Source organism: Ktedonobacter sp. SOSP1-52 (genome assembly GCF_016587395.1).
In genome coordinates this window covers 330,515-445,857 of the sequence record NZ_BNJH01000006.1, presented here as the reverse complement: position 1 = coordinate 445,857, position 115,343 = coordinate 330,515, and the positions used below count along the sequence as shown (strand labels likewise).

The window sequence follows — 115,343 nt, the reverse complement described above, 5'->3', positions numbered from 1 at the left end:
CAGGTCAGGGAAAGGCAGCAGAGGCGCGGTTGACGTACGAAGATATTGGGGGCCTTGGCAATCAAACGCAGCGCATTCGCGAGATGATAGAGCTCCCGTTACGTTTCCCTGATATTTTTGCGCGCTTAGGCGTTGATCCCCCCAAAGGAGTTCTTTTGCACGGTCCCCCTGGCTGTGGCAAGACATTGATCGCCAAAGTGATCGCCAATGAAACCGATGCCACCTTTTTCCAGCTCTCCGGCCCGGAGATAATCCATAAGTTCTATGGTGAGTCCGAAGCGCACCTGCGAAGTGTCTTTGAGAAGGCCAAACACAGTGCTCCAGCCATCTTATTTTTGGACGAGTTGGATGCGATCGCGCCGAAAAGAGAAGGCTTGGGAGAGGAAAAACAGGTTGAGCGTAGAGTGGTGGCTCAACTATTGGCCTTAATGGACGGTTTGGAGGAACGGGGGCAAATCATCATTATCGGCGCAACTAATTTACCTGATGTTCTTGATCCAGCCCTTCGCCGTCCTGGTCGCTTTGATCGAGAAATTGTTATTTCGATCCCGGATAAAAATGGGCGGCGCGAAATTCTCATGATTCACACCAGAGGCATCCCATTAGCGGATGATGTTGACCTTGAACGGCTGGCGTTTTTAACTCATGGTTTTGTGGGGGCGGACCTTGCAGCTTTAGCGCGTGAAGCAGCAATGCATGCAATTCGTCGATTGATGCCTAATATAGACTTTGAACGGAAAGTAGTGCCAGAAAAGGACATCCTTTCTCTTGAGGTATGCATGGAGGATTTCCTCAATGCGTTACGTGAGATCGAGCCATCCGCCATACGCGAGTTCTTTACGGAGATACCAGAAATAGATTTTTCCGATATAGGCGGGTTGGATGAGGTCAAGCAAATACTGAAAGAGACGGTCAGAGATCCCTTATATCATCCTGAAGTGTATGCCAGGGCAAATACCAGGCCAGCCAAGGGGATTCTCTTAACTGGTGAACCAGGAACGGGAAAGACGCTGATGGCCAAGGCGATTGCCAAAGAAGCGGAAGTCAACTTTATCACGGTCTCCGGTCCAGAATTGCTTTCAAAATTTGTTGGTGAAAGCGAGCGAAGCATTCGTGAAGTATTTAAAAAGGCCAGGCAGGCTTCTCCCTGCATTTTGTTTTTCGACGAAATTGAAACGCTCGTCCCCCGGCGGGGAAAAACGACAGGCGAGCAGGTAACCGAGCGGGTAGTTGCCCAGTTCTTAACCGAAATGGATGGAATTGAAGAGTTGAAGGGTGTGCTGGTGCTGGCAAGTACCAACCGATCGGATTTGATAGATCCGGCCATGTTGAGACCGGGACGGTTTGATTTTGTAATTGAAATGCCGAAACCTGATTTGAAAGCGCGGGAGGAGATCTTTAAGGTTCATACAAGAGGGAAGCCCTTAGGTAAAGGCATCACGCCAAAAAGCCTGGCCATGGAAACTGAGAATATGGTTGGGGCAGAAATTGCTTCCATTTGCCAGAAAGCCAGCCTTCTGGCAATACGGGAGTTTCTAGAAAGCAAAGAAGAAGATTTAGAGAAATTAACTATTGAAAAGAGGCATTTTAGCGAGGCAATGCAAGGCTCAGTAACGCGTCTTTAAGGGGAAAAGTATGCAAAATGGTATATATGTCTACTGCATTATTAAAACGAGCGAGCACCAAGAGTTGGGCGCGATTGGCATTGGCGATGCTGTAGCCTCTAATGTCCAAACCATAGGGTTTAAGGATATAGCCGCTGTTATTTCCCACAGTCCACTGGTGGTCTATGACACCTTGAGTAAAGAAAAAGTCATCAAAGACTTATTCACTCACGAACGAGTCATAGAGAAAATAATGGGCCGTTTTACCACTGTGCCAGTGAAATTTGGGACCATGGTAGAAACCGAAGATCGAGTCATCGAATTTCTGGAAAACGGCTACACTCTGCTGAGAAATGAGTTAGACAAAGTGGAGGGGAAGATAGAACAGGATGTGGTGGCCACGTGGGAACAGCCAGCAGTCCTTGCAATTCTTGCTCGTCAAAACGAGCAGCTTCGCGAAATGCAACAGAAAATTGCGTCGGAAGGAGAGCAGGTGAGTATAGAGGATAAGGTTCTGCTTGGCCAATTAATTGATCAAGCTCTGAAGACAGAAAAGAATAAATACCAACAATTGATATTACAAGATCTTAAACAAGAATCAGTAGATATTTGCCCGCACGATATGATAAGTGATGATATGATCTTCAACGCTGCTTTTTTGCTGGAAAAGAAAAATCAGGAGGCTTTTGATAATGCCATTCATTCTCTGGATCAAAAATTGGAGAATACTGTCTATTTTCGTGAGGTAGGTCCACTTCCTCCCTATAGTTTCTCCACAATTCTTTTTAAAAGGATCGATCCAGAAGAAGTCGAAGAGGCGAAAAACACGCTTGGTTTGACTGGAGAGATAACGGAGGAAGCTCTCCGTGATGCATATTACCGGCTTGCAAAAAAATACCATCCTGATAAAACAAGCGGAGACACTTCTCAGGAGTTTCAAGTAATTCAAAATGCCCACAGAACGCTGAGAAATTTCATTGAGGGCGGACTGATACACACGAAGGTCTATCGATGGAAAGAAGACGTTCAATGGGATAGCTGATCCCAGCAAGATAACGAAAGGTGAAAAAGATGAACAACCAAGAAGGCCGCTATCTCTATGGCATTTTGGCAGATGGGGAAAGGAAAGAGTTAGGGCCAATCGGTATTGGCGACAGAAACGATACTGTCTATACCCTACCCTACCAGGATATAGCAGCAGTTATTTCCTGCTCGCCGGTCGTCAAATATCCAGTGACCAGGGATAATGCACTTGCACACGCGAAAGTGTTAGACAGAGCGGTAGAAGAAGGCACTGTCTTACCCGTAAAATTCTGTACGATTGCAGAAAATGAGAATGCAATCATAGATAAAGTGCTTAAAGACCGTTACCAGGAATTCGTTGACTTATTGAAGGAAATGTCAGATAAAATGGAATTTGGTATAAGAGCACTTTGGAGGGATAAAGATGCGGTTTACGAGGAAATAGTCGAAGAACATAAAGACATTAAAGCATTGAAGCAAAAGTTGCTTAAAGAAAAAGATAAGCAGAAGAGGTACGCAGGAGCTGTAAAAGTTGGAGAGTTGGTAGAAAAAGCACTGGCGGAAAAGAAACAAAGAGAAGGTACAGAGATACTTGAAGCCCTGAAGCCGCTCAGTCTTAAGTGGAAAGAGAATTCGTTGTACGGAGACATGAACATATTGAACACGGCCTTTTTGACCTTCAGGGAAAGGGAAAGTGCTTTTGATGAAAAAGTGCATAGCCTGGGAGAGAAGTACGGAGAGAAAACAAATTTGAAGTACACATCCTCTCTCGTCCCATTCAATTTCGTAGAAATCGTGATTCATTGGTAGGAGGAGCTTTGCCCATGTTAATGCTTACTGGTTTCTTAATCGCCCTCATGCTTCCGGTAAAAGGTTTGATAGGGATCTTCAAGAAAATTGCCGAGATGGCGGAGGCGGAATTAACCGACGAGTCCAAAATCAGGGAGGGGTTGGTGCAACTGGAGGACTTGTACGATAACGGTAAAATCACTGAGGAGGAGTATCATGAGCGAGAGGACCAGCTTATGGAAAGACTCAACATGGCCAGGGAGAATAAAGACGAATAAAGACTAGAGGCTGTGTGAAAGGCTATACGTTGCGAAAATGACCAGATCACAATTGACAGCGATAAGGTCCTGAAAGACACAGAAAGTCTTCCATTACAGTCACTTTGTCCACAAAAGGTCATGCCTTCCTCCAGACCTTGTTTAGTATACAGGTGGCAGTAAAGATAACTTCTTTCGGAGGTATGAGACTCAGTATTATTAGCTGCTTGTATACTTATATCTGATAGCTCTTCTTCTCTGGATAAAGAGGCCAGAAGAAGATACGTCAGATACATAGATGAAGGAGTGAGTTATGTCTAGCTTATTTCCCAAACGTCGGAGCAAAATGACGAATTCAGCTGGTAAAGGGAAGAGAGGTAATAAAAAACCTTTGATTTCCTTTGGCAGACCCAAGGCACCCAAGGCAAAGCAAGCGCAAAAAAAATTCCTGGGCATTTTTGGTAAAGGGAAATAAATGCTTCCCCTGAATCCTCTCCTGGCCTGCCAGAAAGTCAGTTGCGCTTAAAATAGAAGGGGGATGTGCGTGTGTTTCTCGGGTTTCTGCCGAGAAACACACGCACATCCCCCTTCTATAAAGCTAACGACCAGTGAATTTAGGCTTCTGCTTGTCCTTGGCCGCTTCGTAGAAGAGGCGATGGTCCTCGCCCATGAGCATCAAGGCCTGAGCCTGGGCCTCGGCCTCCAGTGCTGAGACGATGTCCATGTGCTGTTCGGCGTTGAGCATGTGTTTAGTCATGGAGAGAGCGAAACCCGGACCCTGGGCCAGCTTGCGCGCCCATTGTAGGGTTGCCTCCTGTAACTCCTCATGCGGAACGACGCGGTTAACAAGCCCATAGCGCTCGGCGGTCGCGGCATCAATGGTGTCGCCAAGCATCAAGAGTTCGGTGGCACGCCCCATGCCGATGACACGTGGCAACATGTGTGCCGCCCCCATGTCAGCGCCTGTTAAGCCCACACGTGAGAAGAGAAAGGCGATGCGTGCCTTCTCCGAGGCAATGCGCAGGTCTGAGGCCAGGGCCAGGACCGCGCCCGCGCCCGCCGTCATGCCATTGAGGGACGCGATAATGGGCTTGTCGAGCAAACGCATATGTTGCACGACCGCGCCTGTCATACGTGTAAACTCCAGATGTCCCTTCATATCGCGCTTAAATAGCTCACCAATAATTCCATGCACATCCCCGCCGGAGCAGAAATGCTCACCCGCGCCTGTTAGCACCACGACACGCACCTCGTCGTTGCCGCGCAGTCCGGCGAAGAGGTCGCGTAACTGGGCGTAGATATCAAAGGTCAAGGCATTCATGACCTCGGGCCGGTTAAGTGTAATGTGAGCGATTCCATCCTCGCCTACCTCATAGAGAAAGTCGTAACTCATAAAGCTGCCTTTGCTTTCTGATACAATAACTTCTCGCCACTACGTGGCTCGCCGGGTAAGGGGTGTGGTGACGAGGCTGGCTTTGCCAGCCTCGTCACCACACCCCTTACCCCTTTGTGATGCACATGCGGTGCTTACGACATAACGCCGCCGCCATCGAGGTTGATGGCCTGGCCTGTGATGCCTTTGGCGATGTCCTGGGCGAGGTAGACCGCCAGGCCCGCTACCTCTTCAGGGGCGATCAGACGACGCTGGGGGCTTGTTTTAGCCAGGAAGTCACGGACCTGCTCCTCGCTTTTGCCAGTCAGGGTCATCATGTTGCGCACATTGCCATCCGTCATGGGCGTATCAACGTAACCAGGACAAATGGCGTTTACTGTCACATTATAAGGAAGCAGCTCGGCGGCCAGGGCGCGCGTCAGGCCGAGCACGCCATGCTTGGAGGCCGTGTAGGCCGCGATATAGCGATCCCCTACACGCGAGGCAATAGAGGCGATATTGATGATACGCCCTCCACGCTGCTCAATAAAGGTCGGTGTCAGAGCCTTGCAGACATAGTAGACGCTGGTCAGGTTAATGGCCAGCATGCGATGCCAGAGTTCATCGGGATGATCCACAAACTTATGACTGCCCGCGTTTCCTGCGTTATTGACCAGGATATCGACACCACCCAGGCCTGCCCGGAGCGTTTGCGCCATGCTGCGCACCTGCTCGGGATCGGTCACATCGCAGCACACAGCCAGGCTCTCACGCCCCTTCGCCTTGATCTCACTTACGAGCTGCTCCAGCTCTTCAGCCGAGCGCGCCGTCACGCCAACGGCAGCTCCGGCATCCGCCAACGCCAGGGCGATACTGCGTCCAATCCCCCGACCCGCGCCCGTGACGATGGCGCGTCTCCCCGCCAACGGCAAATATTGCTCTTGTGTCATAGTTCGTCCTCACGTTTCTATTCATCCACTGTACCAGAGGCAGAGGTCGGCACGACCAGCTGCCAGGACGGTGTTGATTTCGTTGCTGGTGGTCAGGTAGCCACCGACGAGGGTGGGAATGCCCGCCTCGTTGCGCACACGGTCGCTGAGCGCGGAGAGGAAGCCACGACCATAGGTAAGCTCGCTGGCTGGCGTAGTCTGCCCGGCCTCGACGATAAGGAGATCACAGCCCTGCTCACGCAGGAGGCGCGCGACCTGGATGGCCTCGTCTACCTCCATCCCGCCTTTCTGGCAATCGCCCACGCTGAGCGAGACGGCCAGGGGCTTCTCAGCCGGCCAGGCCTGGCGCACGGTCTCAAAGAGCTCCAGGGGGTAGCGCATTCGTCTCTCAAGCGAGCCGCCATATATATCTTCACGTTTATTAGTGAGCGGCGAAAGAAAGCTGGCAAGCAGATAGCCATGGGCATAGTTGAGGGTCAGCAGGTCAAAACCAGCCTCCTGCGCCATGCAGGTCGCAGCGACAAAGGCCTGGCAAACTCGCTGCATGCTCTCCCGCTGCATCTCCTCGGGAACCTGGCTACGCCCCGTATAGGGGATGGGCGAGGCCGAGATAAGTGGCCAGGCACCCTCACTGAGAGGTCTATCCAGGCCCTGCGAGCGAGGGTAGGTCGCGCCACGCCGTCCCGCATGCCCAAGTTGCAGGCCGATCTTCGCGCCGGGGCGCGCATGAACGGTGGAGACGATGGCTCGCCAGGCCTCCAGGTGATCGCGCTGGTATAACCCCAGGCTGCCGGGATGGATGCGCCCGCCAGCCTCCACAGCCACCATCTCGCTGAGCACCAGGCCCATACCGCTAGCAGCGGCCCTCTCCAGGCGCTCAGCATACACGGGAGCGGGACAACCCGCCTCGGCCTCTTCTGGCGCTCCTGGCTGAGCGACAACGCGGTTAGTCAGCGGTAAGTCACGCGCCTTAAAAGGCGTGAAGAGCGGAGGAGGCGCGACCAACGGCACAACCCCCTCAAGAGGGCAAGCGTGATCGCCTTGTGCTGTTACTTGTCGGGCCTGACTGGCCCAGTGACGCGCGATGGCATCGCCGAAATGGGTATCGCGCAGGCGTAGATCATCATAGGTTACACGCCCGCTACGTGTTAGCAGTTGGAAGGCGAAGGTCATAGGATCGAGGTCCAGGTAGCGACTCAAGGTCTCGAAATAGACGCGGCTCTCCTGGGCCGCCCGCTGGAATAGCTCCACGACGGGCTTGCGCTCAAGCTCGTAGGTATTGAGCGCACTCTCCAGATCACTTGAACCCGCCAGGGCCTCGGCGAGCTTGATAGCGTCCTCCATGGCAAGTTTGGTGCCTGAACCAATGGAGAAATGCGCCGTATGCGCGGCGTCCCCAAGCAGCACGATGTTCTTATGGTGCCAGTGCCGCGTCTTGAGCGTGGGAAAATTGATCCAGCGCGACTTGTTGGAGAGCAGGGGCGCGCCCTGTAAGAAGTTGGCAAAGAGCCGCTCACAATAGGCCAGGCTCTCCTCCTCACTCGCCTGGTCCAGGCCCGCGCTCAGCCAGGTTTGCTCGGCGCATTCTACAATAAAAGTGCTTGAGGAGCCGCTGGAGGGATAGGCATGGACCTGGAAGAGGCCATGTTCATTTTCTTGAAAGATAAAGGTGAAGGCGTCAAGCACCTTGTCGACACCGAGCCAGATATAGCGCGCCTTGCCTGACTCTACCTTCGGCTTAAAGTGCTCGGCATATGCCTGGCGCACGACGCTGTTGATCCCATCGGCCGCGATCAGAAGATCATAGGGACCAATCTGCTCCAGATCCTGTACCGGGTAGCCGAAGCACAGGTTCACGCCCAGTTCGGCACAGCGCTGGCGCAGGATGTCGAGCAGGAAGACGCGCGAGACGCTGGCGATGACATGACCACCACAGCGGATGGTCTCTCCACGGTAGTAGACATCGATTGCGTCCCAGATCACAAAGCCACTGGTGAGCTGTTCGTAGGTAGGGTAATCGGCATGCTGGAAAGATGACAACGTCCGATCTGAGAAGACGACACCCCAGCCATAGGTCACATCGGGCTGGTTACGCTCAAGGATAGTGATATCATAATCGGGATGTGCCTTCTTGAGCAGGAGACCACAATAGAGGCCTGCTGGCCCTCCACCCAGGATAACTATCTTCACCAGCCACCCTCCTCACCCTTTCTCGCGACGGTATGCCCGTTGGAATAACCCAGACCTTGTAGCACCTTTGCCAGGCGCTCGACCTGCTCTATACGCGGGACGGTGGGGAAGAGAATGACCTCGTCGCAGCCCGCCTCTGCGTAGCCACGCAGGTATTGCGCAATGGCCTGGGGAGTGGTCAGCAGGCCCTCGGCGATCTTCTGGGCAAAGGGGCCTGTAAAGGCGTAGTAGTCGCGCAGGTAGCTCATACCATGCAGTTTCTCTTCTTCACCAAGGGCGAAATAGGCCTGGGCGCGCAGTTGCGGCCTACCTGGACGCCCCATGTCGCTCCAGGCGGCAAGGGCCTTGGCAGCCGCGCGCGCAAAGGTCTTGGGCGGACCTCCACCATGTACATAGCCCTCCCCATAGCGCGCCATGCGGGAAAACACCTGGTCGCTCTGTCCCCCTATCAGCAGCGGCGGGCCACCCGCGCGCCGCTTCACCGGACCAAAGGCTGGATCGTCCCACAAATCGCGCAGCATCCCCAGCATCTCGGTAAAGCTCCGGCCACGCTCCTGGTACTCAATACCAACGGCGTCGTAATCATCCTGGCGTGCACCAACGGCCACGCCCAGGACGAGGCGACCATCTGAGAGGGCATCAATACTGGTTATTTGCTTGGCGAGGAGCATAGGATTACGCAGGGGAGCGATAATGATCATGCTAACAAGCTGGAGACGCCGTGTCACAGCGGCGGCGGCGGTAAGCGCGGTAAGAGGATCATAGCTATCGTAGACGACGCGATCAATGACACCCAGGCTGGAGAAAGGGCCATATTCTGCCTGGCCCGCCCATTCTACCATGAGGTGTCCATCGGTACCCGGCACACCACCAGGTAAGCCTATTCCGACGCGCATAGAGTAACCCCCTTGTTACTTTTTTTTCGTTTTTTTCTGGCTGGATTACTTAACAGTATGTCACATCGTATCGCTATATCTCAAGCAGTAGCCGCGTACGCAAGTAGCCGTTACTGCTGCACACAACCATCACATCTTTCACCTATGGGCGCCGTAGACGCGAAAAACCCTCACGCGTCAAACGTGTATTATATTGATTACTATCTCTGTATATTGTTGTTTTGTAGAGTCCATGCTGGCATGGACTCTTGAAGAGGAAAACCATGCCTGGAAAACGTATCTCGTTGCTCTCACTCCTCTGTTGCCTGGCTCTTATACTTGCGGCCTGTACGACAAATGGATCACAGTCATCCACTGACAAGACGTCAACCATTCATAATGCACACCCTACGACTCTACCGACTAGTATACCCACTCCTGGCAACAATGCTGATTGGACTATGTACCATCATGATGACGCACGCAGCGGTTACCTACCAAACACGCCTGATCCACACAGCCTCAGCAAGGCCTGGAGCCTCAAGCTGGATGGCGCGGTGTATGCCGAGCCGCTGGTAATTGGCAACCATGTCATAGTGGCAACCGAGAATGATACGCTCTATGCCCTGGATACCAAAACAGGACAAATACAATGGCAACGGCATGTGGGTACGCCTGCCGCACGTAGCAACTTGCCATGTGGCAATATTGACCCTCTTGGAATTACCGGCACGCCGGTCTATGATCCCGCGACCAGGTTGGTCTTTGCGGTCGCGGAGATTAGCCAGGGGGCAGCTCATATCCTGGTAGGCGTCGATGTGCAATCGGGCCAGGTAAAGGTCAGGCGCAACATTGATCCACCCGGCATCGAGGTCGTTTCACACCAGCAGCGGGCGGCGCTCGCCCTTGCCAATAACACGGTCTATGTCGCGCTAGGTGGCCTGGCTGGTGATTGCGGCAACTACCATGGGACCGTGATTGGTTCACGCACCGATGGCCAGGGGAAGCTCCTTGTCTACCAGGTACCGACCAACCGCGAGGGGGGCATCTGGGCGCCTCCGGGTCCAGTTATCGACGCCGATCAGAAACTTTATGTTGCGGTCGGGAATGGTGAATCTACAAGTGGAGATTGGGACCATACCGATTCCGTCTTACGTCTCTCGCCTGAGCTTGAGCTTGAGGAAGGCTTCGCACCCCAGCAGTGGGCACAGGATAACTCTACCGATGCCGACCTGGGCTCAATGAGTCCCGTCCTGCTCTCCAATGGCCTGATCTTTAGCGCGGGCAAGTCCGGTCAGGGTTACGTTGTACGCGCGCATGCACTGGGCGGCGTAGGAGGCCAGCTCAATGAGCAGACTGTCTGTCGCTCCTTCGGCGGCGCCGCCACTGATGGGAGCCAGGTCATCCTCCCCTGTGTCGATGGCGTTCAGCAGATCACCGTCAATACGGATGGCAGCATTACCCCCGGCTGGAAGGCTCCTTCACAAATCAATGGCTCGCCCATCATCGCCGGTCACACAGTCTACACCTTAGCCCCCCAGGGGACGCTCTATGCGCTCAATAGCGCTAATGGCTCCACTCGTGCCTCTCTAGCCATTGATGCGATGACACGCTTCGCCACGCCAACCATCAGCGGCCAGCAGATCTTCATCGGCACCACCACAGGCATCACCTCCATCAACTTAGCCGCTTAATAAACACCCTTCGCACCTGCGACGCTCAGGAGCTAAGGGGTGTGGTGGCTGTTGGCTGGCTCCGCCAGCCAACAGCCACCACACCCCTTACCCCGGCAAGCTTGCGAGCCAGGGCGGATAAACTGAAAATCCTGTGATGCAAATATCTTAATTTGACATCTGATGAATTTTGTATTATTTTCTTAATAGAAGTTTTTCTCACAATTGAATGTCTTCGGGGCAGGGTGAGGAGAGATTGCCATTCTCTATGGAGAAGGCAGCTCTGCAATTCCCGACCGGCGGTTACAGTCCGCGACCCGTGTTCCACGGTGGATCTGGTGAAACTCCAGGGCCGACAGTATAGTCTGGATGGGAGAAGACGAAATAACCACATGAGCGCTATGCGCGTACATGATGGTACCAATGTGTAGCCTGACGCTGCTCAAGCACGCGTCTACATATACTAGGTGCCATCATATGTAGACGCATGTTTGAGCAGCGTCAGGCCATATAGTTCAATGCTGCTGCGCACTGCTTAGAAACCCGTCTACGTATACGTGTCATGGCCGCTCTCAGCGCTACTAAGAACCTGCTACTTGCTACCCTAAAGAGCATCAGGTACAGAGCCACTTATGATGCGCTCGTCTCCCCCATTCATGTCTGTTACTCACACTGCTTTCCCCATGTTCTGCCTCTGAAGATATTCTTGCTGTTTGGAATCGCAAGGAGAAAGCGCTATGCAAACTCTTGGCTTGAATATCCATGCTCAAGAACTAGAGGCGGGATCACAAACACACTATATCAGCGTGCCGGAGGCGATTGAGGCCATGCGCGCGGGTAAGATGGTGCTCATCTGCGACGACGAGGAGCGCGAGAATGAGGCCGATCTCTGCCTGGCCGCGCAATTTGTCACGCCCGAGGCCATTAACTTTATGCTGCGTTCGGCACGCGGGCTGATCTGCACCTCTCTCAGCGCGGAGCGGCTCGCCGCGCTGAAGCTCCCCATGCTCGATCAGTCGGACCAGCCATTACAAGGGACCGCTTTTACGTCCTCCGTTGATGCACGCTCTGGCACTACTACGGGTATCTCCGCACGCGACCGCGCCACAACCATTCGCGCCCTGGTCAATCCCGCTACACAGCCCTCCGACCTGGCACGACCTGGACACGTCTTCCCGCTCATGGCCAGGCCGCAAGGCACGCTTGAGCGGCGTGGACATACCGAGGCCTCGGTTGACCTGGCACGTCTGGCAGGCCTGGAGCCAGCAGCAGTGATCTGTGAAGTGCTCAACGACGAGGGCGAGGCGGCCCGTGGCGAAGAATTGCACACCCTGGCACGCCAGTGGGGGATCGGCATTGTGACTGTGGACGCCATCGCCCACTATCGCTCACAAGAGCAGGTTCGCCTCATCGCCACGACCCGCCTCCCTATCGCGAACAGCAACTTTCTCCTGTGCGACTACCTGGAGATCGCCAGCGATCAGCATTACCTGGCCTTCATCCTCGGCGATCTTGCAACAGACAGGCAAGAACCCCCACTATTACGCCTGCATTCGGCCTGTACCACCGGCGACATCTTTGGCTCACAGCGTTGCGATTGCCAGGCTCAGCTCCACACCTCCCTCCAGCGCATCGCCGAAGAGGGGCGTGGTATCCTCATCTACCTGCCCCAGGAGGGACGCGGCATCGGGCTGAGCGCCAAGATCCAGGCCTACGCCCTACAGGACCAGGGCTACGATACGATCAGCGCCAACGAGCTGCTTGGCTATCCCGTGGATGCGCGCCGCTATGATAGCGCGCTCGCCATCCTGCGCGACCTCTCGCTGACCCATGTGCGCCTGCTGACCAACAATCCGCGCAAGATTCAGGCCCTGAACGAAAGCGGCATCCAGGTTGAGCGTGTCTCCCTGGAGATCAAACCTACACACGAAAACCAGAACTATCTCGTCACCAAGCAGCAACGTCTAGGTCATCTCTTACAGCTCGGCACATCGCATGGTGCCAATCAGGAAGGAACAATCCTATGATGCCAACGCCAAACCTCTCTATTCACCTGCCCGAACCCAACCTGGACGGACGAGATCTACACATCGGTATCGTCGTTGCACGCTACAACTGGGCCATCACGGGCGCCATGCTTGAGCGGGCCACCGCTGAACTGATCCGCCTGGGCGTCGCACCCGAGCATATTCAGGCCCGTAGCGTCCCCGGCGCATTTGAACTGGCGACCCTCGCCCATGGCATGCTCGCCAGTGCGCACTACGATGCCCTGCTCTGCATCGGCTGCGTCATGAAGGGCGCCACGCGCCACGACGTCGTCGTCAGTGATGCCGCGGCACAGGGCATCCAGCGCCTTGCTCTGGAGAGCGGTATCCCCATCATCTTCGGCGTTATCTGCGCCGAGAGCCAGCAACAGGCCGAAGAGCGCATCGAACGCGCCACAGAATGCGCCCGGGCCGCAGTCGAAATGGCCCGCAGCCTGCAACAACTGCATACACATAATTAAAAGAAAGCAAAGAAAGAGAGAAAGTAGTATGTTTTCTGGAATCGTTGAAGAATTAGGAACCCTCAAAGCCTGTGGGGAGCGCGGCCTCACCATCTCCGCCTCTCTCGTCCTGGCGGACCTGGAGATCAAAGACAGCGTAGCCGTCGACGGCACCTGCCTGACTGTAACCGAGATGGGACCCGACTGGTTCTATGTCGACACCATGCCCGAAACCCTGCGCCGCACGCGCCTGGGTTCGCTTAAGCCTGGCGATAAAGTCAACCTGGAGCGCTCACTTCCCAATCAGGGCCGCATCGGTGGACACATGGTCCAGGGTCATATCGAGGCCGCTGCGCCCGTCCTCAACGTCACTCAGGATGGTATGGCCCTCCAGGTCGAGGTAGCCCTCCCCCAGGAGCTACGCTCATACATCATCCCCAAGGGCTTTATCGCCCTGAATGGCGTCAGTCTGACCATCATCGACGTCCTGGCCGACCGCTTTACCTTCGCCCTCATCCCCTATACTCAGGAACACACCAACCTGGGTGAGGTGCGACCCGGCATGCTACTCAACATCGAAAGCGATATCATCGGGCGCTACGTCGTTCAACACCTGCAACACTATGTAGGGCAAGAAACAAGCGTTTAAACATCGAGAGTGCAGGAATGATGCCGGAGAGCACGACGCTGCTAACCCCATTCGGGGGCAAGCGCACGCGTCTACATATGGGGTATGGGAGGCGTGTCGCTCCTTGATATGTACTTTAGCAGCGTTGGTCTTACACACGGGGCCAATATTTTTCCACCATGTATACTGGCATTGAGAACAAGAGTAGGGTGGTGTGGTGAGCCGTGGCAGCCGTAGGCTGCCACGGCTCACCACACCACCTCTCCCCGCGAAGCGCCGCAGGCGCTGAGAAATCCAGAGAAGAAAGGGTACATATCATGACTTCAAGGTCTGACTTTACAGCCGAAGAATGGAAACTTATCTGTCACGCACCCCTGAGCGTTGGTGGGGCGGTCGCAGCCGCATCCCCCAGCGGATTGGTGGGTTCCATCAAAGAGGGCACAACCATCGTCAATAGCATGCGCCAGGCGGCTGATCGCCACCGCGATAGCCAGCTCGTGCAAGATATTATGCCCAAAGGCATTGGCCGTGACCAGATCGAGAGCTGGACTAATACCGCGCGCAGTGCCCTTAGTCAGTCCAATGCCCAGCGCTTGAGAGATCAAAGCATTGAGGAGTGTCGCCAGGTATCTAGTATTCTGCAAACAAAGGGTACACCTCAAGAAGCGCAGTCCTTCAAGCTCTGGCTGCTGGAGGTTGGGCAGGATGTCGCCAATGCCGCAACCGAAAAGGGCAATGTAGCTGGCCAGAACATCAGCCCACAGGAGACTCAGGTCCTCCACGATGTAGCGAATGCTCTTAACATCCCCGAGCGCTAAAACCTGGATACCTTACCAAAGGGGGAGGGTCGTCTCGACGTAGCCACCCCCTTTGGCTTCTACCTTGCTTTCTCCTACATAATGGTCTAAGCTAATTTTAGCTGACTCCGTATGCGAATTATTTGTGGTAGATGGTATGGGGCGCCAGGGCAGCCATAGGCTGCCCTGGCGCCCCATACCATCTACCAGGCGAGCGCCACAGACGCGAGAAATAAGGTAGGAGGCACTACATGCAGTATTTTAATGTAATGGACTACGAAGCCCCGGCCCAGGCGCGCATGAACGCCGCTCACTGGGACTACTACGCAGGCGGTAGCGGCGACGAGATCACGCTACACGCCAATCGCGCCATTTTTGACCATATTCGTTTACGGCCACGTATGCTTGTAGACGTTACCACCTGTGATACCTCGACAAGCGTGCTGGGCTGCCCCGTCTCTATGCCTATCCTGGTCGCCCCCACGGCGCAACACGGCTTTGCTCATCCCGAGGGCGAGTGCGAGACCGCACGCGGCGTGGGCCAGGCAGGCACCTTGCTAACCGCCTCTTCGGTCTCCTCCCGCAGGCTAGAAGATGTGGCCGCAGCCGCCAGTGGACCACTCTGGTTCCAACTGTATGTCTTTGACGACAACACTATCACGGTCGACGTGGTCCAACGAGCCGAGCAAGCGGGGTATAAAGCCATCGTTCTGACCGTCGATGTCCCGCGCTTCGGCAACCGCGAGCGCGACCTGCGCAACGCCTTTCATCTGCCTGCATCAGCCAATTTCGATGTACCAGATGTCACCAAGCTCAAGCCCTCGTTGACCTGGAGAGATCTGGCCTGGCTCAAATCGCTCACCTCGCTTCCCATCCTGGTCAAAGGCGTCCTGACAGCGGAAGACACCATTCTGGCTCTTGAACATGGCGCCGATGGCATTATCGTCTCCAACCATGGAGGGCGACAGCTGGATGGAGCCATTACCAGCCTGGAGGCACTCCCCGAGGTAGTTGAGGCAAGCAGTGGACGCTGCGAGGTCTATTTTGATGGCGGCATTCGCCGGGGTACCGATGTCATCAAGGCCCTGGCGCTGGGCGCGCACGCCGTTCTCGTTGGGCGTCCAGTTCTCTGGGGCCTGGCCGTCAATGGGCAGGAAGGCGTGCGCCACATCCTGGAACTCCTCCGCAATGAGCTGGAGCTGGCAATGGCCCTCTGCGGCGCTCCAACCCTCAAACAGATCACACCCACGCTCATTCGCCGCTAAAAAAAGAATATTCCACGCCTTTTAACGCTTACTTAGCAAAGCCTTAACACAGAAGCGCTACAATCAAGACGCGGAGCATATAACTTTAACTAATTAACCTGGTAATTGTTGGTATGATCATTACCAAAGTAATTAGCTAAAGAGCTTCATATTGGCAATTTTAACTCAATTAACCTCTCTTATGCGGAAACCAACGCCACTACCGTGGCTAGCGCTTCGCGCTCAGGTTTCCGAAAGGCACTTATGGAAAAATCTGGAAAAGGAGTCGACGCTACCTGATATGAAGAAATCGCGTAAATTATTCGCTGTTCTAGGTGTTGTGGCGCTTCTAGGCGTGCTCTTCGCGTCCTTCAACGTCGCACGTTCGGCGCTTGCCGCACCAACCGATAACACCCCAGACTGGCAGTCAGGGCCAAAAACCCAGACACCAATCAAACACGTTGTCGTTATCTTTCAGGAAAATGTCTCTTTTGACCACTATTTTGGCACCTATCCAAACGCCAAAAACAGCGCGGGCGAGCCAACTTTCAAAGCGCTCCCTGGTACCCCCTCGGTCAATGGTCTCACCGATGCTCTGCTGAACAATAATCCAAACGCGGCCAATCCAACTCGCCTGGACCGCTCTCAGGCCGTTACATGCGACCAGGATCATGCCTACACCGACGAGCAGAAGGCCTATGATCATGGCCTGGTCGATAAGTTTGTAGAGTCCGCCAGTGGCGGCAGTTGCCCAGATAAATCTATCGTGATGGACTACTATGATGGCAACACGGTCACGGGCCTCTGGAACTACGCTCAGAACTATGCCATGAACGACAACTCGTTCGGCACCACCTTTGGTCCATCGACCCCTGGCGCGCTGAATCTGATCTCGGGCCAGACCCACGGCACCACCCCTAGCACTCTCGCATCCCCTGGCCATCCCATGATCTCCAATGGCTCTGTACTCAACGACTTCGATCCTGCCTATGACGATTGCTCTAACTCTACCAATGGTGCACTGACTGGCAAAAACGTTGGCGATCTGCTCAACAGCAAGAACGTCACCTGGGGCTGGTTCGAGGGTGGCTTCCGCCCAACGGCTACCACCAATGGTAAAGCCGTCTGCGGCTCGGCCCACACCAATATCGCTGGCTCATCCGTCACCGATTATATCCCTCACCATCAGCCTTTCCAGTACTACCAGTCGACCGCCAACCCCCATCACCTGGCGCCTACCTCGGCGAAGATGATTGGTAAGACTGACCAGGCCAACCACCAGTATGATATGAGCGATTTCTGGAGCTCCATCGACGCTGGCAACATGCCTGCCGTCAGCTTCCTGAAGGCCCCTGCTTACCAGGACGGCCACGCTGGCTACTCCAATCCCCTCGACGAGCAGCACTTCCTGGTTGATACCATCAACCGCTTGCAGCGCAGCCGCGACTGGAACAGCACGGCTGTCGTGATCTCATATGACGACTCCGATGGCTGGTACGACCATGTCATGCCTCCCGTCCTGATGCAGTCGAACGATCCTAACGATGCCCTGACCGGTCCCGGTGCCTGTGGCACACCCAAGACTGGCACCTACTCTGGTCGCTGCGGTTACGGTCCTCGCCTGCCCTTGATGGTCATCTCTCCCTACGCCAAGCAGAACTATGTCGATCATTCTATCACCGATCAGAGCTCTGTCCTGCGCTTCATCGAGGACAACTGGAATATGGGTCGCATTGGCGATCAGTCTTCCGATGCCATCGCTGGCAGCATGCAGAATATGTTCGACTTCTCCCACCGTGGAGACAACAATCACAGCCTGATCCTCGATCCCAACACCGGCGAACCCGTCAGGAAATAAATCGTTAAGCTAAAAAGCGGAGTGGCGCGGGACAATCCCGCGCCACTCCGCTTTTTAGCTTAACAGTAACGGCTTAGGAGGCCAACGGCTCAACCTGGGTAATCAGGCGAACACCGCGCCGGAACGTGATATAGGCCCAGGCCCACTGCATCAGGACCAGGATGCGGTTCTCAAAACCAATCAAGTAGTAGATGTGGATGAGTAGCCACAACACCCAGGCAGGGAAACCCCAGAGCTTGAGACGGCCCATTTGCTTCATTTAGATTTTTTTTCTTCTATCTTTCTGCCTTTATTATTGCACTTATAGCTGTGCTTTACCCTTAAAAGTTTTTCTGGGGCGTCTGCTTTCGCGCCTGTCCCTTGACCAATCCGTTGTTTTGACAGGACCATTGAGTACCTGTAAATTTTGGAATGAAGTGAGAGAAAATTTTAAGGATGCAAGGGATGGCGGCCCTCTTCAGGAGGGCCGCCATCCCTTGCATCCTGTAGGTTCCTGCCTTTTTTGACATTGATACAGAGCACTTCTGCGACTATTGTGACATACCAGAAGTAATCCAGCGTTGGAAGAGATCGAGTTTTTCTTGTGACCAGGCACCATCACACGGCATCGACCCGCTTTGCAGGCGGTGCAGAATGGCAGAGGCGTGATTTTTGACATCCTCGTACGACCACAGATCAAATGCCCATTTCATTGATTGTCGATCCTTTGGGCGAAATAGTGGCTGAATATGCTCTGAGAAATGCACTGGTTCATCGGCTGCGGGAAGGGCGGCACTCTCTTGCTCCACGGGCTGCTCGGCCAAGGCGGAGACTCTAATACCTGGAGGGCCTGCGGTGCCCCAATCCCAGCGGGGTACAGGCATGTGAAGCGGGGGATGTGCGCCTGGGGTCGAGTTTTCTACGGCCAACCGTGATCCCCACTCAATGTAGGAGACAAAGGCTGAGCGGAACTCCGGATCGGTCGGCAAACCGGCCTCATCGGCAGCTTGGCAGATCAAATAGGCCCAGCGAGCTCTCTGAGCCTCAGTGAGTCCCTTCCCTATATGCTGGGAGACCATACGTGAGTAGCCACCATAGTGTTCAGTGTAGGTCTTTGGCCCTCCAAAAACTTCGCCGAGCCAGGTAGCTACACGTTCGGGGTGATCCGGTGCCATATCTGCGAAAAGAGGAGCCAGGAGCGCATCTTGCGGTACATACTTCTCGTAAAAAATGCGCGTCATACGCGTTAAAGCTGCCAACCCACCGGCCCACTCAAACAGGATTGGTTCTTGTTTTTCTGTCAAACTTTTGTATCTTTCTAGTATCAGAATGGGAACGAAACAAGCCTACTTGCTTGTTTCACTTCTTGCATATTATAAGTTGTTTACACCAGCTTGTCGCTGTCTATTTCTCCTGAATAGAGCCTGTCAATTTTGACAGGTGGTTTGGGAACGACAAACCGTATTGTTCTTCACCCCCAGAGGAATAGTAGTACTTCCATAAGGTTGTATATAAACACGTTTCTGGTTCAGAATGTGACAAAACTGTACTTCTCATCTATACTCTTATAGATAGAGCTCCATATTTCTGGTAAAATTACTGTCGAAAGGACACAGCATGCGTCTCGCTATCTTGTCTGACATTCATGGCAATTCCATCGCGTTGGATGCAGTTCTAGAGGATATTCAGAAGCAGGGAGGCGCCGATGGTTACTGGATACTGGGTGACTTCTCGGCACTTGGTCACGATCCAGTGGGTGTGCTCGAACGAGTCACAACCTTGCCCAACGCCAGCTTTACGCGTGGCAATACTGATCGCTACATCATTACTGGCGAGCGACCTGGACCTACCCTGGAAGAGGCGCAGACTCATCCCCACCTGGTTACCAAGTTGGCCGAACTCTCAGCAAACTTTGCCTGGACTCAGGGCTTTATTCAGGCGCGAGGCTGGTGGGATTGGCTGGCCGAACTCCCGCTGGAGATTCGTCTGACCCTGCCGAATGGCACACGTGTGTTGGGCGTACACGCTGCGCCGGGCCTGGATGACGGTCCAGGCATACATCCGGCCTTGAGTGAGGAGGAATTGCGCAAGGCTCTCGCCCCAGCAGAGGCTGACCTGGTAATTGTTGGACATACACATTTCCCCCTGGAGCGTCGCGTGGAAAACGTACATGTGCTAAACCTGGGCAGTGTGAGCAATCCGATCATCCCCTCGCTACAAGCCAGCTATGCGCTGCTCAATACCAATGCAAATAGCTACCAGATCCAGCAACGCTTCGTCGATTACGACCACCAGGCCGTCATCGAGACCATCCAGAAGATCTCACATCCAGCGGAGAAGTTCCTGACACAATTCATGCGCGGCGAAAAAATATCGCCCTGGGCGCAGATGTGAGAAAAGCGAGAAGGCCAGCAACGGAAACGATCACACTTCCGTTGCTGGCCTGTATCCTGCTATTTTTTCACCGCTCACACTAGGGAATCATGCCCGGGAAGACATATGCCTGGAGCAGAACGAGAATGCCTACCAGGGAAACCAGAATCACACTATGCACGAAGACATAGCGCAGGATATCGCCCTCGCCACCCTTCTGGCCCGTAGCGACGCCCGCGACGACAATGCTCTGGGCGTCGAGCATCTTACCCATCACACCTCCACTGGAATTGGAGGCAGCGGCCAGTACAGGTGAGATGCCCAGTTTTTTGGCTGTGATGGTCTGCAAGCTTCCAAAGAGCACGTTGGATGAGGTATCGCTCCCCGTCAAAGCCACGCCAAGCCAGCCCAGAACGGGCGAGAAGAAAGGAAAGAGCAGACCCGTGCTAGCAAAGGCCAGGCCCATGGTCGCATCCAGGCCAGCGTAACGCGTCGTGTAGCCTATCGCAAGCATAGCCGCAATGGTCAGGAGCGAGAAACGCAGGCGCATCAGCGTGCCCCAGAAGGTTTTCAAGAGCTCCAAAGGCTTCAAGCCCAGGACAAAGCCCGAGATGACACCCGTAAGCAGCAGGGCCGTACCCGTGGCGGAGAGCCAGTTGAAATCAAAGAGCGCGGCCTCCTTCGTCGGCGTAGCAACAACTGGTGGAGCGCGCAGAACAAGGTTGTGCAGGAAGGGCACGGGAATCTTGGGATCGGAGAGAGCGTTGAACCAGGCTTTGACGCCCGCCAGGCCCCAGATGAAAAGAATCACGGCGAGAATAATCCAGGGCAGCCAGGCTATAAGGGCGCGCTGAAAAGAAATCTCCCCAGCGTCAGGAGCAAGGCTGACCTCGCCCACGCCAGAAGCACTGGTCGTAGCACGCACCGACTCAACATCGCTCTCATCCAGTGAAACAGCGCTCGCCGAGGCTGGAATAGGTTGCCCTCCAGCTACCACTCCCCCCTCGGTCGCTGAAGTCTCCTCTGGCGTATTCGCAGAGGTCGCAAGCGCCTCGCGCTCCTCAGCAAAACGCCAGGTTGTCTTAGGCTTCCAGATACGCAGAAAAACGACCAGGCAGAGAATCGAGACCAGGGCACCAATAATATCCACCAGTGTATAGGTAAAGTAGTTACTAATCACAAACTGCGTCAACGCGAAGCTCAGACCTGTAACCAGGCAGGCGGGCCAGACCTCAAGCATACTTCTCCAGCCCGACATGGCGAAGATGAGCCAGAAGGGAACGATAAGCGAGAAGAAGGGGAGCTGGCGCCCGATCATCGCACTCAACACATCTACTGGAATCCCTGTGACTGTCGACAAACCGTTGATGGGCGCCCCGAGCGCGCCAAAGGCCACAGGTGCGGTATTCCCAATCAAAGCCAGGCCCGCCGCGGGCAGGGGACGAAAGCCCAAGCCAATCAGCATAGCCGCCGTCACCGCGACTGGCGTACCAAAGCCGGCCGCTCCTTCAACGAAGGCCCCGAAGCTAAAGGCAATCAAAAGCAATTGCAGACGACGGTCATCCGCCAGGTTCGCCACCGTCTGCTTGACAATCTCAAAATTGCCTGTGCGCACGGTAATATCGTAGACAAAGATAGCGCCAATAATAATCCAGCCAATGGGAAAGAGGCCGTAGGCCGCGCCATTCAGCGTAGCGGCAAGAGCTTTTTGTGCGGGCATACCAAAGACGAGGAGCGCGGCAAGCAAGGCTGTAGCCAGGCCCGCCAGGGCGGCCCAATGTGCTCGCACATGAAAGAAACCTAGTAGACCAAGCAGTACGATAACAGGTAGGGCCGCGATAAGCGCGGAGAGGAAGAGATTACCCAGGACAGGCGTGTAGGATTGAGTCCATGTCATACACTGACCTCCTTGCGACATCGTATGACCATAGCGCGCGACATCATTGTGCGCGCTCACCTCCAGGGAAAACAAGGGTATTAAGCGTAGTATAACATGGAATATGCGCTACTTACTAACGCACCTGGGCCTCCCAGCGGTGTGCAAGCCCTCAGCGTAGGCGCGTACTTTGTGCCCTTTAGGGTAGTAAGTAGCGCACCTCACCTACGCTGCGAATATTCCGCGGGTGCGAAGAAGACAAGCACGCTCAGAGCCTCCGTGATCGAATGAAAACGGTGCTCCATGTTGGCGGGAACAAAGACCAACGAGCCTGGCTCGACCGCGATATGCTCCTGCGCCACCTGAAGCTGACCACGCCCCTGAACGATATAATATAGTTCGTCCTCAGTGTGCGGCGGCTGGGGATCGCTCGCGCCCACCTCCAACTGGTAGAGGCCCACGCTCATCGAGGGTACACGCAAAAACTCGTGATAGAGCTTTCCCGTCTGCTCACGCGCGGCAAATATATCTGCTAAGGTAAAAGCCTGCTTCTCTGGCATATTTGCTCCTGCTCTTCATATGATGGTACTCTAAAACCCTGCCCAGTATTATCGCGCGCTATGTGGCTCCAAAGAAAGTGCCACTTTTCTCAAAACAGGGCATACCACTTCCTCAGTCAGGCAATAAGATCTTATTCCGAAACCCAACGTCACTCTCGTGACTAGCGCTTCGCGCTCAGGTTTTCGGAGAAGTAGTAACCAGGCAAATGAAGAAGCTAGAGCACCGTAAAGCCTAGCAACTGCGTGGGCTGTGTTGATGCATGATCACCCCAATAACAACGGCCAGGCAGCAAAGGTTTATGATTAGGGAGAGGCGTTGCTGTCACGGCCATAACAGGAGGGTTAAAACAACTACTATCCTGCCAGAGCGGTTGACCAGTATATCTATCAATTGCTAGAATTGAAGAATAGGAATCAAAAGAGGCCATGACATAGATTGAGCGTTCATCCTGCGCAAAAACAGGCTTTTGAAGGGCTGATGGTTCATACTGAGATGGCGTTGTATATTGCCAGACCTGTGACCCATCACCTGATCGCAAAGCCCTCACATTGATACCAGCTCCGTAGCCAGCATATAGCACCTCGCTTTGATCCCATACCTCCCAGATCCACACAGGAAAAGTCACTTTCCAATACAGGTTGCCGGTATTCGCGTTCAGGGCCAGCACTTGTTCAGTATAGTCGTTCTGTTGTGCCGAGCCAACCGTAAAAAAGATCACACCTTGGGAGACCGTAAATAGAGGCTGCTGCTTGCGTACCTCCAACGGGCCTAAAGGTTGCCTTTTATCCAGCGCACCTGTAAGAGGGTCTAGGGTATAAAGTGCCACATGAGGAACAGTTGCCCAACTATCTTCATACGTCGCGGTCCACACATAGACTTTCCCATCAACGGCGATGCCAACATTCCCCGTTTCGGCCAGGCGTGAACACCAGATTTGTTTGCCATTGTTGGCCTCTAGAGCACAAACGCTACGCCTGGCGCTTTTCGGATCCGACGTTCCGGGATTACTTCGTTCGTTATCGTCACTATATGTCGTTGTATAGATAATACCATCAGCAAGCGCAAAGTTACCTAAAGAGTCCCCACCATACCTATCGATGTCATAATACCATAAAAATTGTCCGTTAGCTGCATTCAAAGCAAATACAGCATCACCTCCCACTACGTCACCAGGCAGGGTCTGACTTACTTTTAAATAAATGATGCCGTTCTGACTTAAAATATGCGAGAAGCTACTACCAACTACCTGTTCCTGACACCACTGCTGCCGTCCATCATGCAAATTAATTGCACATAACGCGCCGTTATTGGCCACCACATACACCTGGTCATCTACTCTGTCTACCACCATAGTAGATGCTATATCATAATGCTTGAGTAAGGCCCCATCCCGTGTGCGCAGGAAACACAAAACTAATCTTGCGTCAGAGCCACTCCCTGAGCGAAAAGCCGCAACCAGGGCCTTCTCTCCCGCAACATATTCGCCCGGCTTCACCTCACCCTGGGTACGACATGCCGTTACTGGAACTTCTGGACCAGTAGCAGTACCTCTGGAGCTCATGCCACAGGCTAACCCGGACACAATCAACAGCCCAAGCGCACCCAGGAGTAAGAAGCGAGAGTGTATTGACCATTTATGCCTGGATACTCCATAACTTAAATACAACTCACCTCTCCTATTCTTCTTTTGCATACAGATACAAGCTTTTTAGCGAAGCCCTCACATTTACCTATAGTAACGTTAAGGTTTCTGCAAAAATTGCTGTGATATCACAAAGCTTTCTACACATAGCGGTCTAGAAAAATCATAATTGGTGAGGTGATCTGGAATTGCGGATTATGTCTAATACAAGTTGGTGGCGCTGACTACGTGCCAGCGCCACCAACTTGTGTTAGACCTTACTACTTCTCTGCCAATTGCTCGAAAAGGTCGATATCCTGGCGGGTAATGTCGAGGCTGGAGCGCCAGAAGGACTCGCTGTGGATGTCGATGCCAAAGCGCTGGGCTAGCTCGGCGGCGCTGGCCATGCCGGTTGAGGAGAGCAGGTCGTCATAGCTCTGCTTAAACTCCTCGGGCTGCTGCTGATAGCGAGCATAGAGGCCCAGGCCGAAGAGCAGACCAAACATGTAGGGGTAGTTGTAGTAGGAGCGCCCCGTGTTGTAGTAATGGCCCTTGACCGCCCACATATAAGGGTGCAGCACGGCTTCATCCAGGCCATCGCCATAGGTCTGGCGCTGCGAATCCAGCATCAGTTCGTTTAGCTCATCGACTGAGAGCTCGCGACGCTGGCGCTTCTCGAAGACATTCTGCTCGAAGAGGAAGCGGCTGGTAATATCTACAACAACCTGGCATGAACCCTGGAGCGAGGCCTCCAGGATAGCGATCTGCTCGGAAGGTTCGACCTGGTGCAGGGCCGCGTGGCGAATGATGGTCTCGCAGAAGATGCTGGCCGTCTCCGCCAGGGTCATGGGATGCCGGCGCTGCAAGGCCGTACGCTTAAGCATATTCAGGTTGTGATAGCCATGTCCTAGCTCATGCGCTAATGTGCTCATGCCAGCAAAGGCCGGTTTGAAGTTGGCCAGGATGCGCGACTCATCAGCGCGTAGGGAGGCACAATAGGCACCATCGCGCTTGCCAGGACGAGGCTCGGCGTCGATCCAGCGCTCGCGGAAGGCACGCGCCGCGTAGTCCGAGAGGCGCTGAGAGTAGGTTCCAAACTGCTCAATAATAAAGTTACTGGCCTCTGAGAACTCCCAGACCTTGCTCTCCCGCGCCACGGGAGCGAAGAGATCGTACCAGGTCAGTTTCTCCAGGCCCAGCAGGCGCGCCTTGGTACGCAAATAGCGTCGCCAATCGGGAAAAGAGGCGCGCGCCGCCGAGAGCATAGCGTCAAGCGTCTCACGATCAATACTGCTATCAAAGAGCGAGGCCTCCAGCGGCGACTCCCACTGGCGACGACGCGAGATCACGTTGACCTCGTTCTTGATGCTATTGAGCGCCGAGGCCAGAGGGACCGCGCTGCTCTTCCAGGCAGCTAGTTCAGCCTCGTAGGCACGCCGGCGCAGGTCGCGTTCCTCGCTAAAGGCCATGTTGCGAATGGCGCTCATGGGATAGCTCTTCGTCTCGCCATCGATCTTCAGCGGCACATTAAGTTGGGAAGAAATATTGCCATGCAATTTGGTCCAGGCTGAGCCGCTACTGACATTGAGTTCAGAGGCCAGCTCCTCCTCAACGGGCGACATCAGGTGGCGTGCCTGCTTATATGCTTTACGCAGCGGGAAGGCGTGATCTCGGGCTACCTGCGAGCGCTCAATTAGCGCCTCAACGTCGAGCGAGCCAATCCAGGCCGTAAAACGGGTAGATTGTTGCGCTAACAACGTCAGGCCGCGCTGCAACTCGCTATACTTCGCCTGGGCCAGGTTGTCTTGCGAGTTGGTATTGACGAAGCTGCTGATATAGACAGAGATGGTACGTACCTCGTCGCTCATGGCATTGTAACGCGCTATGACCTGCTCAAAGTCACGCACAAAGGCTTCATCGAGCACTGGAGTTGCCGGTAAGGCCTGCACCTGCTTCTCAGTAAAGAAGCTCGCTAGCTCATCAATATGTTGTAAGACCTGGCTCAGCCCCTGAGCGAACTCCGGCGAGTCCAACCCAGGATAGATCACTGTCATGTCCCAATGCGGCAATGCTGTTGTTGACACGAAACTCTCTCTCCTTCTAAAAACGGAACAGTGGGGATGAGAGTATTGTAGCACCTGTCCATACCCAGCGCATATCCACCTTCCTCTCCTCCACCTACTGTGCTTCGTATAGAGGAAGGGGTGTGGTGGTGGATTGGCTCCGCCAATCCACCACCACACCCCTTCCTCTATACGAAGCACATAATGGCGAGAAATCATGCCAGGTCAGCCTGAACACTCTCGGTAGCCAACCGCTTATTAAAGCGATAGGGGAGGACCGCCAGGATACCGACCAGCACAGGTAGAGCGAACCCTGCAATACCCAGGAAGAGCTCCTGGTTAAAAAACGGCGAGGAGGCATGGTCCACAGTTATAGTCCAGGCCGCAACATTATTGTAGTAGAAGAACGTCGTTGTCCAGGAGAGGCAGAGGGCGAAAGCGACCAGCCCGCGTGCCAGGCGTTGCCTGCCCAGGGGAAGGCAAAGTCCCACGAAGCTTACTACCCAGGAGGCATACCAGGGATAGTAGTAAGGGCTTGTATAGAAGAAGGCGGCAAAGAAGAGCAGAGAGGCCAGAACCAGGCTGCGTACAGTGAGGTCGCGCCAGATGAGCACAACACCTATAACAAAAGCGCAACCCATAAAGAGTAAACTCATCACCTTCCAGAAAGTAAGCTCAGTTAAGAAGTACAGTGGAGCTGGCAAGCGATGATCATTGCGCAGCAGAAGCATGGTATATGCATTTGAACTATGCATCAGGCTAGTGATGGGGATATTAAACAGAGCATTCACAATGGCGCTCAAGGAATGCCCAACCATGAACGGCGTGTAACTACCAACAAACACAACAGCAACAAGCAAGCTCAGAATTATCCCGTAGAAGAGTGCCTGGCGCCAGTGCAACCTAAGGGCAGAGAAGAAGGGTTGCCTGGAATCCTGGCGCAGGACCTTGCACATTAACAACACTATAAACAGGCCACACACAGGTAATGCACTATACTTAATCAGGCCAGCGGTCGCCAGGAGCAAAACTGGCAATAAAGCAGTACGCAGGCTTACAACTTCAGAGCGGATAGCGTAGATGGCTCGCCAGAGGCCCAGGAGAATAAACATTATCATCATGAAATCGTTATGCGCACCATTGCAGCATTCAAAGACCAGGAAGGGATTTAACCCGTAGAGAAAGGTTCCCAACACTATAGTCTTCTGCTTCTGACCGCTAGCACGCAGAATAGCCATAACGAGCAACGTATTACATAGGTGCAGACCCAGGCTCATAAAGCGAAAGAGCATAATGCTGCGTAACTCATGACCATTTCCCAGGCCCGCCAGGCCCGCCGAAACAAGCGTCCAGATAGGTCCATAGCCCGTTACGACGTTCTTCCAGTACATGTCTGGATAGAGCGGATCTTGGGAAAACTTTATTGGGATATCAAAATATGGATTGGCATGATAAACCGCTAAAATGCGTCCATAAAATATGTAGGGAACAACATCGTCCGAGAGCGAAGCCTGAGTATAAACATACATCAAGCCAACAAAGAATGCGGCCAGAATGGTAACAATAAGTGTGAGACGCTGGCCCGCGCGCTGCTTATAAATACAAAAGGCGCAAAATATATAGCAGAGCAGAGCCAGCAACATGAAGAAGAGCAGTTCAAAAAAGCCCGTATGCTGGTGAGAGATCAAGCCATCCGAAACGATATGCAAATTGTCTGGCACATGGGGGGTAGAATAATGGAGAATCTCCTTCGTTAGCCAGTACTTTGGTTGGGGAAAGAAGCGCAAGTAGCTCACAGGCGCCGTGCTTAACAACACAAAGAAGAGGTAGCCACCGAGTCCGACGAGAAAAAAGAGCAGGGCCTTACTCAGTTGAAATCCAGAAAACTTAACGGCAGGCAAGGCATGCTCCTGATCGAGAAAAGGGACCTGCTGAACAATATCGTTCATTTGTCATTTACCCTTGATGAATTTTAGAAGAGACTTTTTTATATTTCCACATTGTTATATGACGATTTAAAAGCCGTTATTAACATGCTACTTGCTTCTCTATGCCGATTAGTACTATCCTTTCATGCCCGTAGTGTGGGTTGACAGCCTATGGCTGTCAACCCACACTACGCCGCCATACACCTTACTCAGGGCTAAAGGCTGTCGACTAGTTCCTCGAGGCGTTCGATATCCTGGCGTACGATGGCCAGGCTGGAGCACCAGAAGTCTTTGGAGCGGATATTAATGCCAAAGCGAGCCGCCAGTTCGGTTGCGTTCGCCATGCCAGTTGAGGAGAGCAACTCGTCATAGCCCTGCTTGAAGGCTTCGGGATCTTGCTGGTAGCGTGCGTAGAGACCCAGGCCGAAGAGCAGGCCAAACATGTAGGGGTAGTTATAGTAGGGGAAATCGCTGCTATAATAGTGCCCTTTGACCGCCCACATATAGGGATGCAGCTCGGCCTCGTCCAGGCCATCGCCATAGGTCTGGCGCTGGGAATCCAGCATCAAGTTGTTCAGCTCATCCACCGAGAGTTCACGCTGCTTACGCTTCTCAAACACACCCTGCTCAAAGAGGAAGCGGCTGGTGATGTCTACTACCACCATAAACGAGCTTTGGAGCGACGAGGAGAGGATAGCCATCTGCTCCTGCCTATTGGCGTCCTTGAGCGCGGCGTTGCGGATAATAGTCTCACAAAAGATGCTGGCGGTCTCCGCCAGAGTCATGGGCGAGCCGCTCTGTAGAGCCGTGCACTCACGCATATTCAAGTTATGATAGGCATGGCCCAGCTCGTGTGCCAGCGTGCTCATGCTCTCATAGGAGGGCGAGTAGTTCGCCAGGATGCGCGACTCTCCCCGCCGCAGCCCGGCACAGTAAGCGCCATCGACCTTGCCTGGACGCGGTCCAGCATCAATCCAGTTCTCGTTGAACGCGCTCCGCGCCAGGTCCGCCAGGCGCTCGGAGAAACTGCCAAACTGCTCGATAATAAAGCGGCTCGCGGCCTCGTACGACCAGTTCTTCTCGCTCTTACTGATTGGCGCGTTTAGATCGTACCAGCTCAGCTTCTCCAGGCCCAGAGCACGCGCCTTGGCCTTCAGGTAGCGCCGCATATCTGGAAAGGACTCGCGAGCCGCCTCCAGCATGGCGTCCAGCGTCTGCTGATCGATGCTATTCAGGAAGAGCGTCGCCTCCAGAGCGGAGGACCAGCCACGCTTATCCGCCAGCACATTTGTCTCGTTCTTGATGCTATTCAGCGAGGCCGCCAGAGGAACAGACACGCTCTTCCAGGCAGCCAGCTCGGCCTCGTGGGCGCATCTGCGCACCTCGCGATCTGGAGAGTATGACATGTTACGCACGGTACTCATGGGATACTCTTTCGTCTCGCCCTCTAGCTCCAGCGTTACCTTGAGCTGCGAGGTCAGGTTGCCATGCAGGCGGCTCCAGGCCAAGCCACTACTCACATTCAGCTCAGAGGCCAGCATCTCCTCGGCGGGCGACATCAGATGGCGCGCCTGAATCTGGGCGCGGCGCAAGAGATGCGCGTGTTGACGCGCCTGCTCGGATTTAGCGAGTAGCGCCTCCACATCCAGCGAGCCAATCCAGGCCGTGAAGCGCGTCCCCAACTGCGAGAGGCGCACATAGGCGTTCATCAGCTCACTCAGCTTCGCCTGAGCCAGCGTATCCTCCGAATTGGTATCTACAAAACAATTGATGTAGGTAAATAGGGTCTCGCTGCGCTCCAGCACCTCGTTGTAGCGCGCCAGCACGGCCTCAAAGGCCTGCGCCAGGGCATCATCTACCACCAGCGCCGGGCGTTCGGCCACCTGGTACTGATCGAAGAGCGCGGCTAGCTCATCGATCTCGCGTATCCCGGCGGCAAAGCCCTGCTCAAACTCAGGCGCTTGCAGGCCAGGATAGATCACGGTCATATCCCAATTGGGAAGCTTCTGTGTAGTAGTCACGTACGGTCATATCTCCTTTTCCATCCTCAATACTGCTATTGTAGCATGGAGCCTCGCGATCTGCATGGACCCCTACAAGTTCTTTCGCTTCTGTATGTAGTACACAGGCTACTTCGCAATGCAGTGCGGCTTGCACATTGGCGAAATATGTGTTTTCCTGGAAACTGTGAAACTGTGAAACTGTAGAACTGTAGAACTGTAGAATTGTAGAATGGTGAGTCCAAATTTCTAGAAAATGTAGTAAAGAAGGAGAAACAATGATGCAACTCCAGGAAGAACGCTTCTTCTCGCCTGATCCTGCGCAACGCCGGGTTGCTTTGAATTTATATACACAGGTCAAGGATCTGCCACTTGTCTGCGTTCATGGTCATGTCAATCCGGCGATGCTTGCCGCAAGCAGCTATGGCTGGGGGAGTCCTGTCGATCTCCTGATCATCCCCGATCACTATATTTTCCGTATGCTCTACTCCCAGGGTATTTCGCTAGAGGAGCTGGGTATAACTCCCAAGGCGCAGGAGAGCCACTTCACCCCGCCCGATCATCGCCAGATCTGGCAGACCGTCTGCGATCACTGGCATCTCTTCCGTGGCACGCCCTCCAGCCTCTGGCTGCGCGACGAGCTACGCAATATCTTTGGCATTGAGGAGAAAATGAACTCCGCCAATGCGCAAAAAATCTATGATCTCCTTGAAGAGAAGCTGCGTAGTCCAGTCTTTCAGCCGCGCCAGATGTTTGAGCGCTTTCACATTGAAGTGCTCGCGACCACCGACGCCGCTACGGATACCCTGGATCATCACCGAGCCATTCGCCAGTCTGGCTGGAACGGACGCGTCATCCCTACCTTCCGCCCTGATGCGGTGGTCAATATCGATAATCAGCACTTCGCGGCCAATATAGAACGCCTGAGCGAGGTCTCGGCTAGCGAGATTAGCGGCTATCGCTCCTATATCGCCGCGCTTGAGCAGCGGCGGCGCTTCTTTAAGGAGATGGGAGCTACCGCCACAGACCACGGTGCGACCTCTACCTATACCGAGCGCCTGAGTGAGGGCGGGGCCGAACGTATCTTCCAGCGTGCCTTGCGGGGTGAGGCCTCGGCTGATGACGCACGCCGCTTTACGGGCCATATGCTCATTGAAATGGCTCGCATGAGTGTCGAAGATGGTCTCGTTATGCAACTGCACCTCGGCAGCTATCGTAACCATAACGCTCTGCTTCACGAGCGCTTTGGAGCCGATATGGGCGCTGACATTCCGACGGCGAGCGAGTTTACGCATAACTTTAAGCCCCTGCTCGATGCCTTTGGACGCGAGCGCGACCTGACCTTGATTGTCTTCAATCTCGATGAGAGCACGTATAGCCGGGAACTCGCGCCGCTGGCAGGACACTATCCAGCCCTGCGCCTGGGACCGCCCTGGTGGTTTTTTGATAGCCTGAATGGTATCCGTCGCTTCTTCGATAACGTAATAGAGACGGCTGGTATCTACAATACGGTGGGCTTCAATGACGATACCCGTGCCTATCCCTCTATTCCAGCACGCCATGACTTGTGGCGGCGCGCCAGCGCGGATTGGCTGGCTGGTCTGGTTGTACGAGGCATCATTGATGAAGAGGACGCCGCTGAAATGATAGTCGACCTGGCCTATGACTTAGCCAAAAAGGCCTATAAACTGAAGATATAAAGGGGCCTTTGTCTCTCAATCTGAGCATAACTATGCCGCTCCGCTCTTCAAAAGACGATCTCAGCATCTGCGGCGCTTCGCAGGGTTAGAGTGTGTGGGTGGAAATGCCGCGGCATTTCCACCCACACACTCTAACCCTGCGAGCCACGTAGTGGCAAGAAGTCATAGAACTTTTCCCGCTTTCTCTACGTGTCACCTGAAGTGAGGCTCCATGAGAAGAAGGTCTTTATGGAAAGAGCTGGCGTGGAGCACTGGCAGGTAATACTTAGAGAAAGGGGCATTATTGTGGGTAAGTTCATGAATGGCATTCTCGTTGGCGTTGGCGTAGGTCTGCTCGTCGCCCCAAAGAAAGGCGAAGAGATGCGCCGTATGCTAAGCGAGCGCTTCCTGAACCAGCCAAAGAGTCTGGAGAGTGAAAGCCGGGTCTCGCTCTCCCAGGAACCACGTATGGAACGTGGACCAGGGTCAACAGAACAGACTTCGACAATGGGACAGGGTCCATCGCTCATCCCGAAAGAGGAACCCACTCCCCATACTGTCATCACCCCACCTGAACCTGATATTAAGAGACGGCCCGATAAGCGCTTTGAGCGCTAAAAAGTGAAATTCACAAAGTATGTAGGGTCCGTGCATGCACGGACCCTACATACTTTGTGAATTTCACTTTGTGCCTGGTATTACTCCTCGCGCAGGCGGTGGCTGGCATCGGCTCCATAATCCATGCCGTAGACCTCCTTCAAGCGCTGAATCTGCGCCTGGGTTTGTGGGCCAAAGGGTGCCTCACCAGCAAAGGCATGCAGGACAATGCCCTCCATAAGATCACCAAGTGACATATCCAGATACTCCGCAAGCCCTTTAAGAACCTTCACCATACGCTTCTCCATGCGCATACCTGTTTGCACACGCTCTACCACAATATCCTGATTACCATGCCTCTTGCCTGCCTGCTCCATACATTTCTCCTTTTCGCCATCTTTTTACCAATGTACCAAAGTAACAATGTAAGTATAACCTATATTCTGGCCATAAGCAAGATTTACATTCACACTCTCAGGCATACAAAAATTTCTATTAGTACTTTTGTGCTGTTATTTTTTTAGTTCATTGTGTATCAATGCATATCAATGTATCCTGTAGACAAGGCACAGCTATAAGAAACATATGCTCTTGAGCCAGCCCTTCTGGCTGGCCGGTGTGTGTAGAAACGCTGTGTTGCGACCTCTTGAAGTCTGTTTATGGTTAGGAAGCGAGGCACTATGCGGAGGAGGAACACGAAGTCGACTTCATGGAAATGGACTTTCCCAGCTACATTTATGATGCTGCTCCTACTGGTTACCGCCATGATTGCGGCCCAGAGAACAGCGACTCACGCCAAGTTTGCGCCCCGTTATACGATGCGGGGACATATTGCTCCAGTGCTGAAGCAGTATAAGCCAATGCACGCCGCGGATAGTCGTCAAAGCATGCACCTTGCAGTCTCACTACGCCTGCGTAATGAGGCACAGTTAGATGCACTAATAGCCGCACAGAATGATCCCCATTCGTCCTTGTATCACCGTTATATTACGCCAGAATACTTTACGGAACATTTCGCACCTGATGAACAGACTATTGAGCACGTAAGCGATTATTTGCGGGCTAATGGCTTAAGCATAGACAACGTTTCTTCCAATCATCAGCTGATCAGCATGAGCGGAAGCATGGAGAATGCAGAAAAGGCCTTCGCTGTCTCGATCTCGGATTACCAGATTGATGGGCAGGTAGTCTATGCACCTACAGATGAGCCATCAGTGCCTGCTGACCTGGGTGACGTGGTCCTGCATGTCTCGGGCCTGGACTCCATTGCCCACTATCGTCACTTCGCCCAGTTCGCACCTCGTGCCAGCGCCGTCCCTGGCAGCGGTCCCGTTGGTGGCTATACGCCAACCGAGCTGCGTGCGGCATATAATATCAACCCGCTCTTGAACGCGGGTTACAATGGGAAGGGCCAGACAGTGGCGCTCTTCGAGCTGGATGGCTACACTCCCAGCAATGTGAATACATATCTTCAGCATTACAACCTTGGTTCAACCAAATATTCAAATGTACTGATTGATGGCGCCAGAAATACGGCGGGCAGCGGCGCACCCGAGGTTGAGTTGGATATGGAGGTCCTCTCGGCTATCGCGCCCCAGGCGACGCAGAAGGTCTACATTGGTCCCAACAGCGCGAATGGTGCCCTGGACATCTATAACCGCATTGTCAGCGACAATAGCGCTAAGGTGATTAGCATTAGCTGGGGTCAGTGTGAGCGCGATACCGGCACAGCCCTCGTCGACGCCATGGACAACGTCTTCAAACAGGGCGTGGCCCAGGGACAGGCCTTCTTCGCTGCTTCAGGCGACTCCGGGGCCTATGGCTGTGACGATAAACAGCTCAACGTCGATTATCCCGCCGGCGATCCCCATGTCGTGGGTGTAGGTGGTACGAAACTAAGCATCAATAGCGATAACACCTATGCCAGCGAGTCGGCGTGGAGCTCTCCAAGCGGTCAGCGCGTTGGTGGCGGCGGTGGCGGCATCAGCCAGCACTTCAGCCGTCCAGCCTACCAGGATGGCGTACAGTCGAATGCTAAACGTGCTGTGCCCGATATATCGGCAGACGCCGATATTAATAGCGGCTACTCACTCTACATTCAGGGTCACTGGGACATCGTTGGTGGCACCAGTGCTGCGGCCCCTCTCTGGGCCGGTATCGCTACCAACGTCAACCAGTACCTGCAAGCTCAGAACAAGCCAACTCTAGGCAGTGGACACGAGGCGCTGTATAGCCTGTATAAGAACCAGCAGCAGTATGCCCCCTACCACGACGTCACCAGCGGCAATAACCTGTACTACAAGGCCGCGCAGGGCTATGACATGGCCACTGGCATGGGTACCCCCGACGCCTGGAATATCGCTCGCGACCTCGCGGCTAAGAGCGATAGCACAACCAGCGGCGGTAGCACTGGCACGACTACTGGTGGCGACACCAGTGGCAGTGGTAGCACCAATACCGGTGGGAACACTGGCGGAGATACCAATCCTCCTTGCTATCATCGTGGATATCGCCATAACAACTGTAACCCCAATACCAGCGGCTCTACAAATGGTGGGAACACTGGCTATCCGGGCTACCCCAGTGGCGGTTACCCTTATCCTGGTGGGAATAACGGCTACCCCAGTGGCAACTATCCTTACCCCGGTGGCAATAGCGACTACCCCGGCTATGGCCCTAACTGGTAGCACACCCTCTATACTGGCATAAAAAAGCATGAACGTGGTAGTGGGCTGGCATAACCAGCCCACTACCACGTTCTCTACTACTAACTACTAAACCGCTGAGCTAGAGCGCGCAAACTCCATGACATGAGGGTGCACTAGGTTCGCAAAGTCAGCATAGCGCACGCTCATGGTTTCTGTATGCGTCCCAACGGGAAAGGTAATCTCCTCCTGTGTTGTCAGGCTCTTCTCGACATAGACGGGTAAACCGTAGAGATTCCCAAAGGGAGGCATAGCGCCAACTTCACAATCTGGGAAGGCATCGGCCAGTTCCTTCTCCTGTGCCAGAAGCACCTCTTTAGCCCCCAGCGCGGTGCGAATTTTTTCAAGATCCACATAACTTGAGGCAGGAAGCGACAGCTCGATCATCTTGCCATCGGCAAAGGCGATGACCTCCTTGGCAAACTTCTTGCTCGAAATGTGCTCGCACTCCGCAACCTGTTGAGCGCTCAAGGCCCGCTCATGCTGCTGCTCATGAAAAGGCACATGCTGTTCCTGAAGGTAGGTCTCCAGTCGCTCCTTACACTGCATTGAAACACCTCCATTTCTCAGCTACTGAAAAGCACTTGCACATATTTACTGTCTATCTGAGGCGGGCAATATCAGTATAAAATGGAGGCGTAGCTGTACCTTAGTATGGCCTCAAGCATCCTTGCTTTGCACTACAGAGATAGAGAAACCGTCAATACCGTTATTGACATCATCATGGGGGAAGGCCACGCTCACTAGCTGCGGATGTTCAAGAATCATGCGATTGTAGGCCGCGGCACCAGCGGCGCTCTCATCAGGAGGCGATGCCTGAAAAGCCTGCCCATTGCGCACAATATTGTCTGCCACAATCAATGACCCATGGCGGCTCAATTTGAGCGCCCATTCCAGGTACTGGGGATTATTGCGCTTATCTGCGTCGATAAATATCAGGTCGAAGGGCGCCTCGGAGACCAGCACCGGCAAAAGCTCAAGGGCCGACCCTACGCGTACCTCTGCCCGTTCTGCCAGACCCGCTTCTGCCAGGTTGGCACGCGCCAGCTCAGCATGCTTGTCATTGACCTCCAACGAGATCAGCTTTCCTCCCGCGGGAAGCGCACGCGCCAACCAGATCCCTGAATATCCTGCCATCGATCCAATTTCGAGGATGCGACGCGCGCCACAGGTCAGCGCCAGGACCTGTAACAGCTTCCCTTGCAGGGGCGAAATCTGTCCCGCGGGAACCCCTGCGCCCTGCGCACGCAGGAGTGAATTACGCAAAGCATCATCTTCAGGCGCGAAGCGCTGCTGCAATTCGTGATCAACAAAAGCGCGTGTCTCAGCCTCGCGACGAAGCTGCTCGTTATCAGGCAATACAGAAGGCATATAATTCCTTTCTCGCTCCAGTAGGACGATATACGACTCGAAAGAAGCCTACAATCTTTGAACTTCCTCCTACCTAAGGCAAGTATAAAATATATTCGCGAAATCAGGCAAAAAATGGGTCAGGTTCTGGCTTATTTCGACGCCATGAAGAGCAAGGTTTAGTACCAACCTTGCTCTTCATGACTATTACCTATAAACAGGTAAAACTCGCATTGTACAATTGGTAGGCTGGTTCGTTTATACCTAAAGAAACCACATTCATACTATGGAGGGCTAATTCTCTTGAGCGATTATCCACAATACCCACAACCACCCTATCAACCGCCCTATCAGGGCTCACAACCTGATTATCCACCTCAGGCACCTTACGCGCCTTATCCCCCACAGCCTGATCCGCAGGCACCCTATTCATCGTATTCGCCGCAGTCTGGCCAACATGAGCCCTATCCGCCCTATCCTCAGCCAGAGATGCAGGCACCCTATTCGCCCTATGCCCCACAGCCAGGTTATCCACCTTATCCTCAGCAACCACCAAAGAAAAGCGGCCTTGGCAAAGGACTGGTGATTGGAGGCGTTGTCCTACTGCTCGTACTGGTAGCGTGCGGCGTCATCAGCGCATTCGCTTTCCGCGCCTCTAACGCTATCACAAGCGCTACCAGTACTGCCACTACCAGCAGCAACAACGATACGAATACTGGAAGCACGCCCGATACAAATCAGTCATCAGGGGGCAGCAAACATTATACGGTAGGCCAGACCGTCAAAACGGGCGATACATGGGAAGTCACCGTTAATTCTGTGAAGACTTCTAACGGCGAGGACTATCTCAAGCCCGACGATGGCAATATTTTTATTATCATCAATGTCACGACACACAATATTAGCGCTAAAGAGCAGATCATCAGTAGCCTGCTCAACTTTAGACTAAGAGAGGCGGATGGAACCGAGGCCAAGAGCGCCTTCCTGAGCTCTAGCGTTTCCAATCCACCTGATGGCAAGGTTGCCACCGGCGATAAGATCAGAGGTGACCTCGTCTATCAGGTGCCCGCCAACCAGAAACAATTCACCTTCCTGTTTGACAACGATATCATGGAGAGTGGGCAAACCATCTGGGACATCAACATCTAATTTCGTTGTCAAGCATAGACAAACCCATACAAACAAAAGAGCCGGGGTATCCCGGCTCTTTTGTTTGTGCTGGTAGTGCTTCTCTTTAGCCAGTGAGAATCTGGCAGATTCTCACTGAAACTTCTATTTGCCTTAAAGCGTGGAAAGGGAGACATTCTTAAATGCAAGGCCGATGCTTTAAGCAAAATAAAAAGAAAAGCTGCATGATAAAGGAGTGTAATGTCTATGAATTTTACGAATCAGCAACAATATGCGAACGCCTGGCAGCAAGGAAACTATAACCAGATCCCCCACCAGGAAGCCTGGCAGAACTATAATCAGTTTGCCCAGCAGGCCTCGCCACAGGAGCTAGAGCAGGCCCATGAGCAGGTCTATGCGCAGATGCCACCTGAGCAGCGCGGTGGACTCTTGCAGAATTTGCTTGGTGGATTGACACAACGGGGATTCTCCCCTCAGCAGGCGGGAGTACAAAATACAGATCCCTATTCGATGTCGCCTGCTGAGGCCGCGCGCGTGACCAGTTATACTCAGCAGAAAGATCCCGACCTGCTGAAACAGATCTTTGGCCCCGGTGGCGCGCTCAGTAGCCCCCTCGCAAAGATCGCCGTAGCAGGCGTGGCGGCCTATGCGGCCAATCGCTTCCTGGGCGGACAGGGCAATCCGCTGGGTGGCGCATTAGGTGGCAACAACAACAATAACAATCATGGTGGCTTACTCTAAAAGAATGCTGTTTGTGGGCGAGGGAGGTGTTGCATACCTCCCTCGCCCATTTTATTTCTCTCTTGATACCACCTTTCTACCACTCTGCTATAGCACCATCTACAGTATGCTAGACGGGGTTATGCCAGGTATGACCACGCGTCGCAGTCTTCCTGACTGCATCTTTATCGATAGATATGCCCAGGCCAGGACCAGAGGGGACCGCGATATATCCATCCCGAAAAATAGCATCCAATACCCTCTCTTATGCTTATTGACACTCCCCCGGATAAATCCAGGGGGATTCTTCTCTCATCCAGGTTGCTTGCAGCGTCCCATTGCTGAGGCGTTGTAGAGGCCATCCTGTCCAGAAGCGTTTCATGCACTCACAGGTGCATCAGTTCCCGTATGCCCTACGGTACTGAGGGCCTTCTGCAAAATGTTCATTGCCGCATTGTGATCTCTATCTAATACCACGCCGCAGCCAGTACATGTATGAGTGCGCACACTTAGGCTCTTTTTGATGAGTGTGCCACACGCTGAACAGTTCTGACTGGTGTAGTGCGGAGGAACTGCGATGACAGGGATATGGTGCAAAGCAGCGTAGTAGTTCATCCAGGTGAGAAACCGTCCCCATCCGGCATCGCTGATGCTCTTGGCCAGGTGCCTGTTTCTTACCATATTGCGGATCTGCAAGTCTTCAAAGGCAATCAGGTCGTGAGACGAGACGAGCGCGTTTGCCTGTTTCCTGGCAAAATCTTCACGCTGCCTTTGGACTTTCAAATGCGCTTTGGCAACCGCTTTGTGTGCCTTTTTGCGATTCTGTCTCTTTTTCTGTTTCTTCGAGAGGCGACGTTGCAACCGTTTGAGACGTTTTTCAGCTTTGCGATAGTGGCGTGGGTTCTCAACGATTCTGCCTTCAGAATCGGTATAGAATGCCTTCAAGCCAACGTCAATGCCAACCTGTTTCCCAGTGGGAATATGTTCAATCTTTCGCTCAGCCTGCACTGCAAACTGGCAATAGTGGCCATCAGCACGACGTATTAAACGGACTCGCTTGATCTGTTTGAGAGGGAAGGTTTCAATATCACGTGTGCCAACCAAGCGCAGGCGACCGATCCCACAGCTATCGGTGAAGGTGATGTGTTTTCCATCGGGTTCAAGTTTCCATCCTGTCGTCTTATACTCGACGCTTCTGTTATCATGCTGAAAACGAGGGTACCCCTTCTTCCCTGGCTTCTTTTGCTTGCAGTTGTCATAAAAGCGAGCGATGGCAGACCACGCCCGATCCGCACTGGCTTGACGTGCTTGTGAGTTAAGGCAAGAGACAAAGGAGAACGCTTTGGCAAGGACGGCGCAATAGCACTGCAACTCATTCTTGTTGGCGTGTTCGTCCATCCAGAGACGGAGGCATTTGTTGCGAATGAACTGCACAATGCGAATTGCCTCCTCAATGGCGGCATAGTGCGCTTTGCTGCCATCTAACTTGTATTCGTAGATGAGCACATCCTTGCTCCTTCTAGAGATTCTCCTGTCTTCTTCTTTTTCCACTTGAAGGATCTGGAAACGCGAGAGGCAAAAGGAACGGCGATTCATTCCCGTCATGAATGAGCGGAGCTTTCTCGCTCGATCCTCTGTAACTGTCGATTATTGTATATGTAACATATGTGTAGGCGTATTATATGTTACGTTGTACCTAAACATGGTCATAGCGAAACTTTTTGGCCTCCAAGCTTCGTGCTCTAAGCGAGACATAGTTGTGCGCGTGTGTAGTAGAAGGGAGCAAAGTGTGAGAGAACCCACCAGCGATCAACAACGGGATGCGCTCCTGAACACACTGAAAGATGCCATATTTATCGTAGAGGATAATGGGCTGTGTCATATGAACCGGGAGGCTTATCATTTACTCTCGCTGCCAGAAGGCCTTCCCCTTGAACAAGCATGGCTAATGGGCCCGCTCTTTGAAATCTATGATGAGCGAGGGCGTCTCTTACCTGATACGCGTTGGCCGCAAAGCCATGTCTTTCGTGGCGAAGTGCTGATGGGACCCAAATCAATGGATGTGTTTATCCGCACTTTTGATAAAAAAACTCATTTTGTGCATGTACTGGGGACACCCCTCTACCAGGAAGATGGCACGATTCGCTCTGTGCTCTTAATCTGTCGTGAGCTCCCTCTGGGCTAGAAGATCGCTTCTGCCACCTTGTACCTCCTACCTTGAGACACTATATCAAAGCCTCCAAAAACTACCATATGCTTGAGCACAGCCCTGTTTCACGATGCCTCGAACGTGGTCTCTGGCATTCCTTTGAGGCGATCCGCGAGAGCAGTATAGCGCTTACGATCCAAAATACAGTTGACAGCCATACCAATCGCCTTTGTAGGGCCAACGAGAATAGCACGCCTCTGTGCGCGTGTCAGGCCGGTGTAGAGCAGGTTACGACTTAAGAGCATATAGTGTTGCGTAAAGAGGGGCAAAATGACGACAGGATATTCGCTGCCCTGCGATTTATGAATGGTTATGGCCCAGGCCAGGGAAAGCTCGCCCAGATCGGCATAGTCATAATGCACCTCGCGCTCGGCAAATTGCACCACCAGTTCTTGCTCCTCTACATCAATGGCCTTAATCGTGCCCAGGTCGCCATTAAAGACCTCGCGCTGGTAGTCATTGACCTGCTGGATGACGCGATCTCCCACACGCAAATAGCCACTACCGCGTGCAAGCTCAGCAACCCCGTGTCGTCGCGGGTTGAGTAGTTCCTGCAAAAGGGCGTTGAGCTGGCGGGTACCGACATCGCCCCGTGTAGAGGGTGAGAGGATCTGGACCTCGCGTATCGGGTCGATTCCGTGCGCAGGCAGGTACTGCTGCACCAGGTGTGCGATGCCTTCCGCTCCCAACTCAGGCTCCGCCGCCTCCAGCCATAAGCAGTCCGAAGCGCTAAACCTGGTTGTGGGAGTGAGTTGAGGAAACTGTCCGGCGTTGATACGATGCGCGTTCATAATGATGTGGCTCTCCGCCGCCTGGCGGAAGATCGAGGTCAGACGCACCACTGGCACCTGGCGCGAGGCAATCATATCGTAGAGTACCATGCCTGGTCCCACGCTTGGTAACTGGTCACTGTCCCCTACCAGCAAGATCTGGGCATGGGGCGGCAGGGCCTTGAAAAGTGAGTGCGCGAGGAAGAGGTCCAGCATCGAAACCTCGTCCACGACCAGGACATCTACCACCAGGGGATTCTCCTCATTATGGCGAAAGCCCATCGTCTTAGGATCAAACGCGAGCAGGCGATGGACAGTCTTCGCCTCGTGCCCACTGACCTCAGCGAGGCGCTGGGCAGCGCGTCCCGTAGGGGCTGCCAGTAGCAGCGACTTGCCCATGGCCTTCCACAGGGCCACAATAGTACGCGTGGTAAACGTCTTGCCACAGCCAGGCCCGCCAGTCAGGACGAGCAGGCGTGAAGAGGCGGCCAGTTCCACCGCATGACGCTGCTCCTCTGAAAGCTCGATGCTTTTCTTCTGTGTATACCCCTCAATCCAGCGCTGGACACGCGCCTGGTCCACCTCCACTGGATGACGCACAAACGTGGAGAGACGCCGCGCCAATGCCGCCTCCGTATGGTAAAAGGCTGGTGAGTAGTAGATACGCTCTTGCGCCAAGTCCTCATAGCCCGCCTGGGCTATTAGTTCCTGCGCCTCCACCATCTGTCCAAGCAGGGCGAGGATGCGCTCGGCGGCAACGGGAAACTCGGGCAGAGCCAGTTGTTCTACACTGCGCTCGACAAGGACCGTTTCTGGCAGAAAACAATGCCCCTCGTCCGAGGCCTGGCCCAGAATATGCAGGATTCCCGCCTGGTAACGAAAATCCGAGTCAGGCGCGATCCCCAGGTTGCGCGCAATAGTATCGGCGGTAATAAAACCAATACCATAAATATCGGTGGCGAGTTGATAGGGATTCCTGGAAACGATCTCGATGGCCTCATCGCCATACTGCTTATAGATTTTTACGGCATAGGTGGGAGAGACGCCATGCCCCTGGAGGAAGATCATGACCTCTTTAATGGCTTTTTGTGCCGCCCAGGCGCTGGCGATCTTCTGCGCGCGCGAGGCCCCAATCCCGGGTACCTCCACCAGGCGCGCTGGTGTTTGCTCAATAATCTCCAATGTATCAAGCTGAAAGTGGGCCACAATGCGTTTCGCCGTCACGGGTCCAATCCCCTTGATGAGTCCGCTCCCCAGGTATTTTTCAATGCCGGTCAGGGTGGCAGGCTTCGTCTCCTGGGCGGAGAGCGCCTGAAATTGCTCGCCATACTTGGGGTGCTCGCGCCAGAAGCCGGTGAGGCGCAGGCTCTGCCCGGCGGCTATCGCAGGAAAGCGGCCAACGACCGTCACCAGGTCACGCCGTCCGGGAACGTGAAAGCGCGCGACGGTATAGCCTGAGTCTTCCGCGTGGTACGTCACACGCTCAACAGTTCCCTGGATATACTCGCGTTTGGGTTGGGGGGATTGGCTGTTATGCGATTCTAGCTGTTCAAAATTGAAGGATGGCATGCCACTTTTGCTTTCTTTTGCGCCAAAGAGTGATACAAACAGTATAGCACAGCCAGGAGAAAGTTCACGTCAATTTTGTCATCTTTCTCACGTCCTCGGTCGTTGTCAGAATAGGCACCTATGCGGGTGTGGATGAACCAGAAGTAGCATTTACAGCAATGTACAGGGAGGACATATATATGCGACCCATCTCGACTAAGACACATGGTATCCTTGATTACGTTTCTTCAGCCACCCTCTTCGTGCTGCCACGAGCATTACACTGGGACAAATCTCTGACTACGGCGGTCACCGGCGTTGCCCTGAACACACTGAGTGTCAGTGCTATGACGCGCTATGAGGCTGGTTTACTCAAGGTCATTCCGATGAAAACGCACCTAGCGCTCGATTGTGTCACTGGTATATCGCTTGCGACCTTACCATTTCTCTTTTTAGACGCAGACAACCGTAAACCAGGCACAATAGGGACCCTTCTAGGCCTGGGAGCCTTTGAGATCGCGGCTGCCTTCCTCACTCAGACGCGATCCTCAATTGAGCAACCTGAACAGGTAGCAGATAAAAACCTGTTGAAACGTCTTGACAATATGCGCAAACAGGGCCTGAAAGAAGTCTTTGCTCACTAACTTCTGTATACAGATGTGAAGAAGGAGCAAGCTTACTATTTGTAGTAAGCTTGCTCCTTCTTAGATTGCGCGCTCCTGGCTTCGTGTGTTCCTTATGCATATTGGCTACTCTATTTCTCTTTGAAAACTACTCATTTTGCGTAGTCTGTTGCAGCAAATCTCGATGCTGCTCAAGCCACTCCAACATTTGCATGGCTTCTTGAGGAGAAAAATGGATTTCATTGTAGCCAGTACGAATATAAAATGATCCATAACGCAAGTATAGGAAATGCTCGCCGATGTCAGTCGGATCCAGCAAGTACATGCTGGTATTGACTACACCTTTTCCCAGATTCATATCTACCTCTCTATCTCTCAGACATGTGTTTATAGGAGCCTTAACTTCTCTATTTAAAAGGTATAGCTGTTTTATTGTAGGGCTATACTTTCTCTAAATTTCCAATCCTTTATAAGGGGTACACGCTAGGAGATAGTCAAAAGTAGCAGTATTTGATCGCAAGCTTGCCATAAATTATGCATACCTTCCAGTAAAAAGCCTTACTACTCTCTCTATGCACGAAGAAGCAACCACTCTTACGTGTTACTTTTGTTGTCTTGTGGACGTGTTTTAGAGTAGATGCTAAGAATTCCATAGATTTTTTTGAAGGAAGCGGAATGCTAGACCACTCACCATCATCCCAACCACATTATCAATACACACTCCCTGAAGAAGAAGACAAGGTAAAAACTGATGCGATCCTCATGGCTTATCTTACGTTCGCAATTGATTATCCCACTCCTCATCAAAATAAGGGCGTACTTGACGAAGAGGCCTTTTCACTCTGCCAACGCCTGAAGAAATGCAATCCCACACAATTGACAAATGAGTACGCTTCCTTTTGTCAAATTTTTCTTTCCTACTTTACAGCAACCTACGAGATACTTGGCGAATCATGTGCAGAAGATGGCGGCCAGGTTATACGCAAGCTCAAGCAGTTACTCGTGCTTACATCTCCATCCATTTGTGTCAATATTTTGCGTAACTTTATCCACAAGTCGGTCTATCGTCAGTCCTCACAATAGAGTCCTTTTCCAATACAAAACCTGGTAGCGCAACTCTGCGCTAAACGAAATGGATGTCTTTTTCGTGACCTTTACTAGAAGGGAAAAGTTTATCCTCCACCGTATCACACAAGGAGTTTGCTTTATGGATGAAACAAACAAGACTGTGTCTTCATTTGGGGGTGCGAGCAAAAATGAGGAACGCTTCCTTCAGTGGAAACAGTCTTTTGAGGAACACTTGAAAGCATTGGATTCTTTCCAGGCTCAACAGGTCTTGTTTCGTGAGCAACTCGAACAGCTACGACAAAAGCATCGAGAGTTTGCGGACCAGCAGGAAGACTTGAAACGGGCTAAGCAGGAGATGAAACATCTTCAGTGTACGCCCCTTCAAGATACTCCTCTCCTCTGGTAACCTATGCTCGTAATGGTTTTACCTTCACTTGCGACCACACAAGTTATTGTGTGGTCGCAGCCTTATCTATGCCTTTGGTTCAGGCTCTCTCCAAGAGCATACAGACTTACGCCGGTAGTAGCCGTAGTTTTACCGGTCCACACAACCCAGCACAATATCTATGCTACCAATAATAGCAACGGCATCACTCATATTATGACCCCGTATCATCTCGGGTAAGATCTGCAAGTTAACAAATGAAGGGGCGCGCATCTTCGCCCGCCATGGGTACTCACTTCCATCCGAGATCATGTAAAAGCCATATTCGCCCCGGCTATTCTCAATCGCAAAGTAGGTCTCGCCACGCTGGGGACGCACAGCAATAGGAACACGAGCACTGATAGGTCCTGGGGGCATTTTATCTATCGCCACCCGGCAGAGGCGCAAGCTCTCCTGCATCTCCTGCATGCGCACCATGTTGCGCGCAAAACAATCACCCTCCTGGCGCACCTGTATTTGCACGGGCACCTCGCGATACGCCATGTAAGGATTGTGTACACGCAAATCCCAGTTCACGCCGCTTCCACGGGCCATCGGGCCAGTCAGACCATACGCGATGGCTTGGGCCTGGTCAACGTAGCCAACCCCCTGAGTCCGCGCGCGGAAAATCTCGTTGTCGACAATCAGTTTATCGAGATTGTCAAGAGTCTCTTCAAGCTTGTCGAGATAGGCCTCGCATTGCTTGAGCCAGCCCCGTGGAAAATCGTGCAGCACTCCTCCTACGCGATTGTAATTGACGGTAAAACGGCTGCCTGCCAGAGCCTCAAACAGTTCGAGAATGCTTTCGCGGCTGGTAAAGGCCCAGATAATAGGTGTCGAGGCACCAAGATCTAGGAGATAGGTTCCCACCGCGACGAGGTGACTAGCAATGCGTTGTAGCTCACCAACTAACAGGCGTATATATTGCGCGCGGCGTGGGATCTCCAGACCCATTACCTGCTCAACTGCCCCCACATACGCAATCTCACACAATATCATCGAGAGATAATCAGAGTTATCGGTATAGCGTATACCTTGCATATAAGTGCGCTTTTCGAAGATCTTCTCCATACCTCGATGCAGGTAACCAATCACCGGCGTACAATCAACGATTGTCTCTCCTTGTAATGTGAGCACCAAGCGCAGTACCCCGTGCGTACTGGGATGCTGCGGTCCCATGTTCAACAACATCTCCTGGGCTTTGGGTTCGACATCTCCCAGGATCGGTGTGGCTTGCTGGTTCGTTTCCTGCTGGGTGGACATAAGCAGGATGCTCCTTTCTCCAGGCTCCTTTGATAAATCACGCAAAGGAGCTTACAGATCGCCTTCATTTACTCCTTTTACGTGCAAACCCTGCTTTAATATCTTCTCGCGCAACTTGAGTAATCCCTCAATCAATTGCTCGGGACGCGGGGGGCAACCAGGGACATAGACATCCACAGGCACAATGGTATCAACCCCTTGAACGGTATAATAGCTATCATAAAACTCACCTGCTGAGTTCGCGCATTGCCCCATGCTCAGTACCCATTTAGGCTCAGGCATCTGTTCCCATAACAAGCGTAAGCGTGGTCCCATCTTGACCGATACGGTCCCCGCGACAATCATCAAATCCGCCTGGCGTGGGCTGGAACGAAAGACCTCCGAGCCAAAGCGCGAGAGATCATATTGCGCTGCCGAAGCAGCCGCCATCATCTCAATAGCACAGCAGGCCAGGCCATACCCAAGGGGCCAGACAGAGCGAGAGCGTGCCCAGTTCTGGGCCCATTGGAGCATATCTGCAAGGCTCATCAACTGCACCGGGCCATCCTGATCGCCAGGAACATATTGATCGGGCCCTGAAGCCATAGCGAGAGGAATCGGTTTCCTCGCCGACCTCCCATTTGTGGCTCCGGATTCTTCAAATTGTTTCGCACTCATGCCTCTTCCTCTCTCTTTCTCACCTATTTCTCTGCTGAATTCAATGGAGTACCAGGCTTGCTCCCTGGAATATCCAGCTCGCCTCTGGTGGCTGGCTTTCCTCTTGCCGAAACAGACTCGCCCGCCTTCGAAGGAGCATGCACATTCGCCTCTTCCTGAACATCTTGCTGTGTATGGCTAAAGGTAGGCGTTCCTGGATGGAGCCGCTCCTCCATTCCCTGGCCGAACTGTTTCTGAACAACGCGCTCATACTTCTGTTGCTGAAAGCGTCCATCGACAGCCATAGCAGGGCTTACCTGAGTCGTGGCCTGTTGATTGAGCGAGAAGGGAACCTGGCGAAAGCTCTTGAGGAGAGGATGGCCCTCAAAATCATCATCCAGCAGCATACGCCGAAGATCAGGATGACCAGAGAAGTGGATACCGAGCAGATCATAGGCTTCTCGCTCATGCCAGTTCGCCGTGGGCCAGATGGTGACAACGCTTGGAACCTCGGGGTGCTCATGAGATGTACGTACGCGGAGCTGAAGCAACAGAATGTGTGACAGAGAGCGTAGATGATACACTACCTCCAGATGGTCGAGCATGTCGACACCTGAAAGCGAGCTGAGCATATCAAAACCAAGTTGATCACGCAGAAAACGACAACATGCAAGAAGGTGTGTGGCCTCTACGTCCAGGCTTAAAAAGTTCCCTTTCAATGTCTTTAACACCAGGGGGCGACCCGTAATCTGGGTAAGCGGCTCCAGTGCTCGTGCCAGCGACTCATTTTTTGTCTGGGAACCTTGCTTCCCATCATAACGAGGCACAAAACGTTCTGGCACTTGGCTCATGAATATCTCCCCTCTCACGCAAAACATGGGTATAAGCCAACCAAACACCAGTTATCTCCTGGTGAGGTTAACAAAGCCACAACTCATCTCAAAAGCTGTAATGAGAATTTCCACTTTATTTCTAACACGCTACCTCTGGATAAAGGTTACACAATGATCTTCGTCCTAAAGGAGCCCATTTAAGCGCAGAAAGTTCTCAAACAATTGATGGGTGTGCTTTTCATAATCTGGATAATAGGCGCGCCACGCTTGCTCTGTCTCCTGGAATACCTTGTTGCCATTGGTACGAATAAAGGTATCTCTTGATGATGGTTCCTCCAGCCAGAAGTTAAACATCTTCGGCGTCAATTCGATATGGTACTGAATACCATAGCTATGGGAACTTGCACGAAACGCTAAGAGTTCTCCTTCCGTTGAGACAGCCAGTGGCATCACATCAGAAGGTAAGGGTGGAGCAATCCTATCATCATGCCACTGAAAAACGGTATGTCGGGGCGGCAAGCCATGGTAGAAGGCATCGTCCTGGCCATAGTGTGTTAGCTCTATTTCAGCCATCCCCATGCGTGTTGGCTCTTGCTTATAAATCGAGATCCCCAGGACAACGGCCAGCACCTGACAGCCAAAGCAAATTCCAAGAAAGGGAGTTTTGTGGTCAATTGCATACGTCACAAGCTCTTTTTCACGTGTGATATAGGGATGCTCATTCTCCTCATAGACATGCTCATGGCCACCAAAAATGATCAAGGCGCTGTAATCCTTGGTATCTTTAGGTAATTCATCATGCTTGGCTTGCAGTGTCATGCATTCGATATTGAAGCAATCAAGCAGTCCTCCTAGCTGCCCAGGAGGATTCTCAGGAGCATGCTGAATGGCAAGTATTCTCTTCTTGTCCATAAAGATCACTTTCTAGGCAGTGCGCTACTGACGTATGCATCTACACAATCTCCAACTACATAGGCGCGTACGTCAAGTAGCGCACAGTCATGATTTTAAAGTTAATGCGCCAACTGGTTCAGAAACGCTCTTTGCCATTGTCTGATCCATGAGGGCATATGCAACCTGTTGTATATCACCCGTCTTTCGATAGAGAGCCAACTGGCGGTCCGCGCCTGTTCCTTCTGGGCTCTCGAGCAAGCGGCGTAAATACGCTATTTCAGCCTCGCTCCCCAGGTCAACGGCGGCATCAGCCACAAAGTCTAGTAGCTGGTGAATGACCGCGCGCATAGGCAGGCGCTGACGCCGCTCGAAATTTATCACCTGGGCATCCAGGCCATAACGCATGGCCTGCCAGTAATTTTCTTCGAGATAGCTACGTGACAGATCCAGGTTGGGCTCTGGACGTGATTGCAGCTGGTACAGCTTTGTCACCAGGGCCTGGCAAAGGGCGGCCAGGGCAATAACATCCTGAATCGTCGAGGGCATATCAAAGACACGAAACTCAACTGTGGGGAAGCTGGGGTGTGGGCGTATGTCCCAGAAAATACCTTTACCATTTTCAATACATTGCATTGCGATAAGTTCATCAGTATACTCATGAAAGGCATTCGCTGTCAGCACCGGGGGTATGCCTGTGCGTGGTACTGTCCGCCAGAGATTTGCGCGATATGACTTATATCCCGTGGGTTGGCCCTCCCAGAAGGGAGAATTGGTCGAGAGCGCCAGCAGATGAGGCAGCCAGTGGCTTAATTGCTGGATGAGAGGAAGCGCCATTGATTTCATGGGTATACCAACATGGACATGCAACCCGTAAATCACCAGTTCGCGCTCCAGGTCCTGTAACTCATCTTCTAATTGAAGATAATGTTCCCTGGGCGTCACCTCTTGCTCTTGCCAGCGCGCATATGGATGTGTTCCAGCTCCAATTAAGGAGACGTTTTCCTCTGCCACCAAACTCTTTAAGAGGCTGGTTAGTCGCTGTATTTCGGTACGGGCATCGGCAATGGTTGGGCAAACGTTGGAGACCAGTTCTATACAGCACTGCTTTGACTCTTCTTTGAGCCGTTCCCCAAATATTCCCTTACCTCGAGCCAGGATACGCCGGCTCCGCGAGCACAAATTTCCTGTGCGTGGGTCAACTAATTGAAATTCCTGCTCAATGCCGAGCGATGGTACATAACTCTTCATCTTTCCATATCCTTCACAACATTGTGAAGTTGCTGCTCCTTCCCTGATGATACCCTGGCGTTCTTCATTGCTTTTTCAGCACATGCCGCGTTTTCGCCTGGGCTTTTAAAAATCTTTAAAACTTTCCAGTGTGAAAGGCACGAAGACATACGCGGAAAAGTGACACAAAAAGGTGAAGGTGCCTCTCCTCCTCACCCTTGATTAGCCTGTTTAACAAGCAGGCCAATAATCGTCTCCCCGTCTCTATTTTGCACTTTTCCCTCCTTTGAATCGTGTGATAAGTAGCAATACTTACCTCCTTAACAAGGATATATACTATACTTTGTAAGAATTTCTTTGAAAAATTGCCTGGTGGAAATGAGAAAAGAAGAGTTAGCATTTAATTTCAACAAAAGTTGGTTGGCTGCGTCGAAAGGAGGTTCTTATGCAAGAATCGTTGGGAAAGCACTTACGACAATTACGAAGGCAACGTAGTTTCACACAAACAGATTTGGGGAGTCATCAGTACTCCAAATCCTATATTAGCGCCATTGAGCGCGATGCCATTATCCCATCTCCTCAGGCCCTGAGCTTTTTCGAGGAGCAATTGGGATTACCTCAACATTACTTTGAGCAGTGGACGCATAGCGATGAGACAACACGCTCGCTCACTTTTAGTCTCTCTTCCCAACACCTCGCACCTTCTTTAGCAGAGGCTACCAATGAGCAAGAGAAATTTACCGAGTTGCTGGATTTGCTCTTAGCAAGCTCAGATCATGTGCTATTAACCTTAACACGCGCCTTCGCGTCTCTCTCTCCCCAGACCGTTACTGCGTTTCCGCTTGCTATTCATGCCCGGCAGGCCTTTTTCGAGGGCTTGGTAGCGCAAGAAAAAGGGGAGCCAGCCCGTGCCTTGCCCCCTCTGGAATACGCAATGGCCCTTAGCCCCCTCTCACTACGCCCATTTGTGCTGGATGCTGTGGGAAGCAATTATTATCGGCAACAAGAATACCGCACAGCGCTCCTCTTCCACCGCCGCGCACTCCAACAGATCAGCGAACAGAAGCAAGACAACAACGCCGCGCATGACGATCTCGCCTTAATTCTTGAGCTTCATTGTGGCAACGATTGTCGTGCGCTTACTTCCCATGAGGAGGCGCGTACGCACTACGAACACGCGCAAAAACACCTGCGCGCCAGCCACAATATGGAGATGGCAGGCCAGCTTTATCATCAGCTAAGTTACTGCACCTACGCCTCGCTCTTTCCTACTATTCAAGGTGCGCAACAACCAAAAACTCCTGAACAGATCGAATGGGCATTCCAACGCGCCATTAGCTTTTGCGTACAGGGCAAGTTGTTCTATCAGACAAGCCATGAACAGGCTGGCATCTCTCTCACCCAGATGCTCCATGTCATGATCCTTCTCGACTATAGCGCCTGGAAACAGCAACGCTTGCAGGAAGAAAGGGAGAGCCACAAGGTCTTACAACTGGCACAATGCACACGTTTACTAGAAAGCGCGGAAGAACAATGCCAGCAATTCTTCCAGGAGTGGCAGGCTTTTTCTGGAGAGGGGCAATTACCAGCGCAACTGCAACAGACCTGCTACATCCTCCTGGCGTTCCTGGTTCGTGTCTACGAACAACATGCGCAGATTGCCCAGATAAGTGGGTACGAGGATACCGCCATGCTCCAGCGTTCGCGTGCCTGCTACCTTTGTCAACAGATTATCAATACCTTCGCGCGAGAAGAGCAACTTTCGCCTTCATCTTTTGCGACCCTTTACGCTCTGGTACGCAAACCGATCACAACACAGCACCTCGCTTTGCCTGAACTGCCAAACCCTAACGTCATACAAAACATTCAGCACAATATGTTGGGCTGGGCTGAGATCGCCTTTGCCGCAGGAGCAGTGGCTGAGGGCTTAACGCAACTCACTCAGAGTAGAGAGCAGATTGCCAACTGTTACGCCTTTGCTAACCAGTGCTTCCAGTTGGCCCTTACACACACCCGACAAGCCATCCGCGAGAATGCAGATGCCCAATATGATACCAGTTACTTTACTCGTGCCATTCAGCGTTGCCAGACCTTCCTAGAACAACGCTTACGCCTCTTGCCAGAGGAACCCGACACCAGAGAAATTCAGAAACTGCTAGCCATGGTACAAATCTAGCTGCCTATCTCCTACATCCATTAGAGCAAGTAGACAGGTGCAGAGAAAAGAACGTGGGGCGACGCGTGTTAAAGCACGCGTCGCCCCACGTTCTTTTCTCTCCCTTATGTTACATTCGGTGCTCAGCTCACGTGACAGAAGTGTAATTCCATGGAAAGTTCAGTAGCGCAAATGTTTTCCCTCTAAAATTGAGGGTTGGGAGAGAGAGATGTACACAGATAACCTGCTAAAGTACAGCAACTACACCCACTTTGTTCCCTGCAAAGTTCCCTTTGTCATGATCGTCACGAGTAATTTAGCATGTGCTGCCACTCTTCGTGATGCCATTTATTTACAGATACATACTCACACGCTCTTCGCTATGAACATCCATGAAGCACTCAATATCGTTCGCAGCCTTCATCCGCTGGCGTTTGTCGTCGCCTCACGTCTGCCTGATGGAGATGCGCTTACATTTTTAGCAGCACTTGAGCAGCGCCAGTATTTTCAGAAAACGCCTTTCCTTATCTTGAAGGAAGACAACGACGGTTGTGTCAAGCGGGCAAAAGAATATGGCATACACTGTATCCAATTTCCCAAAAGCACGCCCACATTACTCACAATGCTGACTCATTATGCCTGCAAGGAGCAGGAGTTGTGCCACCGTAAACGCTCGCGACGCTACTAAAGTACGCGTCTACATATAAAGATACGGGGCCTCGCGCCTTTATATGTAGACGCGTACTTTAGTAGCGTCGTCCCACTCATACCAACTTCACCAGTTAGCCACCATAAGGGAGCGAGAAATAAAAGCTACTCCCCTGGCCGGGTTGGCTTTCAACCCAGATGCGGCCTCTATGCTGGGAGATAATGGCATGAGTGATATAGAGTCCTAAGCCCAATCCCTCTACTTTATCGCGCTCATGGTGAGCACGATAAAAGCGCTCGAAGAGGTGCGTTTGATCTTCTTGAGAGATTCCCCGGCCCTTGTCATGTACTGCTACAACCACCTCGTTGCGCTTCCCCTGCTGGCAGCACGTTACTGCTACTTTGACCTCTGCATCAGCCGGGCTGTATTTCAAGGCGTTCGAGATCAAGTTATGCAAAACCTGCTCAATGCGATCTCTATCGGCAGAAACCACAAGCTCCTCTTTCGGCGTTTCAAGCATAATACGGCCTTGCCGCGTAATATCCTCATACTGCTTCATTACCTGGCGAATCAGCTCTGCAATGTTAACTTCTTGCCTCTCACGCAGATCAAAGACTTCTCCTCGTATGCGCGCCACATCCAGCATCTCGGCAATGAGTTTGTTCATGCGCTTCACCTGGTAGACAATCTTTTCCAGCATGCCTGACTCCTGGTCGAGTTGCTGCAAGCTGCGCTCTACCTCAGCATTTTTCTGCTTTTCCTGTATCCTCTGGAGCATCTGCACATTGCCCAGAATTGAAGTTAAAGGACCGCGCAACTCATGCGTTACCAGAGATATAAACTCATCCTTTAACTTATCGAGTTTCTCTATATCCTCACGCGCCTGCACCTGCTCGGTTACTTCAACCGCGGCCAGGAGCATATATCGCACGCGCTTTGGCGTCTGCTTATCAGCCTGATTATCTACAATCGGAGTTAAAGTATAGTCCCAAATAATCCTGTTATGGCCTTCCTCATCAATGACAGAAAGCTCTGGAATGCGCATGGCTTTGCGTTCTGCAAGCACCTGCTCCCAAAGGGCAATCCGTTCTTCTGAGGAAAGGGCCAGGCGTAAATCTTCCCAGGTTCGACCAATAAGCGCATCCTGAGGATAACCGGTCATATGGGCCACGCTCTCAAGATAGCGAGGGCTGGCAATCAACAACAGATGCGATTGTGCATCAAAGAGGGCCAACGCTCCGGCAGGGAAGTTATGGAAGATAAGCTCAAACTGCTCGCGTTCATGCTCAACTTCTAATAAACGCTTTTTAGTTTCATCAATAGCATAGACAATGACCCCATCTACTTTACCACTCGCATCATGCGAGGGAACTAGGGTATAGGTGAAATACGCCTCCGCCTGCTCACCTGCCTCATCTCCTGACTGCGAAAGGAGCACGCGGTCTAACGTTCGTACTGTGTCGAAGCGATACGCATCGCGCGCCAGATGCAACATTTCTACCCCCTGATCAAAAAAGATATCGAGGACCTCGTCAAGGGCGCGCCCATGCACAGGCCGCTTTTCAAGAAGAGGTGCGTAACGGGGATTATAGGCATCGATAACCAGGGTTGGCCCACGCAACACCAGGATATAAAAGGGAGCTAAGGCCACCATTTCCGCGAGTCGTGTACGCTCGTTTTCCAGAGTGACGGTTATTTCCTGCAACTCGCCGCTGCGAGCGCGCAGTTCATCATTGGTGGTCTCTAACTCTTCGTTGGTGGCTTGTAGCTCTTCGTTATTGGTCTCTAACTCTTCGTTGGTGGCTTGCAGCTCTTCATTCGTGGTCTCAAACTCTTCAATACTGGCCTGCAACTCCTCGTGCGTCAGCATCAATTCTTCATTGGCGACCTGCAGCTCCTCGTTGGCATCCATCAGTTCTTTGTTGACATCGCTCAGGCGTTTATTGGCGATTCCCAGCTCGCTCATCAATTGTGCTTGCTCGGCCTGGATCGTCTCTAGCTGTCGACGAAATTGCACCTGTTGCGTCACATCGGTAATACTGACCACCGCCAGGTCAAACGAGCCTACTTCGATTTGCATTAATGAAATAGAGAGGCTTATGTAGCGTCCATTACCTCCCACAGCCGTATCTAGTTCTACCTCGATAGGGTTGACCGCATTGCGTTCACGAAAAACGGCATCAATGGCAGCGCGTGTATCGTGATAGGGAATGCCCCGTACGGCATGCAGAAAATCCTGGTCAGTTCCCGATTCACGCAATCCCAGCAAGCGCCGTGCCGCTCCATTGACAGTCAGGATGCGATACGAGCGATCAATGACCACAATACCAATGGGCAAGAAGCGGAGGAGCAATTCATTGAAGCGCCGCAACTGGCCTATTTCTAATGGAATCGTTGTGGCTTCATGTTCGTTATGCTGTTTCCCCATATTTCTATTCTGCTGCTTCATTGCTTGCCCCTCCATGTGGGAAGCTGTTCTATCGGTAAGAATCTGGCGGCGCACTGAAGGAAGTCCATTCCCGATGCAGCGATATACCTTCCACTGTTTATTTACAAGCTCATAAAAGGATTGGATTGGGCGGACTGTCTCGGCTTTCCCTAAAAATAGGTAGCCATCAGGCGAGAGCGAGAAAGCAAATTGATTGAGTACATACTCCTGGAGTTCAGAAGTGAAATAAATAAGGACATTGCGACACAGCACCAGGTCAATACGTGGGAAGGGGGCGCTCCGGCTCAAATCTTGCTGACCAAAGATCACCATCTGGCGCAAGGCTTTAGAGATGCGATAGCCATGATCGGTATACTCAAAGAAGCGATCCCGGTACTCTTTAGGCATGCCCTTAAGCAGGTTTTCCCCATAGACCCCTCTGCGCGCAAAGTTGATCGCAGCCTCATCTAAATCGGTAGCAAAGATCTTGATGCTCCACTCCAGCATCTCCGCGCCCAGCATCTCGGTGAGCAACATCGCCAGCGAGTAGGGCTCTTCTCCTGTTGCGCACCCCGCTGTCCAGAAGCGCAAAACACGATCCCGTTCGCGCGTGCGCGCGATGAGTTTGGGCAGGACCTCGCTCTTCAAATAGGAGAAGGCCTCGGCATCACGAAAGAACTGTGTCACATTAATGAGAAAAGCCTTCACCAGTTCACCTATCTCCTCCGGGTAGGTCCTAAGATATTGGGCGTACTCCTGCATGCTCCGGTTATGCGTCACGACCATGCGCCTACCGATGCGTCGTAAGATAGTCGATGTCTTATAAGGTCGAAAATCAATACTGGCCTGGCGGCTCACCTGCTCAAGAATATCGTGCAAAACATCTTCAGTTCGCTCCCCCACCTGTTGGAGATGCTCGCCGGTTAAGAGTTCCTGAAGAAAGGGGCCAATTTTCTCGATGGAAAGTTCGAAATCAACAATAGTAGGTGGTAGTGATGAAGGCATAGAGGGATAGCGCGCCGTCTGCGGATCTTGCACCACAACCACTCCTCCTCTATTTTTGACATCCACCGCGCCGACAGATCCATCCGAGCCAGACCCTGTCAGGATTACAGCAATCAATTGCTCACCATAGGCCTCGGCCGCGGTAGATAGCAAGATATCCACCGATGGTCGTGGACGTTTGGAATGATTTTCCCGCACTTCAACAAAATGACCACGGATACTGACCAGGCGATCAGATGGCACAACATAAATTCTTCCAGCTTGCAAGCGACTACTCGAAGTCACTATTTCGACGGGAAGCTGAGTACGACGCTGTAAAATGGTATCAAGTGAACTTATACGGTTCGGTTCGAGGTGTTGCGCAAGGACAATAGGAGCTGGAAAATCAGTTGCAAGGGTACTGACAAATATAGAAAGCGCCTCCACTCCTCCCGCCGAAGACCCTACGACGATCAGGTTCCCCGTAGCCGACTCCCTCTGCTGTTCATCTTCTTTCATTGAGGCAACGCTCGCTTCCAACTAAAAAAGGATGCAGAAATCCTGGATTGACACATACGCCAATCTTCACTATAGAACTATTTTCCAGGCCTGTCAATCATTTAGTGAGAGAAGTGTATTGTAGAGGTAAAAATTGTGGGGCTTTCATTCCCTAGGAAGGAGGCTCAGCCTCAAGTTCTCGCACCATCTCAGGTTCTGAGAGCTTCAGTCCCCCTTCGACTAGCAAATGGCGCAACGTCTGAGCATGTCTTTTCGCCTCTGTCAAGCGCTCCTCAAAGCCATGCGCCAGTAAAGCCCTACCATGCGCATGTGCGTTATTCGTCAGACGCTGGAGCAACTCCACTTTCTCTTCAAGCGTCTTCAAAGCCATCCAGAGAGCCTTATCTAAGGATTCGGACTGCTCAAGCAACATGCTCTCCACGGAAAAGGCATGACCCACGCGACAGCGAAAACGTTGCAGACTTCCATCATGCATTTCCCAGAGCACGCCACCGCATTCGGGACAGGAAAAAACCGAGGGATTTCCGTTCAGCTCTTCCTTCTGGAGGTCATTTTTCTCCATGGTTGTAACCTTCTCTTCTTTCCACTCGCTAAGGGATACTGCCGGAACTTGCAAACTTCCATCTGTCACAGACTCATGTGCGAGACGAGTGAGAAGTGGTGCAATCTCTTTGAGTGGGAGCATGTAGTCGACATCCACGTACTCGCGAGCGCTTTGAGGCATACTTGCGTAGAGGGCATCCCGCGGATCTTGCACAACCGCGATACCACCTTCGCGTTTAATGGTGAAAAGCCCTGACGTTCCATCATCCAGGCCACCCGTAAGCACCACCCCCACGACGCGCCTCCCATAGGCATGCGCCGCCGAGCGAAAGAGGGGATCTACGGCGGGCCGATGCCGATTCTCTTTCGGCCCTCGTACGATATGAATACGCCCCTCCTCAAGCAACATATGATTATCTGGCGGGGCAATATAAATTTTGCCATACTCAATCGGTGCGTCATCAACTGGATGGACCGCTGGCAAAAGGCCAGAACGGCTCAAAATATCTGGCAAGCGGCTTGGACCATCGGCCGAGATATGCAAGACAATAAATAACGAGGCCGGTAGCGTCGGCGGCAAATCTCGTACGAGATGCATTAATGCCTCCACACCGCCCGCTGATGCTCCTATAACAATGATATCGTGACCTGCCATCTTATGCCCCAACTTTCAACCTCTATTTCCTGGCTTACTATAACCAGGTCTACAAAGAAATACACGATTTACTCACACAAAAAGTTTTCTCTCCCTCTGGCAAAATGTTACCTTCTATACAATTCTATTCGTGTTTCTTTCGAAGCTTCGATAACAACCTGTGCAGGTTTTCCAATACCTTTACCAGTCGAGCTACTTTCTGGCTCATGCAACCTTGCTCTGTAAAGAAAGGGAGACCTATGTTTTACAGTGATCCTCATCTCGCATATCCTGTGCGCGTCGATAAACCCAATCCTGTGTTTGCCAGAATGTTACAACAGGCCATCGGAGGAATCGAAGGGGAGATTCGCGTCATGATGCAGTACCTCTTCCAGGCCTGGAATTCACGCGGACCCGTCAAATATAGAGACATGCTCCTGAATACAGGAACCGAAGAGATCGGGCATATCGAAATGCTAGCGACGGCTGTAGCGTTGAATCTAGAGGGGGCGCCAACCCATATGCAAGAGCAGGCCATCACTCAGAATCCCGTTGTTGGCGCCATCATGGGTGGCATGAATCCACGCCACTTCATCAGTTCCGCGATGGGCGCCCTGGCCGAGGATAGCAACGGCAATCCTTTTAATGGCTCATGGATTGTCTCAACGGGAAACATCGCCGCCGATATGTACGCCAATGTAGCGGCTGAAACCTCTGGCCGCACCTTAGTTACACGCCTGTATGAGTGGACCGATGACCCTGGCATGAAGGATACGCTGTCCTTCTTAATCGCTCGCGATACCATGCATCAGAACCAGTGGCTGGCAGTCCTCGAAGAGCTTGAGCAACCGCTACCCGTTCCCAATGATTTTCCCCAGGCACAAGAGAAGACTGAGTTTAGCTATTCATACTTTGTGCAATCCTCAGCCCCCATTCCTGATCACGCACGCTTCACCGAAGGACCATCTGTTGACGGACATGGCCAGTTCAGTAAGGTAGAGGCCAAGCCGTTGGGGCAAATCCCTACCCTCGCCCCCGCGCCTCTAGAAGCGCACCCAAATGTACAACCTGGCGGGAAGGGGCAAGCGGTGACGGCAGGCACCCGAACTGGCGGCAAGCACAAAAAAGTGTAATCGAGAGAGGAGTGACAGAATATATGCACGAACTTGATAAGCAACATGACGATCAGGAGAAGAAGACCGCGCGCGCAAAGGAGCATTCAGAGCACCCCAAGGGCGATCAAAAGGCCCAGACGGGGCAGCCACCTGCGGGTATGGCAACTGATCCTGAAGCTACACGCGATCCCAACTATGCCAAACGCATAGAGGAGAAAACCAAAAAACATTAACATCAGCTCTTTTTAGGTATGAAAATAGGAAGTGAAGATACCGCAAACACCTTCACTTCCTATTCTCATGCCCAAAAAGAGTTGCAGATATGGAATAAACTATGTATATAGAACGTTTTCATACTTGCCCCCAATTTACCACTGAGCATTTAACAGATACATCACCCCATCATAGCTGTTGAGCAGCAGTTTTAAAAGCTTTAGGGCTCTTCGTCTTAGCAAGAAGAACCCCTGGACGCTCATTCATTGCATTTTTTATGCATTCGCTTTTCTACTGGCGAAAAGCCTTCTTACCATGAATAATTTTGATGATTTTCAAGGAGATTCTATGTCACACGTCATGACACCTCTGGAACGTGTGGAACAGATACCTCATGTTTCAGAACAAACACAGCAGGCACAGATATCTCCTCTCTCATATTCCACCGTTACGCCTCAGGATGAGAGGCTAACAAATGACTCGCCAGAAGAGTGGTTTTTGGAAGAGGGGGAGGAGGAACAAGATAATAACCAGCTTCCAGTTGAAGCTCAGATAGATACACCTCTTATAGAGGAACACACATCAGAACAATCAGCAAGCAAACCAGAGGTCGCAGACGACCTCTTAACCCTCTACCTCGGAGAAATGGGACGCTCTCCCCTTTTAAGTATCGAGGAAGAGATAGCCCTGGCCAAATATATCGCTCAGGGAAAACAGGAGGCCTGGCAGGCTGAGCAGGCTCACACGCTTCCCCGTCAACGTATTATGCGCCTGGCAGAAGAGGCTCGCGCACGCCTGATCGAGGCCAACCTGCGCCTCGTCGTCAGCATCGCCAGGAGGTATATGCATTGTGGATTATCGCTATCAGACCTGATTCAAGAAGGAAACATTGGTCTAATGACTGCGGTCGACAGGTTTGACTATACGCTTGGCTACCGCTTTAGCACCTATGCGACCTGGTCTATTCGCCATACAATCAGCCGGGCAATCGCTGATCGTGGTCGCACCATTCGCCTACCAGTCTATATCGTAGAGACAATGGGACGCTTTACCAAAACGCGTTCACTCCTCTTCCAGGAGCTGGGGCGTGAACCCGATATTCAGGAGCTGGCGCAAGCCATGGGAATGGATATCGAGGCCACACGTGAGCTCTTGCAACACCAGCAACGTACGCTCAGCCTGGACACGCCTCTCGATGACGAGAGCGAGATGTCGCTGGGCGACATGCTTGATGATCCCTATGCCGCAGTACCTGACGAGACAGTGGCTCATCAACAAATGAGTGCCTCTATCGGAGAGATGCTCGCGCATCTCAATGAGCGTGAGCGTTCAATTATCGAACTGCGCTACGGTTTTCGCGACGGCGAAAACCATACTCTCGCAGAGATAGGCGAGATGCTTCACCTCTCGCGTGAGCGAGTACGCCAGCTTGAAACAAAAGCCCTCGGGACACTTCGCCAGAGCTGCGATAGCCAGTTACAAGACTTCCTTCTGTGATACTCTCGCTCTCCTGAAAGGAGCGAGAGTATCTCTCTTATTACCCCGAACTTTTCTCCTCTAAATTGAGCGACTGCACCGCTACACATGGACATGAGCAGGAACCGCGCAAAGGTAGGGCAGATATTGCCCACGCAGGCTGTATGGAAGGCGCCCCACAATCAGCGTCCCTTCTTCCTCATGCTGCTCATGCTCAATATGGCCCCTACGATGGAAGAGATCTACCAGTTCACCTTTACTATATGGCACAGTTGCGCATATAGGCACCATATTTACCGCCAGCACCTGGGACATCTTCTCGCATAACGTATCCAATCCTTGCCGGTGTAAGGCTGAGATGGCTACCGCGTCGGGAAAAAACGATGTATCAATCTGCGGTGTTTTACCTAGCAAGTCTATTTTATTTAACGCCGTGATACGTGGTAAATGCTCGGCATGCAAATCTTTGAGTGTACGCAGCACCTCCTCATGCTGCTCATGCATATTAGGATGGCTGATATCAACGACTTCTAGCAAGAGATCAGCATCCGTCACCTCTTCGAGCGTGGCGCGGAAGGCTGCAACCAGGTCTGTAGGCAATTTCTGAATGAAACCAACGGTATCAGTAAGCAAGGCCTCCTGGTTGTTTGGCAACGTCAGCTGGCGTGTCGTCGGATCGAGCGTCGCGAAGAGCTTATCCTCGACGAGTACATTTGCGGCGGTCAGGGCATTAAAAAGGGTTGATTTCCCCGCGTTGGTATAACCGATCACGGCCACTACTGGAAGCGCATGTGAAGCGCGCTGCTGGCGGCTCACCTGGCGATGCTGACGGACCACTTCAATTTCACGTTTGATCTCACTCATACGCCGTCGAATACGACGCCGATCTATCTCCAACTTTGTTTCACCCGGACCACGCACACCTATCGCGCCCCCAACGTTCCACCACCTACACGAGAAAAGTTGATAGCATGCTCACTCAGGCGTGGTAAGCGATAGGCCAACTGTGCCAGCTCGACCTGGAGCAAGCCCTCGCGTGTGCGTGCATGCTGCGCGAAGATATCCAGGATGAGCTCCGTTCGATCAATCACACGGGCACGCAATTGATCCTCCAGGTTATGCTGCTGGGCTGGACGAAGCTCATCGTCAACCACAACAACATCGAATGCCAGCTGCCCCTCTAACGCCTTGAGTTCCTCAAGCTTGCCCTTTCCTATATAGGTCGCCGAATCAGGATGCTCCAATTTCTGCGTCATCATACCCACAGGTTCGGCACCAGCCGTTTGCGCCAACGTTGCCAGCTCTTGCAAAGAATCTTCAACACTCAAGAGCTGCCCTTCATTGCCTGCATCAACAGCTATAAGAAACGCACGCTCATTTCCTCCGCCTGTAGTTTGCGTATCTTCTCGTTGCGACATCTCTTCTTTCCCTCTCTACTATCAAAGTTCTATGACAACACAAATCATAGAAACATCACGCCAAGGAGAAGAGAGGAGTTCCATAAAGAGCCTGGTAGAGCGTATAAGATGCGCCGTGGTAGTCTGTGGCTACCACGGCGCATCTTATACGCTCTACCAGGCTCTACTCCCAGACTCTGGTCTCGTTAACCTGCTCCTTCGCCCGGAAAGCTTTCTCCAGGTCGATATTAAAGGTATTTGCCAGATCCAATATATAGCTCAGGACATCGGCGAACTCCTCTTCCAGGTCGACATCGCGCTGCTTTGCCTTCTCTTCGTACAACCCAGCCACCTTGCGCATAGCCTTGGCCAGCTCACCAACCTCCTCAATAAACAACACAAACTTCTCCGAGGGACTATCCTTTGTCCAGCCACGCTCCTGGCAGACAGCGGCAACGTAGTTTTGCAGATCATTCAATGCGGGCTTTTCGGGCAATTGTGCCATAAAATCACTCTCCATAAAAATAGTTTACATCGCTGTATGGAAACGTACCAATATCATTTCCTAGTGTCGCGCTTCTCTCTTTCTCCTCGTATTATAGCGGATCAGATCCCTCCTGATTGTCCACGACGAGCTCATCCTCCTCCGCTGGTAAGGCCAGGGTAACCTGCACCTCTTGGCCTGTTGGGGAGTCAATGGTCAGCGTCCCATTATGGGCAGCGGCAATCTTGTTTGCCAGGTAGAGTCCCAAACCCAATCCGGTCGACTGCGAGCCAGCCACGAAGGGATGAAAGAGCGTCGCCTGCAGATCTGCAGGGAGACCTGGTCCTTGATTGCAGACAGTCAAGACTACCCACGGTCCATCCATCCGTCGCTCGATGTGTATCTCCACGGTGATTGAAGTCTGTTTCGGCGTGTATTTCACCGCATTGGCGAGCACATTCTCAAGCAGTTGACGCAGTCGATCCGAGTCGGCAGAAAAGATGACCTTCGCAGGCGCGTGGATATGGATAGGCGTTTCTGACGAGTTAAAGGCACGAACCACTTCCTTTATCAGAGCCACGAGATCCATCGAGCATACAGTGATGGCAAAGATCCCTTGATTGAGCCGTGCTACATCAAGCAGATCGGAAATCACCCGTTCAAGTAGTCCCAGGGTGTGGTTCACGGCACTGACGTCACGAAGATCTTGCTCGCGCTCCTCTCGCTGTGCACGTCGTTGCAGTAGCTCAATGCGCCCTTTGAGGGGCGTGAGGTAATTGCGTAAGTCGTGAGCCATGATCGTGAGCAACTCCTCAGCCGCCAGACGTCGGCCTTGCTCCACTGCCTCGTGTTTCAACCGTTCGGTGAGTTCGGCTCGATGGATCACAATACCGATCCAGCGGGCAATGGCTTCCAGAAAGCGCAGGTCCTGCTCTGAGAAGAACTCGGGACGACTGGATACCACTAGCAATACACCTCGGCGAAGCGTCTCCACCTCAAAGACCGTCGCCATCTGCGACTTCACGCCGAGTCCGGTCTTCACTCCCACGAGTTCCTCAGGGTCCTGGTCGGTATGATGCGCGATGAAAGGGGTGCCAGTAAGAAAGACTTCGACGGTGCGTCCCCCATTGGCCAAGGGCAAGCGGTCCATTCCGATGGACCGCTGTTTCCTCCCCATCGGGGTATCGCTGGTCCCAAGGGCCACAAGCGTCTCATTGGTCGGGTCATGGAAGAAGATATCCACCTTATCAGCAGAGAGGACTTCTGCAATGAGGGTTGTTGCTTGATTGAGGGTCACTTTGACGTCGGTCGCTGACAGTTCCAGCAGTCCTTCAAGGGCGGTCAAATGCTGTTCCTGACGCTGATTCGCCTCTTCTTTGTCAAAAGAAGATTTCACTTCTGTATCCCTTTCTCCTCCTCTACAGGGTAATGTTCATTCTCTCCATGCGACAGCTTTCGCAGACAACCGAGTGCAGAGAACGTGAGCGGCAAACGAAAAGAGAAGCACGCGAAGGAAGTCCAAGCCTACAACGTGTATGAACATCCATACTCGTCCCTTGTTCTCTTTAAAGCACGTTCCTTCATCGATAACAGTTGCAGGGGCACATCCTCTCTTCCCCTTTGCAGTTAAGATACCCACTGCTGTAAGCATCCCCCAGTTTGGTGGTTCTTACTTCTAGGTGATTTTATCCGCCTGGCACAGTCTAATCGAGAATAATAGCGCCGCTTACCGCATCGACATGGATCTTGACAGCTGTTAGCGGCAGCTGGGCAGGCCCCTGCATGACTGCGGCCTGGTGGGTTGGGTCAAACTGCGCCCCATGACATGGACAAATCAGCAGTTTGCTGTCCGGATCGTAACCCACCTCACAACCTGCATGCGTACAAGTCGCATCGAAGGCCACAAATTGCTCCTCTGACAGGTGAATGAGCACACCAGGATCACCAGTGCTTGGGATCGTAAAATTCACGGCGCTATTGACAGGCACCGCCTTGACCTGGGCTATGGACGTACCAGAAGCAGCTTTTCCCGCGCTAGCAGTTCCGCTACTACTCGCAGCACCACTCGTGGTCGTTGTGTCTGGTCTACCAAAAACATGCAGCACCGAACCCAGAAACGCTAGGCCAGCCATACTTACGCTCCCCACAGCCAAGCCCTGCAGAAAGGTACGCCGCTTCTCACGCTGCTGCTGCGATGCCGAAAAACGCCGCTGTGATCCTCTGCGAACCGTCTCTGGCTCTGCAGCACGCCAGGTATTCATGCCAAGAATCAAGACACCCAGGGTACGCATAATCAGGCCTCGCCTGGTTGCACCTTGAGGGAAAAACACACGCTGCAGCCAACCGTCGAGAGTGGGGAGTCCCGTGCCAACAGGTCCCACAAGAAAAAGCGTCAGCCAGCTCCAAGCAAAAACGATGTCCGCCCCATAAAAGTAGGGATAGACATGCCAGCTTGCCGTTAATAAGAACAGAATACTCAAGACTATTCCGAAGAAAGACGCAGGACGGAAGAAGAATCCCACCAGCGTACCCAGGCCAATGGCCAGCTCGCCTAAAGCGACCGCCCAGCCAAATAATACGGCATGCGAAACTACCACTTTGACCAGGAGAAAATGCAGCGGCGAGCCCTGCGCAAAACCGATAATTTGATTACCAATATAACCCGGCGTCCCCTTGTGAAAAAACTGGGGATCCGTGAGCTTTTGCACACCAGCATACACAAAGGTCGCCCCCAGAAACAAACGTTGAGGGAAAAGCATCCACCCACTAATGGGTAAAGGCCTATCACCTGATGGTGCAGGGGAATCGGACCGGCTGGTAGGCATATGAAGCGTAGATTTATCAGCTATAGATGATGATGTATGTGGCGATTTCATCAAACAGACTCCAATCAGTTAAGACATGAGGATCTTATAAAAGAGTAAACAACAGTTCCGCAAGCTGAGCTTTTTTGCCCTGTTTAAAAGGGACTACAATTATCCCTAACTATATGAGCCAAAAATGAGAATACTATGAGAATATCCTCATAGGGAAGCCATATAGCCCTCTTTGGTTGCTTCCTTTCAGGCCTTCTCGCCACTACAATGCTTCGCAGGGGTATGGTATGAGGGGCGGTGTGTGCTGGCAGCCTGCGGCTGCCAGCACACACCACCCCTCATACCAAGATGAGCGCCACAGGCGCGAGGGGTCAAGTGCAGAAGTTACACATCGGGTTAAATGACTTCTAGAGCGTCGCTTTCAGGTAGAGTGGGATGAGGCACATGCGGCTCCGTTTGATACCAGTAGGCCACTGAGGCAATATCATCCTGTAGCGGCAAGTAACGCCCACCACGACGCCAGCTTAAGCCCTGAATGGTTACACGCAGATCCTCTTCAAAGCGAATAGGGTCCATAATATGCCAGCGGTACATGCCAAACCGCTGCTGACTACGATAGACACCATCTGGCTGTATGACCTGGGGCAGGCCCTGGAAAGGTGTAGAATATGTGCCATACTCCGTCGAGCGCGCGTCTACTTTCGATTCCAAAAAGCTGCGCCCCAGTGTCTCTCCATCAAAGACCACGTAGTCATTTCTGGGGCGCAGGAAACACCAGGCCCCACCAAAGTAGTCTTCCGTTCCTGTTCCACAGATAGTAGGAAAATCCTTATCGCCATCCAGGTAAAATTTCATCTCCCCTTCACCCCACCAGCCAGCATTATTGCTCTGCCAGGCAATATAGGTACCAACATAGTGACCCATTCCTCGAACGTTGTCCAGTAACGTATGCACTTCCTTATAAGGTAGAGGATTGCTTCTCCGCCATTGCGCATGAAAATAGGCTGCATCCTCAGGAACCTCAGTCAGGGTATAAGTGATCTGGTAGTAGAGAACGACCTCCCTTTCACTCAGGTTCTCAAGCGTAATCCGCGCTGACGCACGAAAAGGCATCTCCCAGTAGGAGTTCATGCCTCCCGAAGAGTTTACCGCGAGAGGCAGCGAGTTAATCTGGCAAGGTTCGCACCAACCACTGGCAAAGAAGTCGCCATAAGGAGTCTCGATAGAGGGATTCTCCTCGCCATCCCAATAAGCGCGCAAGACCAGGCTACGCCAGTTCCCCAGAAAGGTTGTCATCCACATATGCTGGATGGCTCCTGGCCCTCAATCTCAGCCAGCGTCACGCTGCTCCGTGACGGGATAGCAATTGAGGGTGAGATCTTCCATCCCTGACCCAGATCACGCGCGCTGGCAGCTCCCGTTCCCTCGGTCGCCATTCCCCCCTTGCCCTTCTCTCCAGTGAAGTTCTCAGCGCTGATTGAGCGCGTTTTGGCTTTGGAGAGCCGGGAAAGATTACCTAGCCCCATACCAAGCCCATTAAACTGAATATGATCTGTCATATCTCTACTTCCTTCCTTTGATGTGTCTACAGACAAGTATCGCATGCTCACATACAACGATACAAATAAACCATAGACACTAACATATACAAGGCCAGAGTCCTTTTAATGTCTCAGCTCACTACCCTGAGCGCCGCAGATACTACAGCCAAACAGGCTTGACGCAACGATCCTTTGGGTATACAATATTATTAGTAAGTAACAAACAAATAGTTAGCAAAGAAGAAAATGCTACTCACCTGGCTGCATGCTGCTAACAGATTCTGGACTATGCGCATTTCCGCTACGCATCGCCCCACAAGGAGCTCTGATGGAACTAGGTTTCTATACATTCGCCGATATTGCGTCGACCTCCCAAACAGAGGAGAAGATAAGCCCGGCACAACGCCTACGCAACCTTATTGAGGAGATTGAGCTGGCCGATCAGCTTGGACTCGACGTATTCGGAGTTGGCGAGCACCACCGCCCTGAATACGCTGTCTCGACGCCTGCGGTTGTGCTGGCTACCGCCGCTGAGCGTACAAAGAAGATTCGCCTGACGAGCGCAGTCACAGTCTTGAGTTCAGATGATCCTGTTCGCGTATTCCAGAGCTTTGCGACGCTCGATCTGCTCTCAGGTGGGCGCGCGGAGATCATGGCTGGTCGCGGCTCTTTCATTGAATCGTTCCCGCTCTTCGGCTATGACCTCGATGACTACGAGGAGCTCTTTGCTGAGAAGCTTGATCTCCTGCTCCGCCTCCGTCAGGAAGAGCATGTCACCTGGACTGGAAAGCACCGTCCCGCCCTGGATGGACTCGGCGTCTACCCACGCCCTCTGCAAGAGCCTCTGCCGGTCTGGGTCGCCGTTGGTGGCACTCCTGCCTCAGTGGTACGCGCGGGAACTCTTGGTCTGCCTCTGGCGCTGGCAATCATCGGAGGAGAACCAGCACGTTTCGCACCACTCATCAAGCTCTACCGTGATGCAGCCCGGCGCGCTGGACACGACGCAAGCACCTTGCCCGTAGGCATCAACTCGCATGGCTATATTGCCGATACCTCGCAAGCGGCGAGAGATGAGCACTCCCAATACTATATCCCCATGATGAACAAGCTGGCAGTGGAGCGCCGCTGGCCCAGGATGGGTCGGAGGGAATACGACTCGGCCTGCTCGCCGCGAGGTGCCCTGGTGGTTGGCAGCCCAGAGGAAGTCATCGACAAGATCCTCGCACAGCATGCGATCTTTGGACACCATCGCTTCCTTATGCAGGCGAGCGTTGGCGCGATGCCTCATCGCCAGATCCTGCATGCCATCGAGCTCTTCGGCACCAAAGTCGCCCCTGTCATCCGGCGCGAGACTGGCTCTCCCTCCACCCCGGCCTTGCCCCTGGTCGATACCCATCCATAAGCTATCAATACATAGGGAGTGTAGGCGTGTATGGCGGGCATCTGCCCGCCATACACGCCTACACTCCCTATGTATTTGAGCGCCGCAGACGCGAAACGTTAAGTAACAGGCCGACCTTCTTTATTCATAAATGGAAATATACTATTCATGGTGATAAAATACATTTATTCAGCTACCCTCCCATAAACGCAATAGTAAAACGGATGTGTTTTCTTTCTATATACGAAACACATTACTCTTTTTATGGAGGTAGTGCGCCAGAACAATATGGCAGTAAAAACCATGTTATTTTGTAGTAAAGAGATGACCGAGAGGTGCGCGGATGCTCTCTCTCACTCCCCAGGAGACGTTCTTCAAGGAGGATGCTATGTCTCGCTTGACACAGAAAATTGCTTCCCCACTCATCATCGTTCTGTTTATTTTGAGTGTGGCCTCGCTCGCGGCCAGTTATCCCTCGCGGGCATACGCCGATAGTCAGGATGTACGTGTCTGGTTGACAACACCTGATCAGAGCAATCTGCTCAAAGAGCAACCAGCTCTTTCATTCTCTAATCACGCCGACCCCGGTACCCCTACGATTACCATCAACACAAAGCAAAAATACCAGAGCATAACCGGTTTCGGCGCATCCCTGACTGCATCGTCGGCAGTCGTTCTCTCACAATCCAATATTGACCAGAAGCAGGTGATGCGCACACTCTTCGATCCCCACCAGGGTATTGGGCTAAGTTATTTACGCCAGCCAATGGGATCATCTGATCTGGCACCGCCCCTGGATGCAAGCAAGAATTGGGTGGGAGAGTACACCTACGATGATATGCCTACGGGACAGACAGATCCCACACTCAGCCATTTCTCGATTGCGCAGGATGATCGCTATCACATTACCTCACTCTTGAAAGAGGCCCTGCGCATTAATCCCCAGCTCAAAATTATGGCAACCCCCTGGTCGCCGCCCGCATGGATGAAGCAACCCGGAAATAGTTGGGGCCATTGCACCAACTGCGATGGGGGAAATCAGGGCTTCTATGATGGGAGCAATAGCTGGGATGATACGCCCAATGACTATGTATCCATTACCTTTAACGGCACACAGATCAAGTTCTATGGCGTTGTCGGTACAGACCATGGCATCGGCGCCTTCTCCATCGATGGGGGTTCCGAGACGATGGTTGACTTCTACGCGCCCACCAATGCTGGCAACACACTGGTCTACACCAGCCCGGCCCTGAGCGCGGGCCAGCATACACTGAAGGTTCGGGTCACTGGTCAACAGAGCAGCAGCGCGCACTGGAACGGTATTAACCCTGATCGCGTCGATATTATCTCAGCGAGCGGCGTTACTACCGTCGATGACAATGTACAGGGTTCGGGGCTCAACCAGTTCTCCTATGGCGGCTCTGGCGTCGCCAGTATCAACCAGGGCTATCTAAACCCGAAGTATTACCAGGCCTATGCTCAGTACTTCGTTGCCTTCATCAAGGCCTATGAGCGCGAGGGCATTCCAATCTACGCGATCACGCCACAGAACGAGCCACAGAATGGCAACTATATGCCAACCATGCTCCTGCCCGCGACCAGCCAGACTGCCAACGACACGACCATTGGCAATGAAGCGGACTTCATCACGAACCTGGCAAGTGCCTTCCAGCAGAGTCATGTTCAGACCAAAATTCTGGCCTTTGACCACAACTGGGACACACCAGAGTATCCCAGCGCCATCCTGAATAGCCCCGCTGGTAAGTACGTAGATGGGATCGCATTCCACTGCTATGGTGGAGATCCGAGCGCGCAAGATCAGTTCTACGGCCAGAAAGATATCTACGAAACCGAGTGTTCGGGAGGACAGTGGGAGAATAACAGTAATCCTACCTTCGCCGCGACCCTTCAGGATGTCATGGAACTGGGAATTGGCTCAACGACCCATGGTGCAAAAACGGTTGTACGCTGGGGCCTGGCACTTGATCCCAACGGTAATCCGCACCTGGATACGGCTGGATCATGTGGTACATGCCGGGGCGTCATCTCAATTGCCGCGGATGGAAGCGTGACTAAGAACTCTGACTATTATGGTCTGGGACATTTCAGCAAGTTTGTTGCTGCTGGCGCCTGGCGTATCGCCTCAACCACCAGCAGTAGTAACCTTGAGAACGTCGCGTTTCTTAACCGGGATGGAACACGCGTGCTGGTTGTCTACAACCATAACGCGAGTAGTGCTGGAGCAACAACCTTCCGGGTACAAGTAGGTCACAAAAACTTTTCGTATACACTGCCCGCTGGCGCGGCTGTCACCTTTACGTGGCATGAGGAAGAGGAATAAAATATGCACCCGCTCTATCCAACTCTCTTGAGAAAAGGGAGACAGAAAACGGCGTGATTCCACGCTGCTAAATCCCCATAAAGGGCTCAGGGCATGCGTCTACATATAACGATCATCATATGTAGACGCATGTCCTCCTCCATATTCAAGATTTGGTAAAGGAGAAGGCTCGACCTTTTCTGTTACCTTACCCTATCAGCAAGTCGAGGAGCAACCTTAAAATAACAAAGGAGCGAGCATTTTATTTTGGCGCGCTTTATGATATGCTACATTTGGCAGTAAAGAGCAATAGGGGCTATAGATATTTCCAGGGAGCGCATGTAGCATGACTGATTATATTGGGCAGCAGCTCGGCAATTACCAACTCACACGTCTTGTAGGAGATGGAGCATTTGCCCAGGTTTATCTAGGAGAGCACATCTATCTCGGCACACAGGCCGCAATCAAAGTGCTCGATACGCAACTGACAAGCGACCCGGTCGACTGGTTCCGCACCGAGGCTCGCACCATCGCGCGCCTGGTGCATCCAAATATCGTGCGCGTCCTGGACTTTGGTATAGAAGGCAATACTCCCTTCCTCGTCATGGAATACGCGCCCAATGGCACACTTCGTCAACGTCACGCCAGCGGCAGCCCCCTCCCACTGCCAACTGTGGTTTCTTATGTGAAACAGATAGCCGAAGCCTTACAATATGCTCACGATGAAAAGTTAATTCACCGCGATGTAAAACCAGAGAATATGCTGCTGGGGAGACGCAATGAAATCCTTCTGAGCGACTTTGGTATCGCGATGATGATAAAGACATTTAAAGACGGAAATGTAGAGGATGTGGCAGGAACCCTGGTATACATGGCGCCGGAACAACTACAAGGGAAGCCACAAACAGCCAGTGATCAATATGCTTTGGGCATCATCACGTACGAGTGGATCACCGGCGAACGCCCATTCAATGGTTCGCCAACAGAAGTGCTCTCACAGCACCTTCTTGCCCTGCCACCCCCATTGCGTAAAAAGGTACCGACCATTGCCCCTGCCGTCGAGCAGGTCGTCATGAAGGTGCTGGAGAAGGCCCCGGAGAAGCGCTTCCGCAGTGTACGAGAGTTTGCACTCGCCCTGGAACAAGCCAGTCGCTACCAGGCACTCACTCCTAGCAGCCAGTATGGGGCTTTCGCTCCTGAGCAGGGAAGTCTGGAGGGCGGCACGAGCCAGGCAGTTGCAGCCCCCTCTTTTTTCGAGGAACCCGTTCCCGCCGTGGTAAAAAATACGACGCCCCCGCCTCCTTCCATCCTGCCTCCTCTGAGACCCGCCAGACCAGGCGAGCCTACAGGAACGGTTCTCTGCAATTATCGCGGGCATCTCCAGGGCGTACGCTCTCTCTCGTGGTCACCCGATGGTACACGTATTGTTTCCGCCAGCCATGAGAAGACAGTCCACATTTGGAATGCTATGACAGGTTCCACGATTAATATTTACAATGATCAATCCAATATCATCGATCTCGTGGCCTGGTCGCCTGATGGTACGCGCATTGCCATGGTTGGGGCTAATGCACACATCCAGGTCTGGGATTTCGCCACTAATCGCCTGGTCGCCTCCTACCGTGGACATCTGGGGAACACCGTCAATGCCATTGCCTGGTCGCCTGGGCAATTCTTTCTCGCGTCCGCCGCAAGTGACGGCAAAGTACATGTGTGGGATGCGATGACGGGTCGACTCATTACCATCTATCAAGGACACGCTGGCAGTGTCAATATGCTGGCCTGGTTCCCCGATGAGGCTTCGGCGGCCCCTGGACGCGATTACCGCATTGTCTCCGGTGGCGATGATCGTTCGATACAGATCTGGGACGCCTTCACGGGAACAAACATTACGCGCCATCAAGGGTATCCAGCAAGGGTTACAAGCGTTGACTGGTCGCCAAGGGTCTATTCATCTTTGTCTCTTGGATCAAGTTTTTCAGCGAGTATCCTCAATAGCTCACGTGTTGGTTGCGGCAGAGACGATGGGATGGTACAGATGTGGGACACGGCAACCAACCGGGAGGTGCTCAGCTATCGCTATGCCGCTCCCATCTCCGTCGTAGCCTGGTCGCCCAATGGGGCACGTTTCGCCTATGGCGGTAAGGACGCAAAAGTCGAGGTGTGGGATACCAGGACAAACCTCAGGCTCTTCACCTTTTCCCATGCGTCCCCCACACAGGTCCTGGCCTGGTCGCCCAGTGGCAAGCACATCGCCTCTGGTGGAAGTGATGGCACCATCCAGGTATGGATCGCGCCCTGATGGCACGACCCATACCTGGATGGTGCCATTTGCTAGGAGCAGTCTGAATTTCACCCGAGTCTCCATCTGGAAACGCTCAGAAGCTGTGAGATGGAAGAGGGGAGCCGGCATCTCCGCCAGTTCTCCAGGCGCGCCAACAGAAAAATCGATGAGCTCGCGCTCCTGCGTCTGGGAGAGGTGCCAGGGGCTTTCCACACATCTGTTGGAAGCGGCGAGGCGTAGGTGCGCCCAAAGGGGTGCGAACGCACCCAGGAACCACTACCAGGCTTTCGTTCAAGCTACTGCTCTTGCTCCAGGAGTTGATACGCCGCGATGACGGTGCTACGACTGATACCCCACGCTGTCGCCAACAAGCGCTCGGCTGGAAGCCGTGTTCCTGGAGCAACATCCCCACGCTGGATCAGCCTCTGAAGGGCAGCCGCCAAACGGCGATATAATGGCCCTTTGCCTGTTGACCAGGGCCCAAGGAGATGGACAATCTGCTGAATCTCCATTTTTCATACCAATCTTTCTTCAATTGGATCTATTTTTTCAAACCACATTCTTTTATAGTGGATAGCAAGCGAACCTGTCAAGTCCGCAAATACGCAAGAAAAAAAGGAAAAACAGATGTGGTTTCGTATTCTGGTGCTGGCTATCGGTGGTTTTGCGCTCGGAACAAATGGTTTTGTGGTGGTCGGCATTTTACCTGAGATCGCTCATGAGCTCCACGTGCCGATTGACCTGGTTGGTCAACTGGAAACCGTTTTCGCGTTGACCTATGCGCTGGGAGCGCCTGTGCTGGCTGCTGTAGCTGGCAATATCGCGCGCAAGCGTTTATTGTTATTTGGCCTCCTGCTGGTGGTCATGATGAACCTGCTGGCTACGGCTATCCCCAACCTGGCTGTCTTATTCGTCACGCGCATGCTCTCGGCCATAGGTGCGGCTCTCTATACCCCCACCGCATCCTCAGTTGCCGCCTCTCTCGCGCCTGAGGAAAAGCGCGGGCGGGCCCTAGCGCTGGCGATGGCAGGGTTGACACTGGCGATGGTCCTGGGGGTACCGCTGGGCATCTTTATTAGTTCTACGTGGGGCTGGCACATGACCTTTGCGTTCATTGCTTGCCTGAGTGGACTGGCCTTTCTTGGCATTCTCGTGCTCTTCCCTGCCATTGCCAATCCGCCCAAAATTGGGCTGCGCACCCGCCTGACTCTCTTACGCCGACCTGTGTTGCTGGTAACCTTGTTGAACACCGCTCCGTGGGTCCTGGGGTACTTTATCATCTACACCTATCTCAGCTCTTTCTTGCAGCAAGTCACCCACCTGGACGGAGTCGGAATCAGCAAAATGTTCCTGCTCTTCGGCCTGGCGGGGATCGTGGGAAATGCCCTGGCAGGATATAGCACGGACCGTTGGGGAGCAATGCGTACGCTGGTCCTGGCCTCGCTCGCCCTGGGACTGATCCTCTGCGCATTCCCTTATGTCGCCACTTCGTTCGCCGGAGCAGCCGTGCTCATCCTCATCTGGGGAGTTTTTGACTCCATGACTATCCCTCCTCAGCAGCATCGTCTGCTGGCACTGACCACAGAAATACCTGGCGTGATTCTCTCGCTCAACAGCTCGGTGATCTACCTCAGTAGCGCGGGCGGGTCAGCACTGGGCGGATTGCTTATTCATTTCACCTCTCTCACTGCACTCGGTTGGGTCGGCGGCATCTGTCAATTTCTTGCGCTGGGCGTCCTGTTCTGGAGTTCGCACCTAATGAACAAAGCTCAGCAAAAAGAGTCGAAAAGAAAGGAAGAACCATGTCCGGCCAGCATGTCCGTCTCACAATGACCCCATTCCTCGCTTACTATCACGTTGATGTCTTCAGCGCCCGCTCATTTACGGGCAACAGTCTGACTGTCTTTCCAGCCAGCGAAGGATTGAACCGCGAGCAAATGCAGCGTATTACTCAGGAGATGCACCATTTTGAGTCAATCTTTCTCTGTGAGACGCCTTCTGCTTCAACGGTCAAAGCGCACGTTTTTGATCTGCAGGAAGAGCTTGAGTTCGCGGGTCATCCGCTCTTAGGTGCGGCTAGCGTTCTGCATGAGCTGAACAGCGCGGAGGAATCCCGCACCTGGAATTTCATTCTCCCGCAAAAGACCGTACAGGTGACGACGAGGCAAGATGGAAACCATTATCACGCGCTCCTCGATCAGGGTCAACCAACATTTTTCGGCGAGGTAGAGCAGGGGCTGGCTGGCGAACTGCTCACGGCGCTGAACCTGACACCAGCTAATCTTGCTGCTGAGCTCCCCCTGGAGGTCATCAGCACTGGGCTGCGCTATCTGATCGTGCCTATCAGACAGGGACTGGCGCATGCTCGGATCGTGCATCCCGCCTTTGAAGAGCTCCTGGCAAAGGCAGGCGCGCAGTTCGCCTATGTGCTCGACGTTCCAACCCTGGAAGGCCGGCACTGGAATAACGATGGGCGACTTGAGGATGTCGCGACAGGGAGCGCCGCCGGAACAGTTGGTGCGTACCTGGTAAAGCATGGCCTTGTCCAATCAGACCAGGATTTCCTGCTCCACCAGGGACGTTTCACCGGCAGACCCAGCCAGATGCTCATTCGTATTAAGGGACAGCGTGACGCTATCCAGGCGGTACTGGTAGGCGGCGATGTCTCGCTTGTCGCGCAGGGAAGGCTGCTTTCCCTCCCTGGCGAATCTGTGAACAGAAACTGATAGCTCTGCTCACAGATGCTCTTTCTCAAAGGGGAGATACATTCAGAGAAACGGAGAACATAATGAATCGTGAAGGATTGAACAGCCCAGAAATCGAAGCGCCCGTTGGTCCATTTTCTCATGTCGTCAGGACTGGCGACTTGCTGTACATTTCTGGGCAGACTGGACAGAGGTCGCACACTGGCACACCAATTGGAAACGACATTGCGGAACAGACGACGCAAATCTTCGAGAACCTCAGAGCGGTCCTGAGGACAGTCAATTGCGATTTGAGCCATATCGTCAAGGTGACGGTGTTTCTCACAAATATAGATGATTTTGCCGCCATGAACGCCGTGTATGCCCGCTATTTCGATCCCCCTTATCCCGCACGCTCGACCATTGCGGTCAAAGCGCTTCCGCTCAGTGCGCTGGTAGAAGTTGAATGTATCGCGAAGGTGGAAGATGAAAATACCTCTGATGGAAGCGAAAGACCATCTTTGTAGCCTTGAGGGAGCCTGACGGAGGAAAGCCCAGGATACGATAAAAACCACTCATAGTGATAGATTTTTATCCGTATCCTGGGCTTTCCTCGAGTGTTCAAGCAAACCTGGACTTCCTCCGCTCGCCAATATTGGTTATGCACGGCGCGCGCGCGCTTTGGCGGCCTCTTCCTCGCGATTCTTTGGTGAAGCGTGCGTCTCCAAAGAATCAAGGAGCGTACTGGTGATGACTGCTATCTCAGCAACGGCGGCATTGAAGGCGGCTTCATTGGCCTGCGATGGCTTATTATAACCGCTAACCTTGCGCACAAATTGTAAAGCCGCCTGGCGAATTTCTTCTTCAGTCGCCGGCGGCTCAAAGTTAAAGAGCGCCTTGATATTTCTACACATATGTCTCCCCTCGTTTCCCAGATCAATTCTCTACTACATAGGTATTCTCACCAACAGCAGCCAAATCGGAAAAGGGGGTCTAGGGGGTTTCCCCAGCCCCTTTTTCTTTCTTTTCACTCATCCTATAGAATAGGCTGTTAAGAGAGTCACATACGCAATGATACGCACCGATGCCGCGATAATCGTCATAAAGGCGAGCTTTGATTGAAGTATGCCCGGTATGTTGAATGCATAGCCAATCACCAACACCAGAAAACCAAGGCTCATGATCAAGCTAAAACGGGTAGATTTTGACACATAAAGTGTGGCATACCGGACGAAGGCGCAGGTATAGATAATCATGCGGCAGGCATTGAGCGCCAGGGATACCTGGGGTCCGGGAACCGGCGGGTAGAATGGCGTTAAAAGTATCACAATAAGGAAGAGCGCCATCTCAACTACCTGCCAACGTTTGAGCTGCTGCATCTGGTCATGAGACTTCACCAGAGAACTTAGAAAGATAAAGAGGCCCCCACCACATGCACCAAACGACCTCGCCCAATCCGTCGCGAATGTGTTGCCTCCAATATGCGCCTCGCCAACAGTACCGACAAATGTACCTAAAGAAATAGAGGCCATGGCAAGCCCCAACACAAAGAGCATATCACTACGAGACAGCCTGTAGACATAAAAAGCTCTCAGAGAAATAATGAGACAGACAGTGCCAATTGGAATAGACATCAAATTTGCAATTTGACTGATCATAAAACTACTTCCCCCTGATTAATATGTACTACTTCTCCGAAAACCCTGAGCGCGCTTGTCCCCGAATGGGGGTTGGGTTTCGGCATAAGATCGGAGTTCGCGTCTCTAGAACAGCGAATCAATAGTGGAAATCCCCTCGAGAGGCTTTTCGTCCAGCGTAGAGAGCTGAATTTTCTGCTGATGGAGTAAATAACGAAATGCCTCAGCACCCTCTTGTGGTCCAAAAGCGAGGCCTTTCATGAGATCGGCCATGGTCTTGCGCCCATCAATTGCCGCATAGAGACGCCTGGCGTTTTTGTCCTCAAGAATCGCTGCATTCGCGAATGGGTTATCCGCCTGAAACGCCTCCAGGTCTTGCGCGCGTCGTGGCACAATATCTGCGAGCGTCAGGCCTGAAAAAAACTTCCTTGACAGCTTATCGAGAGTTGGCGACAAGAGAGCATCAGGAGCGGCAAGAAAGCGGCGATTGATCAAAATACGCAAGGCCTGCTCTAAAATAAAGGCGATGGCGCGCTCCTGCTCTTTTGAGAGGGGAGCTTGTGAGAAGAATGAGACAATTATGGTCAGAGGCGTGGGACTCTGCTTTCCCTCCGGCTCTCTCCTCGCGGGAGGGAGCAGCATCTCATGCTGCAAAAAATATCCAGCCCAATATTGTAAGCCATAGCGGGTCAAGAAGGAGGCCAGTACAGGAGAGAAAACATCTGCAACAGGGAGAGATGCTATACCATGTTGCTCCAGCAAGAGACGATCCACCACAGATACTATATACTGATTTATTGTCGCCTGTTGCGGTAAAGATGGGAGCTGGCTCGCGCTCGCACGCGTCTCAGCATGCAACTCTCCACTACGATCCAATTGCATTGTCCAGAACTGGACAACAGGTATGCCCAAATATTGTCCAATCTTGTCCGACAACCAGAGCAACACTTCATCTACGTGATGCATGGTAATCGTTGCTTGCAAAAGCTGAGCCACGAGAGAAATCGGCTGCTTTCTCTCTCCCATTGATCGAGATGGGTCAGGTACATGATGCTTATCTTGCATAGATGCCTTTCTATACAGGCGTGAATGATACCGGCCACGGAAAAATCCAGCGTCTGTGATTTTCTACAAGGGATTGTTGTATGAAAAGTAAACGCCACGGTTGCTCTTTTTTATCGGAAAGCTAATTACTTCTTCTGGGAAAACCCCGGGCGCGAACGCACCCGGGGTTTTCTCAGAAGAAGTAGACGTAAACATGGGTTTACATATGCTATATACTATCGGAAGTAGATAACGTCGTAGCTTGTAAGTATGAAGATATTTAGACAGGAAATACTCACAAGTATTGCATGAGGACGAGAGAAGTACATGCCGAAACAAACCACCCACCTCCCTACAAAGAGCCAGCGTCAGCAAGAGCGCCGTGAGAGACAGCGCCTCGAGAGAGAGAGGCAGCTACGCGCCAGGCGCAACCGGAACATTATCATTGCCACTGTTATTGTTGTGGCCCTCCTGGCAATTGGTGGCGTCACCTGGACATTATGGAAACCTGCTCAGGCCGCCAACTCCGCCAGCACCTCCGCAACAGCAACCGCTGCCAGCAATACGAATACCAGCGACAACCCCTTGTATCCCTCCGTTAATGGGATCGCTTGTCAGGGCAACGAACAGCTCGACTACCATATCCATGCTCATCTATCCATCTATATTAATGGGCAGCAGGTCCAAGTTCCTCAATCTATTGGCATTGCCAGCGACAACTCCTGTATTTACTGGCTCCATACCCACGATACTTCGGGCATCCTTCATATTGAGTCGCCAAAGACCAAAACGTATGCGTTGGGCGACTTCTTACAGATCTGGCATGGGCGCTTCCCCGAATTGCAGTATCCCGCCCAGCTCAGCCAGACCAGCGGCTGGACTGTCTACGTAAACGGCAAGCAATATAACGGCGATATCAACTCAGTCCCTCTGAATGCTCACGCTTTGATTACCCTGGCCTACAACTCACCCGGCATCACTCCCGATACCACGTACAACTGGCAGGGCTTGTAATCTGCAACTCGCGCCTGCGGCGCTCGCCTAGATAGTAGATGTGGTGCGTGCGGGCGGCCACTGGCCGCCCGCACGCACCACATCTACTACTCAAAGTAACTTGCATACGGGGCTATTTAATTCGTTGAGGTGCTAGCCAGCCAGTGTAAGACGTTGGCGCGGTGCTCTTCATAGTGCTCATAGGTATCGCCAGCGATGGACTCCCAGACTACATTCCCTTGCTCGCGCCAGGGGAAAGGCTCGTTCAAGGACTGCTCACTCAAGCCCTCAAGCGCGCCGAGTACACCCTGGTATCCCTCCTGTAGATTGGCGAGCACCTCCTTTAGAGAGCGATCCTTGTTCTGCTGATAGAAATGTTCATTGATCTCATCCTCCGTCTCCAAACCAGGGGCGAACGCGTCCGGTTTCTGACCAGTAGGTATCGCTCGCAGGGAAGCTAGCAAATAGTTTTGCCAGACCGCAAGATGGGCCAGGTTATCCTTGACGGACCAGGCCCCGTTGACTCCCGGCGTGGTCGCTTGCTCCTCACTCAAAGAGCTTACAAGCTCCATCAACTGCCCATAGCTCTGCTGAATATGCTCTTGCAGATCCTTCTTTTGCATATGCTCTGACATAGAAAAGCATCCTTTCACTTTATAGTAATGGTCATTACTCTCTAATGATACTGTCAAAAGCGGATAAGGTCATTCCTGATAGCAGCTTCAAAAGACTCTTGACAGAAGAAAAATACACAAGGTATACTTGATTTGAGACCGATTGGTCTCAAAAATTTGCCACAAAAACAAACCGATCGGTCTTATTATTGCCAGCCCTCTCCCGCCTACGGAGTCACGACAAAGGAGAAAATCGTGCGCAACACTGTTCTATCTCCCTCGCCCCATCAAAAAACAATCATAACGGCTGCCGGGCCAATTTACCTGCGCTCCCACTGCTCGCCCCTCTTTATCCAAGAGCTTGAGCCAGATAGTGGCATGCGTGCCTTTACGCGCCTGCCGGAGCATGAACATGCGCTCCTCTTGCAGATCGCGGAGCGGGAAGATACAATGCTCACCATCGCCTATACACCGGCTGGCACCATTGTTGGACACATTGCCCTCTGCCCGGTTGACACCTGGTGGCAAAATCTGGAGGCTGCCTATGAGATCGGCCTGGAGGTCAGCTCCAACTGGCGGCAGCTTGGCATCGCACACCAGCTAATGCAACTGGTCTTTACGGAGACAGCCTATGAGGAGATCATTGTGCTGGGTATGGGACTCTACTGGCACTGGGATATGGCTGGCCTGGGGCTGAGCGCTTTCAGGTACCGCGAGATGCTGGAACGCTTCTGCGCGGCCTATGGCTTCACAGAATATCTGACCTCTGAACCAAATATTCGCATGCACCCGGCCAATATCTTCCTCGCCCGCCTGGGCAAGAATACCGAGCAAGCATTAGTCAAGCAATTCTTTGCTTGCCTGCTTCGCTCAAATACACTGCCAGGGCTATAAGGAATATGCCCGGAAGGAGCAAACAATGAGTAAAGGGAGTGAGACGCGCAAAATGATCCTCGCCCGCGCGGCCCCCGTTTTTAATCAACAGGGCTACGTCGGCTCCTCGCTTACAGACCTGATGCGCGCAACTGGCCTCGAAAAAGGCGGTATTTATAACCACTTCTCTAACAAAGAACAACTGGCACTCGAAGCCTTCGAGTACTCCCTATCCCTGCTGGAACAAAGCATGCGGCAGGCATTGCAGGGAAAAAAACACGCCCTTGACCGCCTGCTGGCCCTGTTGAAGTATTTTCAGGGTATCATCGAAGATCCACCAGTGGAGGGAGGCTGCCCCATTCTAAACCTGGCTGTAGAGGTGGATGATACCAACCTCATCTTACGTACCCGGGCGCGCCAGGCCATGGACAGGCTCCAGGAGACGCTACGGCGCATCATTATACGAGGGATCGAGCGCCAGGAGTTACGCGCAGACATCGATATAGAAACCTGGATCACAACCTGTATTGCCACTATGGAGGGTGCGATCATGCTCAGCAAGCTCTACCAGGATCCTGTCTATATCCGCCGCGCCGCCTCCTCCATGGAGGCAAGTATTAAGTATACTCTCGCCCTGCCTTCGCCTTCCTAGCGCTCAGAAGCTAGCCTTCAGGAGGAATTTCGCCGGAGCCGCGCATGATAAGCCGGGTGGGAATGATCACACGCTGGGGCGGGCGCTCATCGCCCTGGATACGCGCGAAGAGCAGTTCGGCCGCCTGGCGCCCCATCTCGGCGGCATCATGTGCAATCACCGTGACTGGCGTTGGCAACATATCCGCTAGCTCGAAATCGTCGAAGCCAACAAACGCCAGGCGACGCGTGATACCACGCAAGGCACGCAGCACCGCGACGCTAATACGGTTACTGGTAGTAAAGACCGCGGTCGGAGGATGCGGAAGATTCAACAGGCGGTGTGTCGCCGCAGCTGCCTTCTCAGCATCATCGCAACCAAAGCAGAGCAGGTCGTCCTCAAGGATAATTCCCCAATCGGTCAGCGCGGTACGATAGGCCGCGACGCGCCCTGAGCCTGTATAGACGGATGGATCACCACAGATCAAGCCAATACGCCGATGCCCCTGGCACAAGAGATGCTTCACAGCCGTATAGGAGCCCCCATAGCTGTCCAGCAAGATCATATCCACATCCAGATTCGCTGGCGGACGGTCCACAAAAATCACCGGTGTCCCTCGCTCCATTTCGCTCTTCAGGTAGGAGTGGTCGGAGCCAGCAGGAACGATCAGCAAGCCTGCAACCCTGCGATGAGAGAGCGCACTCACCTGCTCGCGCTCACGCTGCGGATTCTCCTCCGAGTTACTGAGGATAAGCATATGATTATAACGCCTTGCGACATACTCAACGCCCTGCGCAAGCTGCGAATAGAAGGGGTTGGCGATGTCTTCGATGACCAGGCCAATAGTAGAGGAGGTCTGGCCCTGACGCAGATTGCGTGCCAGGTCGTTGCGCCTGAAACCAAGCAACTTGATGACGGCCTCGACCCGCTCCCTGGTGGCCTGGGTCACACTCGCCTCCTTATTCACCACACGCGAAACAGTCTTGAGGCTAACACCCGCCATCTCCGCCACATCCTGCATGGTTGGTCGCAACTTATTTCCCTCAGTATGCAGAGGCTCTAAAGAGGTGAGAGGGAGGTTAGTACCTTCCTGCCTCGCCAGTCGTTTCTCTGACAGAGAGAATTCCGTCTGCTCGTTACTCACTGCAAATCCTCCGGATCCGCTTTTTATCTATAAGTATAACCTAAAATTTCTTCTTCAACCTCTTGACAACGATGTCATTTGCATGGTACAGTAATGACATCGTTGTCAAACATATAGTAGAGCGTATAAACGCTTGATGACATCGTTGTCATTACTATTAAACCAGAATGGCACACACTTGTAAAGTGTCAGGTGATCAATGCATGATGCACCTGTAGAATTGTTATTTTTAGAATTGTTACTGCGCTGATTCAAAGAGGTGATCAACTTGGATATGAGCGTTCACCAGGAAACAGCAGGCGTGCGAGACGATGCTAATGTGACGCAGCAACAGGCAAAGAATGCTCCACAGAAGCAGGGAGGCAGGCAAAGCGCTCTACATCGTAGACGCTGGAATGGGAGGGAGGCCCTGGCGGGTTATCTCTTTATTCTCCCCTCTATCATTGGCTTCATGGTCTTTGTCCTGTACCCACTCGTGACCTCAGTGTACTATTCATTGACAAAGTGGGATGGCGTCACAACCCCGGTTTTCGTCGGCCTGAAAAACTATATCTACATCTTTACCAAAGATCCATCGTTTATTCCTACTCTCAAAGCCACGGGCCTCTTCGCCCTGCTGAGCGTTCCCTCGTCGCTGATTTTTGGCCTGTTACTAGCAGTGCTGCTCAACCGTAATCTTCCTGGTATCAAGCTATTTCGCACGGCCTTGTACCTACCAGCGATTCTTCCCGCCATCGCGACCCTGACGCTGTGGAAGTTTATCTACAATCCGCAGATCGGCCTGGCAAACCAGGTTTTGAGCTTCTTACACCTGCCCACAAGCACCTGGCTCTCCAGCTACACCATGGCGCTTCCTGCCATTGTCATCACTGGCCTCTGGGGCATTGGTAGCACAATGATCATCTTCCTTTCGGGCCTACAGGCGGTTCCCAAGGAGATTTATGAGGCAGCAAAGATCGATGGCGCGGGTTCTCTCAGGCTCTTCTGGCATACAACCCTTCCTATGATCAGTCCAATCATCTTCTTACAGCTTATCCTGCAAATCTTTGGCGCGCTACAGGCGTTTAACCAGTTCAACATCCTTCCCGGTCCCGGCTTCTCCACTGAAGTGCTGATGGTCCATATCTATCACACTGGCTTCGGCAGTATCAGCCAGTTCCCGCAGATTGGCTATGCCACGGCAGAGGTCTGGATACTGTTCTTTCTGATCATGCTTGTGACGATCTTCACTTTCCGCTTTTCATCGATGTGGGTGTATGAAGAAAATAGCGTAGATTAAAGGCGCTCTCTGCAAGCGCAGAGCCAGGGATTAAGCACACATTTACTTCTTCTCCGAAAACCCTGAGCACGCTTGTCCCCGAATGGGGGAAGCGCTAGTCACGTCAGTAACGTTGGGTTTCGGAATAAGATCTTAGTAACGCATATACATGCACCACACATCGTATAAGAGGATTTTTACGCTCAAAAAGGGGTTGAATGTATGAGCTTGAGCATCAATAAGACCCGTCAGGTGACCCCCGAGGCCAAACGGGTGGTCAGGTATGACAAGATCACCGGCAACATCATCTGGTACATCGTCGTCATCGGCCTCTCAGCGGCAATGCTTCTTCCATTGCTATGGATGATTACTGTCGCTTTGAAGAGCAATAGCGATATCTATCACATACCACCCGAATTCTGGCCCAAAGAGTTCCACTTTGAGAACTTTATCCTGGGGCCTGCGAGCATTAACTTCACGCGCCTCTTTTCGAATACTATTATCGTGAGTTTCTTAAGCACATCTGGCTCGGTCGTCAGTTCCATGCTCGTTGGTTATGGTCTCTCACGCATTCGCTTCCCTGGACGCAAGCTCTGGTTCTATCTGTTTGTGGGAAGTATGATGTTGCCTGGCATCGTGGGCCTGATCCCACTCTTCCACATGTATTCCGACCTGGGTTGGTACGATACCTGGCTACCTCTCATCGTACCATCTTTCCTGGGTAATCCACTCTTTATCTTCCTGGCGCGCCAGTATTATATGAGCATTCCCACCTCGCTCGACGAGGCCGCACGCCTGGATGGCGCGAACCACTGGACCATCTTTACCCAAATCATGATCCCACTCACGCGCCCAGTCTGGATCACGATGATCATTATGGCCTTCACGCTCTCGTGGAATGACTATCTCAATCCCCTGGTCTATCTCTACTCCGATGACAAATGGACCTTGTCGCTGGGTATGGCAACCCTCTCCGGGGCCTTCGCAGGCGTCGCAACGACAAAGTGGAATCTGTATATGGCGTCTAACTTGCTCTACATGTTGCCGCCATTGATCATCTTCTTCTTCACCCAGCGCTACTTCATGCAAGGCCTGGGGGCTCTGGGAACCTCAGCTCGCGATAAGTAAGCCGCTTCGCTGAAAGCATTCAGCGTACCCGGCTCTTTCGCGGCATGGTGAAGACAACGTTGTCATTACGAGTGATAGACCTTCTGGATATTTTTCTATTTTTCTCAATTCAAAGGAGTTTGCATCACAATGACGAAGAAAAGGATCTTCAAGACATCGATCGTCTTGCTCCTGTTGCTGCTCACATCACTGAGCATTGCGGCATGTGGCGGTAGCGATACCGGCAGTGGTCCCAAAACGGTAACTGTCATGACCTGGGAGACGGTTGACACCAACAAGCTGATCGACCAGGCGCTAGCAGAGTTCATGAAGCAGAACCCGGATATCAAGGTTGAGCGTGTCCCCTCGCCTAACAGCGATTATGGTCAGAAGCTTAGCTCACTGGTGTTAGCCAAGAAGCTCCCCGACATCTTCTGGGCCGGTAACGACACCGAGCAGCAGTATGGCGCACAGGGTCTCCTCTATGATTGGAGCAGCCAGGCCCAGCAGAGCTCCAGCGACTTCGATATCAACAAGTTCGCGCCTAACTCGCTGACTAACTGGAAGACCAGCGATAAGCTCTACGGTCTACCCACCCTGATGAACACCTACGGCATCTGGTACAACGAAGACCTGTTCAAGCAGGCTGGTCTCCCCCTGCCAAAATCTGGCTGGACCTATGACGAGATGTTGCACGACGCCCAGGTTTTGACGCAGAAGGACGGCGGCAAGGTCTCACGCTATGGTCTGTGGAACACACCCGATGATCCCTTCCAGACCAATAACTGCGCCGTCTCCGCTGGTGGTGCCTCCTTCGAGGATAAGCTTCTCAGCCCCAGCAGCGTAAACGCCAGCCCCGAGTTTCTTAATTGCGCCAAAATGTTCGCTACTGCCGTCCAGAATGGTTCTGTCACACCTCCTGGATACAATGTCGATAGCGCACAGGATAGTTTTGTGGCTGGCAAGATTCCGATGCTCTACAATGGTCAGTGGCTGGCGGCTGGTTTCTTGCAGTCCAAGCCCGGCTTCAAGTATGGCTTCGCACCCCTGCCCCAGGTGAAGCAGAATGTACAACTCTACGACGCGGTCGGCATCGCCTCGCCCACATATGTGAAGAATCCAGACGCGACCTGGAAGGTCATGCAGTTTCTGGCCTCCAAGGCGTGGGAGACGGTCCTGCCTGGCTCGCCTGTCGCACCTGCGGCCTATGTTCCTTCTTCGGCACCCTACTTCGATACGCTAAAGAAAGATGACCTGAGCTCGGTCTCCGACTCGGTAAACTATATCCTGAACACACCTGATAAAGTGGGCATCCGCTTTGTCGCGCCTTGGTCCTCCAAGGCCACCGATGTCATTACCGCCAACTGGAACGACATCCTGCTTGGCAAAAAGCCTCTTGAGAGTGGCACCCAGCAGATGGTGCAACAACTCAACGACGTAATTAAATCAAACCAGTAAGTTTGAGTGGTCAATTCATGTAGTTCGTCGATGTAGGGTCCATGCCAGCATGGACTGTCAAGGCCCGCAGGCCGATACCCGAGCGCAAGCAGATCGCTTCGCTCGGAGTCCATGCCAGCATGGACCCTACAGATGTTGTGAATTCACCATTTAGAGCAATGTACAGAAAGGTTGATTTAGGGCTTTCGTTCGACCGACGCTGCTAACCCCCATTCGAGGGTTAGCAGCGTCGTCACCACACAGCTCAATGCATCTGTACACTGCTTTAGTAGCCGCGTACGCAAGTAGCGGGTGTACGCAAGTAGCTGCGTACACGACTACTGGTTGTAATATGAGCGCCCAGGACGGTTGGTGTTCTTCGGATTACAACAAGGAGGTTGGTATGTTCACGCAACGTTTTCGCGGCCAGGTCATGGGGATTATAGTGCTCTTCTGTCTTCTTAGCGCGAGTCTGGGAGTAACTCTCGACACACACCAGGCCAGGGCGGCTGGTGACTACCGTTCATATGCCAATAGTAGTGCGGCTACGCTTCAGAGCTGGTATAACAGTTCAAATGGCCTCTTCAATAGCACTGGCTGGTGGAACTCAGCCAACGCGCTGGGAGCTATCATCGACTACTCATCAAACACAGGTTCAACGGCCTATACGGGCGATATCGCGACGACCTATAGTAAAAACTCGAGCGGTAACTTCCTCAACAATTACTATGATGATGAGGGCTGGTGGGGCTTAACCTGGGTCAAGGCCTATGACCTTACTGGTAATAACAGCTATCTAAGCATGGCCAAAACCATCTTTTCCGACATGGCTGGCGGCTGGGATAGCACCTGCGGAGGCGGTGTGTGGTGGAGCAAGGATCGCACCTACAAGAACGCTATTCCCAATGAGCTGTTTCTCGCGCTCGCCACAAAACTACACCAGCGCACCTCTGGCGATAGTGGTAGCGGCAGCTACATTGACTGGGCCAATCGCGAGTGGAGCTGGTTCAACAGCAGTGGCATGATTAACGGTTCCAACCTGGTCAATGACGGCCTGGATAGCTCATGTCATAATAATGGTCAGACGACCTGGACCTATAATCAAGGCGTGATCCTGGGCGGCTTAACCGATATGTATAAAATCACCAATAACTCGTCCTATCTCAGCAAGGCTGAAGCCATCGCCGATGCGGCAACAGGGACGTTGGTGAATAATGGTATACTTAAAGAGCCTTGTGAGCCTTCAAGTTGTGGTGGCGATGGTCCACAGTTCAAGGGCATCTTTATGCGCAACCTGGGCTATCTCTACAGCACTGACAACAAGCAGGCGTACAAGAGCTTTATTACGCAAAACGTGGACTCGATCTGGAACAATGATCGCAATGGCTCCAACCAGTTGGGCCTGATGTGGTACGGACCCTTTGATAGCGCCGATGCCGCGCGCCAGAGCTCGGCACAGGATGCACTCAACGCCGCTATCCCATTCAGTACCAGTAGCGGTACCAGCAATGTCGCGCTCAATAAAACCGCTACCGCTGACAGCTCTTGTAGCTCATCGGAGACGCCTAACAAGGCCGTTGATGGCAGTGTGACAAATGACAGCAAGTGGTGCTCGGGTGGAACCAGTGGCCAGTACTGGCTGCGCCTCGACCTGGGAGCCAGCTACGCCATCAGCAGTTTTACTGTGAAGCACGCGGGAGCGGGCGGCGAGAATACCGCCTGGAACACACGCGACTTCAACATTCAACTGAGCAGCGATGGTTCCAACTGGAGCACAGTCGTCAATGTAACCGGGAATACGGCCAGCATCACGACGCATTCCATTAGCACAACAACCGCGCGCTATGTGAAGCTGAACATTACCAATCCACAGAGCGATCCTAACTATATCGCGGCTCGCATCTACGAGCTAGAGGTATACGCTACAAGCGCCACCAGCAATGTCGCGCTCAATAAAACGGCTACCGCTAATAACTCCTGCACCTCGTCAGAGACGCCCAATAAAGCGGTCGATGGTAGTGTAACCAATGATAGCAAGTGGTGCGCCGGAGCAACTAGCGGTCAGTACTGGCTACGCATTGATCTGGGAGCCAACTATGCCATTAGCAGTTTCACCGTGAAGCACGCTGGGGCAGGTGGCGAGAATACCGCCTGGAACACGCGCGATTTTAACCTTCAGCTTAGTACGGATGGCTCCAACTGGAACACGGTCGTCAACGTGAGTGGTAACACTTCCAGCATTACCACTCACCCTATCAGCACCACGACTGCGCGCTACGTAAAGTTGAATATTACCAATCCGCAGACCGATCCCAATACCATCGCGGCTCGTATCTATGAACTGGAGGTCTATGGGAGCTAATAAGAGACCTGAAGATCATCAATTGCTGCACCACGCGCGGCTAGACAATCCTTAGCGTGGAAAGTTTTGGGAAATTTTTAATAATTAACTCTCGGGAGTACAGGGACGTGCTTGCGGCTCCTGTACTCCCTTTCGCGTCCACATGCACTCTATCAGGAAGGAAATCCACGAAACGTGTACCATTATCCAGCAATCGCAACCCTGATCGAAGATGTAAAACAGCAGCTTGTCAGTTATCCCCAATTGCGCGATATGTTCACACAGTGCTATCCAAACACTCTGGAGACCACTGTTGAGTTACTCGACGATGACACGACCTTTGTGATGACGGGCGATATTCCCGCGATGTGGTTGCGCGACTCCTCAGCCCAGGTCAACCCTTATATCCCCCTGGCAAGAGGGGACGCGGCTCTACAACGCATGTTGCGTGGACTGATACAGCGCCAGGCACAATATATTTTACGCGACCCCTATGCCAATGCCTTTAACCGCGAAGCAAACGGCCAGGGCCATAAAGGCGATACTCCGCCCGCAGGCCCCTGGGTCTGGGAGCGCAAGTACGAGCTTGACTCGCTCTGCTACCCCATTAAACTCTGTTATAGTTACTGGCGCCATACAGGCGATACCAGCACTTTTAATGAGACCATCCATGCCATGTTGCGCAAGATTATTGAAATTATGCGCATTGAGCAACAACATGATACACACTCAACCTATTCCTTTGAGCGCCCAGATCCATTGCTGCCATCCGATACCCTACCCTTCCAGGGACACGGTACACGCACCAACTTCACCGGCATGGTCTGGTCGGGCTTCAGACCTAGCGATGATGCCTGTAGGTTTGGGTATTTGATTCCCGCCAATATGTTTGCCGTGGTTGTCCTGGGGTATACCTGCGAGATCGCGCGCGAGGTCTACCAGGACGAGAAGCTGGCCCAGGCAGCCGAGGCGCTGCGCCAGGAGATTGACTTCGGCATTCAAACGTATGGCATCGTTGAGCATCCACGCCACGGGCGCATCTATGCCTATGAGACTGATGGTTACGGCAATTACAACCTGATGGATGACGCCAACGTTCCCAGCCTGCTCGCTATTCCCTACCTCGGCTATCGACCTATCGATGACATGCTCTACCAGAACACACGCCGCTTCGTGCTCAGCCCCGATAATCCATACTACTTTACAGGCAAACATGCCAGTGGCGTCGGCAGCCCCCACACACCTGGGGGCTATATCTGGCACATCGCCCTCAGTATCCAAGGCCTCACCAGTAACGATCCAGCCGAGCAAGAAGAGATCATTCGCATGTTAGTCAACACCACCGCCGAGACCAACTATATGCACGAGAGCTTCCACCCGGACAAGCCCCAGCGCTATACCCGTTCCTGGTTTGCCTGGGCCAACAGCCTCTTCGGCGAGTTTGTCCTCGCCTATGTGAAAAACGCCTTGAGAGTATAAGTGGACCGAAATGTCATGCGCTGCTAAAGCACGCGCCTACATATCATGGTACGGCGTGCTTCGTACCATGATATGTAGGCGCGTGCTTTAGCAGCGCCGGTCACTCTTTATCCATAATTCCTAATTCCAGCCGAAGACAAAGGATGGTCGCGTGGGAAAGAGCGCCCTGAGTAGCAGCCTCGCTTCAGGGTTTACCCAGATGTCGGGAAACACGTGACGAAGTTCCTCAATGCTGCGGTGACCAAAGAGGACCTGTAAGAAGATCAGTGGCGGGAAACTGGCGCTCGGGTCGGCGCCATAGAGCGGCGTGCGCCAGGGCTCCACGGCAACGAGGCGCCCCTGCTCAAAGCGCATGCACAGGCCATCACGGTAGAAATCAAGCTTGAGATCGCCTGTATAACCTGCGACGGGTGAAGCCGCTAGACGCTTCTCAAGCGCGGGCGCAATATGCATGAGAAAAGCTGGCAGATCCTTCACCCGGACATACCAGGCGTAGGGAGGCTCGGTGGGATGGTCCAATACCTCGCCCAGCACATCATGAGCTGGATGGGTCGTGCCAAGAGAGAAGCTGATCTCCTGGAGAGCGGGAGTATCAGGCCGGCTCGTTTCCATGGCAAGGCCATAGCTACGTAGCGCTCGCAGCAGAGGGGGCATAGCGCTCTGCATATTTATTCCAGGGGCAAACTCCAGCAGCCAGACCCCCAATACTTTGCCCCGGCGAGAGGCATCACAGCCCACGAAACCCACTGCCTCTCCAGAGGTATCCACTATGACCTGGAAGTTAAAGGTATGCCTCAATTGGGGATGCTTTTTCCAGGTTTCAATCTCATAGTGCCACAATGTGCGCGTGCTATCCGAGACCATGCTACTGGCCTGGCGCCGGTTATAGAGCGCCTCGATCAGGGGAATATCCTTGACTGTGGCGGCGCGCAAGGTGAATGATTCAGGCTCACCCTCCCTGGCCTCTGGTATTAACACGATTGGAGTGGCGCGCCTATCCTCTAATTCAAGCGCATATTCATAGCCAAACTGGCGATAGAAATAAGCAATACCAGTAATGGCTTGGGCCAGGTCTCCTTCGGCCTCGCTGCGCGCATGAAACATCTCAAAGAGCGCACGCACAAGCCCACGATGGCGATAAGCTGGATCAGTCGCTACACACTCTGGACGGCCAACATTAAAAGGAATACCTTCATACGTCCATGTATGCTTCCAGAAACAAGTCGTGGCAACAACGGGATTTCCATCTCTACTTGTATCCTCGACGATACCAAAATCATTGGGTCCCATCAGGGGATAATGACCACTCATGTACGTGCGAATACTCCTCATAGCACCTGTATTGAGTGGAGCATCGGCTTTATCGCGATGAACCATCCCATACAGCATCGCGATACGCTCAATATCCTCAACCGTGGACCAGCGAAGTACCAGCCCGGCGCCTAAATCGCGACGATATGAGTGATGAATAGCTTCTTGCATGAGATTCTCCTCTATAATATGTAATATGTAATATTGGGGACAGCATGATAGAACCAGGACCAAAAAGCCCGGCAGGAAGCCCGTGAGGATCAATGTCAGGAATCTACAGTGTGCAGAGATGAAAAAAGCTAACGGCTATTGCTAAGCAGCGGAGACACCTGGCCTGCAAATAGGCACAATAATCCCTTGGGCCGGGAGTGAGTGGGTTTATGACGATGTGAGGGGATGAAGAGCACGACCCGGTAGAGGTACCGCGCAAGGCAATGTGGAAAGCGTATACTTCCTCTCCTTTTCTTGATCGTGCATACGTGTGCCATTGAGAGTCAATCTTTTTTCAGCACACATCAACTATACAAACTAATAACGACGATTGTCAAGGAAACGATTCGGAAACAGCGGGATGGCGTTTCATCCCGCTGCTTGTAATACTACTTCTAGCGCATGTCGGAGAGCAGGCGCTTGTCAACCTGCTTGGATATGCTCTCGACCTTCTTTGCCATTGCCTCTTCTTGCTGGAGGTTCTGCTGCAAGAGTTGGGAGACCTTTTGTTGACTCATCAGGTTGGCCTTTTCAATCAAGCACTGATAGGATGCAATCTCGTAGTGCTCGGTCTTGGCGGCACCACCGAGATCATACATGGTCACCAGATCCTCAGTTGGTTTCTCCTTGAGGAAGCTATCATGCTCCTGCTTCAGACCTGCTATGGCGGCACAGGGTGCGTTCTCTGGTGAAGTACCCAAAGTCTGGAAACACTGTTGAATATTTGTTATCTGTTGTTTGGTCTCAACCTCGTGTTGCTGGAAGGCACTCTTGACCTCAGGATCGTTACACTCCTGTGCCATAAGTGGTAGCATCTGGACTATCCGCTGCTCAGCATCATAGATGTCACTCAGTTCGTGCACAAAGAGATCCTGTGGGATCTTCATCGGCATCGATGGTTCATCCTTTCCGTATCATTCACACGTTTTACCAACAACGTTACACGGAAACATCGCTATTCACGAAATCAAGCAAGCGAGTGCTTCCTGATTTCGTTAGTACCACGATCAACCCATATAAAAGAATGACTGAACGTTAATGACAAAATACGCCTCGCAAGCTGGCACCCATCCGCCTGGTTTCACGAGCTTCCCCTGGCATATAATGCAAAGTACACTATGCCAGATGGAGGAGAACACAATGGGTGTGCTTTCAGGAATTCGGGTCGTTGATTTTACGCGGGTCGTTGCTGGACCCTACTGCACGATGTTATTGGGGGATCTGGGGGCTGAGGTCATCAAAATTGAGCAGCCGGGGAAGGGCGATGATACACGAAGCTGGGGACCTCCTTTTGTCGGGGGTGAGAGCGCCTACTTTTTGAGTGTCAACCGCAATAAGAAGAGCGTCTGCCTCGACCTGAACAATGAAGATGACCTGAAAGTGGTACACCGGCTGGTGGCAGAGAGCGATGTGGTGATTGAGAACTTTCGCTCAGGCGTTATGGAGCGCTTTGGCCTGGGCTATGAGGACTGGCACGAGCGCCATCCACGGCTGATCTACTGCTCCATCTCTGGTTATGGGCGCAGTGGTCCCTATAAAGACCGCGCGGGCTATGATGTGATTGTCTCGGCAATGGGTGGATTGATGGGGATTACTGGAACACCGGAGGGTGAACCCGTCAAGACGGGTGTGGCACTCACGGATGTGATCACTGGACTTAACGCCTTCTCAGCGATTCAGACTGCACTCTACCACCGGGAACGCAGTGGGCAGGGGCAGCGCCTCGATGTTTCGCTGCTAAGTGCGGAACTGGCGGCACTAATCAACGCGGCAAGCAGTTATCTTATCGCGGGCGAAGTGCCACAGCCCCAGAGCAGCGCGCATGGCTCCATTGTACCCTACCAGGCTTTTCGCGCCGCCGATGGCTATATCGTGATTGGCGCCGCCAATGATAAGCTCTTCCATAAGCTCTGCCTGGCACTGGCACACCCTGAATGGGCCACTGACGAGCGCTTTCGCATCAATGCTGAGCGCGTAAAGAATCGCGAGGCCCTGATATCCTTAATCGAGGATGCGCTCCAGGCGGAGAGCGTCGCTACCTGGGAACCACGTTTAGCTCAGGCGGGCATCGCTGTTGGGCCAGTCAACCGCATGGACCAGGTCTTTCAAGATCCCCAGGTTATGCACTCGCAGCAGGTCGTGAGCCTGGCTCACCCAACCGCTGGCGATGTACGCCTGGTAGGGCCTGCAGTCAACTACAGTCTCACACCCGCTGAAATCACCAGCCCACCGCCGTTGCTGGGTGAGCACACCCAGGAGATTATTAAATCCTACTGTGATCCTTCACAGCCTGACGACAGTTAAATAATGCCATGTGCATATCTCCCTTTTCTCCCTGGTAAGTTACTCTGATACTGAAAAAGCGTCTAGCACATATGAGACTTCTACACAGAGGAGAGAAACCATATGCCACGCAAGAGGGATGAGCAACAGCCTGCGCTCTTTTCTACCTATCACTATGAGTGGAAGAGCATTCATCAACTCAAGCTCAAGGACATCCTCGTTATCGCTGACGAGGAAAACAAGGTCAACACGATCAAACACGATGAAGCCAATATGAACTGGCTTGTCACCTACACCAATCTTCGTACAAACGAAAAAGGGGAACAACTCTATTTCGCGCATGACTTTGTCTACGTACGCAAAGCTGACTCGTAGATGATACAATATAGTTGCATTACGTGTTATTGATCTATACAGAGAAGGATACTCTCACCGTGGTTGATCGCGTCTTTTATAGCTCTTACTCTATTTTGCCCCCACCCGTGGTCCCTTCCCACCAGGGCAGGTAACACGGCGTCGCTCTATAAAACCTTCTTGATAAGCGCATCCTTCTCATAAGGCCTTGCGCCTCTCTCTATACGCCTTCATCCTGCCCTCACACGCCATTTTTCAACTCTAAGATCTTTTTTGAGGAAGGGATGCTCTATGCTTTCGCGCAATTCTTTTCGCCGCGACTTCTGGTTTATTTTCAGCGCTTCTATTGCCTGGGGGACGGTCGGAGTCGCCAATCAGGCAATCTATGCTCATACAGTCACTAATGCACTTTCACTCGCCTTCTTTCGCCTGGCTATCGCTACGCCACTCTTTCTCGTTGCTTGTAGCAAGCTACTAGGGCGGCGCCTCTGGCAGATTAAACCGCGTGACCTGCTAATCATGATCCTGATGGGGGGCATGCAGGCGCTGTACCAGGTAAGCTATAGCGCGGCCATCGCCTATACAGGCGTGACCATTTCTACATTGATCGCGCTCTGCGTGGCTCCAGTCATAGTTGCCCTCTGCTCGACCTTCTTGATGCGCGAGCACCTAACGCGCTCAACGCTGCTGGCGTTGGTCCTGGCCCTTGGCGGAACAGTGCTTCTAGTTGCAGCACGCTCTCATCCACAGCAAGCGAGTGTGTCTTTGTTGGGGATCGGGTTGGCCTTGCTGGCTGCCGCTGGTTACGCTTTCTTTATCCTGCTGGGACGCCTCTTTAGCACTGGTTATCACTCGGTCCAGATTAACTTTGTGGCCTTCGGGACCGGCGCGCTTCTGCTGCTACTCTTTAGCACCTCGACGCCGCTGGTGACTACCTATCCGCTCAATGACTGGCTCCTGCTGCTCTACCTGGGATGCATCCCTACCGCCCTGGCTTATGCCCTCTTCCAGGCTGGTATGCGCTCGATCTCCGCAACGATGGCGAGCATCATTACACTCTGCGAGGCACTGACCGCCGCGCTTCTGGCCTGGCTCATCTTTCACGAAGAGCTGGGCGTCTTTGGTATCCTGGGCGCGTTGCTGCTCGTTGGCTCGATGCTTATTCTTATCTATCGAAAATAGCCTTGACAGGTAGGAAATATCCTACGTATAATATGACTGGGCCATATGCGTAGGATATTTCCTACGCATCATCCAGAGCACAAAGAAGGATACAATGCATGCTTGATTCTATCGACATGGTCTTCGCTGCTCTAGCCAACCAGACGCGGCGGGAGTTGCTGTGCCTGCTGCGTGATGAGGGACCCCAACCCGTTCAGCAACTGGCGGACCACTTTGCTATGCAGCGACCAAGCATCTCAGAACATTTAAAAGTATTACGAGATGTGGGACTGGTTAGCGAGCATAAACAGGGGCGACAGCGCTACTACTCTCTACAGGGGGCGCCACTTCAAGAAATTCAGGAGTGGCTGTTGCCCTATGAGCGGTTCTGGAAAGAGCGCATCGCCAGTTTAGAGCAACTACTTGCGGAGGAAAACCATGACTGAGACTCTTACTATTTATTGCGACCAATTTCTCTCCTACACACCAGCCCAGGTCTGGAAGGCGCTCACCACGCCAGAGCTAATTGCACGCTGGCTGATGCCTAACGACTTCCAGTTGCAGATAGGCTACCATTTTACTTTTCAAAACGTACCCATTCCTAACGTGAAGTTCGGTGGCACGGTATACTGTGAGGTTCTAGGGTTCGAGCCTGAGCATTGGCTAAGCTTCAGCTGGATTGATCGAGGTGAGGAGAATGGGCTAAACTCAATCGTAACCTGGCGCCTCGAACCAGAAGGCGAGGGGACACACCTTTATCTGGAACACGCTGGATTTGATCCCAACCATCCACTCCAGCATTTGGGCTACCAGATGATGAGCAAAGGCTGGAGCCGCCTCCTCCAGCACATTGCCGATATACTGGCTGAAGAAGTAAACTAAACGAAATTACTTTGTAAAAAAAAATTGCGGCTATTCATCGCGATGAATAGCCGTCGTTCTGCGTCGCTTAATCAGCGAGGTATGGCGTTTGGACTGGAGCCGTCGTTCACGGCTTGCCATGCCAGGTCGTGTTGGTACACGTGGAGCATCAACATGCTGGAGTCGTTCCAAGCGTGCCGCCATCCGTTCAAAAGCCATTTCGCGGTTGGCGTATTGTGAACGCCGCTCGGTCGCGGTCACCACCTGGCCACTGGGACGATGGATCAGGCGCACACCACTCTCAACCTTGTTGCGATGCTGCCCTCCAGGTCCACCAGCAATAAAAAACTCGATCGTACAATCGCGCTCCAGCGAGTCACGATCAATTGGATACCATTGCGTAGTCATCACCCCCTTGCGCTTGCTCTAGCTTACCACATAGACGCAAGAGGTTCATGGATGGGACGTGCGCTACTGATGTACGCGCCTACTCCTCCTCGGGAGCACCCTGAGGTGGCAGCAGGACAAAGCTTAGTAGGAGGCCAACGAAGCCAGCGATCACAGGTGCTCCCGCCCAGAAAGGCGCGGACCACTGAATGCCGCTCTCGTACGCGATTGGTCCCACAATAGAGAGATCAATGAAGTACAGGATATAGAACATCAATGGCACCAGGAAAGCGAACAAACGCACGCGCTCCGGCTGGTCCAACGATGGCTGCAAGAAGCGATAGACAAGATCTGCCGCGAGTCCACCCAGAAGCGCGGTGGGAACAGCAATCAATGCCGCACGAGGATGAAAAGCCAGCATCAGCACGCCGTTTAAGCCCAGCATGAAGGCGAAGGTGCCAAAGGGCAGCCGCCAGCGGCGCATAATCAAGAGCACACAACCCATCATAATAGCAGTATTCAGCAGGATAGCGGTAATGCCATCTGTGGCCGAACGCGTAACAGTAAGCAGTGGCCAGGGTGAGATCAATGGTGAGGCATAAGAAGTAAAAAAGGTTAAAAGCGAGAAGGTAAAGGTCAGGGAGAAAATGACGGGTCCCAGTTGGCGCCAGGAAGGGGCAGCCCCAGAGCGACGCCAGGCGGCACGCAATGGACCTGTCAAAGCGAGAGCAATGCCCAGCGCCAGGCCCAGGTGTGTTGGGCTAAGCAGGGCCTCGGTGCTGCGCTCAATCCCCAGAAAAATGTGCCAGGTCATATCGCCAATGCCGCAAATGCCAAAAACCACCAGGCCCAGCAGCGTAAGATCATACCCCTTTGGAATGGCGCGCAGCCAGTTCTGATCTTTCAAGGCAGTACTCAGCAGCGATCCGAAGGATGTGCTCTGGCCGCTTGTAAGGGCTGACTGGCGTACGTTGAGAAATACCTGAGCGAGCAGAGTGAAAGCCACCGCCAGATATCCCGAATAGAAGACAGCATGCCAGGGGGTAAAGAAAGTCTCTAGCTGCGGAATATTGCTGTGCGCCCACCCATCGATAAAGAGACCGCCCAGCCACCAGATGGAGACAATGACCATAATCCAATCAAAACGGGGGAGCTCGCAGTGCGCACTACTATCCCGCTTGCTCCCTGAGAAAACCCTAGACTATCAGATTTGCTCGCCATGGTAGGATTCCTTCCTTGTGATGTTCCCATGCATCGAGGTATGATACCTTCATTTATACGACGAACTATACACCAGAGTTAGAGAAAAGTCTATTCAACCTCAAGAAAGGCTGGGCTAGTTAATTCTCATAAAAGGAGGCAGCTCCTCCCTTTGGAGACCCTTCGCTCCTGCGGCGCTCAGGGGTAAGGGTGTCTGGGTGGAAAAAGGCTCCGCCTTTTTCCACCCAGACACCCTTACCCCGAGGTGAGCGTAGCGAACCGAGGCAAGAAGCAGAAGAGAATTAAATAACCCTGCAAGAAATGACGAGCAGTTCCCCCGATGTGGAGGTGTAGAGGGCGCAGGCGCAAGAAAACACTGAGAAAATTATGAGCACACATAAAAGCGGAGAGATGAGGAACATACCTCATCTCTCCGCTTCATTGATAGAACTGCTTTTGTTATTGTAACACTAGGCTGATAGCTTCAATCGTAGCTCAGCGGCGGCCTCGCGCTTACTCACATAGACCTTGTTACCGCAGTAGATGTTGCGCCGCTTGAACTCCTCGGGAGTTTCGCGCTCATAGCGCTCGCGCACGCGCGGGTTGCGCTCGGCAGCCGGGGAGAAGAACCAGGCTTCCGCAAGAGGAGCATAGGCGGCATCATGCACCCAGGCGGGACAGGGGAGCTCATATTTCGCGCACAGATACTCCACCGAGGCCGCGCAAAAGACCGCCCAGCGCTGCAACTCGGGCGCCAGGCTCACCGATACCTCGATAGAATCTTTGACCAGCTCCTCGCGGCGGTCCGCGAAGTTATCAAAGAAGTCGTTCATAAAGTCACCTAGCGGGACCCACGGTGTTTTGTCGGTATCCTCACAGATCTGCCGAAAGGCGACAGCCATGGTCTGTAGCTGTGTGCATGTTTGCATAATACTATCCTCTTCTGCTTTCAGCCTTTTTCGCTGTCAACCAAATTATAACATGAAGAAGGAAGAAACAAGAAGATGTAGGAGTAGAATCTCAGCAATTTGCTGCAATTACTCAAAAAAGATTTCGTCGAGGGTGTCTTCGAGGAAGTATTCTTCTTGCCAGCGCTTGGCGATGAAGGTATCTACGAGAGCCTGAGCATCATCGCGCGTACTGATCCTGAGTTGTTGGGAGAGCGCTTCGACGTCGCTGCGGTCCTTCTCGCGGAAAGAGATCAGCTTCAGGGCGAGGATGCAGGCCTTGGAGGGGAGATAGACCGAGAGCCTGCCAAAGGTTTTCCAGTGGCGGGCCTGAGGTTCAGGGGCGAAACCGCGCACAAAGAGGGCCGCGTCATCGTTGAGCCAGTGCTGCTTGATCTTCAAACGGCGGGCGACCGCGCGCACCGCCGTTTGAAAGAGCCTGGTCTCTTTGGTAGCCGTATCCCTGTTCGTGGTATCGGGCAGGTCCATCAAGACCACATCGATATCCTGGGTCGACTCGCGGTTGCCGACCATCATAAGCATATAGACGCCGCCCACGATCATAATACGCACCGGCTCCTGAAAGCCGCGCCGCTCTAGCTCATCTCCCAGTTCCTGGAGATAGAGCTCGACTTCTTGACGCTCCATGCCTTAGCTCAATCCTTGTTTTCACTCTGGTTACTATTTCTTACCCAGCTTCGCCAGTACAGCCTGCTTCAGCAGGGAAATCTCCTCCACCTTCATCAATAGAATACCACCAAAGAAGACCACCACAGCGGCACCGCCTGCAATGAGCGTCGTTAAGAGCTGACCGCGCAGCGTGTGCAGGGAGAAGAAGTCATAGTAGCCCATCCAGTACTGCAAGGCCCAGGCGACCACCGCCATCGCCACCGTCGCGATAATAATCTTGAGGAGCGCCGGGAGCGAGGAGCGGAAATGCAGCGAGCCAAAGAATTTGTAGAACAGAGCGAAGAGGATAATACCATGCATGGAGTTCTGCACCGTGTTGGCGAAGACCAATGCGGGCATGCCAATCGTACGGTAGAAGGGCAACGCGACCAGAGCATAGAGACCATAACAGACGAAACCCACAATAACGGGGACAATGGTATTCTTACGCGCATAGAAGGCGAACATAATCAACTGGTCCACAACCAGGAAGGGAAGTTGGTAGGCATAGTTCTGCAGGGCGACCGCCGCCAGGTCGGCATCGCTGGGCTTAAAGAGTCCATGATGGAAGAGCAGAGAGACGATTGGATAGCGCAGGATGATCAGGCCCGCCATGGCAGGGATCATCAAGAGCAGCCCCAGGCGCAGGCCCATAGTCAATGTCTCTTTGAACTGAGTGTCCTCATTCTCGGTGGTGTAACGCGAGAGCGTGGGCAGGATGGCGAAGGAGAGCGCTGCTGCCACAAGGCCACCAGGGAATTGGATTAAGGCCGTAGCGAATTTAGCAGCCGTCAAATTAGCCGCATGATCACCGGGGGTCCGGTTCATCAGGCTGAGATCGAGGAAGACGAAGAACATACTGACGATATAGCTCACGGCCAGGGGAGCATACAACTTGAAGATACGCCGAATCGCTGGATGCTTTACATCCAGCACGAACATATATGGCAGGTGCTGGCGTTTCAGTCCAGGTACCAGCAACGCAACCTGGGCCAGGCCGCCAAGGATAACGCCAAAGGCCAGGCCCAGTTGGCCAAAGTGGGTGGCACCAAGCCAACCAGTCACAATGGCACCAGCGATGATTCCCAGGTGCAGCGCGCCAGAGGCAAAGGCCGCGAAGCCAAACTCCTTGCGCGCATAGAGCACAGCCTGCAAGACAGCGAAGGGTCCCATAATGGTCAGAGCACAGATAATAACCTGGGAGAACGTAATCGTAAGCGCCTTCTCGCCCGCTGTGTAATCGCCTGCCAGAATAGATCCCACAAACCAGGGCGCGACAAAGATAAAGAGCGCATTGACAAATAGGGAAATAAGAATCAATAGGTTCACCAGGCTATAGACCACGCGCCTCAGCTCCTGGTGACTCTCCTCATCAGCATAGTCCGTAAAAGTGGGAATGAGCGCGCCACTGACGGTACCATTGGCCAGGAGGTCAAGAAATGTTTGAAGGGGCGTCAAGGCGGTAGCGAAGGGGCCGGTAACGGCTGTGCCCAGGCCTGCCAGAACACTCTGGCGTAGCTGACCCAGCACACTGCTCCCCAGGTTTCCCAACATAACAACCGTCGCCGACTTGACGAGCTGGCCGCGTTTACTTGGTGTTGGGGCGGTCTCGTTTGCCTCAACTACCTCGATTATCTCCTGGTCAGCCAGCTCCTGCTGGACCGGCTCCGGAGCTGGAACATGGGCTATGCTCGCTTGCTCTTCCATGAATGAACTACCTCTTTATCTCTTGCGTTATATGTGAGTTTATTTTCATAGTGTATCACTCCAGGGGTAACAAACCCAGCAAAGGTAGAAATAATTCCTATTCTTTCTCACTCTTCGCGCCTGCGGCGCTCGCGGGAGTAGATGATGTGGTGGCCCTGGCAGCCTGCGGCTGCCAGGGCCACCACATCATCTACTCGAATAAGTTGCATACTGAGTTTTTAGTAAAAGGTAGTGCCTGCCTACAGTGGTAGTTCCCACGTTTCGCCTATGAGGTCATGGCCATAACTGTGGTGAGGCTCTTGCTCCACGAGCGTGAAGCCAGTTTTGGTGTAAATGTGGCGCGCCTCCACAAGAATGCTATTCGTCCAGAGCTTGAGCTTTTTATAGCCCCTACGACGCGCGAAGCGGATACACTCCTCAACGAGACGAGTCCCGAGTCCCACGCCACGTGCCTTCGGTTCGACTAGCAGCAGGCGGAGCTTGGCCTCGCCCTCGTTAGCCCGCACAACAAATACTGAACCCACAATCTCGCCTTGCATCTCGGCAATCCAGCAACGCTCCCATTCTGGCTGATAGTTGTTGATAAAATCTGCGACAATCTGGGCCACCAGGGCCTCGAAGCGCTCATCCCAGCCATATTCCTGGGTATAGAGCACGCCATGCCTGTGCGTCACCCAGCCCATATCGCCCGGCTCATGTGAACGTAAAAAGAAGGGTTCAGAGTATTTCAGGCTCTTGTTAAAAATATGCCCAATGCTCTCCATAGCCTGAAGCAGGCGTTGCTGCTCACCCTCGCTTAACTCACCGAGCATTTCACTGACTTCGTCACGTGAACGCTGATCCAGCACCGCAAAGGCTTGCTTTCCCTCAGCGGTCAGGCGTAGGAGGCGCTGGCGACCATCGGACTCCGAGCGTATCTTCTCCAGCAGTCCTTGCTGCTCCAGGCGATTGAGGATACGGCTCAAATAACCCGCGTCCAGTCCCAACTCGCGGCACAGGTCAGATGCCGTCAGAGCATGGCCTTGAGCCAGGTCAAAGATCACACGTGACTCAGCCAAGGAGTAGGGGCTATGCAACAAGCCCTCGCGCAATACCCCGATCTGCCGAGTGAAGAAGCGGTTAAAACGTCGTACCTCGCGAATCCTGGTCTCCAAATTATCCACCATCTCTGTTCTCCTTTCTTTGCTTATGGCAATTATTTACTTGCTTTAGTCAAATATAAGCTAAAAACAATAAAAATGCAAGGAAGAGGACAGAAGGCGATCTCTTCCTCTTTTTTCTGTCTCTGCTCCCCTTTGTTTGCCACTGAAGGTGTTAGGCGACTGCTCGCAAAACTATGTCTCCCCTTTATCTCGATGCGCCTGCCTCCTTTTGCTCAAGTGATACGTGTTCAGTTACAGACAGACACACAATATATCGCTCTACCAAGAGGAGGGAGCCATGCTGCATTCATTGCCACTTCTCATATTAATACTAATTTTTGTGGCCGCAGCCGCCGTCGTCTGGCTGGCTGGTGTCTATCTCTCGAGCACGACCGATGAGATGGATGACCGCTTTAAGCTGGGGCAGGCATTGGGAGGCATGCTCTTCCTGGCCATTACGACAAACCTGCCAGAGATCGCGATTACGGCCAGCGCGGCCCTTTCACATAATCTGGAGATCGCGGTTGGTAACATCCTGGGCGGAATCGCCATTCAGACAGTGGTGCTGGTCTTATTTGATGTGGTGGGCCTGTGGCGGAAGGATGCACTGAGCTATTATGCCGCCTCCCTGCAATTGATCCTAGAGGGTAGCCTGGTCGTTGCCGTACTCTTCCTGACGATAATGGGTACACAGCTCCCACCGTCGCTCGTCTTCCTACGCGTTACTCCGGCGACACTCCTCATTACTATTACCTGGGTTGTCGGCGTCTGGCTAATCGGGAAGGCCCGCAAGGCTCTCCCCTGGCAAGAGAAGGGAGTTCCCGAGGAGGTGCTGCATGGGAAGCGCAGCGATAGAAAAAAGGAGAAGATACAACACTGGAGCACAGTACGCGTCGTCATTGTCTTTCTGGTTGCGGCTCTCTTTACACTGGTTGCAGGTGTGGCACTTGAGGAAAGCGGCAATGTGATCGCCAATCAGATCGGTATGAGTGGGGTCGTCTTTGGTAGCACAATTCTGGCGTTGGCAACGGCCTTGCCAGAGATCTCAACGGGTCTGGCTTCAATCAGATTGAAATCCTATAACCTGGCTTTTAGCGATATCTTTGGTGGCAATGCCTTCCTCCCGGTCCTCTTCCTGCTCGCGACCCTGCTCTCAGGCGAAGCCGTGCTGCCAAAGGCACAGAAGGCCGATCTCTACCTGGCCGCGCTCGGTGGCGTACTTACCATTATCTATATCTATGGGTTGATTTTCCGACCTAAGCGTCAGATACTACATATGGGCATCGATTCGCTCCTGGTACTCATCTGCTATGTGCTGGGTATCCTGGGACTCGTTACCTTCGCGCGTTAAGCACTCTAGGGAACTATGTAAGCGAAGGACATTTCATGAAGCAGCACTCACCACGCTCGACCGCGTAGAGCAGCAAATAGAGCAAGCGAACTCATAAAATTTGATCGAATAGAGGAGAGATAGAGGGGAGTCTTCCTCCTGTACCTCCCCTCTATTCGATCAAATTTTTGTGCTTATTGCACGTACTGTTGCACAACAGCCAGTTCGTTGGCTAGCCCCTCCCACTCGTCTTGATCTGGACCATCATAGATCAAGGTATAGGGGCCAGAGAAGCTGGCCAGGCGCGTAATGTCTAGACAACGTAGGAAGTCTTCCTGGTCCAGGACGTAGGGTGAGTCAAAAGAAGCCTTCGCATGGCAGGACTCAGCCAGGGGAGCAATCTCTTCAAGGGCTGCATATTTCCCATGACCCTTCCAGTTACCAAAATCGAGGCAGAGTCCGACCTCGCCATTCAAGCGCTCGAACAGGGCCTGAACCGACTGGGGAGTTGAAAGGAGCCCGAACCAATTCTCAGTCATCAAGCGTACATCCCTTTCTCTGGCCTCAGCCGCCAATACGCTCAAGGCCTGGTAGCTTCGTTCTAGTGCTTGAGGCGAGGGATCGGATTTTCCAGCGATCACACGCATACAGCGTGCCCCCAGTGCTTGAGCCACGTCCAACCACTGACGTATCCATGCCAGGTCACGCTCCCCATTCGTGGGATGTGTAATATCGCCATCATCTACCAGTAGCGAGAAGAGTTCTACCTGTGCAGCCTCCAATGCCGCTCGCAGCTCTCTAAGATACCCTGAATCAAGAGTGGGCAAGTGAAAATGACAAATCTCCATAGTAGAGATGCCCGCCTCCACCAGGCGCTCAGGCAATGCTAACAGCGAATACGCCCCCTTGTTGTGAGTATCGGCTGGCAGCGGATCGCCAACACCATAAAAATCTGGACTGCCAAGAGTACGATCCAGGCTCCACGTAGATACTGAGACACGAGCAGCTTGATTATTCGTCTGCAAAATACATCCTCCCTCTCTCTTGCAAAGAGCGAAACGCTCCTATTACATAGGCAAAAACTTTTATAGTGAAGTATATCTCTCAAAGCAGGCAGCCGTCTATTTTATTGCCAACTGCATCCAGGGAAAGAAGCCTCACCCTTCGCGCCTTATAAGAGAGGTGAGGGGTAAGCAGTCAAGCGTATGGTAGGAGGTGAGGCCTTTGCAATGAGGCATATGAACAAGCATGGGCAGCCCTGGCATGGTGCGTATTGTCAAACAGCAGTTGCGATACAGACACAATTTCGACCAGCCTGCTTGGCTCGATACATAGCCAGGTCCGCGCGTTTCATGAGCTGATCTGGAGTCGAGGCATGATCGGGATAGAGGGCGACCCCCACGCTGATAGTGACATGCGTCTCATGCCTCTCTCCCTCGGTCTGCCAGCAACATGGCTGCTCTTCCAGAGCACGACGAAGCCTTTCTGCGACGTTCATTGCCAGGTCCAGGTTGGTGTCCCGTAAAATAACCGCGAACTCCTCTCCTCCGTAGCGTCCGACTGTATCATCTGCCCGAAGGGAGGCTCGCAGGCGCTGCCCCACTTCATGCAGGATACAATCGCCAACCTGGTGTCCCCAGCGATCATTGATCCGTTTAAAGCAATCCACGTCGACAAAGAGGACCGCACATGTTCTCTGACAACAGTCAGTAAACACAACATTGAATGCGCTCATGATTGCTCTATGATTCGGGAGCTCTGTGACCGGATCAGTTATCGCGACACGGGCTTGTTCTCGATACAAACGGTCCACTTCCATGAGCAAGACCTCTTGTTGCTGATACGCTTCCTGAAGTTGCTTGCGCAACATTCTTTCTTTTTCCGTCTCAAATTGTTGATCACTCAGCAGGGCCCGTAGCCGGGGATATTCTCCTCCAAGCCAGCCCACGGCAAGTGTTACCGCAACACTCATGAGGAGCGTATTTTCCCAATTCCTGTTGGACATTGATGCAACCAAGGATATTGAGAGCGTCGCCCAGATAGCGATTACCGACGTACTTATTCCAGTGAGTGCGATAAAGAAAAAGGTAAAATGTTTTCGCCACCGTAGCCCAGGAGAAGCGCCCTGTTGAGATCCATAAGAGCAGATAAAGAAGGGCAGGACAAACAGAATGATCATCGACGTGAGGAGCAGGATAACACCTACTGCCAGGGAAAGCTCATAGTTATTATACCTCGTCACTGCTGGATTTTGCTCGTATACATGCAGCAAAGGGAAGAGGACAAAGAGGATAGCGGAAGTCACCGCAACAGCCAATGCATCTATGAGCAGAGAGACGAGAGGAACACCCCAACGATTAGGACGCGCAAAAGAAGTGGGAAGGTGATGGTGTTGAGCCAGCGTCACCAATAAACGCGAAAAGAGGAGTAGATAGACAACCAGCAGTATCACATCTGAGTAGGCCAGGGCGAGGGCAAAGAGGAAACCACCAAACGAGCCAAAGAGCATGGTGCTTGCACGAAATGCGGTCAACGTTTCTGTTTCGGGCACGGCTGGTAGCACTACCACAAGGCTCCAGGTACCAAGAAGGTAGAACAGCAGTATGAGGCTCGCTCCCCACCAGATATAGGTTGACGCGTGTCGCAAACCAGCCTGTCCTTCACGCAGTTCCCTCCCCAGGAAAAAAGGATAATTGACGCCAAGTAAGGCGAAAATGATGGTACTAAAATAGGACGCATTATTCGGGAAGACGGCATACCAGTTTACGGGGCGTATAAAGGAGGCAGCGCTCTGGTGCCCTTGCAGGAGCCATCCAAGCGCTCCTGCGCCGAGTAAGAGATAGAGCAGGCAATAGAGCAGGCAGCTTACGAATAAGACGTGTTTTAAGCGTGCGAGCGGGAGACAACTGATACCCACCGCCAGACAGAAAAGCAGAAACATGGCGAAGGCATATTGAGTGAGTGTACTGAGGTACGCCGGGTATAAGAGGTGCAGATAGTCAGCCGCCTCTTCAATATAGGTAACCGTCAGCAAAAGACCAGCAACCCAGGTGCCAAAGGTCACGATAAAGCCTGGAGTCGAGCCAAAGACACTGCTGACCCAGGCATAGAGGCTGCCCTGCCCAGGTAAGCGCAACGCAAGCCACCGGGTGATGATGGTACAGGGAAGCAAGAAGATTGCTCCTCCCAATAGCCAGTAGAAAATCGCGGATAGGCCTGCGGGGTGGATATAAGCAATATTAGAAAAGGCCATGACAGCCAGGACGAGAAGAACAACGAGGTCCCTCCTGTTCAGCACAGCAGGGAGTGGGGGAATCTCAGGTCTGGAGCCTGGCAAGGGGTTGTTAGGTTGAGATGCTGAGAGCGTCTTCATTACTACTTCTCTCCCTGGCTAGAGGACACAATGAGCAAGAGGGAAGCGTTCGGCTATAAAAAGAGAAGAATGCCAGCGCACGGCACATCTGCTCTCTATTATTCATAGTAGTATCAATAAAAAACAAGTCACACCAGGCATCGGCTTGCTCTACTCCTGATGTGACATGAGTTGTCGCGACCGCAAACAGCTACTTGACATACGATGTAGTCATTTTTCAGAGATCACTTCCAGTTTACTCGTCTGGTGACGACCAGCACGAGTGCAAAGCAGAACATGGGGACAAGGCCGAACAGGCCAATGGGCGCGCTTAAAAGCGAGTTACCCCTCGAGAGAGCCAGTACTTCAAAATTTGCTTGCGCGTTGAACGCAGCATGGGCCAGGGTCGAGGGCCAGACACTGCCAGAACGGAAACGCAACCAGGCAAAAATGATACTGAGCAGGACAGTGAAAAGCATCATCATCAAGATACCAAGCCAGGGATGACCGGGATAATTGTACCCATCCAGCACAATCAATGGAGCATGCCAGAAACCCCAGACCAGGCCGACAAGGATGGCTGCTGGGAGACCGCCAAGTGGAGCCAGGCGTGGGAGCAGGTAACCGCGCCAGCCAAATTCTTCCCCAAAAGTAAAGATCATGTTGAAAGGGAGGCCCAGGGTAAACGCCAACACTATCTGCGAGATCAGGCTGATTGTTGCCAACTGCGTTGTGGACATCCCAAGCTGCAGCGCGCGCGTCCCCAGACGCGTTTGAAGAGCGTTGGCGAGTGTGTGCAGATGCTGGTTAAGATCCCAATGTTCATAACCCACCAGCAACACAAAGCCGATACTGGCCGCGATCAGTATCGGCGGAACGACGTAGGCTGCCAGGTACATCCAACTCGCGCCACGCTGCCCTTTGGCGCGCAATCCAAGTCCCGCGTCGGCGAACCCCTCGCGACGGATCAGGCGGGTCAGCAGCGCTCCCAGTGCCGGGCCAAACATCCCAATCGCGGCTCGGATGGTGAAAGAGATGCCCATGGCGCGCAATCCAAGCCAGAGACTCCAACTGATGCCAAACGTGAGGAGTAAAAAGAGGCCGATACCTTGCCAATCTACCCTGGCTGGCTGAGAGGATGCAGGCGCAATCGGGTCACCTGACCGTAAGGAGGTTTCCATCGTCTTTCCTTTGAATGAATAGATGTGTTGAGTGCGGCTATGACTATGTGTTTCTCGGTCTCATCAGTTCTCGGCTGGGGGATCATCGAAAGGTCCCGATGCGTACTCTGATTGTTCGCGTCGGTAACTGATATATGAATATAGATAGAGAAAGGCAGCCATCAACAAGACCAGAGAAAGGAAAAACCAGGGACGGAGTGCTGGCATGAAGCTCAGCGGAATGCAAAGCAGGCCGCAAGCAACAAAGAGCCTGCCCCCGACACGATGAGTGCGTTCCCACGAAGCATCACTGCTGAGCGTCCAAGGCGTGCGAATGCCCATCCAGAAATTCCGACGCAGTTTGCCAAGATAGTTGCCGGTGAAGATGAGCAGCCCGCCAACTCCCAACGAGATGAAAAAGCTTATGTCGAGGTTCATTCCCAGGTTGTTCGCCGTTGCAATGACCTGGACCAGGAGCAGCACCACGATACTGCCCATGAAAAGGAGGCTACGCCACTGGACATTGGTAGCCTCGTCAATACGACTGCCCAGATGGGGACCGGCAGCCTGACGTACTCGCAGGAACCAGACCAGCAGGCTGATACCTGGGAAAAGAAACGTCGCCATCCATTTCGGTCCATAGCTATTGGCATGTCCGCCGCTCCAATGAATAGGCACTGTTGCAGGTAAGAACGGGTACGCGAAAAGCGCGATCAGCAGTTGAAGAACGATAATTGCCCAGATCAACATATCGGTCGAGTTGCGCCACCTGGGATTGGGGCGTGGTAGGATTTTGTCACTGGTGCGACTGGGATTATTCATGCGTTTTCTCCAGAGGTTGGTCAGAACAAGGTTCCTCTTCGGTGGTGAAGGGTGTTTCATCCTGGAAATCGGCGGGAACATGCATGTTCCCAAACCAGCCAAGAACCTCCATCATGAGGTCTTGAAAAACGGTGGTATTCAACGAGTAGACCTGAAATTGCCCGCGGCGTTCAACACGCACCAAGTCTGCCAATTTGAGGATGGTCAAATGATGCGAGAGAAGTGACCGGGTAACGCCAGCCTGCTCTGCGAGATCTCCCACTGTATGTGCTCCCTCCCGCAGACACTTTAAAATTCTCCGACGTGTGGGGTCAGCGATCGCCTTATATGCTTCTTGCATCTCCATGTATTCCTTTTCTCATCGAGAGACCTGCTAGTATTTCAATACACATTGAAACACTAGCAGGTCAGAGTGAGAAAGTCAAGAGGCAAGACTTACGCGCCGTCATGCAGAGGACGCGCCCTGACTGGGATCTCTTTCCCCTTGCCCAACCCTACTTTTAAGCCAAAACTTATCCTTTTCTAAACAGATACTCAGGCATTTGTGCATCGTATCGGATAGGTAACTCGTGTCCATAGTAGAAAGAGTTGCATCATCTATTACAAGGTATCATCTATGATTACATTTGTAATCCGAGAAATATTTGAGAGGCCAGCATATATTCGCCTTCTCGCGAATTCCTCGGATAAGTCGAAAGGGGTAACATCATGATTGGTAGCATTCTCTGGGCCGCTGTGGTCATTCTCTTTGTTCTGTGGCTGCTTGGTTTCGTCTTCCACATCGCAGGTGGCTTGATTCACCTGCTACTGGTGATTGCCGTCATCGTGGCCCTGTACAATCTCTTCGTGGCTGGCCGTTCACGCCGCACCATTTAGCTAGCAACTACTCAGCAGAGCAGAAAAAGCCTTTCTGGTGATATAGACTTTCAAAGAGAACCCATAAAGGGGAGGAGAGGATGCAAATTGCACCCTCTCCTCCCCTTTTGTCGAGCACACGTGAATGGTTATCACGCACCCTCTACACTACACGAGCTTATTTGTACGTGGTTGTGTTGGCGCAGGCAGGATCGCTGGACTTGTAGATCTTAGCCCAGTCTCCAGGAGGAGTCAGATCCTGAGCGTTATCCACAACACCCTGGACACATGTCTTAAGGACATAAACTGTGGTACGCTGATCGAAGGGAATCCAGGCTGCATCATCGACAAGTTGCTGCTCAATCTGGTTATACTGGGCGATACGCTCTGTGGCATTCTGATTGACATCAGCCTTCAACATGAGCTCCTGAGTTTGCTGCTGGACACTGAGATCCTTCGCTTTACCCATACCGTAGTTGTTCTCGTTGTTGGTCGAGCCCTTACCAAAGAGCAGGGTCAGCCAGTCCTGAGGATCGGGATAGTCCGCGATCCAGGCAGCGGCCCACATCTGCAATTTGTCATTACCTACGGTACCCGATTCATCGGCGAGGCGCTTGTTGAAGTCCTCGTCGTTGATGGTTACGTTAACGCCCAGAGTGTCTTTCCACTGCTGCTGCGCGAACTCGTAGAGGTTCTTGGAGGTCTGTGAACCACCAGTTGCCACCGTCAAGGTAATGGCGGGGAAGTTGGCGGTTGTGTAGCCTTCCTCTTGCATGCCTTCCTGGAAGAGCTGTTTGGCCAGGGTCTTATCACCCTTGGTGCTGGTCACGCCACCAGCAGCCTTCAGATTGGGATTGTAGCCAGGCATGCCCTGAGGTACGATATGGTTAGTCGCCAAACGCACGCCCTTGGTAATACTCTTCTCAATCGCACTCTTGTCGAAGGAGAGCGCAAAGGCCTGGCGGATCTTGACGTTGTTGAAAGGCTTGGTCAACCAGTTCATGGTAAAGTAGTCGATAGCCAGCTGAGGAGCCTGGCGGAACTGCTTGTTGGCCAGAGCACGCGCCTCATCCAGGTTGGGGGTTGGCACGCCAGCCTGGTCCAGCTGATTGGTCTTATAAGCTTTGTAAGCTGTCTGCGGGTCTTTGTAGAACGCGTACACGACCTTCTTCAGCTGTGGCTTGCTACCCCAGTAGTTAGAATTGGGTACAAAGCTGACGTACTTGCCAGAGTTGTGCTGGTCCAGTTTGAAGGGGCCAGAGCAGCCACCCTCGCTCAGGTGCTTCAGGAAATCGGTATCGCCATACTTCTCTACAAAGCTTTTCTCTACGACATATGAGGTCGAGTAGGTCAGCGCCTGCAAGAAGTACTGGGCATTGCTTTTGGCCACAATCTTCACTGTTGTGGGATCGACAGCAAAGATGCTATCGCCAATCAGTGTGGGGACCTTGCCCGCGAAACGCTTGTCCGAGTCTTTAATAAGCCCCAGATAGGAAGGCGCAACCGTCGACTTTAACTCAGGCTTGAGAGCGCGATCAATGCTATAGACCACGTCATCAGCGGTAATGGGGTTGCCATCGCTGAACTTGAGATTAGGACGCAGGGTAAAGGTCCAGGTCAAACCATCACTAGACTGTTTCCAGGACTGAGCCAGTTCGCCATAGACCTTCAGGTTATCGTCGAGCTGGACCAAGCCCGTGAACATCATGTCAAGAGCAGTGATAGAAGCCGAGTCGGTCGAAAGCGCGGGATCAAGCGTCGCGACATCCGATAGACCACTCAAAGGGATGACATAAATTTGCTTGTCATCAGATAGTTTGCTGCCAGTTGTGTTACCACCCGAGCTGCCACCGCATGCTGCAACGAGCACGGCGAGCAGAGTCAGGAGCAACGGCAAAAAGAGTGTCACACGTTTCTTGCCAGACTGCATCAAGTACATTCTCCTTAGAAAAGCATACAAGGACCATGTTTTGCTGAGATAGTGAAGAGTATTATCGCCGCTTAAATTATCTTTTCCCGGCTATAAACCAATTCATCTCTAGAACTCTTCTCTATCTACAAACATGTAAATACCGCTGCCACTATGCGAGACAAACATAGACAAGAAAATCCGTCTTTCTTGCCCCTCACCATTTTCATATCCTTAGAAATGGATACTACATTTACACAGCGTATTATATATACGTCACGAGTTTGTGTAATCTCTCGCACAAATCCCCAAAAATCAAATTTCATCCTCTTTAATAACTTACCCAGCTTTGTCCTCCATCAAGTTATCTATGATATAAAATATAAAGGTAATATAATATCAAGCACCTATGTAATCAAAGCATCTTATTAACAATTATTAATACGGTCTTGTGTCTACGCTTCCATTTTTTAACAATTTAGTGCTTAAATACTTTAAACGCGAGGTATATTGTATCCAGAAAGCTCATACAAACTTGCATCACAAGCTCATTTTACAGAGCACTATTCCACAATAAAGAGAAGAGGAGAGGATGCAAGTTGCACCCTCTCCTCTTCTCTTTTGTCAAGCGCATGTGATTGAAGTTGTCACATACCCTCTTTGTGATACGAGCTTAGTATGCACTCGTGTTGGCGCAGGGGGAATCGCTGGACTTGTAAATCTTCAACCAGTCCTGAGGAGGAATCTGGTCCTGCGCGTTGTCCACGATACCCTGGACACAGGGCTTGAGGACATAGCTCAGGGTACGCTGATCGACAGGCATCCAGGCGACATCGTCCACCATCTGCTGCTCAACCTGGTTGTACTGAGAGATACGCTGAGCGCTGTTCTGATTGACATCGGCTTTCGCCATCAGATCCTGCATCTGCTTCTGTGTCGCAACGGTCTTGGAATTCCCCATACCATAGTTGAGTGAGTTATTGGATGAACCAGCGCCGAAGAGCAGGGTCGTCCAGTCCTCGGGGTCAGGATAGTCCGCGCCCCAGGCCGCGAACCACATCTGCAGTTTACCATTGCCTACAGTATTGGAGACATCATCCAGGCGCTTGTTGAAATCCTCATCGTTGATGGTGACCGTAACACCCAGAGTATCTTTCCACTGCTGCTGCGCGAAGGTGAAGAGATTCTTCCCCGACTGTGAACCACCACTGGCAACCGTTACTGTGATGGCGGGGAAGTTGGCGAGGGTATAATTCTCTTCCTGCATACCTTCCTGGAAGAGTTGCTTGGCCAGAGTCTTGTCGCCCTTGGTGCTGGTCACGCCAGCCGGACCCTTCAGGTCGGGATTGTAGCCAGGCATACCCTGAGGCACAATGTGGTTGGTCGCCAGACGCTGACCCTTGTAGATGCTCTTCTCGATGGCGCTCTTGTCAACGGCGAGCGCAAAGGCCTGGCGGATCTTGATATTGTTGAAGGGCTTGGCCAGGTAGTTCATCGCAAAGTAGTCGATGGTCAACTGAGGCACCTGGCGATACTGCTTGTTAGGCAGAGCACGCGCCTCATCCAGATTAGCTGTTGGCACACCAGCCTGGTCCAGCTGGTTGGTCTTGTAAGCTTTGTAGGCCGTCTGCGGGTCTTTGTAGAAGGCGTATACAACCTTCTTCAGCTGAGCCTTACCTGCCCAGTAGCTGTTATTGGGAACAAAGCTGACCTGTTTGCCGGAGGTGTACTTTTCCAGCTGGTAGGGACCAGAGCAGCCGCCCTCGCTCAAGTGTTTCAGGAAATCGGTATCACCATACTTCTGGACGAAGCTCTTCTCCACCACATAGGAGGTCGGGTAGGTCAACGCGTCGAGGAAGTACTGCGCATTCTGGGTGGTCACAATCTTGACGGTCGAGGGATCGGGGGCGAAGAGGCTATCGTTAATCAACGTGGGAACCTTGCCTGCAAAGCGCTTATCCGAGTCTTTCACCAGGCTCAAGTAGGCTGGGGCCACAGTCGACTTCAACTCAGGCTTAAGGGCGCGGTCAATGCTAAAGATCACGTCATCAGCAGTGATGGGGTTGCCATCGTTGAACTTAATACCAGGACGCAGCTTAAAGGTCCAGGTCAGACCATCGCTGGAGGTGCTCCAGTTCTGGGCCAGTTCGCCATAGACCTTCAGATTATCGTCGAGCTGGACAAGGCCAGTAAACATCAGGTCAATCGCGCTAATCGAGGGAGCGTCGGTCGAGAGCGCGGGATCGAGCGTCGCGAGATCTGATAGACCGCTCTCGGGGATGACATAGACCTGCTTGTCATCGGATAGCTTGCTACCAGTTGAGCCACTGCCTCCTGAATTACCACCACATGCCACGACAAGCACGGCGAGCAGGGTCAGAAGCAATGGCAAAAAGAGTATCCTACGTTTTTTGCCAGACTGCATTAAGTACATTCTCCTTAGAAACGCATACAAGGACCATGTTTTGCTGAGGTAGTGAAGAGTATTATCGCCGCTTAGACCATCTTTTCCGGCTATAAACCAGCTCACCACTGGACCCCTTCTCTACTACAAACAAGTAAATACCGCTGTCGTATGCAAAACAAACAAAGACAAGAAAATCTGTCTTTCTTGCCCTCACCTTTCCATATCCTTAGAAATGGATAATACGCTAACACAGCGTATTATATATACGCCACGAGTTTGTATAATCTCTCGCACAAATCCCCAAAAATCAAATTTCATTCTCTTTAATAACTTACCCAGCTTTGTCTTCCATCAAGTTATCTATAATATAAAATATAAAGGTAATATAATATCAAGTACCTATGCAATCAAACCATCTTATTAACAACTATTAATGTGTTATCAGATCTGCGCTTCCATTTTTTAACAATTTCATGCCTAAATACTTTAAATGCGAGCGACATTCTCGTCCAGAAAACTCATATAAATCTACATCACAAGCTCATTTTACAGAGCACTATTTCACGACAAAAGAGAAGAGGAGAGAATGCAATTTGCATCCTCTCCTCTTCTCTTTTGTCGTGCGCATGTGACTAGTTGTCACATACCTTCTTCGCTACACGAGATTAGTAAGCGCTCGTGTTGGCGCAGGAGGAATCGCTGGTCTTGTAGATGTTGGCCCAGTCACCAGGAGGAATCAGATCCTGCGCGTTGTCTACAATACCCTGGACACAGGGCTTGAGGACATAGCTTAGAGTACGCTGATCGACGGGCATCCAGGCGACGTCATCCACCATCTGCTGCTCAATCTGATTATACTGAGCAATACGCTGAGTGGCATTCTGGTTGACATCGGCTTTCAGCATCAGGTCCTGCATCTGCTTCTGAATCGCGACGGTCTTGGAAGTCCCCAGACCATAGTTGGGTGAGTTACTAGGCGAACCAGCACCAAAGAGCAGGGTCGTCCAGTCCTCGGGATCGGGATAGTCCGCACCCCAGGCAGCGAACCACATCTGCAGTTTGCCATTGCCTACGGTATTGGAGACATCATCCAGGCGCTTGTTAAAGTCCTCATCGTTGATGGTGACCGTGATACCCAGGGCATCTTTCCACTGCTGCTGCACGAACTCGGCGAGGTTCTTACCAGCGGATGAACCACTGGTAGCAAGCGTCAGCGTGACAGCGGGGAAGTTAGAAGTGGTGTAGCCCGCCTCCTGCATACCCTCCTGGAAGAGC

Annotated in this window: 101 protein-coding genes, 2 pseudogenes and 1 riboswitch (2 of these 104 running past the window's edge); of the genes and pseudogenes, 49 read left to right on the top strand and 54 right to left on the bottom strand. The window is 52.6% G+C overall.

The window, feature by feature from the left end; genetic code table 11:
* From JMJ16_RS47075 to JMJ16_RS47055, 5 genes are all read left to right on the top strand, one after another.
* Nucleotides 1-1,625 carry the 3' portion of a CDC48 family AAA ATPase gene (locus JMJ16_RS47075; protein WP_201392918.1) on the top strand. 493 nt of this gene lie to the left of the window's left edge, so the window shows 1,625 of its 2,118 coding nt (coding positions 494-2,118); its start codon lies beyond the left edge, outside the window; the stop codon is at nucleotides 1,623-1,625.
* A gap of 10 nt (nucleotides 1,626-1,635) precedes the next feature.
* Nucleotides 1,636-2,646 carry a GvpL/GvpF family gas vesicle protein gene (locus JMJ16_RS47070; RefSeq protein ID WP_201392916.1) on the top strand — a complete coding sequence of 337 codons (1,011 nt, stop codon included), beginning with the start codon at nucleotides 1,636-1,638 and terminating at the stop codon, nucleotides 2,644-2,646.
* A gap of 29 nt (nucleotides 2,647-2,675) precedes the next feature.
* Nucleotides 2,676-3,437 carry a GvpL/GvpF family gas vesicle protein gene (locus tag JMJ16_RS47065; protein WP_201392914.1) on the top strand — a complete coding sequence of 254 codons (762 nt, stop codon included), beginning with the start codon at nucleotides 2,676-2,678 and terminating at the stop codon, nucleotides 3,435-3,437.
* A 14-nt stretch (nucleotides 3,438-3,451) separates the two neighbouring features.
* Complete coding sequence (locus JMJ16_RS47060; protein WP_201392912.1) at nucleotides 3,452-3,694, top strand: gas vesicle protein GvpG; 243 nt, start codon at nucleotides 3,452-3,454, stop codon at nucleotides 3,692-3,694.
* A gap of 292 nt (nucleotides 3,695-3,986) precedes the next feature.
* Nucleotides 3,987-4,148 (top strand): hypothetical protein, encoded by a 162-nt coding sequence (locus tag JMJ16_RS47055; RefSeq protein WP_201392910.1) that lies wholly within the window; start codon nucleotides 3,987-3,989, stop codon nucleotides 4,146-4,148.
* 123 nt (nucleotides 4,149-4,271) lie between these two features.
* Here JMJ16_RS47055 and JMJ16_RS47050 read toward each other — a convergent pair whose 3' ends face one another.
* From JMJ16_RS47050 to JMJ16_RS47035, 4 genes are all read right to left on the bottom strand, one after another.
* Nucleotides 4,272-5,066, bottom strand: a complete 795-nt coding sequence (locus tag JMJ16_RS47050) for an enoyl-CoA hydratase family protein (protein WP_201392908.1) — start codon at nucleotides 5,064-5,066, stop codon at nucleotides 4,272-4,274.
* Nucleotides 5,067-5,200: 134 nt separating this feature from the next.
* On the bottom strand, nucleotides 5,201-5,995 hold the full coding sequence (locus JMJ16_RS47045; protein WP_201375112.1) for an SDR family NAD(P)-dependent oxidoreductase: 795 nt from the start codon (nucleotides 5,993-5,995) through the stop codon (nucleotides 5,201-5,203).
* Nucleotides 5,996-6,016: 21 nt separating this feature from the next.
* Nucleotides 6,017-8,185 carry an FAD-dependent monooxygenase gene (locus JMJ16_RS47040; RefSeq protein ID WP_201392906.1) on the bottom strand — a complete coding sequence of 723 codons (2,169 nt, stop codon included), beginning with the start codon at nucleotides 8,183-8,185 and terminating at the stop codon, nucleotides 6,017-6,019.
* A complete protein-coding gene (locus JMJ16_RS47035) occupies nucleotides 8,182-9,081 on the bottom strand; it encodes an LLM class flavin-dependent oxidoreductase (protein ID WP_201392904.1) in 900 nt (299 codons plus the stop codon). The genes JMJ16_RS47040 and JMJ16_RS47035 overlap by 4 nt, the downstream gene beginning before the upstream one ends.
* Before the next feature lie 263 nt (nucleotides 9,082-9,344).
* Here JMJ16_RS47035 and JMJ16_RS47030 point away from each other — a divergent pair, with 263 nt between their 5' ends.
* The 7 genes from JMJ16_RS47030 (at nucleotide 9,345) to JMJ16_RS47000 (ending at nucleotide 17,745) form a co-directional block, all read left to right on the top strand.
* Nucleotides 9,345-10,754, top strand: a complete 1,410-nt coding sequence (locus JMJ16_RS47030; RefSeq protein ID WP_201392902.1) for a PQQ-binding-like beta-propeller repeat protein — start codon at nucleotides 9,345-9,347, stop codon at nucleotides 10,752-10,754.
* Nucleotides 10,755-10,960: 206 nt separating this feature from the next.
* Nucleotides 10,961-11,118, top strand: a riboswitch (FMN riboswitch).
* 352 nt (nucleotides 11,119-11,470) lie between these two features.
* Entirely contained in the window at nucleotides 11,471-12,760 is a 1,290-nt protein-coding gene (gene ribB, locus JMJ16_RS47025) for a 3,4-dihydroxy-2-butanone-4-phosphate synthase (RefSeq protein WP_201392900.1), read from the top strand.
* A complete protein-coding gene (gene ribH / locus JMJ16_RS47020) occupies nucleotides 12,757-13,239 on the top strand; it encodes a 6,7-dimethyl-8-ribityllumazine synthase (RefSeq protein ID WP_201392898.1) in 483 nt (160 codons plus the stop codon). Before ribB ends, ribH begins: the two co-directional genes overlap by 4 nt.
* 28 nt (nucleotides 13,240-13,267) lie before the next feature.
* Nucleotides 13,268-13,867 (top strand): riboflavin synthase, encoded by a 600-nt coding sequence (locus JMJ16_RS47015; RefSeq protein WP_201392896.1) that lies wholly within the window; start codon nucleotides 13,268-13,270, stop codon nucleotides 13,865-13,867.
* Nucleotides 13,868-14,163: 296 nt separating this feature from the next.
* On the top strand, nucleotides 14,164-14,664 hold the full coding sequence (locus JMJ16_RS47010; protein WP_201392565.1) for a hypothetical protein: 501 nt from the start codon (nucleotides 14,164-14,166) through the stop codon (nucleotides 14,662-14,664).
* A gap of 230 nt (nucleotides 14,665-14,894) precedes the next feature.
* Nucleotides 14,895-15,908: an alpha-hydroxy acid oxidase gene (locus JMJ16_RS47005; RefSeq protein WP_201392893.1), complete on the top strand. Its 1,014-nt coding sequence runs from the start codon at nucleotides 14,895-14,897 to the stop codon at nucleotides 15,906-15,908.
* 280 nt (nucleotides 15,909-16,188) lie between these two features.
* On the top strand, nucleotides 16,189-17,745 hold the full coding sequence (locus JMJ16_RS47000) for an alkaline phosphatase family protein (RefSeq protein ID WP_201392891.1): 1,557 nt from the start codon (nucleotides 16,189-16,191) through the stop codon (nucleotides 17,743-17,745).
* A 73-nt stretch (nucleotides 17,746-17,818) separates the two neighbouring features.
* Here the strand turns inward: JMJ16_RS47000 and JMJ16_RS46995 are convergent, their stop codons facing one another.
* Together JMJ16_RS46995 and JMJ16_RS55290 are read right to left on the bottom strand one after the other, a co-directional pair.
* The gene (locus tag JMJ16_RS46995; RefSeq protein WP_236602034.1) at nucleotides 17,819-18,004 is read right to left on the bottom strand and encodes a hypothetical protein; all 186 of its coding nucleotides are present in this window, start codon (nucleotides 18,002-18,004) and stop codon (nucleotides 17,819-17,821) included.
* Between the two features lie 271 nt (nucleotides 18,005-18,275).
* Complete coding sequence (locus JMJ16_RS55290; RefSeq protein WP_236602033.1) at nucleotides 18,276-19,028, bottom strand: group II truncated hemoglobin; 753 nt, start codon at nucleotides 19,026-19,028, stop codon at nucleotides 18,276-18,278.
* A gap of 313 nt (nucleotides 19,029-19,341) precedes the next feature.
* On the opposite strand from JMJ16_RS55290, the gene JMJ16_RS46985 reads away from it, so the two are divergent.
* Complete coding sequence (locus JMJ16_RS46985; RefSeq protein WP_201392889.1) at nucleotides 19,342-20,118, top strand: metallophosphoesterase; 777 nt, start codon at nucleotides 19,342-19,344, stop codon at nucleotides 20,116-20,118.
* 79 nt (nucleotides 20,119-20,197) lie between these two features.
* On the opposite strand, the gene JMJ16_RS46980 is transcribed toward JMJ16_RS46985, so the two are convergent.
* From JMJ16_RS46980 to JMJ16_RS46955, 6 genes are all read right to left on the bottom strand, one after another.
* Nucleotides 20,198-21,994, bottom strand: coding sequence for an L-lactate permease (locus JMJ16_RS46980; protein ID WP_201392888.1), 1,797 nt, complete (start codon nucleotides 21,992-21,994; stop codon nucleotides 20,198-20,200).
* A gap of 200 nt (nucleotides 21,995-22,194) precedes the next feature.
* Nucleotides 22,195-22,533: a cupin domain-containing protein gene (locus tag JMJ16_RS46975; RefSeq protein WP_236602032.1), complete on the bottom strand. Its 339-nt coding sequence runs from the start codon at nucleotides 22,531-22,533 to the stop codon at nucleotides 22,195-22,197.
* A 215-nt stretch (nucleotides 22,534-22,748) separates the two neighbouring features.
* A complete protein-coding gene (locus JMJ16_RS46970; RefSeq protein WP_236602031.1) occupies nucleotides 22,749-24,095 on the bottom strand; it encodes a PQQ-binding-like beta-propeller repeat protein in 1,347 nt (448 codons plus the stop codon).
* Nucleotides 24,096-24,436: 341 nt separating this feature from the next.
* Nucleotides 24,437-26,209 (bottom strand): M3 family oligoendopeptidase, encoded by a 1,773-nt coding sequence (locus JMJ16_RS46965; protein WP_201393632.1) that lies wholly within the window; start codon nucleotides 26,207-26,209, stop codon nucleotides 24,437-24,439.
* A 224-nt stretch (nucleotides 26,210-26,433) separates the two neighbouring features.
* Complete coding sequence (locus tag JMJ16_RS46960; protein ID WP_201392884.1) at nucleotides 26,434-28,167, bottom strand: hypothetical protein; 1,734 nt, start codon at nucleotides 28,165-28,167, stop codon at nucleotides 26,434-26,436.
* A gap of 194 nt (nucleotides 28,168-28,361) precedes the next feature.
* The gene (locus JMJ16_RS46955) at nucleotides 28,362-30,167 is read right to left on the bottom strand and encodes a M3 family oligoendopeptidase (protein WP_201392882.1); all 1,806 of its coding nucleotides are present in this window, start codon (nucleotides 30,165-30,167) and stop codon (nucleotides 28,362-28,364) included.
* A gap of 257 nt (nucleotides 30,168-30,424) precedes the next feature.
* Here JMJ16_RS46955 and uxaC point away from each other — a divergent pair, with 257 nt between their 5' ends.
* Together uxaC and JMJ16_RS46945 are read left to right on the top strand one after the other, a co-directional pair.
* Nucleotides 30,425-31,846, top strand: coding sequence for a glucuronate isomerase (gene uxaC, locus JMJ16_RS46950; RefSeq protein ID WP_201392880.1), 1,422 nt, complete (start codon nucleotides 30,425-30,427; stop codon nucleotides 31,844-31,846).
* Nucleotides 31,847-32,074: 228 nt separating this feature from the next.
* Complete coding sequence (locus tag JMJ16_RS46945; protein ID WP_201375129.1) at nucleotides 32,075-32,443, top strand: YtxH domain-containing protein; 369 nt, start codon at nucleotides 32,075-32,077, stop codon at nucleotides 32,441-32,443.
* Nucleotides 32,444-32,523: 80 nt separating this feature from the next.
* On the opposite strand, the gene JMJ16_RS46940 is transcribed toward JMJ16_RS46945, so the two are convergent.
* Entirely contained in the window at nucleotides 32,524-32,799 is a 276-nt protein-coding gene (locus JMJ16_RS46940; protein WP_201392878.1) for a hypothetical protein, read from the bottom strand.
* A gap of 360 nt (nucleotides 32,800-33,159) precedes the next feature.
* On the opposite strand from JMJ16_RS46940, the gene JMJ16_RS46935 reads away from it, so the two are divergent.
* Nucleotides 33,160-35,109 (top strand): protease pro-enzyme activation domain-containing protein, encoded by a 1,950-nt coding sequence (locus tag JMJ16_RS46935; RefSeq protein ID WP_236602029.1) that lies wholly within the window; start codon nucleotides 33,160-33,162, stop codon nucleotides 35,107-35,109.
* Between the two features lie 87 nt (nucleotides 35,110-35,196).
* On the opposite strand, the gene JMJ16_RS46930 is transcribed toward JMJ16_RS46935, so the two are convergent.
* Both JMJ16_RS46930 and JMJ16_RS46925 read right to left on the bottom strand, forming a co-directional pair.
* Nucleotides 35,197-35,676 (bottom strand): aminoacyl-tRNA deacylase, encoded by a 480-nt coding sequence (locus JMJ16_RS46930; protein WP_201392591.1) that lies wholly within the window; start codon nucleotides 35,674-35,676, stop codon nucleotides 35,197-35,199.
* Nucleotides 35,677-35,787: 111 nt separating this feature from the next.
* Nucleotides 35,788-36,498 carry an O-methyltransferase gene (locus JMJ16_RS46925; protein ID WP_201392877.1) on the bottom strand — a complete coding sequence of 237 codons (711 nt, stop codon included), beginning with the start codon at nucleotides 36,496-36,498 and terminating at the stop codon, nucleotides 35,788-35,790.
* Between the two features lie 282 nt (nucleotides 36,499-36,780).
* Here JMJ16_RS46925 and JMJ16_RS46920 point away from each other — a divergent pair, with 282 nt between their 5' ends.
* Nucleotides 36,781-37,626 carry a DUF4352 domain-containing protein gene (locus JMJ16_RS46920; protein ID WP_201392876.1) on the top strand — a complete coding sequence of 282 codons (846 nt, stop codon included), beginning with the start codon at nucleotides 36,781-36,783 and terminating at the stop codon, nucleotides 37,624-37,626.
* Between the two features lie 225 nt (nucleotides 37,627-37,851).
* Entirely contained in the window at nucleotides 37,852-38,346 is a 495-nt protein-coding gene (locus JMJ16_RS46915) for a hypothetical protein (protein ID WP_201392875.1), read from the top strand.
* 109 nt (nucleotides 38,347-38,455) lie between these two features.
* Here the strand turns inward: JMJ16_RS46915 and JMJ16_RS56295 are convergent, their stop codons facing one another.
* Nucleotides 38,456-38,581: a hypothetical protein gene (locus JMJ16_RS56295; protein ID WP_255553318.1), complete on the bottom strand. Its 126-nt coding sequence runs from the start codon at nucleotides 38,579-38,581 to the stop codon at nucleotides 38,456-38,458.
* Nucleotides 38,582-38,703: 122 nt separating this feature from the next.
* Nucleotides 38,704-39,831 (bottom strand): RNA-guided endonuclease TnpB family protein, encoded by a 1,128-nt coding sequence (locus JMJ16_RS46910; RefSeq protein WP_201392874.1) that lies wholly within the window; start codon nucleotides 39,829-39,831, stop codon nucleotides 38,704-38,706.
* Nucleotides 39,832-40,114: 283 nt separating this feature from the next.
* Here JMJ16_RS46910 and JMJ16_RS46905 point away from each other — a divergent pair, with 283 nt between their 5' ends.
* Entirely contained in the window at nucleotides 40,115-40,510 is a 396-nt protein-coding gene (locus tag JMJ16_RS46905; RefSeq protein WP_201392873.1) for a hypothetical protein, read from the top strand.
* Between the two features lie 89 nt (nucleotides 40,511-40,599).
* On the opposite strand, the gene JMJ16_RS46900 is transcribed toward JMJ16_RS46905, so the two are convergent.
* On the bottom strand, nucleotides 40,600-42,873 hold the full coding sequence (locus JMJ16_RS46900) for an ATP-dependent RecD-like DNA helicase (protein ID WP_201392872.1): 2,274 nt from the start codon (nucleotides 42,871-42,873) through the stop codon (nucleotides 40,600-40,602).
* Between the two features lie 179 nt (nucleotides 42,874-43,052).
* Between JMJ16_RS46900 and JMJ16_RS46895 the strand changes: the two genes are divergently transcribed.
* Nucleotides 43,053-43,496, top strand: a complete 444-nt coding sequence (locus JMJ16_RS46895; RefSeq protein WP_201392871.1) for a hypothetical protein — start codon at nucleotides 43,053-43,055, stop codon at nucleotides 43,494-43,496.
* A 127-nt stretch (nucleotides 43,497-43,623) separates the two neighbouring features.
* Here JMJ16_RS46895 and JMJ16_RS46890 read toward each other — a convergent pair whose 3' ends face one another.
* Nucleotides 43,624-43,833: a hypothetical protein gene (locus JMJ16_RS46890; protein WP_201392870.1), complete on the bottom strand. Its 210-nt coding sequence runs from the start codon at nucleotides 43,831-43,833 to the stop codon at nucleotides 43,624-43,626.
* A gap of 317 nt (nucleotides 43,834-44,150) precedes the next feature.
* On the opposite strand from JMJ16_RS46890, the gene JMJ16_RS46885 reads away from it, so the two are divergent.
* On the top strand, nucleotides 44,151-44,558 hold the full coding sequence (locus tag JMJ16_RS46885) for a hypothetical protein (RefSeq protein WP_201392868.1): 408 nt from the start codon (nucleotides 44,151-44,153) through the stop codon (nucleotides 44,556-44,558).
* A gap of 124 nt (nucleotides 44,559-44,682) precedes the next feature.
* On the top strand, nucleotides 44,683-44,949 hold the full coding sequence (locus tag JMJ16_RS46880) for a hypothetical protein (protein WP_201392866.1): 267 nt from the start codon (nucleotides 44,683-44,685) through the stop codon (nucleotides 44,947-44,949).
* A 129-nt stretch (nucleotides 44,950-45,078) separates the two neighbouring features.
* On the opposite strand, the gene JMJ16_RS46875 is transcribed toward JMJ16_RS46880, so the two are convergent.
* The 5 genes from JMJ16_RS46875 to JMJ16_RS46855 all read right to left on the bottom strand — a co-directional run bounded on the left by JMJ16_RS46875 (nucleotide 45,079) and on the right by JMJ16_RS46855 (nucleotide 49,841).
* On the bottom strand, nucleotides 45,079-46,230 hold the full coding sequence (locus JMJ16_RS46875; RefSeq protein ID WP_201392864.1) for an NADH-quinone oxidoreductase subunit D: 1,152 nt from the start codon (nucleotides 46,228-46,230) through the stop codon (nucleotides 45,079-45,081).
* Nucleotides 46,231-46,281: 51 nt separating this feature from the next.
* Nucleotides 46,282-46,758: an NADH-quinone oxidoreductase subunit B family protein gene (locus JMJ16_RS46870; protein ID WP_201393630.1), complete on the bottom strand. Its 477-nt coding sequence runs from the start codon at nucleotides 46,756-46,758 to the stop codon at nucleotides 46,282-46,284.
* A 152-nt stretch (nucleotides 46,759-46,910) separates the two neighbouring features.
* Nucleotides 46,911-47,717, bottom strand: coding sequence for an NADH-quinone oxidoreductase subunit C (locus JMJ16_RS46865; RefSeq protein WP_201392862.1), 807 nt, complete (start codon nucleotides 47,715-47,717; stop codon nucleotides 46,911-46,913).
* Between the two features lie 165 nt (nucleotides 47,718-47,882).
* Nucleotides 47,883-48,611 carry a type 1 glutamine amidotransferase gene (locus JMJ16_RS46860; protein ID WP_201392860.1) on the bottom strand — a complete coding sequence of 243 codons (729 nt, stop codon included), beginning with the start codon at nucleotides 48,609-48,611 and terminating at the stop codon, nucleotides 47,883-47,885.
* Nucleotides 48,612-48,698: 87 nt separating this feature from the next.
* A complete protein-coding gene (locus JMJ16_RS46855; RefSeq protein WP_201392859.1) occupies nucleotides 48,699-49,841 on the bottom strand; it encodes a carboxylate-amine ligase in 1,143 nt (380 codons plus the stop codon).
* Nucleotides 49,842-50,265: 424 nt separating this feature from the next.
* Here JMJ16_RS46855 and JMJ16_RS46850 point away from each other — a divergent pair, with 424 nt between their 5' ends.
* Together JMJ16_RS46850 and JMJ16_RS46845 are read left to right on the top strand one after the other, a co-directional pair.
* A complete protein-coding gene (locus JMJ16_RS46850; RefSeq protein ID WP_201392857.1) occupies nucleotides 50,266-51,996 on the top strand; it encodes a helix-turn-helix transcriptional regulator in 1,731 nt (576 codons plus the stop codon).
* A gap of 208 nt (nucleotides 51,997-52,204) precedes the next feature.
* A complete protein-coding gene (locus tag JMJ16_RS46845; protein WP_201392855.1) occupies nucleotides 52,205-52,663 on the top strand; it encodes a hypothetical protein in 459 nt (152 codons plus the stop codon).
* A gap of 94 nt (nucleotides 52,664-52,757) precedes the next feature.
* Here the strand turns inward: JMJ16_RS46845 and JMJ16_RS46840 are convergent, their stop codons facing one another.
* Nucleotides 52,758-56,555: a CheR family methyltransferase gene (locus tag JMJ16_RS46840; RefSeq protein ID WP_201392853.1), complete on the bottom strand. Its 3,798-nt coding sequence runs from the start codon at nucleotides 56,553-56,555 to the stop codon at nucleotides 52,758-52,760.
* Between the two features lie 151 nt (nucleotides 56,556-56,706).
* Complete coding sequence (locus JMJ16_RS46835; protein WP_201392851.1) at nucleotides 56,707-57,753, bottom strand: chemotaxis protein CheB; 1,047 nt, start codon at nucleotides 57,751-57,753, stop codon at nucleotides 56,707-56,709.
* A 239-nt stretch (nucleotides 57,754-57,992) separates the two neighbouring features.
* Between JMJ16_RS46835 and JMJ16_RS46830 the strand changes: the two genes are divergently transcribed.
* From JMJ16_RS46830 to JMJ16_RS46820, 3 genes are all read left to right on the top strand, one after another.
* The gene (locus tag JMJ16_RS46830; RefSeq protein WP_201392849.1) at nucleotides 57,993-58,865 is read left to right on the top strand and encodes a manganese catalase family protein; all 873 of its coding nucleotides are present in this window, start codon (nucleotides 57,993-57,995) and stop codon (nucleotides 58,863-58,865) included.
* A 23-nt stretch (nucleotides 58,866-58,888) separates the two neighbouring features.
* A complete protein-coding gene (locus JMJ16_RS46825) occupies nucleotides 58,889-59,080 on the top strand; it encodes a hypothetical protein (RefSeq protein WP_201392847.1) in 192 nt (63 codons plus the stop codon).
* A gap of 328 nt (nucleotides 59,081-59,408) precedes the next feature.
* Nucleotides 59,409-60,557 (top strand): RNA polymerase sigma factor RpoD/SigA, encoded by a 1,149-nt coding sequence (locus JMJ16_RS46820; RefSeq protein ID WP_201392845.1) that lies wholly within the window; start codon nucleotides 59,409-59,411, stop codon nucleotides 60,555-60,557.
* Nucleotides 60,558-60,638: 81 nt separating this feature from the next.
* Here the strand turns inward: JMJ16_RS46820 and hflX are convergent, their stop codons facing one another.
* The 6 genes and pseudogenes from hflX to JMJ16_RS46795 all read right to left on the bottom strand — a co-directional run bounded on the left by hflX (nucleotide 60,639) and on the right by JMJ16_RS46795 (nucleotide 66,792).
* Nucleotides 60,639-61,433 carry a GTPase HflX gene (gene hflX, locus JMJ16_RS46815; protein WP_255553317.1) on the bottom strand — a complete coding sequence of 265 codons (795 nt, stop codon included), beginning with the start codon at nucleotides 61,431-61,433 and terminating at the stop codon, nucleotides 60,639-60,641.
* A gap of 26 nt (nucleotides 61,434-61,459) precedes the next feature.
* Nucleotides 61,460-61,954, bottom strand: a complete 495-nt coding sequence (locus JMJ16_RS56290) for a hypothetical protein (RefSeq protein ID WP_255553316.1) — start codon at nucleotides 61,952-61,954, stop codon at nucleotides 61,460-61,462.
* Between the two features lie 163 nt (nucleotides 61,955-62,117).
* The gene (locus tag JMJ16_RS46810) at nucleotides 62,118-62,438 is read right to left on the bottom strand and encodes a MazG nucleotide pyrophosphohydrolase domain-containing protein (RefSeq protein ID WP_201392843.1); all 321 of its coding nucleotides are present in this window, start codon (nucleotides 62,436-62,438) and stop codon (nucleotides 62,118-62,120) included.
* 91 nt (nucleotides 62,439-62,529) lie between these two features.
* Nucleotides 62,530-63,813 carry a HAMP domain-containing sensor histidine kinase gene (locus tag JMJ16_RS46805; protein ID WP_201392841.1) on the bottom strand — a complete coding sequence of 428 codons (1,284 nt, stop codon included), beginning with the start codon at nucleotides 63,811-63,813 and terminating at the stop codon, nucleotides 62,530-62,532.
* 307 nt (nucleotides 63,814-64,120) lie between these two features.
* Entirely contained in the window at nucleotides 64,121-65,293 is a 1,173-nt protein-coding gene (locus JMJ16_RS46800) for a TQO small subunit DoxD (protein ID WP_201392839.1), read from the bottom strand.
* 336 nt (nucleotides 65,294-65,629) lie between these two features.
* Nucleotides 65,630-66,792 (bottom strand): annotated as a pseudogene (locus JMJ16_RS46795) (glycoside hydrolase family 172 protein).
* A 310-nt stretch (nucleotides 66,793-67,102) separates the two neighbouring features.
* Between JMJ16_RS46795 and JMJ16_RS46785 the strand changes: the two are divergent.
* From JMJ16_RS46785 to JMJ16_RS56285, 4 genes are all read left to right on the top strand, one after another.
* On the top strand, nucleotides 67,103-68,176 hold the full coding sequence (locus JMJ16_RS46785; protein ID WP_201392833.1) for an LLM class flavin-dependent oxidoreductase: 1,074 nt from the start codon (nucleotides 67,103-67,105) through the stop codon (nucleotides 68,174-68,176).
* Between the two features lie 367 nt (nucleotides 68,177-68,543).
* Nucleotides 68,544-70,496, top strand: coding sequence for a glycoside hydrolase family 30 beta sandwich domain-containing protein (locus JMJ16_RS46780; protein WP_201392831.1), 1,953 nt, complete (start codon nucleotides 68,544-68,546; stop codon nucleotides 70,494-70,496).
* Nucleotides 70,497-70,821: 325 nt separating this feature from the next.
* Nucleotides 70,822-72,777, top strand: a complete 1,956-nt coding sequence (locus JMJ16_RS46775) for a serine/threonine-protein kinase (RefSeq protein ID WP_201392829.1) — start codon at nucleotides 70,822-70,824, stop codon at nucleotides 72,775-72,777.
* 90 nt (nucleotides 72,778-72,867) lie between these two features.
* Nucleotides 72,868-72,999, top strand: coding sequence for a hypothetical protein (locus JMJ16_RS56285; RefSeq protein ID WP_255553315.1), 132 nt, complete (start codon nucleotides 72,868-72,870; stop codon nucleotides 72,997-72,999).
* 56 nt (nucleotides 73,000-73,055) lie between these two features.
* Here the strand turns inward: JMJ16_RS56285 and JMJ16_RS46770 are convergent, their stop codons facing one another.
* Nucleotides 73,056-73,271, bottom strand: a complete 216-nt coding sequence (locus JMJ16_RS46770; RefSeq protein WP_201392827.1) for a GntR family transcriptional regulator — start codon at nucleotides 73,269-73,271, stop codon at nucleotides 73,056-73,058.
* Between the two features lie 115 nt (nucleotides 73,272-73,386).
* Between JMJ16_RS46770 and JMJ16_RS46765 the strand changes: the two genes are divergently transcribed.
* The 3 genes from JMJ16_RS46765 (at nucleotide 73,387) to JMJ16_RS46755 (ending at nucleotide 75,970) form a co-directional block, all read left to right on the top strand.
* Nucleotides 73,387-74,592 carry an MFS transporter gene (locus JMJ16_RS46765; protein WP_201392825.1) on the top strand — a complete coding sequence of 402 codons (1,206 nt, stop codon included), beginning with the start codon at nucleotides 73,387-73,389 and terminating at the stop codon, nucleotides 74,590-74,592.
* Nucleotides 74,562-75,485: a PhzF family phenazine biosynthesis protein gene (locus JMJ16_RS46760; protein ID WP_201392823.1), complete on the top strand. Its 924-nt coding sequence runs from the start codon at nucleotides 74,562-74,564 to the stop codon at nucleotides 75,483-75,485. The genes JMJ16_RS46765 and JMJ16_RS46760 overlap by 31 nt, the downstream gene beginning before the upstream one ends.
* A gap of 62 nt (nucleotides 75,486-75,547) precedes the next feature.
* Complete coding sequence (locus JMJ16_RS46755) at nucleotides 75,548-75,970, top strand: RidA family protein (RefSeq protein WP_201392821.1); 423 nt, start codon at nucleotides 75,548-75,550, stop codon at nucleotides 75,968-75,970.
* A gap of 132 nt (nucleotides 75,971-76,102) precedes the next feature.
* Here JMJ16_RS46755 and JMJ16_RS46750 read toward each other — a convergent pair whose 3' ends face one another.
* From JMJ16_RS46750 to JMJ16_RS46740, 3 genes are all read right to left on the bottom strand, one after another.
* The gene (locus tag JMJ16_RS46750) at nucleotides 76,103-76,357 is read right to left on the bottom strand and encodes a DUF2277 domain-containing protein (RefSeq protein ID WP_201392818.1); all 255 of its coding nucleotides are present in this window, start codon (nucleotides 76,355-76,357) and stop codon (nucleotides 76,103-76,105) included.
* A 117-nt stretch (nucleotides 76,358-76,474) separates the two neighbouring features.
* Nucleotides 76,475-76,975 (bottom strand): hypothetical protein, encoded by a 501-nt coding sequence (locus tag JMJ16_RS46745; RefSeq protein ID WP_201392816.1) that lies wholly within the window; start codon nucleotides 76,973-76,975, stop codon nucleotides 76,475-76,477.
* A 231-nt stretch (nucleotides 76,976-77,206) separates the two neighbouring features.
* Nucleotides 77,207-78,145 (bottom strand): hypothetical protein, encoded by a 939-nt coding sequence (locus tag JMJ16_RS46740; protein WP_236602028.1) that lies wholly within the window; start codon nucleotides 78,143-78,145, stop codon nucleotides 77,207-77,209.
* Between the two features lie 306 nt (nucleotides 78,146-78,451).
* Between JMJ16_RS46740 and JMJ16_RS46735 the strand changes: the two genes are divergently transcribed.
* Complete coding sequence (locus JMJ16_RS46735; RefSeq protein ID WP_201392812.1) at nucleotides 78,452-79,138, top strand: hypothetical protein; 687 nt, start codon at nucleotides 78,452-78,454, stop codon at nucleotides 79,136-79,138.
* A gap of 116 nt (nucleotides 79,139-79,254) precedes the next feature.
* On the opposite strand, the gene JMJ16_RS46730 is transcribed toward JMJ16_RS46735, so the two are convergent.
* Nucleotides 79,255-79,752 carry a ClbS/DfsB family four-helix bundle protein gene (locus JMJ16_RS46730; protein ID WP_201392810.1) on the bottom strand — a complete coding sequence of 166 codons (498 nt, stop codon included), beginning with the start codon at nucleotides 79,750-79,752 and terminating at the stop codon, nucleotides 79,255-79,257.
* 234 nt (nucleotides 79,753-79,986) lie between these two features.
* On the opposite strand from JMJ16_RS46730, the gene JMJ16_RS46725 reads away from it, so the two are divergent.
* Together JMJ16_RS46725 and JMJ16_RS46720 are read left to right on the top strand one after the other, a co-directional pair.
* On the top strand, nucleotides 79,987-80,625 hold the full coding sequence (locus tag JMJ16_RS46725) for a GNAT family N-acetyltransferase (protein ID WP_201392808.1): 639 nt from the start codon (nucleotides 79,987-79,989) through the stop codon (nucleotides 80,623-80,625).
* 25 nt (nucleotides 80,626-80,650) lie between these two features.
* The gene (locus JMJ16_RS46720; RefSeq protein ID WP_201392807.1) at nucleotides 80,651-81,256 is read left to right on the top strand and encodes a TetR/AcrR family transcriptional regulator; all 606 of its coding nucleotides are present in this window, start codon (nucleotides 80,651-80,653) and stop codon (nucleotides 81,254-81,256) included.
* 10 nt (nucleotides 81,257-81,266) lie between these two features.
* Here JMJ16_RS46720 and JMJ16_RS46715 read toward each other — a convergent pair whose 3' ends face one another.
* A complete protein-coding gene (locus tag JMJ16_RS46715) occupies nucleotides 81,267-82,379 on the bottom strand; it encodes a LacI family DNA-binding transcriptional regulator (protein WP_201392805.1) in 1,113 nt (370 codons plus the stop codon).
* 274 nt (nucleotides 82,380-82,653) lie between these two features.
* Between JMJ16_RS46715 and JMJ16_RS46710 the strand changes: the two genes are divergently transcribed.
* From JMJ16_RS46710 to JMJ16_RS46690, 5 genes are all read left to right on the top strand, one after another.
* The gene (locus tag JMJ16_RS46710) at nucleotides 82,654-83,658 is read left to right on the top strand and encodes a carbohydrate ABC transporter permease (protein ID WP_201392803.1); all 1,005 of its coding nucleotides are present in this window, start codon (nucleotides 82,654-82,656) and stop codon (nucleotides 83,656-83,658) included.
* Nucleotides 83,659-83,859: 201 nt separating this feature from the next.
* Nucleotides 83,860-84,765 carry a carbohydrate ABC transporter permease gene (locus JMJ16_RS46705; protein WP_201392801.1) on the top strand — a complete coding sequence of 302 codons (906 nt, stop codon included), beginning with the start codon at nucleotides 83,860-83,862 and terminating at the stop codon, nucleotides 84,763-84,765.
* Between the two features lie 129 nt (nucleotides 84,766-84,894).
* Complete coding sequence (locus JMJ16_RS46700; protein WP_201392799.1) at nucleotides 84,895-86,202, top strand: ABC transporter substrate-binding protein; 1,308 nt, start codon at nucleotides 84,895-84,897, stop codon at nucleotides 86,200-86,202.
* A 382-nt stretch (nucleotides 86,203-86,584) separates the two neighbouring features.
* Entirely contained in the window at nucleotides 86,585-88,543 is a 1,959-nt protein-coding gene (locus tag JMJ16_RS46695; protein ID WP_201392796.1) for a glycoside hydrolase family 76 protein, read from the top strand.
* Nucleotides 88,544-88,717: 174 nt separating this feature from the next.
* Nucleotides 88,718-90,001 carry a glycoside hydrolase family 125 protein gene (locus JMJ16_RS46690; protein ID WP_201392794.1) on the top strand — a complete coding sequence of 428 codons (1,284 nt, stop codon included), beginning with the start codon at nucleotides 88,718-88,720 and terminating at the stop codon, nucleotides 89,999-90,001.
* 120 nt (nucleotides 90,002-90,121) lie between these two features.
* On the opposite strand, the gene JMJ16_RS46685 is transcribed toward JMJ16_RS46690, so the two are convergent.
* The gene (locus JMJ16_RS46685; protein ID WP_201392792.1) at nucleotides 90,122-91,483 is read right to left on the bottom strand and encodes a GNAT family N-acetyltransferase; all 1,362 of its coding nucleotides are present in this window, start codon (nucleotides 91,481-91,483) and stop codon (nucleotides 90,122-90,124) included.
* 434 nt (nucleotides 91,484-91,917) lie between these two features.
* Nucleotides 91,918-92,415 (bottom strand): ferritin-like domain-containing protein, encoded by a 498-nt coding sequence (locus JMJ16_RS46680; RefSeq protein ID WP_201392790.1) that lies wholly within the window; start codon nucleotides 92,413-92,415, stop codon nucleotides 91,918-91,920.
* A gap of 247 nt (nucleotides 92,416-92,662) precedes the next feature.
* On the opposite strand from JMJ16_RS46680, the gene JMJ16_RS46675 reads away from it, so the two are divergent.
* The 5 genes from JMJ16_RS46675 (at nucleotide 92,663) to JMJ16_RS46655 (ending at nucleotide 96,202) form a co-directional block, all read left to right on the top strand.
* The gene (locus JMJ16_RS46675; RefSeq protein WP_201392788.1) at nucleotides 92,663-93,826 is read left to right on the top strand and encodes a CaiB/BaiF CoA-transferase family protein; all 1,164 of its coding nucleotides are present in this window, start codon (nucleotides 92,663-92,665) and stop codon (nucleotides 93,824-93,826) included.
* Nucleotides 93,827-93,928: 102 nt separating this feature from the next.
* Complete coding sequence (locus tag JMJ16_RS46670) at nucleotides 93,929-94,180, top strand: hypothetical protein (protein WP_201392786.1); 252 nt, start codon at nucleotides 93,929-93,931, stop codon at nucleotides 94,178-94,180.
* Nucleotides 94,181-94,450: 270 nt separating this feature from the next.
* Nucleotides 94,451-95,341, top strand: a complete 891-nt coding sequence (locus JMJ16_RS46665; protein WP_201392784.1) for a DMT family transporter — start codon at nucleotides 94,451-94,453, stop codon at nucleotides 95,339-95,341.
* Nucleotides 95,342-95,439: 98 nt separating this feature from the next.
* Complete coding sequence (locus JMJ16_RS46660; protein WP_201392782.1) at nucleotides 95,440-95,766, top strand: helix-turn-helix transcriptional regulator; 327 nt, start codon at nucleotides 95,440-95,442, stop codon at nucleotides 95,764-95,766.
* Nucleotides 95,759-96,202, top strand: a complete 444-nt coding sequence (locus JMJ16_RS46655) for an SRPBCC domain-containing protein (protein WP_201392780.1) — start codon at nucleotides 95,759-95,761, stop codon at nucleotides 96,200-96,202. The genes JMJ16_RS46660 and JMJ16_RS46655 overlap by 8 nt, the downstream gene beginning before the upstream one ends.
* A gap of 30 nt (nucleotides 96,203-96,232) precedes the next feature.
* Here the strand turns inward: JMJ16_RS46655 and JMJ16_RS46650 are convergent, their stop codons facing one another.
* The 6 genes from JMJ16_RS46650 to JMJ16_RS46625 all read right to left on the bottom strand — a co-directional run bounded on the left by JMJ16_RS46650 (nucleotide 96,233) and on the right by JMJ16_RS46625 (nucleotide 102,257).
* Nucleotides 96,233-96,589 (bottom strand): peptide chain release factor-like protein, encoded by a 357-nt coding sequence (locus JMJ16_RS46650; RefSeq protein ID WP_201392778.1) that lies wholly within the window; start codon nucleotides 96,587-96,589, stop codon nucleotides 96,233-96,235.
* A gap of 79 nt (nucleotides 96,590-96,668) precedes the next feature.
* Nucleotides 96,669-97,700 (bottom strand): hypothetical protein, encoded by a 1,032-nt coding sequence (locus JMJ16_RS46645; RefSeq protein ID WP_201392776.1) that lies wholly within the window; start codon nucleotides 97,698-97,700, stop codon nucleotides 96,669-96,671.
* Nucleotides 97,701-98,238: 538 nt separating this feature from the next.
* Nucleotides 98,239-98,697 carry a hypothetical protein gene (locus JMJ16_RS46640; protein ID WP_201392774.1) on the bottom strand — a complete coding sequence of 153 codons (459 nt, stop codon included), beginning with the start codon at nucleotides 98,695-98,697 and terminating at the stop codon, nucleotides 98,239-98,241.
* A 108-nt stretch (nucleotides 98,698-98,805) separates the two neighbouring features.
* Nucleotides 98,806-99,363 (bottom strand): hypothetical protein, encoded by a 558-nt coding sequence (locus JMJ16_RS46635; RefSeq protein ID WP_201392772.1) that lies wholly within the window; start codon nucleotides 99,361-99,363, stop codon nucleotides 98,806-98,808.
* Between the two features lie 33 nt (nucleotides 99,364-99,396).
* Complete coding sequence (gene murJ / locus JMJ16_RS46630) at nucleotides 99,397-101,091, bottom strand: murein biosynthesis integral membrane protein MurJ (RefSeq protein WP_201392770.1); 1,695 nt, start codon at nucleotides 101,089-101,091, stop codon at nucleotides 99,397-99,399.
* Between the two features lie 239 nt (nucleotides 101,092-101,330).
* Nucleotides 101,331-102,257, bottom strand: coding sequence for a helix-turn-helix domain-containing GNAT family N-acetyltransferase (locus tag JMJ16_RS46625; RefSeq protein ID WP_201392768.1), 927 nt, complete (start codon nucleotides 102,255-102,257; stop codon nucleotides 101,331-101,333).
* 274 nt (nucleotides 102,258-102,531) lie between these two features.
* Here JMJ16_RS46625 and JMJ16_RS46620 point away from each other — a divergent pair, with 274 nt between their 5' ends.
* The gene (locus JMJ16_RS46620; RefSeq protein WP_201392766.1) at nucleotides 102,532-103,584 is read left to right on the top strand and encodes a sodium:calcium antiporter; all 1,053 of its coding nucleotides are present in this window, start codon (nucleotides 102,532-102,534) and stop codon (nucleotides 103,582-103,584) included.
* 173 nt (nucleotides 103,585-103,757) lie between these two features.
* Here the strand turns inward: JMJ16_RS46620 and JMJ16_RS46615 are convergent, their stop codons facing one another.
* The 5 genes and pseudogenes from JMJ16_RS46615 to JMJ16_RS46595 all read right to left on the bottom strand — a co-directional run.
* The gene (locus tag JMJ16_RS46615) at nucleotides 103,758-104,588 is read right to left on the bottom strand and encodes a sugar phosphate isomerase/epimerase (RefSeq protein WP_201392764.1); all 831 of its coding nucleotides are present in this window, start codon (nucleotides 104,586-104,588) and stop codon (nucleotides 103,758-103,760) included.
* A gap of 251 nt (nucleotides 104,589-104,839) precedes the next feature.
* The gene (locus JMJ16_RS46610) at nucleotides 104,840-106,936 is read right to left on the bottom strand and encodes an amino acid permease (protein WP_201392763.1); all 2,097 of its coding nucleotides are present in this window, start codon (nucleotides 106,934-106,936) and stop codon (nucleotides 104,840-104,842) included.
* A gap of 224 nt (nucleotides 106,937-107,160) precedes the next feature.
* Nucleotides 107,161-108,096, bottom strand: coding sequence for a CPBP family intramembrane glutamic endopeptidase (locus JMJ16_RS46605; RefSeq protein WP_201392762.1), 936 nt, complete (start codon nucleotides 108,094-108,096; stop codon nucleotides 107,161-107,163).
* A 63-nt stretch (nucleotides 108,097-108,159) separates the two neighbouring features.
* The gene (locus JMJ16_RS46600) at nucleotides 108,160-108,897 is read right to left on the bottom strand and encodes an SdpI family protein (RefSeq protein WP_201392761.1); all 738 of its coding nucleotides are present in this window, start codon (nucleotides 108,895-108,897) and stop codon (nucleotides 108,160-108,162) included.
* 112 nt (nucleotides 108,898-109,009) lie between these two features.
* Nucleotides 109,010-109,237, bottom strand: a pseudogene (locus JMJ16_RS46595) (metalloregulator ArsR/SmtB family transcription factor); the annotation flags it as partial.
* A gap of 368 nt (nucleotides 109,238-109,605) precedes the next feature.
* On the opposite strand from JMJ16_RS46595, the gene JMJ16_RS46590 reads away from it, so the two are divergent.
* Nucleotides 109,606-109,773: a lmo0937 family membrane protein gene (locus JMJ16_RS46590; RefSeq protein ID WP_201392759.1), complete on the top strand. Its 168-nt coding sequence runs from the start codon at nucleotides 109,606-109,608 to the stop codon at nucleotides 109,771-109,773.
* A 157-nt stretch (nucleotides 109,774-109,930) separates the two neighbouring features.
* Here JMJ16_RS46590 and JMJ16_RS46585 read toward each other — a convergent pair whose 3' ends face one another.
* From JMJ16_RS46585 to JMJ16_RS46575, 3 genes are all read right to left on the bottom strand, one after another.
* The gene (locus JMJ16_RS46585; protein WP_201392758.1) at nucleotides 109,931-111,682 is read right to left on the bottom strand and encodes an ABC transporter substrate-binding protein; all 1,752 of its coding nucleotides are present in this window, start codon (nucleotides 111,680-111,682) and stop codon (nucleotides 109,931-109,933) included.
* A 652-nt stretch (nucleotides 111,683-112,334) separates the two neighbouring features.
* Nucleotides 112,335-114,086, bottom strand: a complete 1,752-nt coding sequence (locus JMJ16_RS46580) for an ABC transporter substrate-binding protein (protein WP_201392757.1) — start codon at nucleotides 114,084-114,086, stop codon at nucleotides 112,335-112,337.
* 647 nt (nucleotides 114,087-114,733) lie between these two features.
* Nucleotides 114,734-115,343, bottom strand: partial view of an ABC transporter substrate-binding protein gene (locus tag JMJ16_RS46575; protein ID WP_201392755.1) — the 3' portion only. 1,148 nt of this gene lie beyond the right edge of the window; 610 of the gene's 1,758 nt are visible here — the last part of the coding sequence; the start codon falls outside the window, past its right edge — the gene reads right to left on this strand; the stop codon is at nucleotides 114,734-114,736.

Excerpts from the sequence above, each read along its gene's own strand:
- JMJ16_RS46760 (WP_201392823.1), top strand. The coding sequence starts at position 74,562 with ATGTCCGGCCAGCATGTCCGTCTCACAATGACCCCATTCCTCGCTTAC.
- JMJ16_RS46975 (WP_236602032.1), bottom strand. The coding sequence starts at position 22,533 with ATGCCAGAGAAGCAGGCTTTTACCTTAGCAGATATATTTGCCGCGCGT.
- JMJ16_RS46750 (WP_201392818.1), bottom strand. The coding sequence starts at position 76,357 with ATGTGTAGAAATATCAAGGCGCTCTTTAACTTTGAGCCGCCGGCGACT.
- JMJ16_RS46870 (WP_201393630.1), bottom strand. The coding sequence starts at position 46,758 with ATGAGCCTTGCAGATATGCTCCAATGGGCCCAGAACTGGGCACGCTCT.
- JMJ16_RS46845 (WP_201392855.1), top strand. The coding sequence starts at position 52,205 with ATGTACACAGATAACCTGCTAAAGTACAGCAACTACACCCACTTTGTT.
- JMJ16_RS47035 (WP_201392904.1), bottom strand. The coding sequence starts at position 9,081 with ATGCGCGTCGGAATAGGCTTACCTGGTGGTGTGCCGGGTACCGATGGA.
- JMJ16_RS46895 (WP_201392871.1), top strand. The coding sequence starts at position 43,053 with ATGCGACCCATCTCGACTAAGACACATGGTATCCTTGATTACGTTTCT.
- JMJ16_RS46675 (WP_201392788.1), top strand. The coding sequence starts at position 92,663 with ATGGGTGTGCTTTCAGGAATTCGGGTCGTTGATTTTACGCGGGTCGTT.
- uxaC (WP_201392880.1), top strand. The coding sequence starts at position 30,425 with ATGATGCAACTCCAGGAAGAACGCTTCTTCTCGCCTGATCCTGCGCAA.
- JMJ16_RS47005 (WP_201392893.1), top strand. The coding sequence starts at position 14,895 with ATGCAGTATTTTAATGTAATGGACTACGAAGCCCCGGCCCAGGCGCGC.
- JMJ16_RS46925 (WP_201392877.1), bottom strand. The coding sequence starts at position 36,498 with ATGCCTTCTGTATTGCCTGATAACGAGCAGCTTCGTCGCGAGGCTGAG.
- JMJ16_RS46610 (WP_201392763.1), bottom strand. The coding sequence starts at position 106,936 with ATGAAGACGCTCTCAGCATCTCAACCTAACAACCCCTTGCCAGGCTCC.
- JMJ16_RS46775 (WP_201392829.1), top strand. The coding sequence starts at position 70,822 with ATGACTGATTATATTGGGCAGCAGCTCGGCAATTACCAACTCACACGT.
- JMJ16_RS46640 (WP_201392774.1), bottom strand. The coding sequence starts at position 98,697 with ATGCAAACATGCACACAGCTACAGACCATGGCTGTCGCCTTTCGGCAG.
- JMJ16_RS56285 (WP_255553315.1), top strand. The coding sequence starts at position 72,868 with ATGGAAGAGGGGAGCCGGCATCTCCGCCAGTTCTCCAGGCGCGCCAAC.
- JMJ16_RS46835 (WP_201392851.1), bottom strand. The coding sequence starts at position 57,753 with ATGGCAGGTCACGATATCATTGTTATAGGAGCATCAGCGGGCGGTGTG.
- JMJ16_RS46840 (WP_201392853.1), bottom strand. The coding sequence starts at position 56,555 with ATGAAAGAAGATGAACAGCAGAGGGAGTCGGCTACGGGGAACCTGATC.
- JMJ16_RS46680 (WP_201392790.1), bottom strand. The coding sequence starts at position 92,415 with ATGCCGATGAAGATCCCACAGGATCTCTTTGTGCACGAACTGAGTGAC.
- JMJ16_RS46650 (WP_201392778.1), bottom strand. The coding sequence starts at position 96,589 with ATGACTACGCAATGGTATCCAATTGATCGTGACTCGCTGGAGCGCGAT.
- JMJ16_RS46625 (WP_201392768.1), bottom strand. The coding sequence starts at position 102,257 with ATGGTGGATAATTTGGAGACCAGGATTCGCGAGGTACGACGTTTTAAC.
- JMJ16_RS47060 (WP_201392912.1), top strand. The coding sequence starts at position 3,452 with ATGTTAATGCTTACTGGTTTCTTAATCGCCCTCATGCTTCCGGTAAAA.
- JMJ16_RS47010 (WP_201392565.1), top strand. The coding sequence starts at position 14,164 with ATGACTTCAAGGTCTGACTTTACAGCCGAAGAATGGAAACTTATCTGT.
- JMJ16_RS47055 (WP_201392910.1), top strand. The coding sequence starts at position 3,987 with ATGTCTAGCTTATTTCCCAAACGTCGGAGCAAAATGACGAATTCAGCT.
- JMJ16_RS46710 (WP_201392803.1), top strand. The coding sequence starts at position 82,654 with ATGAGCGTTCACCAGGAAACAGCAGGCGTGCGAGACGATGCTAATGTG.
- JMJ16_RS47030 (WP_201392902.1), top strand. The coding sequence starts at position 9,345 with ATGCCTGGAAAACGTATCTCGTTGCTCTCACTCCTCTGTTGCCTGGCT.
- JMJ16_RS46600 (WP_201392761.1), bottom strand. The coding sequence starts at position 108,897 with ATGAATAATCCCAGTCGCACCAGTGACAAAATCCTACCACGCCCCAAT.
- JMJ16_RS46900 (WP_201392872.1), bottom strand. The coding sequence starts at position 42,873 with ATGCCATCCTTCAATTTTGAACAGCTAGAATCGCATAACAGCCAATCC.
- JMJ16_RS46745 (WP_201392816.1), bottom strand. The coding sequence starts at position 76,975 with ATGGCCTCTATTTCTTTAGGTACATTTGTCGGTACTGTTGGCGAGGCG.
- JMJ16_RS46700 (WP_201392799.1), top strand. The coding sequence starts at position 84,895 with ATGACGAAGAAAAGGATCTTCAAGACATCGATCGTCTTGCTCCTGTTG.
- JMJ16_RS46865 (WP_201392862.1), bottom strand. The coding sequence starts at position 47,717 with ATGAGCCAAGTGCCAGAACGTTTTGTGCCTCGTTATGATGGGAAGCAA.
- JMJ16_RS47065 (WP_201392914.1), top strand. The coding sequence starts at position 2,676 with ATGAACAACCAAGAAGGCCGCTATCTCTATGGCATTTTGGCAGATGGG.
- JMJ16_RS46705 (WP_201392801.1), top strand. The coding sequence starts at position 83,860 with ATGAGCTTGAGCATCAATAAGACCCGTCAGGTGACCCCCGAGGCCAAA.
- JMJ16_RS46720 (WP_201392807.1), top strand. The coding sequence starts at position 80,651 with ATGAGTAAAGGGAGTGAGACGCGCAAAATGATCCTCGCCCGCGCGGCC.
- JMJ16_RS46580 (WP_201392757.1), bottom strand. The coding sequence starts at position 114,086 with ATGCAGTCTGGCAAAAAACGTAGGATACTCTTTTTGCCATTGCTTCTG.
- JMJ16_RS46735 (WP_201392812.1), top strand. The coding sequence starts at position 78,452 with ATGCCGAAACAAACCACCCACCTCCCTACAAAGAGCCAGCGTCAGCAA.
- JMJ16_RS46820 (WP_201392845.1), top strand. The coding sequence starts at position 59,409 with ATGTCACACGTCATGACACCTCTGGAACGTGTGGAACAGATACCTCAT.
- JMJ16_RS46660 (WP_201392782.1), top strand. The coding sequence starts at position 95,440 with ATGCTTGATTCTATCGACATGGTCTTCGCTGCTCTAGCCAACCAGACG.
- JMJ16_RS46695 (WP_201392796.1), top strand. The coding sequence starts at position 86,585 with ATGTTCACGCAACGTTTTCGCGGCCAGGTCATGGGGATTATAGTGCTC.
- JMJ16_RS46825 (WP_201392847.1), top strand. The coding sequence starts at position 58,889 with ATGCACGAACTTGATAAGCAACATGACGATCAGGAGAAGAAGACCGCG.
- JMJ16_RS46770 (WP_201392827.1), bottom strand. The coding sequence starts at position 73,271 with ATGGAGATTCAGCAGATTGTCCATCTCCTTGGGCCCTGGTCAACAGGC.
- JMJ16_RS46995 (WP_236602034.1), bottom strand. The coding sequence starts at position 18,004 with ATGAAGCAAATGGGCCGTCTCAAGCTCTGGGGTTTCCCTGCCTGGGTG.
- JMJ16_RS47000 (WP_201392891.1), top strand. The coding sequence starts at position 16,189 with ATGAAGAAATCGCGTAAATTATTCGCTGTTCTAGGTGTTGTGGCGCTT.
- JMJ16_RS46685 (WP_201392792.1), bottom strand. The coding sequence starts at position 91,483 with ATGCAAGAAGCTATTCATCACTCATATCGTCGCGATTTAGGCGCCGGG.
- JMJ16_RS46645 (WP_201392776.1), bottom strand. The coding sequence starts at position 97,700 with ATGGTCATTGTCTCCATCTGGTGGCTGGGCGGTCTCTTTATCGATGGG.
- JMJ16_RS46665 (WP_201392784.1), top strand. The coding sequence starts at position 94,451 with ATGCTTTCGCGCAATTCTTTTCGCCGCGACTTCTGGTTTATTTTCAGC.
- JMJ16_RS46930 (WP_201392591.1), bottom strand. The coding sequence starts at position 35,676 with ATGCAGTGTAAGGAGCGACTGGAGACCTACCTTCAGGAACAGCATGTG.
- JMJ16_RS46860 (WP_201392860.1), bottom strand. The coding sequence starts at position 48,611 with ATGGACAAGAAGAGAATACTTGCCATTCAGCATGCTCCTGAGAATCCT.
- JMJ16_RS46965 (WP_201393632.1), bottom strand. The coding sequence starts at position 26,209 with ATGACAGTGATCTATCCTGGGTTGGACTCGCCGGAGTTCGCTCAGGGG.
- JMJ16_RS46620 (WP_201392766.1), top strand. The coding sequence starts at position 102,532 with ATGCTGCATTCATTGCCACTTCTCATATTAATACTAATTTTTGTGGCC.
- JMJ16_RS56290 (WP_255553316.1), bottom strand. The coding sequence starts at position 61,954 with ATGTCGCAACGAGAAGATACGCAAACTACAGGCGGAGGAAATGAGCGT.
- JMJ16_RS46755 (WP_201392821.1), top strand. The coding sequence starts at position 75,548 with ATGAATCGTGAAGGATTGAACAGCCCAGAAATCGAAGCGCCCGTTGGT.
- JMJ16_RS46890 (WP_201392870.1), bottom strand. The coding sequence starts at position 43,833 with ATGAATCTGGGAAAAGGTGTAGTCAATACCAGCATGTACTTGCTGGAT.
- JMJ16_RS46960 (WP_201392884.1), bottom strand. The coding sequence starts at position 28,167 with ATGAACGATATTGTTCAGCAGGTCCCTTTTCTCGATCAGGAGCATGCC.
- JMJ16_RS46940 (WP_201392878.1), bottom strand. The coding sequence starts at position 32,799 with ATGGAGCAGGCAGGCAAGAGGCATGGTAATCAGGATATTGTGGTAGAG.
- JMJ16_RS46605 (WP_201392762.1), bottom strand. The coding sequence starts at position 108,096 with ATGGAAACCTCCTTACGGTCAGGTGACCCGATTGCGCCTGCATCCTCT.
- JMJ16_RS46785 (WP_201392833.1), top strand. The coding sequence starts at position 67,103 with ATGGAACTAGGTTTCTATACATTCGCCGATATTGCGTCGACCTCCCAA.
- ribB (WP_201392900.1), top strand. The coding sequence starts at position 11,471 with ATGCAAACTCTTGGCTTGAATATCCATGCTCAAGAACTAGAGGCGGGA.
- JMJ16_RS46885 (WP_201392868.1), top strand. The coding sequence starts at position 44,151 with ATGCTAGACCACTCACCATCATCCCAACCACATTATCAATACACACTC.
- ribH (WP_201392898.1), top strand. The coding sequence starts at position 12,757 with ATGATGCCAACGCCAAACCTCTCTATTCACCTGCCCGAACCCAACCTG.
- JMJ16_RS46875 (WP_201392864.1), bottom strand. The coding sequence starts at position 46,230 with ATGTCCACCCAGCAGGAAACGAACCAGCAAGCCACACCGATCCTGGGA.
- JMJ16_RS46970 (WP_236602031.1), bottom strand. The coding sequence starts at position 24,095 with ATGAGCTCCAGAGGTACTGCTACTGGTCCAGAAGTTCCAGTAACGGCA.
- JMJ16_RS46655 (WP_201392780.1), top strand. The coding sequence starts at position 95,759 with ATGACTGAGACTCTTACTATTTATTGCGACCAATTTCTCTCCTACACA.
- JMJ16_RS46765 (WP_201392825.1), top strand. The coding sequence starts at position 73,387 with ATGTGGTTTCGTATTCTGGTGCTGGCTATCGGTGGTTTTGCGCTCGGA.
- JMJ16_RS46980 (WP_201392888.1), bottom strand. The coding sequence starts at position 21,994 with ATGACATGGACTCAATCCTACACGCCTGTCCTGGGTAATCTCTTCCTC.
- JMJ16_RS46590 (WP_201392759.1), top strand. The coding sequence starts at position 109,606 with ATGATTGGTAGCATTCTCTGGGCCGCTGTGGTCATTCTCTTTGTTCTG.
- JMJ16_RS46945 (WP_201375129.1), top strand. The coding sequence starts at position 32,075 with ATGGAAAGAGCTGGCGTGGAGCACTGGCAGGTAATACTTAGAGAAAGG.
- JMJ16_RS46800 (WP_201392839.1), bottom strand. The coding sequence starts at position 65,293 with ATGAAATCGCCACATACATCATCATCTATAGCTGATAAATCTACGCTT.
- JMJ16_RS47015 (WP_201392896.1), top strand. The coding sequence starts at position 13,268 with ATGTTTTCTGGAATCGTTGAAGAATTAGGAACCCTCAAAGCCTGTGGG.
- JMJ16_RS46935 (WP_236602029.1), top strand. The coding sequence starts at position 33,160 with ATGATGCTGCTCCTACTGGTTACCGCCATGATTGCGGCCCAGAGAACA.
- JMJ16_RS46985 (WP_201392889.1), top strand. The coding sequence starts at position 19,342 with ATGCGTCTCGCTATCTTGTCTGACATTCATGGCAATTCCATCGCGTTG.
- JMJ16_RS47045 (WP_201375112.1), bottom strand. The coding sequence starts at position 5,995 with ATGACACAAGAGCAATATTTGCCGTTGGCGGGGAGACGCGCCATCGTC.
- JMJ16_RS46810 (WP_201392843.1), bottom strand. The coding sequence starts at position 62,438 with ATGGCACAATTGCCCGAAAAGCCCGCATTGAATGATCTGCAAAACTAC.
- JMJ16_RS46855 (WP_201392859.1), bottom strand. The coding sequence starts at position 49,841 with ATGAAGAGTTATGTACCATCGCTCGGCATTGAGCAGGAATTTCAATTA.
- JMJ16_RS46880 (WP_201392866.1), top strand. The coding sequence starts at position 44,683 with ATGGATGAAACAAACAAGACTGTGTCTTCATTTGGGGGTGCGAGCAAA.
- JMJ16_RS46740 (WP_236602028.1), bottom strand. The coding sequence starts at position 78,145 with ATGCAAGATAAGCATCATGTACCTGACCCATCTCGATCAATGGGAGAG.
- JMJ16_RS46830 (WP_201392849.1), top strand. The coding sequence starts at position 57,993 with ATGTTTTACAGTGATCCTCATCTCGCATATCCTGTGCGCGTCGATAAA.
- JMJ16_RS46635 (WP_201392772.1), bottom strand. The coding sequence starts at position 99,363 with ATGGAGCGTCAAGAAGTCGAGCTCTATCTCCAGGAACTGGGAGATGAG.
- JMJ16_RS46585 (WP_201392758.1), bottom strand. The coding sequence starts at position 111,682 with ATGCAGTCTGGCAAGAAACGTGTGACACTCTTTTTGCCGTTGCTCCTG.
- JMJ16_RS46850 (WP_201392857.1), top strand. The coding sequence starts at position 50,266 with ATGCAAGAATCGTTGGGAAAGCACTTACGACAATTACGAAGGCAACGT.
- JMJ16_RS46915 (WP_201392875.1), top strand. The coding sequence starts at position 37,852 with ATGAATTTTACGAATCAGCAACAATATGCGAACGCCTGGCAGCAAGGA.
- JMJ16_RS46730 (WP_201392810.1), bottom strand. The coding sequence starts at position 79,752 with ATGTCAGAGCATATGCAAAAGAAGGATCTGCAAGAGCATATTCAGCAG.
- JMJ16_RS46670 (WP_201392786.1), top strand. The coding sequence starts at position 93,929 with ATGCCACGCAAGAGGGATGAGCAACAGCCTGCGCTCTTTTCTACCTAT.
- murJ (WP_201392770.1), bottom strand. The coding sequence starts at position 101,091 with ATGGAAGAGCAAGCGAGCATAGCCCATGTTCCAGCTCCGGAGCCGGTC.
- JMJ16_RS47070 (WP_201392916.1), top strand. The coding sequence starts at position 1,636 with ATGCAAAATGGTATATATGTCTACTGCATTATTAAAACGAGCGAGCAC.
- JMJ16_RS46780 (WP_201392831.1), top strand. The coding sequence starts at position 68,544 with ATGTCTCGCTTGACACAGAAAATTGCTTCCCCACTCATCATCGTTCTG.
- JMJ16_RS47050 (WP_201392908.1), bottom strand. The coding sequence starts at position 5,066 with ATGAGTTACGACTTTCTCTATGAGGTAGGCGAGGATGGAATCGCTCAC.